A 115,343-nucleotide genomic window follows, 5' to 3' on the forward strand; every position below is an offset into this window, starting at 1 on the left:
AAGTCGTTTACCGAGCCAGATGCTCGGCATGAAAACGCAGGTGGTCTTCGATGAAACTGGAGATAAAGTAGTAGCTGTGGTCGTAACCGGGCTGCATGCGCAGGGTAAGATCCGCACCGGCCTGCTCGGCAACCTGCGCCAGTGCCTGGGGTTTGAGCTGCTCGGCCAGGAAATTGTCGGCCTCGCCCTGATCCACCAGCATCGGCAGTGCGCAGCCATGCGCTTTCAACAGCAGGCTGGCATCGTACTGGGCCCAGGCGTGCCTGTCGTTACCCAGATAGGCGCCCAGCGCCTTGTGGCCCCAGGGGCAATCGCAGGGGTTGGTGATCGGCGAAAAAGCCGATACCGACACGAACCGCTCGGGATTGCGCAGTGCCAGCACCAGGGCACCGTGGCCGCCCATGGAGTGACCGCTGATGGCGCGTTTGCCGGACAGCGGCAACTCGGCCTCGACCAGCGCCGGCAATTCGCTCAGCACATAGTCGTACATCCGGTAATGCTGGTTCCAGGGTGCCTGGGTGGCATTGACGTAGAATCCGGCTCCGAGCCCTAAGTCGTAAGCCGCGTTTTCATCATCGGCCACGCCTTCGCCACGGGGGCTGGTGTCGGGGATAATCAGCGCCAGACCCAGTTCGGCTGCCACCCGCTGGGCGCCCGCCTTGCTGGAAAAGTTCTCGTCGCTGCAGGTCAGACCCGACAGCCAGTAAACGGCCGGCACCGGGCCCTGCTCCGCTTGGGGTGGCAGAAACACCGAAAACTGCATGCTGCAATCAAGGCTGCTGGACTCGTGCTGATAGCGGATTTGACGGCCGCCGAAGCATTTCTGCTCTTGTATCAGTTGCATGGAAACTCCTTCCTTCCCCCTTGGGGGGAGCTGTAAGCTGCCAGCTTTAAGCTGTAAGACAAACACCGAAGGCTGCAGGCTCGACATTGTGCCTGCGACATCAACAGTCGCCTGCTGGATGGACTCCGGCCTTCGCCGGAGTGACGGTATTGTTCAGGCGACCGCGGGCTGCTTACAGCTTATGGCTTAAAGCTGCCTTTAGGCTTATTTGTCGAAGTGGATCACCGAGCGGATCGACTTGCCTTCATGCATCAGGTCGAAGGCGTGGTTGATGTCTTCCAGGCCCATGGTGTGGGTGATGAAGGTATCCAGCTCGAACTCACCGTTCAGGTACTGCTCGACGATGCCCGGCAGCTGAGAGCGGCCTTTTACACCACCGAAGGCACTGCCGCGCCATACCCGGCCGGTGACCAGCTGGAACGGACGGGTGGAGATTTCCTGGCCGGCGCCGGCAACCCCGATGATGACCGACTCGCCCCAGCCCTTGTGGCAGCATTCCAGGGCGGAACGCATCACCTTGACGTTACCGATACACTCGAAGGAGTAGTCCACGCCACCGTCGGTCAGTTCGACGATCACGTCCTGAATCGGCTTGTCGTAGTTGTTGGGGTTGATGCACTCGGTCGCACCCAGCTGCTTGGCGATGTCGAACTTGTCTTCATTGATGTCGATGGCGATGATGCGGCTGGCCTTGGCCATGACGGCACCGATGATAACGGCCAGACCGATACCGCCCAGGCCGAATACCGCGACGGTGTCGCCTTCCTGCACATTGGCGGTGTTCTTGACCGCGCCCATGCCGGTGGTTACGCCACAACCCAGCAGGCAGACCTTCTCCAGCGGTGCTTCTGGGCTTATCTTGGCCAGGGAGATTTCCGGCACCACGGTGCGCTCGGCGAAGGTGGAGCAGCCCATGTAATGGAAAATCGGCTTGCCGTCCTTGAAGAAACGGGTGGTGCCGTCGGGCATCAGCCCCTTGCCCTGGGTGGCGCGAACCGCCTGGCACAGGTTGGTCTTGCCTGATTTACAGAATTTACACTCGCCACACTCGGCGGTGTACAGCGGGATCACGTGGTCACCCACTTCCAGGGTGGTCACGCCCTCGCCGACCGCCTCGACGATACCGCCCCCTTCATGGCCGAGGATGGCCGGGAAGATACCTTCGGGATCATCACCAGACAGGGTAAAGGCATCGGTGTGACACACACCGGTGGCGACAATGCGTACCAGCACTTCGCCTTTCTGCGGCGGCATCAGATCCACCTCTTCGATGCTCAGTGGTTTGCCCGCTTCCCAGGCGACGGCGGCACGGGTTTTGATCATTTCCATTAGGTTCTCCAGTGAGATGCAGTGCGATAACCGATTCAGTATAACGGCAGAAAGAACACTGCCGTTACAATAGCTGTCGCCATTGTATATACGCAAAGTGCCAGTGAGAATGGGGACAGAAGCAAATGATTTTTACAGCTGAGTAATAATAACCCGGACATGGGGTCAATTCCCGTGTAGCACCCATAACCGTAAAACTGATCGAAACGGGCACAGGGAGAACCGCTTCTGGCGAGATGAATTTTCTGGTGGCTCGACGGGACTGTACTGCACTTTTCAGGCTGTCGGGTGTAGAATCGACGTCTTTATAGCCAACATCGCCCCCAACCCAAAGGAACGTGAGATGACTGCTGTTAAGCCGTTTGAAGTCATGGCCTTACCCGCGGAGATGGCACAACACCAACATGACTATAACCAGATTGTCATCGGCCTGAATGGCCAGACCGAGTTCGACATCGGTGGCAGTGGCAACCTGGTAGGCCCGGGCCAGGGTTGCCTGGTGTCTTCGGAGCTGTCTCATGCTTTCGGCGGCCTGGGATCCAACCGGATATTGGTACTCAACCTGTCGCCGACTCAGCCCTCGGTGCTGCCGGTGCATCAGGAACGCATGCTCGGCCTGTTTGAACAACCCCGTTACTTCCAGCTCCATCCCCAGGCCCAGCAACTGGTCTCGGTGCTGAGTCGCGAGATGAGCGACAACCCGGATGATGACCTGATGGGCCAGGCTTGCGCCCATACCCTGATGTGCGCCTTGCACCGGCATATGGCGCTTCCCTCGGGGAGACTCCAGACCAATCGCCTTAACCTGGACGTGATCGATAGCTACATCGAGCAGAACATGGGCCGTAAGATCACGGTGGCACAGCTGGCTGGCTGTGCCTTTCTGGGAGAAAGCCAGTTCCATGCGCTGTTCAAGGAGCAAACCGGCATGTCGCCCTATCAGTACCTGCTGGAAAAACGACTGAACGAGGCCTGCAAGATGCTGGCCCACAGTCATCACAGCTTGTCCTATATCGCCCAGCGTTGCGGTTTTTCCAGTCAGAGCCTGTTTACTCAGGTATTCTCCAGCCGACTGGATATTTCTCCTGCCCGTTATCGCAAGCTGCAACACTGACTCCCGGCCGGAAACCGGGCCGGTCCTTTGCCGCCACGACGTCCTCGACACACAACAAGGGTCTGCTATCGATAAAACCTGTGTTTGTGATCACTTTTAGCGAACCGACGGAGTTTTCCTAAAAAAAAACGCAGTAAAGCAAAAGATCTGCCCCCCCATTCCCACTATTATCCTTGTGAAGTAACAAGATCTTAACCATGCTTTGCGCAATCACGGCCACAAACTGTATTCCGCTTTGCTAGTAAACGGGAATCCATCCTGGAGGAACAGGGAATGATTGAATCCAACTATGCCATCACCGGCACTTTTCTGGTGTATCTGGTTGCCATGATGGCCATCGGTTACTACGCCTACAAACGCACCGCCAACTCGGCAGACTACTTTCTGGGTGGTCGCTCACTGGGTCCCTGGCCCTCAGCCATCTCTGCCGGTGCCTCGGACATGAGTGGCTGGCTGCTGCTGGGCCTGCCCGGTTATGCCTATGCCGCCGGTATCGAGTCCTTCTGGCTGGCCGGCGGCCTGTTGCTGGGTACCTGGGCCAACTGGATGTTCTGTGCCAAACGACTGCGTACCTACACTCTGGAAGTGGATGACGCCATCACCATTCCCGAGTACCTGTCCCGCCGTTTCGAAGACAAATCCAAGCTGCTGCAGACCATCTCTGCCTTTATCATCCTGCTGTTTTTCCTGTTCTACACCAGCTCCGGCCTGGTCGCAGGCGGCAAACTGTTCCAGACCGTATTCGGCATGGATTACCAGATAGCCGTGGTGGTCGGTACCCTCTGTATCGTTTCCTATACCCTGTTTGGCGGCTTCCTGGCCGTTTCCTGGACCGATCTGGTGCAGGGCCTGCTGATGGCAGCCGCCCTGATGATAGTGCCGATCGCCGCGATGGAAGGCGGCTTCGGCCAGCTGAGCTCCGAGCTGAATAACATTAACCCCGAACTGCTGACCCTGTGGAACGGTATCGATGGCAAGCCGCTGTCCGCCATCGCCATCATCTCGCTGGCTGCCTGGGGTCTGGGTTACTTTGGCCAGCCTCATATTCTGGCCCGCTTCAACGCCACCCGCAGCAATAAAGACATCACCACCGCCCGCCGCATCGCCGTTATCTGGAGCTTCCTGTCCATGGTCGGCGCCCTGATGGTTGGTCTGGTTGGCCTGTTGTATGTGCAGAACAGCATGGGCGGCGAACTGGCCGATGCAGAAACCATCTTCATGGTGCTGGTCAACGCCGTGTTCCATCCGGTTATCGCCGGTATCCTGCTGGCTGCCATCCTCGCCGCCATAATGAGTACCGCCGACTCCCAGCTGCTGGTGTCGTCTTCTGCCCTGGCCGAAGATTTCTACAAGCAGCTGTTCCCCAACACCACTCCCCAGAGCCTGGTCAACATCGGTCGCTTTGCGGTGATTGCCCTGTCTGTGGTCGCTCTGGTACTGGCACTGAACCCCGACAGCACCGTGCTGGGTCTGGTGTCTTACGCCTGGGCCGGTTTCGGCGCCGCCTTCGGCCCCGCCCTGCTGTTCAGCCTGTACTGGCGCAACATGAACCGCAACGGCGCCCTGGCCGGCGTACTGGCCGGCGGCATTACCGTGGTAATCTGGAAGCAAATCTCCGGCGGCATCTTCGATATCTATGAAATCGTCCCCGGCTTTATCTTCGCCTCCATCGCCATCGTAGTGGTCAGCAAGTTGACCGGAGCGCCCAAGGCATCGGTCACCAAGACCTTCGACAACTACCAGAAGAGTCTGGATACTCTGGATTAACCTCTCTCCAAGCCCGGCTGTCGCCGGGCTTTTTCCATCTCATCGGCTAAGCTTGTGTCTATCTGCACCACACAAGAATCGATGCCATGCCCCCAAGCTCCCTCTATCTCGGCAGTAACCACCAGCAACAACCGGTAGCACTTTCTCTGCCAATGGCCAACCGCCACGGACTGATTGCCGGCGCCACCGGCACCGGAAAAACCGTGACCCTGCAACGCCTGGCCGAACGCTTTTCCCGCGTCGGCACCCCGGTGTTCATGGCCGATATCAAGGGCGATCTGTCCGGATTGGCCGCCCCCGCCGAGCCCGGCGGCAAAATCGCGCAACGACTGGAACAACTTGGGTTGACAGACTATCAGCCACGAGCGGTTCCGACCCTGTTCTGGGATCTGTTCGGGGAGCGAGGGCACCCGGTACGCACCACCATCTCGGAGCTGGGCCCGTTGTTGCTGGCCAACATCATGAACCTGAACGATACCCAGACCGGCATTCTCTACGGCTGTTTTCGCATCGCCGACGATCAGGGCCTGCTGCTGCTCGACCTCAAGGATCTGCGTGCCCTGCTAAGCTGGGTGACCGACAACGCCAGGACCCTGAGCAAGCAATACGGCAGCCTGCCCGGTAACAGTCTCGGCGCCATTCAGCGCCGACTGATGGTGCTGGAACAGGAAGGAGCCGAACGCTTCTTTGGTGAGCCGGCGCTCAACCTGCGTGACCTGATGCAGAAGGATTTTTCCGGTCAGGGCGTGGTCAGTATTCTCGACGCCACCCGGTTGATACAAACCCCCAGGCTGTACGCGACCTTTCTGCTCTGGCTACTGAGCGAGCTGTTCGAAAACCTGCCGGAGATCGGAGATCCCACTCAGCCGGTGCTGGTATTTTTCTTCGATGAGGCCCACCTGCTGTTCAATTCCGCCCCCAGGGCTTTACTTGAAAAAATAGATCAACTGGTGCGACTGATCCGATCCAAGGGCGTGGGCGTCTACTTCATCAGCCAGAACCCGCTGGATATTCCCGACTCGGTGCTCGGCCAGCTGGGCAACCGGGTACAGCACGCCCTGCGTGCCTTTACCCCTCGTGATGAACAGGCGGTCAAGGCCGCCGCCCGCACCTTTCGCGCCAATCCGGGCTTCGACACCCAGACTGCCATCACTCAACTGGGCGTAGGTGAAGCGCTGGTATCGGTGCTGGACGAACAAGGCAGCCCCACACAAGTTGAAATCACCCTTATCTGCCCTCCCGAGTCCCGCATCGGCCCCCTGAGTACAGAAGAAAGGGCCAGCCGCCTGAAGAGCTCGCCCCTGGCCGGCCGTTATGAGCCGCTGCTCGACAGAGACTCGGCCTTCGAAATGCTCGCCCGCCGGGTACCAGAGCCCGCTGCTGCGGCCGCCACTCCGGTCCCAGCCACCGCAACACCGGCGCCGCGTCGTGCCAGCCGACGCGACTCGCTGCTGGAAAGCGTGGCCAAAAGCACCCTGCGCAGTATTGGCAGTCAGCTGGGCCGACGTCTGGTTCGCGGCCTGCTCGGTTCCTTGCTCGGCGGACGCTGAAACCAGGGCTTGCTCCCGAAAGCAAAAAAGCCTGACACCGGTAATCGATGTCAGGCTTTAACGGAAGCAAGCGTGCAGTGTGATGGAGCAGGCGTGAGTTATCCCTCACGCCCCACATCCAACACCTCGGCGACGTGCCTTATGCCATCTGCGATTGCAGATAGTTGGGCAGACCGATGCGGTTGATCAGGCCCAGTTGCTGTTCCAGCCAGTGGGTATGGTCATTTTCGGTGTCTGCCAGCAGCACCTGCAGCATGTCTCGCGTCTGGTAGTCGTGCTCCTGCTCGCACAGCGCCATGACGTTGCGCAGATCCACAATCACCTTGTATTCCAGATCCAGATCACTCTGCAGCATGGAAGGGACATCCTTGCCGATATTGAGCGGTACCCGGGTGACCATATCCGGCGTGCCTTCCAGAAACAGAATGCGCTCAATCAGCTTAGAAGCATGGCCTTTTTCATCTTCAAATTCATGATCGATGCGCTCGAACAGTTTTTTCAGGCCCCAGTCGTCGTACATACGGGAGTGAATAAAATACTGATCCATGGCACTCAGCTCGCCGGCCAGCAGCTCATTCAACGCCGCTATCACCTTTGCATTACCTTTCATTGTCGGCTCCCCCTTACATTTGCGACTGTTGATAGTTCTCGAGACCAATCTTGGCAATCAGGTCGAGCTGGGTATCAATCCAGTCGAGATGGGCTTCTTCGTATTCTTCAATCTCGCACAACAGCTCGCGGGATACGTATTCCCGAATCGACTCGCAGTAGGCGATGGCCTCTTTGAGTACCAGTAACTGTTCTTCCACCTGCTGCTTGTCACATTGCAGCATTTCCTCGGTGGTTTCGCCGATCCGCAGACGGTTCAGGTGCTGCAGGTTGGGCAGACCTTCGAGAAACAGCACCCGCTCAATCAGCTTGTCGGCCTGTTTCATGTCCTTGATGGACTTCTTGTATTCACGCTCATCCAGCTGATGCAGGCCCCAGTTCTTGAACATGCGGGCATGCAGAAAATACTGGTTGATGGAGGTGAGCTCTATGCTCAGTACCTGATTAAGGTACTCAATGACTTTCTTGTCGCCTTTCATGTCTTCCCCCTCTGAACAATGCGGCCATGATAGTATCAAGCGGACTTCATTTCAAACCAGATAGCCAATAAACCATTGATTTAATTGGGATAACGTAGTGTTAATAAGAACAACTCCAATTTGTACCCCGCCTCTCCCCGATACATGAGCATAGCTACGGAATGATTTCGTATCAAAGCAGCGCCGCCCCACCACGGCTCCGGGGAACGGCCCCCGGAGCACTCGAGCCGTTAATGGCTGCCCCCTTTGTTGCCCGCTACTTGATCCAGATGGGGTTGGAGTAAGCCTTGTTGCCCTGTTTGTCCTCTACGACCCATTGCATCCAGGTGCGTTTGGGCGGCACCGGCACCCCGGTTCTGAACCACTTGGCACCGTTTATTTTCCAGCCAGCCACCTGTTTGCCGTCCAGCCAGACCTCGGCCTTGGCCAGACCTATCCCTGAACGGAACTCGACCTGGGTTTCACTGTAGGGCGTGGCCTCGCCACCGAAATTGGTGGTGATGGGATAAACCTCGGGGCCAAAGCTGACAAAGCTGTGCCCACGGGCCGCGGCACTGGCAAAATCGGCCGTAATGCGCCCCTTGGGAGTATAGGCATAGATCTTGCCGCTGTTATGTCGTGCATCCTTCAGCAAGGGGCCTGCATTCAGGTAGACCCGTTCGCCTCGGCTCCAGCGCTGGCGCATCGTCGACAGATAAGACTCGAAATTGCCGGACACCGGGGCCAGCTCAAACAACCCCAGCTCGGCCTGGGGGCTGGAGGTGGTGTACATCTCCTTATCCGAAAGCAAGTTACCGAGAGAGCCGGCACTCAGCCAGGCGGTAAATTCAAGGCCCTTGCCGGCGGCATGGGAGCGGCGCAAGTCGTCGGTTTCATACAGCTGGTTCAGGTTGTTCTGCAACTGCGCGGCGGTCCAGTGACTTTGAACCATGCGCGGCACATCGTTATAGCTCGGTCCCTGACGGGCCGGCTCGTTACGCTGCAATTGATAACCGGCAAACAGGGGGGCGTTAACCGGATCCAGCACCCGGGTGCTGAGCGTGATGCCGGGGTAGTCTTTCGCCACCTCGTAGCGGCTCAACAGCCGATGTCCGTTCCAGGTTCTCGCCAATTCAATCACCAGCTGATCGGGGCTATGGTGAACCACTTCCAGGCGCTCAACTGATAACTCACCTTCACCGGGAACAAAGTCAACGGATTCGACCAGATCGGCACCAAAGACGCCGTTTTCCACCATGGCCAGATCCAGGATCCCTTGCCGCGAAACGGCAAAGGTAAAATGGGGGGTACGTACGGTAATGTCATCGGCGCCGCGGGCATCACCGCCCTGGATCCAGGTTGGCCCACGCACGACTTCTATACTGGCGGGCGGCGTCCCCTGCCTTGCAGTATTGGAGGAACAGGCAGTCAGAACCACGGCGGCCAGCAACGACAGGCCGAATTGATAAAAACGCATATTTAAGAAACCCTGAATAAGAGGAACGACGACGGAGCAGGGATTCTGACAGCTCCTTGCCAGAACTCAAGCTCCGCAAGAAAGGGGCCACCGTGGCGGTGAGGCACCGGCTCCGCTACACCGGGCAGCATCCCGCAAGAGACCCCCTGCCCGTTGCTGCGGGCGCGACGAACAGCGTCGCTCAGGGCTCGTCCTGCTCCAGCCAGGCTCTGGCATCCTGCAGATGCTCGAAGTACTGCACCTGGCTGCTGAGCAGGAACCAGTCCACCACCATGGCCATCAGCTTTTCCTTGAGGTTCACCCCCACTATTGCCAGCTTGCTGAATTCATCACCATGTTTGCGGGTAAACCGGATGTCTTCCCAGAAGGCCTTGGCTTCCCAGTCATTGAAGTCAATCATGTCCACCAGAGCCCGGATTCTGGGGTTTTCCATCTCGGCCAGGGCCCGTTCGAGCTGCAGCTCCATGTCCCTGAAGTCCTCGTAGGCGATATCACCGTAAATCTTGATGGTGAGCCACAGGGTGTGATTATCCTGCGTGTTCATCTCGACAGACATGCCGTGTGCTTCCAACATAATGGCTACTCCCTCATCTATACCTCATGGTCATATTATGGTCGCTGACGCCAGTCGCGCCTTTGTCTGACGTGAAAGACACGCCATAAATGACGGCTCATCGATTTCGGCTTGCCAGCGGATCCCGTTACAGGCAGCCTTACGCGACCATTAGTCCTTTGGAGTTTAGACCCCGTGCGCAAAACAACCTCTCTGCTGCTACTGCTGATCATCGGCGTTCTCGGCTACGGCGTGGCAGCCCCCTGGATCACCGTTTACCAGATCCGCGATGCCGCCGACCAGCGCGACAGCCAGGCCCTGGCCGAACAGGTGGAATTCGACAGCGTACGCCAGAGCCTGAAAGATCAACTCAATGCGAAGGTGCAACGGGAACTGGGCGGAGACATCAAACAAAATCCCTTCGCCGCCCTCGGTGCCAGCCTGGCCAACATGATGGTGGACGGCCTGCTTGATACCTACATGACACCGGCTGGTATAGCGCGACTGATGCGGGGTGAAACGCCGGCTCCCGGGATCCCCGAAAGCAGGCCGGAGCCCCCCACCGGTAACGGCGGCGAGGCGGGCTCCGATACGCCGGGGACGGAACGTAAAAAACTGTTTGCGGATGCCCGTATGGGGTACCGGTCGCTGCACCGCTTTGTGGTCACGGTCACCGACGACAGGCACAGGCAGGCCGACTTCGTGCTGAGCCGGCGCGGTCTGGACTGGAAGCTGACCGCCATCGTGCTGCCGCTGGACTAACCGGATTAGGCACGGCTAACGCCCCAAGCCGTCTATTATTGAATAGCAGGCCCGGTGCCGGCGGCTTGATGTCGGCCCCATGTTAACCGGCGGCTCTTGCCGCACCGAAAAGATCCGTTCAGATCCAGGGAGGGCAGCTCCATGCGTAACTGGTTCCAGTTCCCCATCCGTGAAGGCAACACCTCACGTCAGGCCCACTGCGACATGCCGGAGGGTACCTTCGAGCGGGAGATCGGCAAGGAAGGCTTTTTCGGGCCGGCAACCCACATGTACCATCGGCATCCCCCCACCGGCTGGAGTGGCTGGGAAGGACCGCTACGCCCACGTGCCTTCGACACCAACAAACTGCAACAACCCGGACACAGCCCCTGGGATGCCACGCCGCTGCTGCACAACACCCATCTCCGGGTACGTATCTGGAACTGCAACCAGTCCATGAATCATCTGGTACGCAATGGCGACGGCGACGAGTGTCTGTTCGTGCATAAGGGAAGGGGGCAGCTTTTTTGCGACTACGGCCAGATGCGCTTTGGCGAGGGCGACTACATCATACTGCCACGATCCACCAGCTGGCGGCTGGAGATCGAACAGCCGCTGACCCTGCTGATGATTGAAGCGACTCACGGCTCCTATATGCACGCCGATCGGGGCCTGGTGGGGCGACACGCGCTGTTCGATCCGGCCATGCTCGAATATCCCTGCCTCGATGACGCCTTCAAGGCCCAGAGCCGGCAGCCAGGCGAGTGGCAGGTGCTGCTCAAGGCCCGGGAGCAAATGAACCGCATCACCTTTCCTTTCAACCCGCTGGATGCCGAGGGCTGGACCGGCGACTTGACCGTGGTCAAGCTTAACTGGCGCGACATTCGCCCGCTGATGAGCCACCGTTACCACCTGCCGCCCTCGGCTCACACCACCTTCGTCGCCAACGGTTTCGTGATCTGCACCTTCGTGCCTCGCCCCATCGAGTCCGATCCCGGTGCGCTCAAGGTGCCCTTCTACCACAACAACGACGATTTTGATGAAGTCATCTTCTATCATCAGGGCAACTTCTTCAGCCGGGACAACATAGACGCGGGCATGATCACCCTGCACCCCTGCGGCTTCACCCACGGCCCCCATCCCAAGGCCTTCGCCGCCGGCGCCAGCCACACCCGCACCGAAACCGATGAAGTGGCGGTGATGATCGACTCCAGGCTGCCGCTGGAAGTGGCCGAGCTGCCGGATGGGGTGGAAAACATCGACTATGTTGATTCGTGGAAGGTGAAGCCGTAACGGTAAAGAAGATCCTCGATACACAAAGGAGGCAATGGTGAAACTGGCTTCGATGCAACAAGGACGTGACGGTCGGCTGGTGGTGGTGTCCCGGGATCTGAGCAGGGCAGTACCCGCAGACGGCATTGCTCCCACCCTGCAGGCGGCTCTGGATTACTGGGCCGAAACCGAGCCGGCATTGCAGGCGCTCTATCAGCAACTGAATCAGGGCAACGGTACCGACAGCTTCCCCTTCGAACAGGCCGCCTGCGCTTCGCCCCTGCCCCGGGCCTATCAATGGGCCGACGGCAGCGCCTATGTCAATCACGTCGAGCTGGTGCGCAAGGCCCGCGGCGCCGAGATGCCGGCCAGTTTCTGGACCGACCCGCTGATGTATCAGGGGATGTCCGACGGCTTTATCGGGCCGCGCGATGACATTCGCCTGGCCGAGGAGAGCTGGGGCATCGACTTCGAAGGTGAAATCGCGGTGATCACCGACGATGTTCCCATGGGCACTCCCGCAGAACGGGCCGGCAGCCATATCAAACTGCTGATGCTGGTCAACGATGTGTCCCTGCGCAACCTGATCCCGAATGAACTGGCCAAGGGCTTCGGTTTCTTCCAGTCCAAGCCGGCCTCCTCCTTCTCGCCGGTGGCCATTACGCCGGACGAGCTGGGCGACGCCTGGCAGGACACCAGAGTACATCACCGGCTGCGGGTTCACCTGAACGACGAGCTGTTCGGTGAGCCGGATGCGGGCACCGACATGACCTTCAACTTCGCCCAGCTGATCGCCCATGTCAGTTTCAGCCGGGCGCTGTGCGCCGGTACCATCATCGGCTCGGGCACGGTGTCGAACACGGATCGCAGCACCGGCTCCTGTTGCCTAGCCGAACGACGCATGCTGGAAATCATCGCGCAGGGCAAAGCCAGCACGCCCTTCATGCGGTTCGGCGACCGGGTGCGTATCGAGATGCTGGACGCACAGGGGCAGTCCCTCTTCGGCGCCATCGAGCAAAAAGTGGTGAAATATGAAGCTTTATGACTATTCCCGCTCTTCCGCCGCCTACCGGGTACGCATCGCGCTCAACCTGAAAGGCCTGGCCTATGACAGTATCCCCATCTCGCTGTTGGATAGCGCCCAACTGGGCGAAGATTACCGGGCACTGAATCCGACCGGCCTGGTACCCAGCCTGGCTATTGATGATCAAGGAAGGGGCGAAGGCATCATCACTCAGTCGCTGGCCATCATCGAATATCTGGACGAATGCTACCCCGAGTCCCCTCTGCTGCCGGCCGCCCCCCTCGCCAGGGCCCGGACCCGGGCCCTGGCGCTGCAGGTAGCCTGCGATATTCACCCGCTCAACAACCTGCGGGTGCTCAAGTACCTGACTGGCGAGCTGGGTCTCGGCGAAGAGCAGAAAAACAGCTGGTATCACCACTGGCTGAAACAGGGACTGGGCCCGCTGGAACAGCAGCTGAGCGGCAGCGATACCCCGTTCAGCTGCGGTGATACCCCCGGTCTGGCGGATATTTGTCTGGTGCCCCAGCTCTATAACGCCCGCCGCTTCGAGCTGGATCTGACCCCCTACCCACGGCTCACCGCCATCGAGCAGTCCTGTAACCGGCTTGAGGCATTTCGGCTTGCTCACCCGGACCGACAACCAGCCCAGCACGGTTAACCCTTGTTCAGGAGGTGAAGATGTCCCGACAACAGTCTCCCCTGTGGCGCCCCTCTCCCGCCCGGATCAAGAAAAGCCGGCTGTACGAGTTCATGCAACAGCTCAACCGACGCTATCAACTTGAACTGACCGACTATCAAAGCCTGCACGCCTGGTCGTTGCAGGACAGCGCCGCCTTCTGGAGCCAGATGTGGGACTTCACCGGCGTGAAAGGTGAAAAGGGGGAACAGTGGGTGCTGAATGCTGCCAGCGCCCGGCACGCGGTCTGGTTTCCCGAGGCCCGGCTTAATTTCGCCGAAAACCTGCTGCACCATGGCACCACACGCGAGGATCAGGATGCATTGCTGTTTCAGGTCGAAGGCCAAAACCCGCGGCGTCTGAGCTGGGCCGAGCTGACGGAGCAGGTGGCGGCCATCCGCACCGGCCTGGAGCAGTGTGGCGTCAGGCCCGGCGATGTGGTGGCCGGCTACCTGCCCAATCTGCCGGAAACCATGGTGGCCATGCTGGCGACAGCGGCACTGGGGGCAATCTGGACCTCCACCTCCCCCGACTTCGGCACCGACAGCGTGATCGAACGCTTCGGACAGACCCGTCCCAGAGTACTGTTCAGCGCCGACGGTTACCGCTACAACGGCAAGCTGCATGACTCCAGCGACAAGGCCAGAACCATCGTCGCCGCCATCGACAGCATAGAGCACTGGGTACAGATCCCCTATGTCGGCTCGCACCGGCTCACCCCGGAGGACCAGGTTCAGCACTGGCCACAGTGGCTGGCTCGCTACGCCGGGCAGCCGCTGTGCTTTACCCCCATGCCGTTCAATGCGCCGCTTTATGTGCTCTACTCTTCCGGCACGACCGGCCAGCCCAAGTGCATCATACATTCGGCAGGCGGCACCCTGCTCAACCACCTGAAGGAACACCAGCTGCATTGCGACATTCATCCCGGCGACCGGGTGTTCTACTTCACCACCTGCGGCTGGATGATGTGGAACTGGCTGGCCTCGGCCCTGGCCAGCGGCGCCACCCTGCTGCTTTATGAGGGCTCGCCCTTCTACCCCGATGGCAAGGTGCTGTGGCAGTGGGCCGAAACAACGAGCATGACCCTGTTCGGCACGTCAGCCAAATACCTGGAAACCATGGAAAAGCGGCAAATCCACCCACGGGACCATCATTACCTGGGGTCGCTGCGCACCCTTTGCTCTACCGGCTCGGCCCTGGCACCCGAGCTGTTCGACTTTGTTTACCGCCGTATCAAATCCAACCTGCAGTTGGCGTCCATCGCCGGCGGCACCGATATCTGCGGCTGCTTTGTACTCGGCAATCCCATCAGTCCGGTCTATCGAGGCGAATGTCAGGGTATCGGCCTGGGGCTGGATGTTCGGGTGTTCGACGAGCAGGGCCAGCCACTGATCGAGCAGCAGGGTGAGCTGGTCTGCTGCAACAGCTTCCCCAATCGACCGCTGGGATTCTGGGGCGATGACGGACACCGCTATGATGCCGCTTACTGGCAGACTTATCCTGGCTGCTGGCACCATGGCGATCTGGTGGCCCGGACCACACACGGCGGCATGGTGTTTTATGGTCGTTCGGATACCGTGCTCAACCCGGGTGGCGTACGCATCGGCACCGCCGAAATCTATCGCCAGGTCAGCCGCTTCGAACAGGTAGTGGATGCGGTAGTGGTCGGCCAGCACTGGCGAAACGATGAGCGGGTGTTGCTGTTCGTCAAGCTGGCCGAGGGCGAGGAACTGGACGGCGCGCTGCAAGCGGCCATCTGCCGGCGTATTCGCAGCCAATGCAGTCCCCGCCATGTCCCGGCGAAAATTATTGCGGTGGCCGATATTCCCCGCACCAAATCGGGCAAAACGGTCGAGCTGGCGGTGCGCAACGTGGTCGAGGGCAAGCCGGTGAAAAATATCGGTGCCCTGGCCAACCCGGAGGCGCTGGCGCTGTTCCGCAACCTGCCCGAACTCGACGAATGACAAGCACGAACCTGTGCCTCGCTACCTGTGCCCGTGCGGCGGGGCTATCACCCGATAGCCTCGCTGATGGTGACGGTAGTAATTGCCGCCGTGGTAATAGTAGGGATCGCCACCCAGACTGAAGCTGATATAACCACCGGGCAGGCCCTGTACTATGGTACCCAGGGGCAGAGTCACCGAGATATGGGGTCCCGAAGAGCGATGCTCCCGATAATAATGCTGAGGCGGCGAGTAATAGTAATGCTCCACCACCCTCACCCTGCGTGGAACATGGCGATAGTGGCGATGATGTTTGTGATGTCGAGCGTGCTTACGGTGCTTGAAGTATGTACCGTGATGTCGGTCGTAGCCCCGTTCGTAACCTCGGTCATCGCCGCGATCGCCTCTGTCTGCCTGCACCTGAGGTGTCACCAGGCCAAAAGCCAGCGCCCCCAGCAGGGGCAGCAGCCAGCGACGATCTTTGAACAGTTGCGGGATCATGGTGTCTCCTCCTCTGAACAACTATCGGCTTTGGGGTAACCGATGGGTATGGAGATACCTTAATAGTGGGCCAGATCCGCAGATAACGACAGTCCGGTCTGACGTCAAGCGTCAACCCCTGACTGAAACAGTCGGGAGCGGGCGCCCGGCCTGACGCTGGCTGTCTTTATTGATCGAGAAAACGTCCCTGCTGCATTTCACGCTCACGCTGGCATTCGGCCAGATAAATCGCGGCAACTACAGCTGACTGGGTGTGATGGTTATCGACGGCCTTGGATACCATCAACTCCAGTGTCCTGTCATTTTTGGCCATGCGAAACTTGCGCAGCCAAAACAACTTGTCGGTCAATTCCCGATCAAGGGTGCTTTCTTCTATCATAGATGGGAAACAATCCAGTGAGATTATCGAATCAGTGAAATCGAAAAAGGAGCCTTGACGGCTCCCTTAAGTATTAACGGCTTCTGGGAACAAAGCCAATCGCATCATATACCTTTTCCAGAGTCTGTACAGCTTTCAGCCGCGCCTTGTCGGCACCCAGCGTCAGGAGTCTGCACAGTTCGGTTTCGTCTTCCCGCAGCTCATGGAAACGCTGCTGAATCGGCGCCAGCATGGCCAGCACCGCCTCGGCGGTTTCGGTCTTGAGGTGACCGTACATCTTGCCTTCAAAATGCTGTTCCAGCTCGGGAATGGAGCGACCGCTGGCACCGGCCATCAGCGTCAGCAGGTTGGACACGCCGGGCTTGTTTTCCACGTCGAAACGCACCACCGGCGGATCTTCCGAGTCGGTCACCGCACGCTTGAGCTTCTTGCCGATCACCTTGGGATCTTCCAGCAGTCCGATGAAGTTATTGACGTTGTCGTCGGACTTGGACATTTTCTTGGTCGGCTCCTGCAAGCTCATGATGCGGGCACCGTCTGCGGGAATAAAGGGTTCGGGTACGGTAAACACCTCACCGTAGAGCTGATTGAAACGATAGGCCACGTCCCGGGTCAGCTCCAGGTGTTGCTTCTGATCGTTACCCACCGGCACCTGGCTGGTCTGGTACAGCAGAATATCCGCCGCCATCAGCGCCGGATAGGTGAACAGACCGGCGTTGATGTTTTCGGCATAACGACTGGATTTATCCTTGAACTGGGTCATACGCGACAGCTCACCGAACTGGGTATAACAATTCAGGATCCAGGCCAGCTCGGCGTGCTCCGGCACATGCGACTGCACGAAAATGGTGCTCTGGGCCGGATCCAGACCGATGGCCAGATAAAGCGCGGCCGCATCCAGGCAGGCCGAGCGCAGGGCCTTGGGGTCCTGGCGCACGGTAATGGCGTGCATGTCCACGATGCAGTACAGGCAGTCATAGTCCTGCTGCATCTTCACCCACTGACGCAGCGCTCCCATGTAGTTGCCGATGGTCAGCTGGCCCGATGGCTGGGCGCCGCTGAAAACAATTGGTTTAGCCATGATTATCCTTTCTGTATTCATCAGTAAGCAGTAAATCGACCAGTCCGCGAATATCACTCATTACCCAGTCGGGAGCGCTGTCGGCAATATCCCGGCCGTAGTTGTAGCCATAGGTCAGCCCTACCACCGCCATGCCGGCCGCCTTGGCCGCCAGCACATCGTTTTCGGAATCACCGACCATCAGGGTCCGCGCCGGCTCGATATTCAGTTCGCGGCACACATGCAGCAACGGTTCCGGATGCGGCTTTTTCTGTGCCAGGCTGTCGCCGCCCAGTACCAGAGTGAAATGCTCGCTCAAGCCCGAGGCGGCCAGAATAGCAGGCACAAAACGGTAGGGCTTGTTGGTGACGATGGCCAGCTTCTTGCCCGCCCGGTGCAGTTGCATCAGGGTATCGAGTACACCGGGATAGAACACCAGTTGCCGATCGGCAACCTCTTCGTAGGCGACGTCAAAAGCGGCCCGCGCCGCCTGCTGCTGCCCCGCATCGGGTTCTTCCCCCAGGGCGGCTGTCAGGGCGCGTCGCACCAGCATGTCGGCACCGTTGCCGACCCAGTGGCGTACCGCCAGCTCCTCTGCCGGCGCATGTCCCTGTTGCTCCAGCATCCGGTTTACCGCCAGCCACAGCTGCGGCACGCTGTCGATCAGGGTGCCGTCCAGATCGAACTGGATCAGCTCGACGTTATCCACGGACTTTGGCCAGTTCGCTGCGCATCTGGTCGATCACCGCCTTGTAATCGGGCTGACTGAAGATGGCCGAACCGGCCACAAACATGTCGGCACCGGCGTCGGCGATGGCACGAATATTGTCGACTTTGACACCACCGTCGATTTCCAGCCGGATATTGCGACCGCTTTCGTCGATACGACGACGGGCCTGGCGCAGCTTGTCGAGGGTACCGTCGATAAAGGACTGACCGCCAAAGCCGGGGTTGACCGACATCAGCAGGATCACATCCACCTTGTCCATCACGTAATCCAGGTAGCTGAGCGGGGTCGCAGGATTGAACACCAGCCCGGCCTGACAGCCCTGCTCCCGGATCAGTCCCAGGGTGCGGTCGATATGATCGGAGGCTTCCGGATGAAAGGTAATGATGGAGGCACCGGCTTCGGCAAACTGTGGCACCAGGCTGTCTACCGGCTTGACCATCAGGTGAACATCGATGGGCGCCTGAATACCGTAGTCACGCAGCGCCTTGCACACCATGGGACCTATGGTCAGGTTGGGCACATAATGGTTGTCCATTACATCGAAGTGCACCACATCGGCGCCGGCTTGCAGTACCCGGGCCACATCATCACCCAGGCGGGCAAAGTCGGCAGAAAGAATGGATGGGGCAATCAGGTAGTCTGTCATCAAAGTTCCCTTGAGCGCAAAAAACCGTCCAATTCTACCCCAGCGCCCGGTGATTCTCTAGCTGGCCGTCTATGCTTGGCTGAAGTTGACTCAGGCGAGGCGATAATGAACTGGAAACAGAGGCTACAGGCGGTGGCGGCGGCCCTGTTCGGGGTACAGTCACAGCAGAACCGGCAACGGCAATTCAGCGGCAGCCCCTGGCCCTATCTGGGCCTGGGGGCAGTGGCCATCGCCGGACTGGTAGTGTGTTTGCTGCTGGTGGTACGGCTGGTGCTTAAAACCTGAGGGGTAAAGCTGAAGAGTGAGGGGAAAGGGATTGTCACCTCTGTCTCCTCACCCCTCACCGCGCTCGGGCGTGAACAGCGCCAGCAGTTCATCCACCTTCTTGCGGTTATGCGCATGGCGACTGATGGTACGCTTGACCGCCACCACATCCAGACTCGCGTCTCGATACAGTTCACGGGTCAACGGAATATCATGATTGCTGATCAGCACCGGCACGCCCTGTGCGGCGGTCTCCCGGGCCAGTCGGGCCAGGATCGCCTGATCATCCAGGGTAAATCCGTTGGCGGCATAGGTGGTAAAGCTGGCGGTGGACGACAGCGGCGCATAAGGCGGATCGCAGTAAAACACCTGATCCGCACTGGCCTGGGCAAAGACCTCGGTATAGCTCTGGCAAACGAAGGTGGCGCGCTGCGCCTTTTCGGCAAAAAACCACAGTTCCCGCTCGGGGAAATAAGGTTTTTTATAGGCACCGAACGGCACGTTAAAACCGCCCTTTTTGTTATAGCGACAGAGACCGTTATAACCATGCCGGTTCAGATACAAAAACAGCAGCGCACGCCGGTAGCGATCCCGCTCCTGGTTAAAATCGGCACGAAAGTCGTAATAAGCGGTTTTGTCGTTGTTGGCGGCGGTAAACAGGGCGGCGGCATCACGGATAAATGCATCCGGCCGGGTTTTGAGCAACTGATAAAGATGGATCAAATCGGCATTGATGTCGGCCAGAACATAGGCCTCAAACTCGGAATTGAGAAACACCGAGCCCGCGCCCACGAAGGGTTCCACCAGTACCCGGCCTTCGGGCAGACGGCGATTGATGCTGTCTACCAGGCCGTATTTACCGCCGGCCCATTTAAGGAATGCCCGAGTTTTAGTCATTGTCGTCATCAAAGCCTAACCGGTGAGGGGCGCGCATTGTAACCGCAAGCCAACCTCATGACTATGGTTTGACTTCTTTTTGCACCTGAGCGAAGGGTTTGGGCCAGGGTTTGGCCGCCTGCAGTTCGGCTGACAACACCCCGATGGCTCGACGCGCCTGTTCGGGGGAGTCGAAGTCACCGAACACCAGTATGAACCAGGGTTGGCCATTGATGCTACGCGGATAAATCCACGCCGGGGTCAGGGTGTGACGGGAGGCGAGCTTCCCCAGCGCGGCTCGATCCCGCCCGGCCATCAGCTGCAAGGTGTAATGCTCGGGGGACTTCTGCATCAGCGCCGACAAGGGGCTCAGATCGGTATCCCCGGAAGATACCGGGCTCACCGCCGGTGCCGCTGCCGGGCGGGTATCCGATTTGCGCTGCATCAGCTTGCTGACAACCTTGTCTTCGATCACCACCCGTTCCTTGTCGCTGTCGTCCGGTGTTTCGGCAACGCCGGTATTGATGCTGGGAGTTTCCGGCAGTGATTCGGCCGGCCATTCCCGAACCAGGCTGTCGCCTTGTGATGGAGATAGCGCGGGCGTGGTGATGCCATCCGATACCACCGGCTCCGGCAGCACAAGCGCGGGGTCTGACTCAAAGGGCTGAGCCAGCTCGGGAGCCGGGGCCTCTGACCCGCTCAGCAGACGAACGATAATAATCAGCAATACCACCAGGATCAGGGCGGTGAGCAGTATCTTGACCGACTTCTGTTCAAACAGCTGCCGATAATCTTGTGTTTTCATCTGCGGCTCCATCATGCCAATCGCATCGCCCGGATACTGGATCTCGTGAGATGCTGCGGGGGGGGATTCATATCCCAGGGCTTGCCATAACTCGTCCTTGTCCGCCGCCGTCAACGGCGGCACTTCCACTTCCACCACCTGGCTGGCCAACGGCTCATCCAGCTGCCGGCGAATCTGCCCGGCCCAGCTGGCCGAACCCAGCAACATCATAAAAGGCCGCGCCGAAACCGGCAATGCCAGATACAACTGTGTCAGTTCCTGCAACAGTTCGTCAGTCAGCCATTCGGCATTGTCCACCACCAGCAGCCGCTTGTGCAGACTATTCGGCAGCAGTCGTGCCATCGAATCCGGCAAGGCGTCATCGGCGTCAAATACCGCTCCGGGAAACCAGGTTCCGAGCAGGGCATCGCGAAAGCTGACATCGGTGTCCAGCACCTCGGCATCGAGCAGCGTCGGCCGCATCAGCCCGGTCTCTTCGAGCAGAAGCGCAGCCAGGTGAGACTTGCCGGCGCCTTCCGGGCCGGTAAGCAGGATAAAATCGGTATCGAGGCGGGAAAGGTGCAGCAGCCGCGTAAGCAGCTGCTCTTGGGAGGAAAAAGAAAGGTTAACCGTCTCGGTCACGGCTTCCGTTCCGGCACAACCACCTGCGCCAGCTGTTGTTCGGTCACATCATCCACGACCTGAGCCCGGCCGATCCCCAGCGGCAGCACCAGCCGCAATTTACCGGCCAGTACTTTCTTGTCACGCAGCATATGCGGCAGATAATGACCGAGGGTCATCTCGGCGGGGCCCTGTACCGGCAAGTGGGCCTTGATCAGCAGACTTTCCACCCGCGAGACCTCGGCCTCTGTCATTTCGCCCCGCAACAGGGCGGTATGACAAGCCTGCATGGTACCGGCGGCAACCGCCTCACCATGCAACCAGTTGCCATAACCCATTTCCGCTTCGATGGCATGACCGAAGGTGTGCCCCAGGTTGAGCAAGGCACGCACCCCGAGCTCCCGTTCGTCACAGGCCACCATCTCCGCCTTGATTTCACAGCAGCGGCGAATGGCATAGCCCAGGGCATCGGCTTCCAGCCGCTGCAGACGCTGCAGGTTCTGTTCCAGCCAGTCGAAGAAATCCGCATCCCAGATGATGCCGTATTTGATCACTTCGGCCAGACCGGCGGCAAACTCCCGTTCCGGTAATGTTTGCAGACAGAGGGTATCTATCAGCACCACCTGGGGCTGATAGAAGGCACCGATCATGTTCTTGCCCAGAGGATGGTTGACCGCGGTTTTACCGCCAACGGACGAGTCAACCTGCGCCAGCAGGGTAGTGGGTACCTGAATAAAGGGCACCCCACGCTGATAACAGGCGGCGGCAAAGCCGGTCAGATCGCCGATAACGCCGCCACCGAGGGCGACCAGAGTGGTATCACGACCGTGATTACCGGCCAGCAGGGCCCCCATCACCTCGTTAAAGGTGTCCAGGGTCTTGAACTGTTCGCCATCGGGCAGCACCAGCGATTCCACCTGCAGGGGGGCCAGCGCCGTCACCAGAGTATCGAGATACAGGGGGGCAACCACCTCGTTGGTAATCACCAGTACCTTGCTGCCCCTGATCATGTCCCGTAACAGCGCACCCTGCGACAGGCTCCCTTCGGCGATAATAATGGGGTAACTGCGCTCCCCCAGATTAACGGTTAACCTTTCCATGGGGCTCCTGCCTGTTACAGACCGATCAATTCGACTATCTGATTGGCTACCAGTTTGGCGCTCTGCTCATCAGTGCGCACCACATAATCGGCAATCTCCATATAGAGCGCATTACGCTCGGCGGCCAGCCGTTCCAGTACTTCCTGTGGCGGCTCTTCGGTTTGCAGCAGCGGACGACGCTTGTCTTTCTGTACCCGGGCCAGTTGCTTCTCGACCGGCGTTTCCAGGTACACGACGATACCGCGGGCAGACAGCCGGTTACGGCTCTCTTTGCTCTTGATCGAGCCGCCGCCGGTAGCCAGCACTATGCCCTGCAGCTCGCTCAGGTCGTTAATCACCTTTTCTTCGCGCTGGCGGAAGCCTTCTTCGCCTTCTACATCAAATACCCAGCTGATATCGGCACCGGTGCGGTGTTCGATCTCATGATCGGAGTCATAAAACTCCATATGCAGTTGCTGCGCCAGGTATTTACCGATGGTGCTCTTGCCCGCACCCATAGGCCCTACAAGGAAGATATTGCGTTTCTCAGCCATGTTACACGAAATTCTCACAAACGAATGCGCCCCACGAACACCGCAGGGTCGACGATGAACCTAACCTTAACTTTCTGAAATTGGACGCCGAATTATCGCAACTGCGTCGTGCGCTGGCAAGGAGAACACCAGCCATGGGGCCAAAGAAGCCCGGTGCGAGACCGCTTTTGCCGTGTTGCGCTCGCGTCCATCTTCTCGTTATCGGTCTGTTGGTGGCCGAATTGTCTCGCTTACAGAGGCAATGCGGCCCGGAATTCAGATACTGTCGTGCACGATACGGGGGGTGACGAAGATAATCAACTCGCGTTTGGTATTGCTGTCACTCGTGGTTTTAAACAATCGCCCCACCACCGGGATGTCGCCCAGCAGCGGTACCTTGGTCACATCACGGCTAATGTTTTGCTGGTAAATCCCCCCAAGAACCAGAGTTTCACCATCGTTGACCAGAACCTGAGTGGTGATCGTCTGGGTGTTGATCGCCACCGCTTCCCCCCCGGTTGCCTGCGGAATGGAAGAACCAACCGAGTCCTGACTAATAGTCAGATCCAGCACCACCCTGTTATCGGGGGTGATCTGCGGGGTGACCTTGAGGCTGAGCACCGCATCTTTAAACTCGACCTGAGTACCGCCATCGCTGGCAGTAGAAAACGGCACCTGGGTACCCTGCTCGATCAGCGCCGGTTTCTGATTGGAGGTGGTTACCCGCGGGCTGGCGATGATTTCCGCCTTGTTTTCCCGCTCCAGCGCCGACAACTCCAAATCCAGCAGGCGGCCGCCACCCAGCTTGGCGACCTGAAATGCGATGCTGCCTGCCGCTCCCGCCGCCGGCAGATTGACGTTCAAAGAGTTTGCGTCAGTTCCCTGCACTCCCTCCAGCGTACCGCTTACCGATTGCTGGTTGCGGCCACTGCTGCTGTCGTTGCTGTAGCCCCAGCGCACCCCGAACGCCTCTTCGAAACCGTCATCGATGGTCACCATGCGCGCCTCGATCACCACCTGCTTGATGGGAATATCGAGCAGCGTCAGCATGCGCTTGATGTTATCGATGCTTTGCTGGGTGTCCTTGATCACCAGCATGTTGGTTCTGTCATCCACCGCCACGGCGCCGCGTTCGGTCAGCATGCCGGTGCTTTCATTGGTCAGCAAGGCCACCACATCTACCGCCTTGGCATAATTAACCTGCAAAAACTCGGAGACCAACGGAGCCAGCACTTCTTGGGCCTGACGGTTTTCCAGCTGCTGCTGCTCCTGCCGGGCCAGCTCCGCCGCCGGCGCCACCAGCAGGATATTGCCGTCCAGCCGCTTGTCGAGCCCCCGTACCTGCAAGATGGTATCCAGCGCCTGCTCCCAGGGCACGCCGTCGAGACGCAGGGTAATGTTGCCCTGCACCGCATCGGTGGTCACCAGGTTGAAGTTGTTGAAGTCCGCAATCAGCTGCAATACGGTCCGCACCGGAATATCCTGGAAATTCATCGAGATGGGCTTGCCGGTGTATTGCTTGCTCGCTTTACTCGGCTCGGCCGTCTTCGCTACCGGCCGGGCCAGCTCGAGCACAAACAGCCGTTCCGATTGATCATAGCGGTAATCGAAAGCCCCGCCGGTGTCGACCATCACCAGCACATTGCTCCCTTCCCGGCGACTGCTGATGCGGCTGACCAGGGTGGCAAAGTCGTTAACATCCAGCACCTGCAACAGGGCATCGTCGATATGGGTATTGTGAAACTTGGCAATCAGCCGGTTGCCCTTGACTTGCATGTCGACCGCGGCAGTCGACTTGTCCAGCTTGACCAGCACCTGACCCTGCCCCTCGCGGCCACGGCGAAAATCGATGCTGGTAATGGCATTGATCACCCCCGGCGGCAGCGAGCGCCCGAGCCATCCATGCCGCTGACCCCCTCTCCCAGCAGCAACAGCAGGCGATTGCCGTCACGCTGCAGTCGGTAAGCCTGCATTTGCTCCATGCCCAGCGCCACTTCCAGGTTGTCTCCGACCCGGCGCACGTCGATCACACCGACCCCCTGGCGTTCGATGGGTATAATATTCTCCTTGAGAGCGGAGTAACCATCGGCGATTTGCAACACCAGGCGTTCCGGCTGCTGGCGAACAAGCTCGGTCACCGCCACCGGGGGAGCGTCAAACTCCAGCTCCAGCATCAGCTGATCTCCCGCCAGCGGGTTAACCCTCACCTGCTCCAGGCTGACGGCGGCCAACCCTTGTCCAAGCGGGATTATGCTGAGCGCCAGGCACATCAGCTTTTTTACCATCCGTATTGTCATAGCGCACTCCCTGCCGACGTTTATTATTGTGTAGCGGTCAATACCAGTCGGGTTTCCCGTGATTCCCAACATCCCTTGCCATCGGGAATATATTCTTTAAGAATTAATTCGTTAGCGGTAATGCCTACCACTTCGCCGAGATTGAGCCCCATACGCTGTCCCATGCCCACTCGATGAGTGACCCCGTCCTGGGTACGGATCAGCGCAGACAGGCCTCGACTGTCACCCAGAGTACCGCGCAGTGACAGATTGTCGAGTGAATAACGTTCGAGCACCTCTGGCGATCGTTCATTGTCCGGCAACGAGCAGGCTGCCGTCGAGTTGGCCGCCTGCTTGGTGCTTTCCGGTTGCGGCTGAACGAAGGGGCTGCGCTTCGAATCCGGCTGATAGGCTTCGGGCACAAATTCTGCGGTCTTGGGCAGTGGATCGGGTGGTGCGACGGGCCTTGCCCTTACTTCAGCCACATAGTGGCTCAGGTCGTCGCCATCGATACACGCCGTCAACAGCAGCAGCCCTGTCAACAGGCAAACAACTCTCATTTTGCCCCCTGCTCGTTATATTTGTAGGTCTTGGCCAGCATGGACATATTCAGCTGATTGTCCCCGGCCCGGGAAAGACTGAAATTATCGATGATCACGATGCGGGGCAAGGCCGCCACATCGGCCACGAAATTGCCCAGCTGATGATAATCGCCACTGACGATAATACGCATCGGCAACTCGGTCGAAAACTCGCTCGGTTTTTCCGCCTCCCAGTTGATACGCTCCAGGCGCAGGCCGTTGTCGGTCGCCATAAAGCTGATGTCGTCGAGCAGCCCGGCAATTTCCAGGGTATTGGGCAGCTTGCGCAACTGGGCGTTCAACTCCGCCTGCAGTTCGGACAGTTGCAACTTGGAGCCAGGCAAACCTCCCGCCTGCCGCGCTTTCTCCTCGAAAGTGTTTTTCAGTTGCGCCTCCTGCGCCTTGCTCTGATCCAGCCGGGCGAGGCTGTCCGTAATCAGAAAATAGACGACCGCGCCGGCCAGGGTTGCGCACACCAGGGCTATCGCGATGGCCTTGGCCGCTCGCGGCCACTGGCCGATGTTCTCGAAGTCCAGTTCGTTCAGCTGTTGCCAGTTCATTGCGTCGCTCCCGGTATGAATTCACGAACTCTGAGCCGCATGGAAAACTGGCTCAGGGCGATGGGCTGCACGTCACTGGCGAAAATGGAGCTGATGCGGGGTTCATACAGCCAGCCGCTGTTTTCGACCTGCCGGATCATGTTGGCCACCCTGGGGTAAGCCTCGGTCTTGCCGACAATATCGAGACTGTGGTCGACCACATTGAGCGAGCTAAGATAGACGCCGGGCGGTACCAGCTCGGGCAACTGGTTGAACAACCGCACCGACAGATTGCGCCGCTGCTGAAAATGCTCGATCAGGGTCATCCGCTCCAGCAGTTTGAGCCGCTGCTCCCTGATGTTGCGCATCTCTCCCAGTATCAGGTCGAGTTTGGCCGTTTCGTTCTGCAAAAACTGATTGCGCTGCTGCTGTCGGGCTATCTGCTGGTGAATCCACATATTCGCCGTCAGCATCACCGTCACCGTGATCAGCGAGGCGACCGCCAATATCACCATGAATTGTTTTTTCTGTCCGGCTCGTACACTTTCACGCCAGGGCAGCAGGTTTATATTGGACATGGGGTAAAACTCCTCAAGGCCAGCCCCAGCGCCGTGGTATAGGCCGCCGCATCGGGGTAATCCTTCGACACGCCTTGGAACAGACGCTCAAAATCCGGCTGCAAGACCGGCAGACTCAGCTCCTGCCGCAGTATCTGCGCGAGTTCCGGCAACTGACTGCCGCCACCACTGAGAAACAAGGCCGGAGGGGGCTTGTTGCCGGAGCTGCTGCAGAACAGCTGGATATTACGGCGAACATGCTGCAGCAGGGTATTGATATGCTGCTGTTCGATATCCTCCCGAAGCTCGACGGGAAAGGTATTGTCTATTTTGCCCTGTTCCACACTGTCGGCGGGCAGATCGCTCAACCTGGCCAGCTCCCGGCTCAGTTGCGCACCACCGAAGTTCTGCAACCGACTGTAAATGACCTCCCCCCTCCATCACCGCAAAGGTCAGGCATTCGGCACCGATATCCACCACCGCCAGCAGATTGGCTTCGGTCTTTTCGGCCGCCAGACAGGCGCCTACTCCCCGGGCCAGGGCGTGCACGCCGATATCCATCACCTTAGTCTGCCAACCCGCTTGCTCCAGGGCACTGATCCGGGTGTTGATGCTTTCGGTACGGGCCGCGCTAAGCAGGATGTTTTCCCGATCCTGGTGGTTGTTATTGATGCCCAGACTCTCGTAATCCAGGCTGATTTCATCGAGCGGAAAGGGAATATGCTGCTCCGCCTCGAGCAACATCTGATTTTCCAGCTCCTCCTGCGAAAGATGGCGCGGAACCAGTATCACCTTGGTGGTGACACCGCTGCCGGTCACCGCCGTGGCCACCTTATCGCAACGGCTGTTCAACTGACGCCGCAGCAACTTGAGCGCCAGTATCACCTGATCCACATCCTGTATCTGGTGATCGACAATACTGCCCTTGGGCGTGGGAACCCTGGCCATGGCTTCGAGCACATACTGACCCGGCTTTCCTTTCAGGGCCACGGCCTTGATGCTGTTCATCCCGAAATCGATCCCGATCATCCCTTGGAAGTCTTTGCGTCTATTCAGGCTCAACATAATCGTCCATGTGTTTGTTATTATTGGTCTTGATAATAATAGATAGACTCAGATAAATCGCTACGATTTATTGAGGTATAAAACAAAGCGCTCGAACAACACCGATGACACAGGATATACTTGCCCGCATTGGTTAAAAAATGATTTATCGGGTTCTCGCTTCATGCTCAAATGGCTCACTCGCCTGTTTTTATTCGGTGTATTTCTGGCTCTGAGCGGCGTTATCGCCGTATTCGTGCTCTATCAACAGATCAAGCCCGAACTGCCGGATGTATCCACGCTCAGGGATGTGCGCCTGGAAACACCGATGCGCATCTTCAGCCAGGACGGCGAGCTGATTTCCCAGTACGGCGAACAGCGCCGGCATCCCATTTCGGTGACTCAAATGCCACCGCAGTTGATCGATGCCTTCCTCGCCACCGAGGATGCCCGCTTTTACGAGCACCGGGGCATAGATCCCATCGGGATCAGCCGGGCGGCGGCCGTCTGGCTGACCACCGGCGAAAAGCGCCAGGGCGCCAGTACCATCACCCAGCAGGTGGCAAGAAACTTCTTTCTCAGCCGTGAAAAAACCGTGATCCGCAAGATCAAGGAAATTTTCATCGCCCTGCATATCGAGAGTCTGCTCAGCAAAGACGAAATCCTGGAACTCTATCTCAATAAAATTCCGCTCGGACACCGTTCCCACGGGGTGGCCGCCGCCGCCCAGGTATATTACGGCAAGGATGTCGGTGAGCTGACCCTGGCCGAAATGGCGATGATCGCCGGCCTGCCCAAGGGGCCGTCCATTTTCAACCCGATCAGCAACCCGCGTCGAGCCGCCGAACGCCGGGCCATCGTGCTGGGCCGCATGCTGGATACCGGCAAAATCAGCCGCACGCAATATGACGAGGCGATGGCCGCACCGGTGGCGGCCCGTTATCACGGCGCCGAAATCACCCTTGATGCTCCCTATCTGGCGGAAATGGCCCATCAGTTTGCGTTGTCGATGTTCGGCGAGGAAGCCTATACCCGCGGCCTGAACGTCTACACCACGGTGCAGTCAGACGAACAAAAGGCCGCCAATGCCGCCCTGATCGATGGTCTGCTGGCCTACGATCTGCGCCACGGCTATCGTGGCCCCGTGGCCAGCCTGTGGCAAGGCAATGCCTGGAGCATGGCGCAAATTGAACAGCACCTGGAGCAGCAACCCTCCTACTGGCCGCTCGAACCCGCCGTGGTGACGGCCGTGGCCGAGCGCAGCGCCACCCTGATCATCAAAGACCGGGGCGAAGCTCAACTCGACTGGGACGGTATCAAGTGGGCTCGGCGCTATCTCTCCGACACACGCCAGGGTAATGCCCTGCGCCAGGCCAAGGAAGCCCTGAGTCCCGGGGATCAGATCTGGGTCCGGCCCCGGGGAGAACACTGGGTGCTGGCCCAGCAACCCGAAATCAACGGCGCCCTGGTGGCGCTGGAACCTTCCAGCGGAGCGGTCACCGCCCTGGTCGGCGGTTTCAACTTCACCCTCAACAAGTTTAACCGTGCCCAGCAGGCCGCCCGGCAAATGGGCTCCAACATCAAGCCCTTTATCTATTCTGCGGCGCTGGACAACGGCTTTACCCTGGCCAGCATGATCAACGATGCCCCCATCAATCACTGGGACGCTGGCAGCGGCAACAGCTGGAAACCGCGTAACTCACCCAATGTCTATGATGGCCCTATCCGGATACGGGAAGCACTGGCCCGCTCCAAGAACGTGGTCTCGATCCGCCTGCTGCGTGATACCGGCATTCCGGTGGCCATGCAGCGGCTGAATGCCTTCGGCTTCGATACCGCCGGTATCCCCGCCACCGAAAGCCTGGCGCTGGGCTCACCTTCGGCAACTCCGCTGCAGATGGCCACCGGCTATGCCGCCCTTGCCAATGGCGGTCGCAGGGTGACCCCCTTTGTGGTGGCGCGCATAGAGGACACTCAGGGACGGGTGTTGTATCAGGCCGAGCCCTCGGCCGTGCCGGTGATCAGCGAAGAGAATGCCTTCCTGATCAGCCAGGCGCTGAATTCCGCCATCTGGGGGGGAAGCAGCAATGGCCGACGCTGGAATGGTACCGGCTGGCGTGCCGGCCGGGCCCTGCAACGCCAGGACATCGCCGGCAAGACCGGCACCACCAACGACTCCCGTGATGCCTGGTTTTCCGGTTTCACTCCCGCCAGGGTCGCCACCGCCTGGGTCGGTTTCGACGACTTCGGCCGACCGCTGGGCCGCACCGCCCACAACCCCAACCTGGGATCTGATCAGGTGGCCGGCGGCGAATTTGGCGGCAGTACCGCCTTGCCCATCTGGGTGGATTACATGAAAGTGGCGCTGAAGGATTACCCGGAGCAGCAACGTCCGGTACCGGAACATCTGGTCACCGCCACCATCGACACCGGCAGCGGTCTGCTCAGCCATGACAAGGGCATGACGGAATATTTTGTCGAAGGCACCGAACCCAGACGCTATGGTCGTCCGGGCACTCAGCAACAGTTTGGTGGCACCAGTATTACCGACGAGCTGTTCTGACCGGACCGCTTGCGCCCTTAAAACAGCCCCTTGACCAGCTGACTGATGACCTTGGCCATTTCGTTGAAACAGGGGCGACGCACCGAGTGAATACGGTACAGCAGGGCGATGGTGCGGCTCGGCTCGGGATCCGTGACCGGGATATATTTTACCCCCAGGTTGCCGTTGTAATGGCCACAGGCCAGTTGCGGGATCAGCGTCAGACCTGATCCCGCCGCCACCATGTTGCGCAGGGTTTCCAGGCTGGTCGCCTGAAAATGATTGTCTTCGCCGATACCGGCGGCAAAACAGAAGCCCATGGCCTGATCCCGCAGGCAATGGCCATCCTCCAGCATCAGCAGTTTTTCTCCCTTCAGCTCATTCAGCGCAACCTGCCGGCGTTCGGCCCAGGCATGTTCCTTCGGCAGCGCCAGCATCATCGGCTCTTCGTACAAGGGTAAGGAACCGAAATTGTCCATGTGCTCGAGCTGAGCCAGGATCAGACAGTCCAGCTCCCCATCCGCCAGCTGTTTCAGCAGGGTGTGAGTCTGGGCTTCGTACAGATAGATATGCAGCTCGGGAAAGTGCTGCTTCAGCGCCGGAATGATATGAGGCAACAGGTAAGGGCCAACGGTCGGGATCAAGCCGATATGCAGCTCCCCCGACATCGGTTCGGTAAAGGTACGGGCGATATCGCGCAGTTCCTTGGTCTCTGCCAGCACCCGTCGGGCCTGGGCGGTAATGGCATCCCCGGCCGGGGTAAAGAGCACCTTGCGGGAGGTTCGCTCCATCAGCACCACCCCCAGCTCGTCTTCCAGCTTGCGCAACTGGCCACTCAGGGTGGGCTGACTGACGAAACATTTTTCCGCCGCCTTGCGAAAGTGCCGCTCTTCGGCCAGCGCCACCAGATATTCCAGATCCCTTAAATTCACAGTTTCCCCGTTGGTTCATGCCGCTTTTAACCGCCATAGTCACCGATTTGCCGACAAATGAAAAGCGGCCAGCCGGTTAGTCCCCCACCCCGCACTCCATGCAGCGATCCCCCATCGCCGGCCCCTGCCGCAGCCGGGCATGAAGATCCCGCAAGGCGGTTCTCAAGCCCTCTTCCACCACCGGATGATAAAACGGCATGGTCAGCATTTGCGCCACCGTCATCCGGCTCTGGTGCGCCCAGGCCAGCAGATGGGCCAGATGTTCGGCATCCGGGGCCATCATTTCGGCGCCGAGAAACAGACCGCTGCCCGGCTCACCATAGAGCCGCAACAGCCCCAGGTTGCGCCGCATCACCCGACTGCGGCCCTGATTTTCAAAGCCGCTCTGGCCGATGGCAATACCGCCATTGTTACCGTAACGCCGTTCAAGCTCCCGATAGCTGGCCCCTACCATCGCCATCTGGGGATCGGTAAAGACCACCGACAGGGTACTGTGGCGCAGGCCGGCCCGCACCTCGGGGAAGCGGCCCGCATTGTCACCGGCGATGCGCCCCTGAGCGTTGGCTTCATGCAACAACGGCAACTGATTGCTGGCGTCTCCGGCCACGAAGATATGCGCCAGACTGGTCTGCAGGGTGCAGGGATCCACCACCGGTCCCCCCTTGTCGTCCCGCTCGATATCCAGGGCGTCCAGCCCCAGCTGATCGACATTGGGCCGACGGCCGGTGGCGGCAATCACATAGTCCACCACGATACGCTCGGTCACTCCTGCTGCGTTGCAGAAGTCGATTTCCACCTGTTCTCCCCGTCGCTCCATCCGCTGCACGTCGGCATCGGCATCCAGAAAGAACTCCTGCCGTAAATGATGCCCGGCGTAGTCCATGACCTCGGGATCGGTAAAGGGGCCCACCTGGCCACCCACGCCGAACATCCAGACCTTGATGCCCAGCCGGTGCAGGGCCTGACCGAGCTCCAGGCCGATGACACCGGGACCGAACACCGCCAGCGATGCGGGCAGGCTATCCCACTCGAATACATCGTCGTTGACAAGCAGCCGATCACCGAGGCTCTGCCAGGCATCCGGGTAAGTCGGCCGGGAGCCGGTGGCAATCACCACGGTTTTTGCCGCAACCTCGGTGTGCTCATCCACCAGAAGGGTGTGTTCGTCCTTGAAGCGGGCATGACCGATGATTTTGTGCTCGTCCGGTATAGAGGCCACCGAATCCAGCACAAAGCCCACGAAACGATCACGCTCGGCCTTGATCCTGGCCATGACCTCCTGGCCGTCTATGCGGAGTGTTCCCGGATGTATGCCGAAGCCGGGGGCCTGACGCACCTGATGCGCACTGTCGGCGGCGGCAATCAACAACTTGGAAGGCATGCACCCCACCCGGGCACAGGTGGTGCCATAAGGACCGCTTTCAATCATGACCACGCTGTCAGTATGAGCGCGGGCGGTGCGCCAGGCCGCCAGCCCGGCGGTACCGCTACCGATTATGGCCACATCGACGCTGATATGCTTGCTCACAACAGACCTCCATGAAGCAGATATCAAAAGAGGGCTTTCGCCCCCTTTTAAACTAGCTTATGCCAGATACTCTGCCAGCTCGTCGCTGCCGCCGATATGACGGCCATCGATGAACACCTGCGGCACCGTAGCCCGGCCCGACACCGCCTTCAGGGTAATACTGGTGGCATCCTGACCCAGAATGACCTCCTCGTAACGCAGGTTACGATCCAGCAGCATCTGCTTGGCGCGGGCACAGAAAGGGCAGCCCGGCTTGCTGAACACAGTAATGGAAGATGGCTTGGCCGCCTGTGGATTGATATGAGCCAGCATGGTATCGGCGTCGGACACTTCGAAGGGGTCACCGGGCTTGTTCGGCTCGATGAACATTTTTTCGATGATGCCGTCTTTCACCAGCATGGAATAACGCCAGGAGCGCTTGCCGAAACCCAGCTCCTGTTTGTCCACCAGCATCCCCATGCCATCGGTAAACTCGCCATTGCCATCGGGGATGACCCGGATGTGCTCCGCTTCCTGATCCTTGAGCCAGGCATTCATCACGAAGGTATCGTTGACGCTGAGGCAGATGATGTAGTCCACACCGTTTTCAAACAATACCGGCGCCAGCTCGTTGTAACGTGGCAGGTGGGTGGAAGAACAGGTCGGGGTAAAGGCGCCGGGCAGAGAAAACACCACCACCGTCTTGCCTTTGAAGAGTTCGTCGGTAGTGACATCGACCCATTGCTCGCCCTGACGGGTGCGAAAGGTTACCTGAGGTACGGTTTGTCCGGTTTTATCAGTCAACATGAGGTGATCCTTAACTAGTGAGGTTCCGATTGAGTAGACTCAGTATGCCAAGGATCATTTCATTGTTGAAATCGTTAAAACCACCAACTTTGATAACCTATAGCTATCATAAACCATAAAAAACGGGAACCGTGCGTAATCACCGTTCCCGCTTGAATAACCCCGGGCCGTTATGCTGGCACGGGATAGCGTGATGATTAGCCAGCAATGCCCTGGCCAAGTTCCACCATGGTGTCGGGCAGCGATTCCGGCACTCTGGCCATGGCCGCTTCCACTACCTCGATACCCGCGCCGGCCTTGTGGGCGTTTTCGCTCAGGTGACGTCGCCAGGCCCGGGCTCCCGGCAAGCCCTGAAAGATACCCAGGGTATGACGGGTGATGCTGCCCAGATAGGTGCCACGGCTGAGCTCCTGCTCGATGTAGGGTAGCAGGTTGCGCACCACCTGGTGGCGGCTGGGCACCTCGTGAGCGTCGCCAAACAGCTCGGCATCCACCTGCGCCAGCAGATAGGGGTTCTGGTAGACTTCCCGCCCCAGCATGACGCCATCGAGGTGTTGCAGGTGTTCCCGGGCTTCGTCCAGGGTCTTGATGCCACCGTTGACGGCGATAGTCAGCCCCGGATAGTCGCGCTTGAGTTGATAGACTCGCTCATAGTCGAGCGGCGGTATTTCACGATTTTCCTTCGGACTCAGGCCCTTGAGCCAGGCCTTGCGGGCATGCACCACCAGGGCGTCCACCCCGGCGTCCACCAGCTGATCCACCAGGGTGCAGAGAAACTCGTAGCTGTCCTGCTCGTCGATGCCGATACGGGTTTTCACCGTCACCGGCATGGCGACCGCCGCCTTCATGGCAGCCACGCTGTCCGCCACCCGCCGGGGCTCCGCCATCAGGCAGGCGCCGAACATGCCGTTCTGCACCCGATCCGAGGGGCAACCCACGTTGAGATTGATCTCGTCATAACCGCGCTGCTCGGCAAGCTCCGCACAGCGCGCCAGCGCCACCGGATCACTGCCACCCAGTTGCAGCACCAGCGGATGCTCCTGCTCGCTGAAGGCCAGATAATCACCCTTGCCGTGCAATATGGCGCCGGTGGTCACCATTTCGGTGTACAACTGGGCATGACGGCTGAGCAGTCGGTGAAAATAACGGCAATGACGATCCGTCCAATCGAGCATGGGGGCAACGGAAAAGCGGGCGCTGGGATAATGACTCATGAAATTGACGACTTTTTGAACACAGGGCCCGGCATTATACCCAAGGTGGTTCACAGACCCAACCTTGATCGGAGGAAGGAAGATCCGGCTGTGATAAGATGCGGCCAGAAGCCATCGAGGATCATCATCATTCATGTCCATTCAACATCAGCTTGAGCGCGCCGAGCGACTCTGTCAGCAGCGCGGCGTGCGTTTTACCCCCACCCGCCGCCACGTGTTTACCCTGATGGCCGGGCACAAGGGTGCGGTCAGCGCCTATGATTTGCTGGACCGGCTCAAGGAGCTGGAACCCAACGCCAAGCCGCCCACCGTTTACCGGGCACTGGATTTTCTGCTGGCTCAGGGCTTCGTGCACAAGGTGGAGTCACTCAACGCCTTTCTGTTCTGCGATCACTTCGCCGAGCACCACCCGATGCAGCTGCTGATCTGTACCCAGTGTGGCCAGGTTATCGAGCTGCACGACGAAGCCATCAATCAGGCGTTCGAACAGCAGGCCCGGCTGCACGGTTTTGCCATTACCAGCCAGTCCATCGAAGCCCACGGTCGTTGCCGGCAGTGTCAGGCGGAAAAACCGGCAAACTGCTGATATAGTTAATGCACTCCATCTCGACAAGGATGCACGAGGGACATAATGATCAAATGGCTGTTATTTTTACTGATCGCCTTTTTTCTGGCGAGCGAGGTCAATCTGAATACCTCACTCTATCGCTACGAAGACAATCAGATTGAAATTACCTTCCCGGTCTGGCAAACCGACACCCCCTGGTACTACATGAAGTGGAACCCGGCCAAGGAGGAGTTTATTCATCACCGCGGCCCCAAAGCCGGATAGATACAAAAAAGGCCGGATGACCGGAGCAGCCTGGCTCCGGTCATCCGGCCTTTTGACGTCTGGCGTCGCTCAGTCGATGTATTCGAGTCGCGGCCGCGCCGTCATGCGGGTGACCAGCTCGTAGGCGATGGTGCCGACGTGACGGGCCACTTCCTCCGCCGCCAGGCCTTCGCCCCACAGCAGCACCTCGTCACCGACCCGGTCGGTGGCCTCCGGCCCCAGATCGACGGTGGCCATGTCCATCGACACCCGGCCCGCCAGCGGCACCCGGCGGCCGTTGATCAGCACCGGTGTTCCCGCCGGTGCCATGCGCGGATAACCGTCACCGTAACCGACGGCAATCACCCCGATACGGGTATCACGCGGGCTCACCCAGGAGCCGGCATAACCGACCGGTTCACCGGCCTTGTGCTCACGCACCGCAATCAGGCTGGTGGTGAAATTCATCGCCGGACGCAGGCCGACATCGGTGCCCTGCTGGTCACCAAAGGGCGTGATGCCGTAGAGCATGATACCGGGACGGATATAATCGGCGTGGGCGTCGGGAAAGGCCATGACACCGGCAGAATTGCACAGGGCCGTGGCCTTGACCTTGCCGGCGGTCACCTGCTTGAAGCGGGCAATCTGCGCCTCGGTCACCGCATGCTGATCGGGCTCGTCGGCCCGGGCAAAGTGGGTCATGGCATTGACCGGCTGCACCACCTGGGCAATGGCCGCCAGCCGGGCGAAGACCTCGTCGGCCTGCTCGGGGCTGAAGCCAACCCGATGCATGCCCGAGTCGATTTTCACCCATACCGTGACCGGAGCCGCCAGCGGCGTCTGTTCCAGCACTTCGAGCTGGGCAAACTGATGAATACAGAGATGGAAGTCGTTAAGTGCGGCAAACTCGAGCTGGGCCCGGTTGAAAAAACCTTCCAGTAGCAGGATCGGCTGGCGAATGCCGCCGGCACGCAATTTTTGTGCTTCTTCAAAACGGGCGACGGCAAACAGATCGGCGTCGTCCTTGAGTGCCGCCGCCACCGTCAAATCGCCGTGGCCATAGGCATTGGCTTTCACTACCGCAATTGCCTTGGCCGTGGGGGCCAGCTGCCTGGCTACATTCAGGTTATGCCGAACTGCGTCCAGGCTGATGCGGGCCACCGCCCCGTGTGCATCCATCTCTGCTCCTTAATAATCATCATCGAAATCCGGCCCGGCGTAGTTGTCGAAGCGGGAAAACTGCCCCTGAAACGTCAGCCGAACCTTGCCTATGGGTCCGTTCCGTTGCTTGCCGATGATGATTTCGGCGATGCCTTTCTCCGGGCTGTCGTCATGGTAGACCTCGTCCCGGTAGATAAACATGATCAAGTCGGCGTCCTGCTCGATGGAGCCGGACTCCCGCAGATCCGAGTTCACCGGACGCTTGTCGGCCCGCTGTTCCAGGCTTCGGTTAAGCTGAGACAGCGCGATCACCGGCACCTGCAGCTCCTTGGCCAGCGCCTTGAGCGAGCGGGAGATTTCGGCGATTTCCAGCGTCCGATTATCGGACAGACTGGGCACCGTCATCAGCTGCAGATAATCGATCATGATCATGCTGATGCCCCCGTGTTCCCGCGCCACACGCCGGGCGCGCGAGCGGACTTCGGTCGGCGTCAGGCCGGAAGAGTCGTCGATATAAAGCTGACCTTTTTCCAGCAGCATGCCCATGGTCGAGGACAAACGGGCCCAGTCTTCATCATCCAGCTGCCCTGTTCGTATGCGGGTTTGATCGATACGCCCAAGGGAAGCAAGCATCCGCATAATAATCTGCTCAGATGGCATTTCCAAGGAGAATATGAGCACAGGTTTGTCACTTGTCAGTGCAGCGTGCTCGCAAAGATTCATTGCAAAAGTCGTTTTACCCATAGAAGGTCGAGCTGCCACTATAATCAGGTCCGAAGACTGGAAGCCCGCAGTTTTTTTATCCAAATCCGAGTACCCGGAGGACACCCCGGTAATGCCCTGATGAGGATTTTTATAGAGGTCTTCGATGCGATCTATGGTCTTTTCGAGCAGCACTCGCAGCGGTTGCGGCCCCTCGTTGACGTTGGTGCGGCTTTCGGCAATCTTGAATACCTTGGTTTCGGCCAGATCCAGCAAGGCGGTGGAGTCGCGCCCCTGAGGATCGAAACCGGCCTCGGCAATCTCGTTGGCCACGGCGATCATTTCCCGTACCACCGCCCGCTCGCGCACTATGTCGGCATAGGCGCCGATATTGGCGGCGCTGGGCGTATTCTTGGCTATTTCCACCAGATAGGAGAAGCCACCCACGGTGTCCAGCGCCTCGTGCCGCTCCAGTTCTTCCTGCACCGTGATCAGATCGATGGGGCTGTTGAGCTGACTGAGCCGCTGCATGGCCTGAAAGATCAACCGGTGTGGACGGCTGTAAAAGTCCGGCTCCGCGACCTTTTCCGCCACCCGATCCCAGGCGTTGTTATCCAGCAGCAGACCGCCCAGCACGGATTGCTCCGCTTCGAAGGAATGGGGCGCCATCTTCAGCTGGGCCACGGCCTGATCGGCTTTGGTGACGGTTTTCTCGCTCATCGGTTCTCTCTCTGATTCGGCAAACGACTATTATCAGGATTTTTCACCGGCTCCGAAAGGCCCATTCTTGTCCTCACCCGGAAGCGCCTCGCCACGCGCACCGGAATGACCACCGTGAATGTCTGCCGGCAACTCCCGGCGCTGCGGCTTTAAACATCAGTTGACATAACATGTCGCTGCTTTAGGATGTGACTAGTCTGTTACCCAAGGAAGCGATCATGCGTAAATTTCTTGCCCTGTTTACCCTTATTTTTGCCGTTGGCCTCACCGCCACCGCTTTTGATGCCGAGGCCCGCAAGCTGGGCGGCGGCAGCCGCTCGGTCGGCAAGTCCTACAAGACGGCGCCCAGTCAGCCGGCAGCCCAGCAACAACAAACCGCCGGTAAAACCACCGCCGGCCAGACCCAGCAGCCGAAAAAATCCGGTCTGATGGGCGGCCTGCTCGGCGGCCTGCTGGCCGGCGGCCTGCTCGCCTGGATGCTCGGCTCCGGCGCCTTCGAAGGTTTCCAAATCATGGACTTCCTGATGATAGCGGGTCTGGCTCTGGCCGGTATCATGGTGTTCCGGGCGCTGCGCAAGAACAAGGCGCCGGCTCCCAGGGCGGCCTATAACGGCCCCCAGCAGTTTGAAGCACCGAAGCCGTTTAGCGCTCCCGGTCAGTCCGCTGCCAGCAGCAACGCCGCTTCCGGCTTCGCGCCCAGCGATGTACCCTTCGACCTGCCCCCGGGCTTCGACATGCAGGCATTTCTGCAGGGCTCTCGCGAACACTATCGCACCCTGCAGCAGGCATGGAACCAGAACGATCTGGAGAAAATCCGCGAATACGTTACTCCCGAGCTGTTTGCCGAGCTGAGCCAGGAACGCGCCAAGCTGAGCGGCGACCAGCACACCGAGGTGATGTTCGTGGATGCCGAGCTGGTACGCGCCGACCACACTTCCTATCAGGCCCAGGTCAGCATCCAGTTCAGCGGTCGCTACCGCGACAGCCACGAAGGTGTCGAGCAGGACATCCGTGAGGTATGGCACCTGGAGCGCGATCTGACCAAGGACAATGCGCCCTGGCTGATCGTCGGTCTGGAAGACAACGCCTAAGCTTTTTCGCTGTGACATGACAAAGGCGCCCTCGGGCGCCTTTTCTGTTGCTGATGGCCGGATAAAGTCCGGTGCTCGTTACTGGTAGCGAAAAATCAGACCAGGGGCCTGCTCCCTTTATCCGCCCTGATGCGGCGGCGTTTCTGTTGCGGCGTGGTCTGTTGGCAGGAATGAGGTTATGGCGTGTCGTGGGAGACGACGATATTCCTCTGATACCAATCTGAATAAAAATCTGATCTTTCTCACGTCCGAACTCAGAGGCAACACAGCCACCTCCCACGACACGCCATAAACTCATCCCTGAGGGCTCAGAAATGCCATCCGTGGCATTTCACGGTCGTGGGAGGTCGTCTCTGTTGCCTCATCCTGAGCTCCGAGTAGCCAGCAGGCAGTGCCAGCAGGTGACTCTGCAGCATCAAGGAGGGCAAAGGGATCTGCTCAGCCGACCATCCGCACCACGGATGGTGCGGCTGAGCCTCCAAGGATGGATTTACGGCGAGTCGGCGGAGTAGACCCATTGTCCGAGATAGGCATAATCGTCAAAAAGATCAAATATTTAATGCGATGGATATGAGTTCAGGGCTAGAAAACGAGAACGCCGCCCACAGCCTCGCCGGAACGAACCGTTGCAGTCAGAACAAAGATACCGAGAGTGTTCTGCGGCAATACCCCATGGCGTGTCCACAAGAGCGCCCCTGTGGCCTCCTGAGGTACCGACACCTGATGATTGATGCGCCCTGCTGTTAACGGGACTGTTATAAAAGCAAAAGGCGCCCGCGGGCGCCTTTTGTCTATCGGTAACAACCGTCAGAGCAATACCGGGTCAGCCGACCAGTGCCAGCAGCACACCGGCGGCGACCGCCGAGCCCAGCACACCGGCGACGTTCGGGCCCATGGCGTGCATCAACAGGAAGTTCTGGTTGTTCGCTTCCAGTCCCACCTTGTTGACCACCCGGGCCGCCATCGGTACCGCCGACACACCCGCTGCACCGATCAAGGGGTTGACCTTGCCGCCGGACAGCTTGCACATCAGCTTGGCCATCAGCACGCCACCGGCGGTGCCGATGGAGAAGGCCACCGCGCCCAGTCCCAGTATCCCCAGGGTGTCGAGAGTCAGGAACTTGTCCGCCGACAGCTTGGAACCCACCGCCAGTCCGAGGAAGATGGTGACGATGTTGATCAGCTCGTTCTGCGCCGTCTTGGACAACCGATCCACCACCCCGGATTCCTTCATCAGGTTACCCAGACAGAACATACCGATCAGCGGAGCCGCCGACGGCAGGAACAGAATGGTCAGGGTCAGCACCATCAGCGGGAACAACACCTTCTCCCGCTTGCTCACATGACGCAGCTGCTCCATTTTGATCGCCCGCTCCTGTGGCGTGGTCAGCAGCTTCATGATCGGCGGCTGGATAATGGGCACCAGTGCCATGTAGGAATAGGCCGCCACCGCAATGGCACCGAGCAAATCCGGCGCCAGTTTGGAGGCCAGGAAGATGGCCGTGGGGCCGTCGGCACCGCCGATGATGGCGATGGCCGAGGCATCCGCCAGGGTAAAGTCAAACCCCGGCAGCGCGTTCAGCGCGATGGCACCGAACAGCGTGGCAAAGATGCCAAACTGTGCCGCCGCGCCCAGCAACAGCGTCTTGGGGTTGGCTATCAGGGCACCGAAGTCGGTCATTGCACCAACGCCCATGAAGATCAACAGCGGAAAGACGCCACTGCCGATACCCACCTCATAGACGTAATACAAGAGCCCGCCCGGCTCCGCCATGCCGGCATTGGGAATGTTGGCCAGCACACCACCGAAGCCGATGGGCAGCAACAGCAGGGGCTCGAAGCCCCTGGCGATGGCGAGATAGATCAGGCCCAGGCCCACCGCTATCATCACCAGCTGTTTCCAGTGAAAGTTGGCCAGGCCGGTTTCCTGCCACAGGGTCAGTAACGAATCCATTTCTGCTCCTTAAGCCAGGTTGATCAGAGGGTCACCCACCGAGACGGCGTCCCCTTCCTTGACCAGCACATCAACCACCTGTCCGGCTCTGGCGGCACGGACCTCGGTTTCCATCTTCATCGCTTCCAGGATCAGCAACACCTCGCCTTCCGCGACCTGAGTACCCGGCTTGGCCAGGATCTTGAAGATATTGCCTGCCAGCGGCGCCGATACCGACTCTGCCGCACCACTGGGAGCGGCTACCGCAACCGGAGCGGCAGCCGGGGCTGCAGCGCCCTCTGCACGTACCGCGCTGATGCTGCCGGCCGGACCCACTTCCACCTCGAACACCTGGCCGTCAATCTTGACCGCGTAGACTTCGGCGCCACCCGCACTGGCGCGGGCTGCCTGCGGGGCTGCCACCGGCTCGGGCTCGGTACCGGGGGCCGGTTCGAAGGCGGAAGGATCGTCGCGATGACGGATAAATTTGAGACCAATCTGCGGAAACAGGGCATAGGTCAGCACGTCATCCACCTCGTCGGTGGCGACCCGCAGCTTTTCTTCTTTCGCCAGTGCCTGAAACTCGCCGGTCAGCTTGGCCAGTTCGTCGCTCAGCAGATCGGCCGGACGACAGGTGATCGCCTCGGCGCCGTCCAGCACCCGCTGTTGCAGCTCGGCATTCACCGGCGCCGGGGCCGCACCATACTCGCCTTTCAGAATACCGGCGGTTTCCTTGGTGATGCTCTTGTAGCGCTCGCCGGTCAGGACGTTGATCACCGCCTGGGTGCCGACGATCTGGGAGGTCGGGGTAACCAGCGGAATAAAGCCGAGATCTTCCCGTACCCGGGGAATTTCCTTCAGCACCTCGTCCATTCTGTCGGCAGCGCCCTGCTCTTTCAGCTGGCCTTCCATGTTGGTGAGCATGCCACCCGGTACCTGAGCCAGCAGAATACGGGAGTCGATACCCTTGAGGCTGCCTTCGAATTTGGCGTATTTCTTGCGAACCTCACGAAAATAGGCCGCAATCTCTTCCAGCTTGGGCAGTTCCAGGCCGGTGTCGCGCTCGGAGCCTTCCACCATGGCCACCAGGGTTTCGGTGGGCGAATGACCGTAGGTCATGCTCATCGAGGAAATGGCGGTGTCCAGGATATCGATACCGGCGTCAATCGCCTTCATGTGCGTCGGCAGGCTCAAACCGGTAGTGGCGTGACAATGCAACGCCAACGGCAGCTTGACCTCGGCCTTGATACGCTTGATCAGCTTCTCTGCCTCATAGGGTTTGAGCAGACCGGACATGTCCTTGATACAGATGGAGTGACAACCCATGTCTTCCAGTTTTTTCGCCATGTCGACCCACATCTCCAAGGTATGCACCTTGGAAGTGGTATAGGAGATGGTGCCCTGAGCATGGCCCTCGACCGCTACCGTGGCCTTGATGGCGGTTTCCAGATTGCGCACATCGTTCATGGCATCGAAAATACGGAACACATCCATACCGTTGGTGCGGGCCCGCTCGACAAACTTGTACACCAGATCGTCGGCGTAATGGCGATAGCCCAGCAGGTTCTGGCCCCGCAGCAGCATCTGCTGCGGCGTTTTCGGCATCGCCTTTTTCAGGGCGCGCAGACGCTCCCAGGGATCTTCACCCAGATAACGAATACAGGCATCGAAGGTGGCACCACCCCAGGTTTCCAGCGACCAGTAGCCGATATCATCCAGCTTCTCGGCGATGGGCAGCATATCTTCCAGTCGCAGGCGGGTGGCCAGCAGAGATTGATGGGCGTCACGCAGCACCACATCGGTGATGGCAAGAGGTTTGGTCATTTGACGAGCTCCATATAAATTCCGTTAATTTTTGTTAAGTTCCGTTTGGTCAGTCCGTTCGATACTGCTGACTCAGTCTTTTTTATTGTTTTTATATTGCTTGATGGCGGCGCTGATGGCGGCCATTTTTTGTGGACTCAGGCCATTACCGGCAGGCATGGCCGCGGCGGCAGCCGGGCTGGCTACCGGCTCGGCGGCGAACCGCGATAAGACCTTGATGGCAAGAATGGTGAGTGAGAGAAAGGCGAATACAAACGCCATGCCCAGCCCCATCAGTCCTGCCGCCTCGAGTAGTTGAGAAGAGACGTTGGTCATCAGCATGCTCCTTGCTGTTCTGGATGCGGCGGAAAGAATACCCAGCTTGCAGCAGCATTGGCAACGTTGCATGTTCAGAAATGTCGTAAATATTACAAAAAATTAATGAATCATCGACACGAGTCACATTTAAAAGCGAAAAATAAGCATAAAAATTCACTTGATGCCTGAAACAGTAATTCGCATACAAAGTGATGATGTGATTGGATAACGTTGTGGCTGGGTAAACAGGGGCAACCTGAAGGGACGAGCAGGAACGACAGAAACCGGAACCGCAGAAACAGAAAAGCCGGCACAAGGCCGGCTGTTCAATATGGCGCATCCGGGAGGATTCGAACCTCCGACCGCTCGGTTCGTAGCCGAGTACTCTATCCAGCTGAGCTACGGATGCGTAAATGGCGGTGAAGGAGGGATTCGAACCCTCGATGCGGGTATAAGCCGCATACTCCCTTAGCAGGGGAGCGCCTTCAGCCTCTCGGCCACCTCACCGTGTTTGCGGGGCGTATATTAACGCCGGGCCAAAATAAGTCAAACACTTTTCTTGCCCGAGCTTTTGTTTGAACAGTCTTTAAACACAACGAGTTAAAAGCAGCCAGTTCTAACAAAAATCACCCCGCTATCACTCAGTACTGGCTGTCTTCGGCGGTGCCTTTCTCGGCCTGTATCCGCATGTAAATTTCTTCACGGTGCACAGATACTTCTTTCGGCGCGTTCACACCGATACGAACCTGGTTACCCTTAACACCTAGTACGGTTACGGTGACTTCGTCACCAATCATCAGGGTTTCCCCTACTCGTCGAGTCAAAATCAGCATCTGGCTGCTCCTGTGTGCGCTATGTAATAGTCGAAAATGTTACTTATTATCCGATAAAGGTGTTCAAAAACCTAGCCTTTCCCCTTCTAACAGATGGGGGGCCGTCGTCTTTAAATCAAGAGGCCTGTCGATGACAGGCCTCTGCTTATTGCCATTTATTGCCACAACGGCGTATTTTTACTCTTCCAGCATTATAGGCGCTCTGTCAACCAGGGGGTGACCGAGGCCAGGGCCGCCGGCAACTGGGCCGGCTCGGTACCACCGGCCTGAGCCATGTCCGGACGACCACCGCCCTTGCCGCCCACCTGCTGGGCCACCAGGTTGACCAGTTCACCGGCCTTGACCTTGCCGGTCAGATCCTTGGTCACGCCGGCAATCAGGCTCACCTTGCCGTCCGTGACCGTGGCCAGCACCACGATACCGGATTGCAGCCTGGCCTTGAGGTCGTCCAGAGAGCCGCGCAGCGACTTGCCATCAACACCTTCCAGGTCGGCTACCAGTACCTTGGTGCCCTTGATATCCATTACCTGTTCCAGCAAGGCCGTGCCCGCATGGGCGGTCAACTTGGCCTTGAGCTGCTCGATTTCTTTTTCGAGCTGGCGGCTGCGATCCAGTACCTGACGAACCTTGTCCGAGACAGAGAACAGATCACCCTTGACCAGACCGGCGGCCTGAGCGAGCTCCTGATTCAGCTGATTCATATAAGCCAGCGCCGCATCACCGGTCACCGCTTCGATGCGACGAACCCCGGCGGCGATGCCGCTTTCGGACAGGATCTTGAACAGGCCGATATCGCCGGTGCGCTGCACATGAGTACCGCCGCACAATTCGGTGGAGGCACTCCCCATGGATACCACCCGCACTTCGTCGTCGTACTTCTCACCGAACAACGCCATGGCACCGGCATCCTTGGCGGCGTCCAGGGTCATCAACTCGGTAGAGACCGCGTGGTTGGCCCTGATCTCCTTGTTGACCATGTCTTCGATTTCGCGAATTTCCTGCGCGGTCATGGCTTCCAGGTGCGAGAAATCGAAGCGCATCCGGTCCGGCCCTACCAGCGAGCCCTTCTGAATGACGTGGTCGCCCAGCAGCTTGCGCAGGCACTCGTGCATCAGGTGAGTCACCGAATGGTTGAGAGCCGTGGCCTGGCGACGATAGGCGTCCACCGCGGCGGTGACCGAATCACCGGCTTCCAGGGTGCCCAGCTCCAGCTGACCCAGGTGCAGAATACCGTTACCGGCTTTCTGGGTATCCCGGACTACGAAGAGACCGCCATCCAGCTTGATCACGCCGGTATCACCGACCTGACCACCGGACTCCGCATAGAAGGGGGTCTTGTCCAGTACCACGGCGCCCTCTTCACCCGCGATCAGCGCCGATACCGGTTCGCCGTCCTTGAACAGCGCCGTCACCCTGGCCGATTCGGCCAGATGCTGGTAACCGGTGAAGTCGGTTTCGCCATCCACCTTGATCGTCCTGGAATAGTCCACGCCGAAGTTGGAGGCTTCCTTGGCCCGCTCCCGCTGCTGCTGCATCAGGGTCTCGAAGCCGGCTTCATCGATGCTCAACTCGCGATCACGCAGTACGTCGGCGGTGAGGTCGGCCGGAAAACCGTAGGTGTCGTACAGCTTGAACACCACTTCGCCCGGCAGCTCCTTGCTGTCACCCATTTCTTCAATGGCTTCTTCCAGCAGTTGCAGACCGCGGCCCAGAGTTCGGGCAAACTGTTCTTCTTCCAGTCGCAGTACCTTCTCGATAATGGGCCGCTGGGTGTTCAGCTCCGGATAGGCCTCGGCCATCTGCTCGCACAGGGCGCCCACCAGGGTATAGAAGAAGGACTGTTCGGCGCCCAGCTTGCGGCCGTGGCGCACGGCGCGACGAATGATACGGCGCAGTACATAGCCCCGGCCTTCGTTGGACGGCATCACGCCGTCGGCGATCAGGAAGGAGCAGGAACGGATATGGTCGGCGATCACCCGCAGCGACTTGTTGTCCAGGTCCTCGGTGCCCACGGCCCGGGCCGCCGCCTTGATCAGCGCCTGGAACAGATCGATTTCGTAGTTGGAATGCACGCCCTGCAGAATGGTGGCGATACGCTCCAGCCCCATGCCGGTGTCGACCGACGGCTTGGGCAGCGGTTCCATGGTACCGTCCGCGTGGCGGTTGAACTGCATGAATACCAGGTTCCAGATCTCGATATAACGATCGCCGTCTTCTTCCGGGCTACCGGGAGGGCCGCCCCAGATGTGCTCGCCGTGATCGTAGAAAATTTCGGTACAGGGGCCACAGGGGCCGGTATCGCCCATGGTCCAGAAGTTGTCGGATGCATACTGGGCACCCTTGTTGTCGCCGATACGTACGATGCGTTCAACCGGCACCCCGACTTCCTTCGACCAGATATCGAAGGCCTCGTCGTCGGTGGCATAAACGGTCACCCACAACTTTTCCTTGGGCAGTTTGACCACTTCGGTCAGAAATTCCCAGGCGAAGCGAATGGCATCCTGCTTGAAGTAGTCACCGAAACTGAAGTTGCCCAGCATTTCGAAAAAAGTATGGTGACGCGCGGTATATCCCACATTCTCCAGATCGTTGTGCTTGCCGCCGGCGCGCACACAACGCTGCGAGCTGGTCGCCCGGTTGTAGGCCCGCTGCTCCAGCCCCAGGAACAAATCCTTGAACTGGTTCATGCCGGCATTGGTAAACAGCAGGGTCGGGTCGTTGTGGGGCACCAGCGAGCTGGATGCCACCACCTGGTGGCCCTGCTGGCGGAAATACTCGAGAAACGCGGTGCGTAACTCAGATGTGGTCATCTGCATGGATAATCCTGTTCTATTGCTGGGTTCATAGGCGTTAACCCGGATAATTTAAAAGGTATCCGGGCCAATGTAAAACGCGCCTTGCAACGGCGGGGCAGAAAGCCCTACTCCGGCGGGGTTTCCAGCGCATGGCGGATATGCTCGAAGGCGAAGCCCCGGCTTTGCAGATAACGCATGCGTTTGGCCTTTTCCTTGATATCCAGCCGGTCGTCAAAGGCGAAACGAGCCCGGTAGCAGGCCAGTGCCAGCTCAAACCAGTCGGGTGCTTCTTCTTCCAGCGCCTGCTCGATATCGGCCTCATCAACCCCCTTGCGCTGCAGCTCGACGCGAATGCGCAGCGGGCCGTGTTTGCGAAAAATATGCTGGCGCACCTGCACGGCAGCAAAACGGCGGTCGGCCAGCCATTGCTGCTGCTCCAGTTTATCCAGTGCCTGCTCGACCAGTTCGGCATCAAATTGCCGCTGACGCAGCTTCTGGCCCAGCTCGCGTCGGCTGTGATCCCGGCGAGACAGCAGCCTGAGGGCGCAATCCCACAGCTGCTGAGGGGTAAGTGGTGGTTCCATCATCTTCTGCCAAAACCAATAAAAACAAAGGCCGGGAATCTCCCGGCCTGTTGATTAAAACTCTTCGTTGTTGTCCGGGCTGTCCAGCTCGACCAGCGCTTCACCTTTTGCCTCGCCTTCGTCCTTGGCGGAGCCCGGTGCCAGCAACAGCATCTGACGCAGCTGCAGCTCGATTTCATCGGAGATGTCTTTGTGCTCCAGCAGGTATTTCATCGAGTTGGCCTTGCCCTGACCGATCTTGTTGCCTTTGTAGCTGTACCAGGCACCGGCTTTTTCAACCAGCTTGTGCTTGACGCCCAGCTCGATCAGCTCGCCTTCCTTGGAAATACCGGCGCCGTACACGATCTGGAACTCGGCCTGCTTGAACGGGGGCGCCACCTTGTTCTTGACCACCTTGACCCGGGTCTCGTTACCGATGACTTCGTCGCCTTCCTTGATGGCGCCGATACGACGAATATCCAGACGCACCGAGGCATAGAACTTGAGCGCATTACCGCCGGTGGTGGTTTCCGGGCTACCGAACATGACGCCGATCTTCATGCGGATCTGGTTGATGAAGATGACCAGGCAGTTGGCACTCTTGATGTTACCGGTGAGCTTGCGCAGTGCCTGCGACATTAGACGCGCCTGCAGACCCACGTGAGAGTCGCCCATCTCGCCTTCAATTTCGGCTCGCGGGGTCAGCGCCGCCACCGAATCGACGATGATGACGTCGACAGCACCGGAACGCACCAGCATGTCACAGATTTCGAGCGCCTGCTCCCCGGTATCCGGCTGCGACACCAGCAAATCGTCGACGTTGACGCCCAGCTTGCCGGCATAGACCGGATCCAGCGCGTGCTCCGCATCCACGAAGGCACAGACCTTGCCTGCCCGCTGGGCCTCGGCAATGACCTGCAGGGTCAGGGTCGTTTTACCGGAAGACTCGGGACCATAGATCTCGACAATACGGCCGGTGGGCAGACCGCCGATGCCGAGCGCGATATCCAGCGACAGGGAGCCGGTGGAGATCGCCTCGACATTCAGCGCCTTGTTGTCGCCCAGTCGCATGATAGAGCCTTTGCCAAATTGCTTTTCAATCTGGCCCAGGGCCGCGGCCAAGGCTTTTTCTTTGTTCTGATCCATGAGGAGCTCCGCTGATTAAGCTAATGCGTCGAAAAATATAAGGTTGAGTATACTGGTTATTCGTACAGTATCAAGCCTGGGTGACGTCCAGCAGCGCCAGGCACTCCTGCAGCGCCGCCGCTATGGTTTGCCGGCGCACGGTCAGGCGATCACCCTCGAGCTGCAGCAGACGGCTACAGGCTTTATCCGCCGTCGCCAGATAGCAGGCCAGCCAGACGGTGCCGACCGGTTTTTCCGGGCTGCCACCGCCCGGGCCGGCCACACCACTCACCGCCACCCCCAGATCATTGCCAGAGGCGGCGCAGGCTCCCCTGGCCATGGCCACCACCACCGCTTCACTGACCGCGCCCTCCCGCTCGATAAGCGCGGGATCCACGCCCAGCATCTCGCTCTTGGCCGCGTTGGAGTAGGTCACAAAACCCCGTTCGAACCAGGCAGAACTGCCGGCAATATCGGTGATGGTACAGGCGATGCCTCCCCCGGTACAGGACTCGGCCGTAGTCACCTTTAACCCCCTGCTCAACAGGGCCTCACCCAGTTGTTGTGCCTGTGTCGACAGATTCAAAGCGCCCTCCCCGGCTGCCATCGGAATGCCAATACCGGTTCATTATGCCGATCCGGGTCGGCATCGCCAACGGCTATCAGCGCCAACGGTCTGCCAAACGTTATCCGTTCAGGCCCCCCGTCACCCCCTGCCACAAGACGACCAGTGCCGACAGGGCGGAGATCAGCAGTATCGCCGGCCGGACATTGTCGTTTAGAAACGCACCTTCCAGCCGGCGGGACAGCCAGAAGCCCAGCAGCACGCCGGGGGTCATCTTCAGGATCAGCGACGGAGCAAGCAGTTCAAGACCGCCATTAAGCAGCAACATCAAGACCGACAGCGGCGTGCCAATCAGGAAGAAGGCGGCAATTTCGTTGCGGGTCGTCAACCGTGACTCATGCTGATAGAGCAAGGCCATCGGTGGCCCGCCGACCGAGGTGGTCGTGCCCAGTACACCGGATAAAAAACCCGCCACCGTCAGGCTGAAGGGGGTCAGCGCCAGCGCATAGCGACGCAGGCTCAGCCACACTGCCAGCAACAGGGCTGTGCCGAAAAACAGGCTCAGTTGCCAGGGCGCTATGCTCACCAGCAAGAGGGCACCACACCAGGAACCGGGCAGCCGCGCCACGATGGCGGGCAGTACACGCCGCCAGTTGAGCGAGTGCCGCTGTTTGAGCACCACCACGATAGACAGCATCCAGCCCAGCACCAATACGGGCCCCGGCACATAGGCGGGCTCGATCAGATACAGCAGGGGCGCGGCCAGCAGGCCGAAGCCGATGCCCACCCAGGCCTGCACCACAATACCGCCGGTCACGATCAGCAGCGCTAGCAGTTCATCGGGAGAATACAGCATGAAGAATATCCGGGTGAAAAAGGCAGGCAGTCTAGCACGGGCGAAGATAAAACGACGGGAGGAGGTAACAGGGAGCACCTTGCCGGTGGTGGCCCTGTTACCTTCAAGCTGCAATCAATAACCGGTTACTTGATACCCTTACCGGCTGCCGGCTCCCTGACGGGAGCGCTCGCTGTTTTCTACCAGAATGCCGGCACCGATGCGGTTGATCTCGGCCCACAGTGCCTCGTCGATCCCGATACCGTTATCGATGATGTATTCCTTGTTTTCGGCCAGCTGCTCGGGGCTCATGTAACGGGCATTGCGGTTGCCCCTGGAGCGCTGCAGCGAACCGGACAAATCGACCCGGGAACTGCAGACGATGGTCAGTGCCTGCTGTTCATCCGGGCTGGTCACCAGATTGGTGGCCGCCTCGCTGAAGCTGGGATAACGCTCTCCCGCCTTGATGGCCGCGGCATATTCCTTCACCGTCTTGCTGCCGTTCTGCCAGTAGGCAGTGACGCTGATACCACGCCGGCCACAGTCGGTCAGGGCCTTGAGTGCAAACATGCGATTATGACAGTTATGCACGGTAATGGTGGCGATGCCGCTTTCCAGTGCCTTGGCATGGGCCAGATCCACCGAGGCCGCGATGCAATTGAGCGCGCTGCGACCGTTGCTGTCGATAATGGCCGAGGTGCTGTCTTCATAGACGACGGTGCTCAGCGGCTTGTCGGCGTCCTCGGTGATATAGGGCAACGCCCGCTCCAGCTCCGCCAGACCATTGAGACCATGCTTTTCCAGCCACAGCACCATGTTGGCGGCGTCTTCGTAGTTACCGACGAAGTAACCGGAAGCTTCAAAGCAGCGGCGCAGTGCCGCCTTCAATTCATTCATCGAGACCTGCATCAGGCTTCTCCTTGCTGTCCGGGTGCCAGGGGCATAAACCAGTCGTCGTTATAGATCTTGCCGATGTCTTCCAGCAGGGGCGCCCCCTGATACATGGTGTTGCGCACCCACAGCTTGGAACGCGGATCGAACTTGCTGACCCCGAAAAACGACAGTTTGCAGCGCAGCAGATGCATGGGCAGGATATCCCGGGCCAGCAGGTTGGCCTGAATGTCACCGTACACGCAGCGGTCCATGCTCTGGATACGGCGCACAATGCCGCGCAGCTTGGGCCGGGCCACCATGAAACGGGCCGTGGTATGCTGCGGGTGCTCCTGAATGTATTGGCACAACTGCTGGTAACACTTGTATACGGCGTAACCCACGCCCAGCGCCATCTGCTTTTCCTTGCCAGTGTCGAGGGCGCACTCCCCCAGACGAGGCTCCATTTTTTCTTCCGAGCGATACCAGAAAATATCCCGGGCTCCCGTCTGGCTGAAATCGGTCTTCAGCGCCCAGTCATAGCGGCGCTCGATCACCGCTTTCAGTTGCTGCAGCGGCATCAGCGGATCCAGATCGAGAAACTCTTCCACGCAGTAATAATCATCCAGGCCGTCCACCAGTTGCGGATACAGCTCCAGCAGCACAGATACCAGCAGCTCCTGTCCCTGCAAGGAGCAATGCTGCTCGCTCCAGGCCAGCAGTTCGTTCCAGTCGGTCAGAGAGTGGCTGGCCTGTTGCTGCAGGGCCGCCAGATCCTCGATGACACGCCGGTTGTTTTCGGTTTGCCAGGCGTCTTCGGTCAGGGTTTCGGCCATGTGCCGGGCACTGCGCGCCAGCAACACATCGAACTGCCGGCGTACCGACTCGTCGATATGACCGAGGGTACGGACCAGCGCCAGCGCCAGCTCGCGCATCTCCACCCACTGATTGATCAGCATGGGATGATTGATCAGATAAGGGGCCATGCCGAGACCGGTGGAATTGCCGATGCCGAAGTAGCGTTTGATCTCCGGCTGCATGGGATTGTATTGCTGCGGATTACGGCTTCGGGCGATGTGCTCTACCTGCAGCAGGCTGAAGTTTCTCAGCATCAGGCAGGCAAACATCTCGGCGGCAAAGGGACGGGCAAAGTCCGGGTAACGGCTGCTGACCTTGTCCCAGTCGGCCATACCCAGCTTGCCACTGCCGTAGACGGCGGTGGTGCGATAGAGATAACCGACCTTGGCGATCTTGGCCACGTCGGGCTGCTCGCCGTTGGCCAACTGTTCCACCACATAATCAAAGTTGCGGGCGCTGCGATTGGCACGAGACAACACGAACACCCGTGAATCCACCCGGCCGGCTTCCTGCAAGGGCACGTTCTGGCGCAAAAACGCCAGATACTCGTCGTCGACCCGGCCTTCCACCAGCGCCATGGTCAGATCCCATTTACTGGCGATAACCCGGTCGTTACGCTCTTCGGGGCTCAGATAATCGGAAAAGATAACGAAGCTGAACAGCCCCTGGGGAGTGTTGATTTCATAAATCACGGTGCCGTAACCGTCGGCACACAAGTCCAGACGGGCGGTGTCGATCTGCCAACGTTCCAGCATGATGCGACGCACCAGTATGCGCATGAAACTCAAGCGACTCTGGTGCATGGCGCCCAGTCGCTCCAGATCCATCACCTGATCCACGGGTCGCAGCGGCAGTGCATTCGGCCCCCGCAGGGAGGCTTTGATCGCAGCTAACCTCATCATGTTTCTACCCTCGATTAATTGCTACATGTCCTTGTTGCGCCAGTCGTCGAACACAGCGTCCGACACGGCACCGGGTCTGGAAGAGAAAACGGCATCCGATGTCTGTCTCGAATGTTCACCGCTCTTCCTGCCTCATGGAATGCATCATCAATCAGGGCAATAAATCCCGACAAGTTAAATGGTTATATCAATTGATAAGGAAAGTTTATCAGGGTGCTGCCAAGGCGCATTAATACTGATGGAAATGTGAATAGAGGAGTCTCTACCCATAGAAATTAATTAACAAAAATGAGATCTGAAGCAGCTTATGGCCGTGTCATCCCTGCCGGTGGAGAGCCGGCGGGGGTCGGGGGCTAATCTTGTTGGCCGGCCAGGATGAAGTCGACCAGCGCCTGAGCCGGCGGGGGCAGGGATTTGTTGTTCAGCCGGATGATACCGATGCGTCGCGTGACCACAGGTGTGTGCAGGGGGATGAAGGTCAACCGGGTATTGTCCCGCGGAAAGGCATACCAGGGCAGAGTGGTAATGCCGAAGCCGGCCTCCAGCATGGCGATCAGCGAAATCATGTTGGAGATATAGTACTGGGAGTGGGCCAGCAGTGGTTCCGCCTCACTGCCTGCCAGCAAGCGGGAGGTACCGTTGCTGATCAGACGGTACTGCTGCAGCTCACGCCAGTGCAGTTCCCGACTCGCGGCCAGAGGATGCTCCTTGAGACAGACCACCCCGAGTTTGTCTTCCCATACCGGGGTAAAGTGCTTTTCACTCTGGTCGTGCTCGTCGAACAGGCTGGCGATGCCGAAATCCACCTGCTGGTTTTCCACCATTTTCAGCACCGCGCCCGAATTATCGTCAAACACGCTGACGTGCAGTTCACTGTCGCCGATAAAATTCAGCAGCAGCTCGGGCAGAAAACGGCTGGCGATGGACGGCACCGACGCCAGCCGCAGATGACCGGTCTTGTGCTCGGCCAGCAAGGTCATGTCTTCGGCAATGCGGTCATGATGGGCGATCAGCTCCTTGGCTCTGGGCAGGAAGTGCCGGCCAAAGGGCGTCAGCTCGGTCTTGGCGGTACGGCTGTTACGTTTCTCGAACAGCGCCTCGCCCAGCTTGTTTTCCAGATCGCGAATAGAAAGAGAGATGGCCGGTTGGGTACGGTGGGCCTTTTCGGCGGCCACGTGAAAGCCTTTCAGTTCGGCCACCCAGACGAAGTGACGCAGTTGTGTGATCTTGAACTCCGGCAACATGATAAGACTTCCTTATCAATCAATATTATTTATTAATTTTTATTATTAAATCACAGCTCTTATCATGAATCCAACTTGGTATAGGAGATCTATTATGTCTGATTCAGTATTTCGCAACTACATTGCCGGCGAGTGGGTGGAAGGTTCAAGCTCGATTGCCAACGTCAGCCCTTCCGACCTCAGCGATGTAATAGGTCACTACGCCCAGGCCGATGCCGCCCAGACCAAGGCCGCCATCGCCGCCGCCGTTAAGGGTCAGCTGGAGTGGCAGAAAAGCGGACTGGAGCAGCGTTACGCTGTGCTGATGGCCATCGGTGACGAACTGATCGCCCGCAAGGATGAGCTGGGTCGGCTGCTGGCCCGGGAAGAAGGCAAGACCCTGGCCGAGGGGGCCGGTGAAGTCTATCGTTCCGGTCAGTTCTTCCACTACTATGCCGCCGAAGTACTGCGCCAGATGGGCGAAACCGCCGACTCGGTACGCCCCGGTGTCGAAATCGAAACCCGCCGCGAGCCGGTCGGAGTGGTCGGCATCATCACCCCCTGGAACTTCCCGACCGCCACCGGCGCCTGGAAAATCGCCCCGGCCCTGGCCTTCGGCAATGCTATCGTATGGAAGCCGGCCAATCAGGTTCCCGCCTCCGCCTGGGCATTGACCGAAATCATCTCGCGCCAGAACCTGCCCGCCGGTACCTTCAACCTGGTGATGGGTCCGGGTGCCGAGGTCGGTGATGTGCTGATCAACTCCCGTGATATCAATGCCCTGACCTTTACCGGCTCGCTGGAAACCGGTCGCAAGGTCGCCGCGGCCACCGCCGTCAACCTGGTCAAGTGCCAGCTGGAAATGGGCAGCAAGAACGCCCTGGTGGTGCTGGACGACGCCGACCTGGACAACGCCGTCGAGTGCGCCGTGGGTGGCGCCTACGGCGGCACCGGCCAGAAATGTACCGCCTCTTCCCGCCTGATCGTCACCGAAGGCATCCACGACCGTTTCGTCGCCGCCGTGATCGAGCGGATGAAGAAGCTGGTGGTTGGTAACCCGCTGAAGGAAGGCGTGCACATCGGTGCCGTGGCCGATGCCCGCCAGATGGAGTCCAACCTGAAATACCTGGAACTGGCCAAGAGCGAAGGCGCCAAGCTGGTCTACGGCGGCGAAGTTCTCACCGAAGAGACCGAAGGCTACTACATGCAGCCGGCGCTGTTTGTCGACACCACCAACGACATGACCATCAACCGGGAAGAAGCCTTCGCCCCCATCGCCTGCGTCATCAAGGTGAAGGATTATGCCGAGGCCCTGGCCACCCTGAACGACACCAACTTCGGCCTGACCGGCGGCATCTGCACCGAGTCGCTGAAGTACGCCACCGACTTCAAACGCAATGCCAAGACCGGCTGTGTGATGGTCAACCTGCCGACGGCCGGTACCGATTATCACGTGCCGTTCGGCGGTCGCAAGGATTCCAGCTTCGGCCCTCGTGAACAGGGTACCTACGCCAGGGAATTCTACACCGTCGTGAAAACCACCTACATCCGCGCGTAACGGGGACGGGGCCATGAGCAGAGAATTGCATAACGACATGATAGTGATCGACGGTCTCCAGTATTCCAACTGGAGCCGGGAGATCTTCGAACAGCTGCGCGAGGGCGGGGTCACCATGGTGCACGCTACCATCGTCTATCACGAACAGATCCGTGAAACCCTGATGCGCGTTGCCGAGTGGAACCGCCAGTTCGAGCTGCACGGCGATCTCATCATGCCGATACGCAGCGCCGCCGATATTCGCCGCGCCAAGGCCGAAGGCAAGGTCGGCGTCATGTTCGGGGCGCAGAACTGCTCTCCCATCGAAGATGATATCGGCATGGTGGAGGTGATGCGTGATCTGAACCTGATGATCATGCAGCTGACCTACAACAACCAGAGCCTGCTGGCCTGCGGTTGCTACGAGGCCGTCGACAGCGGTGTGACCCGCTTCGGCCGCCAGGTGATCAAGGAAATGAACCGGGTCGGCATGGTGGTGGACATGAGCCACAGCGCCGAGCGCAGCACCCTGGAGGCAATTGAGATTTCCGAACGCCCCATCGTGATCTCGCACGCCAACCCGCTGAGCTTCCACGATGCCAAGCGCAACAAGTCGGACACCGTGCTGAAGGCGCTGGCCGAATCCGGTGGCCTGCTGGGCTTCAGCGCCTATCCCTTCCATCTCAAAAATGGCCCCGACTGCACCCTGGAAGAATACTGCGACATGATTGCCAACACCGCAGACCTGATGGGCGTCGACCGACTGGGCATCGGCACCGATCTGTGCCAGAACCAGCCGCTGTCGGTACTGGAGTGGATGCGTAACGGTCGCTGGTCCAAGTCCATGGATTACGGCGAAGGTTCCAAGTCCAATGCCGACTGGCCCCGTCCGCTGTCCTGGTTCCGTGACAGCCGCGACTTCCCCAACCTGACCCGGGGTCTGCTGGCCCGGGGCTTCAGCCAGGAAGAGGTGGCCAAGATCATGGGCCTGAACTGGCTCAACTTTCTGGATGAGGCCCTGCAGCCGCAATCCGCCAATCGTTAAGGATAACAGGGGGACCCTCGTCCCCCTTTGCATGATGTTCCACTATGGAGGCGAACATGAGCAACAAAACAGAGGCTACCCTGGCCATGAATAAGGATATCAACGCCAAGCCCACCTTCTTCAGCAGTCTCGATGTGCCGGTATTCCTGATCAGTGGCGGTGCCCTGCTGCTGTTCGTTATCGCGGCGATGTACGATATCGAGCTGGTTTCCGCCTGGGTCAACAGTGCCTTTGCGGTGTCCACCAAGTTGTTTGGTGCCTACTGGCAGGTGTTACTGCTGCTGACCTTCCTGATCGGTCTGGCCATGGCCATCGGTCCTGGCGGCAACGTGCGCCTGGGCAACCTGAGCAAGCCCGAGATGTCCACCTTCCAGTGGATGTCGATCATCATGTGTACCCTGCTGGCCGGAGGGGGCGTGTTCTGGGCCGCCGCCGAGCCCATGGCGCACTTCATGTCGCCACCGCCCATGTATGCCGGCGAGACCGACAAGATGAACATGGCCATCAATGCCATGGCCCAGAGCTTCATGCACTGGGGCTTTCTGGCCTGGGCCATTCTCGGCAGCCTGACCGGGGTGGTGTTCATGCACCTGCACTACGACAAGGGACTGCCGCTCAAGCCGCGTACCCTGTTGTATCCGGTGTTTGGCGACAGGGTGATGAAAGGCTGGCTCGGCTCCCTGGTCGATGCCTGTTGCGTACTGGCGGTGGTTGCCGGTACCGTGGGGCCCATCGGCTTTCTGGGGTTACAGGTCAGCTTCGGCCTGGAAAAACTGTTCGGCATTCCCGATGTCTACAGCACCCAGGTCGCCATACTGGTAGGCCTGATCTGCATCTACACCATTTCGGCGGTGAGCGGCGTGACCCGCGGCATTCAGATACTGAGCAACATCAATGTGGTGCTGGCCGCCTTTTTGATGCTGTTTATTTTTCTGTTCGGACCGACCGCCTTTATCGTCAATACCTACCTGCATGCCTTTGGTCTCTACCTGAACAACTTCATTCCGATGGCGACCTTCCGCGCCGACCCGGCCTGGCTGGACTGGTGGACCGTGTTCTTCTGGGGCTGGTTCCTGGGCTATGGTCCACTGATGGCGATGTTTGTGGCACGTATTTCCCGCGGCCGCACCGTGCGCCAGGTGATACTGCTGATTTCCATCATAGCGCCCATGATCACCTGCTTCTGGTTCACCATCATGGGGGGCAGCGGCCTGGCTTTCGAGCTGGCCAATCCCGGCAGCGTCTCCGGTCCCTTCACCGGTTTCAACCTGCCCGCCGCCCTGCTGGCGATCACCGAGCAACTGCCGCTGGGCTTTATCATCTCGGTGCTGTTCCTGGTACTGACCACCATCTTCGTCGCCACCACCGGTGACTCCATGACCTATGCGGTGTCCATGGTCATGACCGGCACCGACCATCCCCACGCCGGTGTGCGGGTGTTCTGGGGCGTCATGATGGGGGTGGTGGCCGCCATCCTGATTTCCATCGGCTCCGGCGGTATCACCGCCCTGCAGTCCTTCATCGTGGTCACGGCGGTACCGGTGTCACTGGTGCTGCTGCCCACCCTGTGGACGGCGCCGCAAATCATCAAAAAAATGGCAGTGGAACAGGGGTTGTAAGCCGCCGCCGGCACCGGGCATTGCCCGGTGCAATTTCTTTTGAGCGGCAGTCGCCGCTCTTTTTTTCACCGTATCAAGCAGAGGAACCCTCGATGAAAACAGCCGTCAAAACCGAACTCTTCGCCTCCAAGGCACCGCTGGAATGGGCCGTCATGGCCAACGGCCAGTTCTATACCGCCCAGATCCCCATCGATGCCGAAGGCAAGGTAGTCGATGGCGGCATCGAAGCCCAGGCCCGCCAGACAATGGACAACTTCAAGCACACGGTAGAAGCGGCCGGCCTGACCATGGCGGACGTGACCCAGGTGCTGATCTACGTCACCGCCCGCGACCAGTTGCCGGTGTTCAACAAGGTCTATGCCGACTACTTCGAGGCCCCCTACCCCAACCGCGCGGCGATGATTGTCGCCGGCCTGGCCCGGGAAGAAATGCTCTGCGAAATCGTGGCCTACGCCGCCCAGCCCTAAGTTCTATGATGAAATTATCTGCGTAATTCTCCCTGCCATCATAGCTGTAGCCTGGCGTTAGCCAGGCTCATAGTCAGGACCTTAAGCGCTACGCTAAGGGCATGTAATATTTACCTTGCTTGCACTGCTTTCACTCATCTTCACAGAAGACCTTCTGGCCGGTGGCATCGATAACTAGGTGCGTCACGGCTCCTCGGCTGGGTAACCGATACTTGATGTCCACGGTCTTGACCCACTTGCTGATACTACTGTAACCGGGCGAGATCAGCGGCACATCCATCAGCTGGAAAATAGAGTTGATGAAGCCCTCCAGCGCCCGCAGTGGCAGACCAAAGTTAGGCTTTGAGCATTAATGCGATTTCGTTGGCGCTGTAGTGAAAGCCGTAGCCACGGCCGCAATGATGCTGATCGCAACATCATTGCTGGATGGCTTACTCATCAATTCAGAAAGTCAGTGAGCCACGATTTACCAAAGCCCGGTTGTACAGCCACCAGTTACTGATGTTGGGCCGTGCCTTGCCCATCCCCCTGCTTCTGAGTGCGTTCGAAATTGTCAACCATTGAGGTTATGTGAAAAATTTTCTCAAAAAAATGGTTTAATTAGAGCACTATTATCAGCCTAAAAGAAATAATATCGAAGCATATTCAATCCACTCTCGATTTGGAGATTTATATGCACTGGCATAGTAGACTCGTTCAACCACAAACTTTGGCAGCGCCAGGGTTTGAATCTTTAGCCACACCAACTTACCGCGGTTCAACCGTAGTATTCAAAAGACAAGCGGATGTGGTAGATGATTGGAAACAGGCTGAAAATGGTTATAGCTACGGTCTGTATGGTACACCAACGGCTCTGGAATTATCGGGACGTATTGCGCAGTTAGAAGGTGCGTTACACAGTTTTGTCGTGCCAGGCGGGCAAGCCGCTATCGCCCTCGTGTATTTTGCTATGTGTAAAGCGGGTAGTCACGCCTTGGTTCCTTATAACGCTTATGGTCCAAATAAAGAAATGGCCCAAGGGTTACTCAAAAATTTGGGTGTCGACGTTGAGCCATATGATCCTCTTATTGGCGCAGGTATTTCGGATCTTATTCGTGAAAACACCACCCTAATCTGGGTAGAGAGCCCAGGCTCCGTAACGATGGAAATCCAAGATATTCCTGCTATTTGTAAAGCGGCTCATGAAAGAGACATTATGGTTGCTTTGGATAATACCTACGCTGCGGGTGTGTTGTTTGATGCCTTCGGTCATGGGGTTGATATCAGCATGCAGGCGTTAACAAAATACGTTGGCGGTCACAGCGACCTTTTGCTTGGAACGGTATCGGTAAACAATGAGTCTCTAAAAGCGAAAGTGGGTATTACATACAAGCAACTTGGTTTAGCCGTTTCTCCTGATGATTGTAGCCTTGCTCTAAGAGGTCTACAAACCCTTGGTATTCGTCTGACGCATCTGGAAGCATCAACCCTTGAAGTCGCTGAATGGTTAACCAAGCAAAAAGAGATTGCTCAGGTACTTCATCCCGCCTTCCCATCATGCCCAGGTCATGACTTATGGAAGCGTGATTTCATAGGCTCTAGTAGCGTTTTTTCTTTCCTATTTACGGAAGAATTCACGGCGCAGCAAGTTGAACAATTCATCGATACGTTAGAACTTTTCAAAATTGGGATGAGTTGGGGGGGTGTAACTAGTTTGGCGTTGGTTTATCCAAACATCGATCGTCCAGGTAAAGACTACGCGGGTCGACTAGTGCGCCTCAATATCGGCTTAGAACACCCAGCAGAGCTGATTAAAGATCTTGAACGCGCGATTCAAGCTATCTCTCAATCAGGGGTGACGCATCAGAGATCTAAAAACGTACCACTCGATAGAGTGGCATTGGAATAAATAATTACGTGATCTATTTGAGGCTGTACAGTTTGATCGATTCTATTTGACCCTGATGAATTAATGAGCGACAAGAGGCTAAAAACAAGCCCTAACTATTCATAAAACGAACATGCTTCGGCCCAGAACTCTCAATAATAATAAATAGCTAAGACGAAATTGGGCTAAACCCAATTTCGTCAGGAAAATAAAATAATAGAAACAACATTCAACAATTGAAAATGGAAGGTAGACATAATGACAATTCCTAGTCGTGGTTTTAACCAACAAGAGTTTGAGCAGCGCACCATTCGGGCTCAAAAAGTGATGCACGACATGAAGCTCGATGCAATGATCTTCACAACTGAACCAAACGTTCGCTACTTCACCGGTTTCCATTCGCAATTTTGGCAGAGCCCAACACGCCCTTGGTTTGTTGTTGTTCCAGCTGAAGGAAAACCGATAGCGATTATTCCTGAGATTGGAGCGAAGGGAATGTCGCAAACATGGATCGATACCGTTATTACCTGGCCTGCCCCACGTCCTGAAGATGATGGCATTAGCCTTGTTGCCAACACCTTGAATACATTGCCAAACCGTCATGGCAGGGTTGGAGCCACTCTAGGGATCGAATCTCATCTTCGTATGCCAGTTAATAACTATTTAAAATTGACCACAATGGTGAACAAGGTGTTTGTTGATATTGCGTTGGCGATACATGAACTTCGACAAATAAAGTCGGCTGCTGAAATAGCGAAAACTCGTGAAGCTTGCCGCATCACCAACGTTGGCTTCAAGCGTATTCCAGAGTATGCCCGCGTGGGCATGACTGAACGTCAAATCTGTAAACAGTTCGGTATAGATATGCTGCAAGAGGGAGCTGATGCGTGTCCATTTATTATTGCGGGCTCGGGTCCTGACGCGTACGACGATATTTTAATGGGACCAACAGACCGTATCATTGAACAAGGCGATGTATTACTAATTGATACAGGCGCGGTATGGGATGGTTACTTCTCTGATTTCGATCGTAATTGGGCATTTGGCAAGGCCAGTGAGCAAACGAAAGCAGCTTATCGTGCGACTTATGAAGCTACCACGAAAGGCTTTGAAGCTGCCCGGCCTGGTGCAACTACTACTGACATCTATAACGCAATGTGGAAAGTTCTAGAAGCCAACGGTGCACTGGGTAATGACATCGGTCGAGTTGGTCATGGCCTGGGTATGGAGCTAACTGAGCGTCCATCTAATACATCGACAGACAATACAGTACTGAAACCGGGTATGGTGATGACACTAGAGCCGGGGATGGTCTATGCAAAGGGAAAAACAATGTTGCACGAAGAGAACATTGTGATCACAGAAGAGGGGGCTGAATGGCTGTCTGAACGTGCGGAGCCAGAACTTATCATCATAGACTAATCGCACTGAATGATGAACTGGATTTTATCTAAACAGAAAAAACAAGAAAGGATGCTAATATGAACTTCGATCGATATTATAAAGTTGTATGGGAAGAACTATACCCACTAATCCTTCCTAAGGGAGGAAAGTAAAATGTCAGATTCAAAAAATAAAAATCACACTGTTCTTGGAAAATGGACTCTTTTGGCCATGGGGATCGGCATTACTGTCGGTGCCGGACTGTTTTCACTTATCGGTGCGGGCATTGGTTTAACTGGACATGCTTTGTGGCTAGCTTTTGGCATCGCCATTGTGTTCGGCATCTTCTATAACATCCCTATGTTATTTGCGAGTGGTGCGCTTATTTTGGATGGCGGGCCTTATGCCCTTATCAGTAGAATACTCGGAAAAAAATATGCAGGTATGTATGTTGTAAGTTTTTTCCTATACTTTCCTACTGTTGCTATTTATGCTCTGGCACTAGGGTTTTACATAAACTCTTTGCTTCCTACTGTCACTCCATCAGCGGGAGCCATCGCAGGTTTAACGGTCTTCTACATCGTGAACTTGTTTGGCCTAGATACTCTATCTAGATTCCAGAACATGATGACGACCTTGCTTATGGTTGGTATCGCAACATTTATTTTAATTGGTTTTGGGCAAGTGGATTTTGCTCTTCTTTCCCCAGAAGCTAACCCAGACTTTGCATCGCAAGGTAATATGGGAATTTTTTAAAGCGGCCTGCTTGCTCTCCTTTGCTACGTACTGTCAATACTATTTGATGTATTTTAGCAAATACGCCGCACGCCCCAAAAAAGATATCCCATTTGGAATGATAGGCACAACAATTGCAATTATCTTTATTTACCTTGGGGTTTCGGTCGTAGCTTCTGGCATTCTTCCAATTGATCAAGTAGCTAATCAACCTCTAACACTTGTTGCTCGTGAAATTCTTTCAGCTCCAATCTTCGTGTTCTTTATGGTTTGTGGGCCATTTATGGCACTGACAACGACAATTAATAGTGTTTACGCATCTTATGTACAACCTATCCAGGCTGCTACACATGATGGATGGTTCCCAAAAAGCTTCGCTGTTACAAACAAAAGAGGTAGCCCTTGGAAAATTTTAACGCTTTGCTGGCTTGCTTCCATGTTACCGATCCTTCTTGGTTGGGACATAAGCACCATTGCAAACACTTATATTCTTACTGACATTTGTATTGGTATCTTCATGATGGTGGCAATAGCAATGCTACCTAAGAAGTTTCCAGATGCTTGGGCAACAAGAGAGTTTGGTCAGAGTGTCCCTTTGTGGGTATTTTATACGTTCGTAGGTCTCGCCGGTGTCGTTCAAGGCATACTTATATACAACTCTGTAACCTCTATCAAGTTGTACATTGTGGTTGTAACTGCAGTAGCGTTTACTATCGGAATCATCTATGCAATTAAAAAAGATAAGGAAGTAAACCTAGAAAGTTCAAATGGTGAACAGTATCTCGAACCTGGTCTTGAAACAACTTCCGATTCTCTAGCAGATAACCTGAGGTAGTTCTTCACAGAACGATGTACTCTGGCTTTCTGTTTTAGTTGAGGTAAGCTGGATTCACTCCTGAAGTTGGAGTGCATGTAATATTGAAAGCATGGGTCGATACTATTATTACCAGGCTAGCCCTCGGCCTGAAGATGATAGTATTGCCCTGTTTGTCATCTCCAAACTGTCATGACAGCGTTGGCGCCATGCTAGGGATCGACACTTATCATTATGTGCCAGCAAACAATGAATCAAGTCATCCACTTATAGTGAGTAAATAATTTATTGATGGTGCACGAATCTCTCAAATATAATCGATCAATAAAGCAACGGAAATACGCGAAGATTTTTCATTACCCAAGTTAGCTTTAACCTTACTCTGAAAGTTGAAGGGTGAATGTAATTGATATTAAAATATACAAAAATTTAATATGGACATAAGAAAAAGTAATTATTACTGATTATCTGAACGAGTAGATCCAGAACTTATCGCCATCGATTAATTTCACCAATTGATGAAGTAAAACTTATATTAATTAAAGTAATAAGAAGGGATGCTAATATGAATTTAGAGAAATTTAATGAATTTGAAGTTAAACTCACGTTTGAACCTGCCCCTCGTCCTGAACGAGTTCACATTGGTCTTGTTCAGTTAGCCAATGATCATACTTTAGAAACAGATTGGTCTCACTTACTACGTGAACAAGCTGCGCTTTTTAGCACTCGAATCTTTAAGAAAAATGGTATGACGCCAGAAGCATTAGATGCTCTAGCGGCAAATATTAGCGATGGTGCGGTATTGGTGGGTGATGGGTTGTCAATGGATGTCATGGCGTTCGCATGTACGTCTGCTTCGGTTGTTATTGGTGAAGAGAAAGTATCTGAATTATTAACTAAGGGCCGCAATGCTATCCCGACAACCAATCCATGGGCTGCCGCTCAAGCTGCATTCAAGCATTTAGGCGCTAAAAACGTAGCAGTATTCTCACCTTATCCAACGAATGTTAACTTTCCTCTTTGTAAGCAATTAATAGACGCAGATTTTAACGTTGTGGGTTTGACGGCTTTAGGGATTATGGACGATAACATGCTTCATAAAGTTCCACATGGTACTTTTGAAGAAGGCATCGAAATCCTAATTAAAGACGGTAATGTCGATGTTATTTTCATGTCATGCACTAGCCTTCGCGCTGTAGAAAAAATACAATACTTAGAAAGTAAGTATGGCGTTCCAATTGTGACTAGTAATTCAGCTTTATTTTGGCATTCAATGCATTTGTGCGGCAAGAAATCGGTATGCCCTGGCTATGGAAAACTGCTTTCCGGTGACATTTAGATAAGAAATAAAATTGTCGAATAGAAGCATAAACCTGCGATATTTACCGTTTTATGAGGACGCAATAGGTAGCAAGTACGGTACCTATGGAAGTTATGGATTCCACAATATTGGGGTGGCTGAATTATATTGTAGCCTCTATCATTTCACTAAGAGTAATGACATGATATTATCAAATAAAATAGTCGAGTGGCGACATCACCTACACGCCATTCCTGAAATCGGTTTTGAAGAGGAAGCAACGTCGGACTTTATTGCACAAAAACTCGAAGAGTTTGGCATTGAAGTTGTCCGGGGCATTGGCAAAACGGGGATGGTGGGTATTCTAAAGCGTGGTACATCAACGAAATCTATTGCATTACGTGCTGATTTTGATGCTCTACCTATAGAAGAAAAAAATGATTTTTGCTACGCTTCAAAAAATAGCGGCATGATGCATGGTTGTGGACATGATGGTCATGCTTCTATGTTACTTGGTGCGGCATATCAATTGTCACAACAAGATGACTTTGATGGTACTGTTTACTTTGTTTTCCAGCCTGCGGAAGAGCAGGGTACTGGCGCAAAAGCCATGATTGAAGATGGATTATTCACTCGTTGGAAGATGGATGCTATTTATGCGATGCACAACCTACCTGGCGAGGACGTCGGTAGTTTCTTGATAAGCCCAAGCTCGGTAATGGCAAGTGAAAATCATTTTAAAATTGAAGTACTTGCCGATGGTGGTCATGCTGCGATGCCTCATTTAGGCAGTGATCCTGTGATTGCCGCGTGCAATATTGTGCCTGCGTTACAAACCATTATTACTCGTAATCTAGATGCGATTCACGAGCCTGCAGTTTTGTCAGTGACAGACATAAAAACCAATGGTGGCGCTAATGTGATTCCTACCATTGTCACGCTAACAGGTGACACTCGTTGTTTCTCTGATGAAACACAAGAATACATTAAAGGTGCGATAGAACGTGTTGTTTCAGGTATCACATCTGCAGCAGGGCTTGATTATAATTATGAGTTTTCCAACTGTGTATTGTCGACTATTAACGACGCCAAAAACGTCTGAAATCGCGGTGCGAGTAGCGAAAAATATTGTCGGTGAAAATAAGGTTGATGACAAATGCAAGCCTTACTGTATCTCTGAGGATTTCGCATTTATGCAACGTGAAGTACCGAGCTGTTACATTTTAGTCGGTAATGGTTTAAGCGGAGAAAAAGGCGGTGTGGCATTGCATCTACCCCATTATGATTTTAACGATGATTTATTGCCGGTTGGCACTAAATTCTGGGTTGACCTCGTACACGATCAACTCGCGAAGTAACGTAATATGAAAGAATGTTGGCTGCGATATGCAGTCAACATTTTGGCTATTTTTAGCTACTGACATAATTACTATACATTAATAAGCGATCGTTCATAATCCTATAATAATTAAATTAAACCTAACAGGTGCATTAGAGTCTTGAGAATGTAGTCAGTAATACGAAACCATTATGGTGAAAAAGTGAAAAAGTGAAAAAGTGAAAAAATCCGAATTAAGTAAAGTTATTTCTCGTGGTAGAGGTGAGATATGGCACTATAAGAATATCAGTATCGACCCATTATAATCATAGCAATTTTGACTATGATGGAGATAATGTTGGCAGAGGTGTATCCATCGTCGCTTTCACCCGATCGATCACAACGATGGTTCTAAACCACTTTACGTTTTCATTGTTATAGAATAGACGACTACTGATCGCTTCATATTCCGCCATGTCTGAAACAGTCAATATCAACATAAAATCCGCTTCACCCGTTACATAATAACACTGCTGAATTTCAGGCCCTGAGAAGATTTTCTTCATGTCTTTCATGTAAGAAGCGTGTGCATGTACTACGTGAACCTCCACAATAATTGTGATGATGTTTCCCACTTTTTCCGGGGAAACGATGGCAGAGTTCTTTTTGATCACCCCACTTTCTTCCATGCGCTTAATACGCCTTTGGACCGAAGCCGTAGAAAGGTGAACTTGTTCTGCGACAAGACGTAAAGGCGTAGTATTGTCTTTTTGTAAGATACTTAAGATGGCACGATCGAAATTGTCAACTTTTGAGGTCATGTGAAAAATTTTATCAAAAACATGCTTTAATTAGAGCACAACTCTCACTCTAAACAAAATAATATCGTAGCATATTCAACCTACTCTCGACTTGTAAAGTCATATACACTGGAATAGTAGACTACGGTATGTTCCTAAAGTGATTTAGATATAATGTTTTTTACTTTCAGCCATAAACGCACACCTTCCATATCAGGGTGAGAGTATACTTTGTTTAAAATTTGTCCTTCTGGTGTTCGTACGTAAATTCTCGAGTGTTTTCCAGAGAAAAACGGTGAGAGTTTCACGTAGACGCCCAAACTTTGACTATAAAATAGCCAACTTTAAAGTATGCTCCCGCCCTGCCTTCCATATCTCGTCGATGCTTAATGGGCGCTGATTGCGCTTCTCTTTCCCGGTAAAATCGGGATGGGACGACCTGTTTGGGAGCATCGTATGATGCTGGATGCCATGCTTTGGGCCCTGCATTCCGGAGCTCCCTAGCGGGACCTGCCAGAACGCTTTGGATCTTGGCACACCGTCTACAACACTTTTCGACGCGGGCAATTAAACGCGATTCTGCAACGACTTCAGTTCCAGCTAAACGAAGAAGGTCATATTGATTTCGATCTTTGGAGTCTCCATGGTTCCAACTTTCGAGCCTCAACAGACGCAGCGGGTGCATCCAAAAAAAGGACATAAGTTCTTTTCATCAGGCACTCGGGCGCTCACGTAGTGGATTTGGCAGTAAAATTCATTTAGTGAGTGACGGTAACGGGCTATCTCTGGGCTTTTGCTTATATTTTGGTCTATCAGCAGAGATTAAGTATGTGACCATCGCCTTATTCATAGTGTCCATTCCGGCTTCGGCGGGGCCTGTTCGCCCTCGACCAGCGTGCCTTGCCGGAGATTACAGTCGTAAAGGATTAAGTACGGAATTGAAACGCAGAGGTATCAAACCGGTCATTCCTCAACGCTCGGACCAACGACAACGACATCATTGCCGCCCGCTGATACTGGGTTCGGCTCGTTATCGTCGCCGAAATGGCGTGGAACGCAGCCTGAGTTGGCTGATTAAATTTATAATAATATCAATGTACTATGAAAACTAGTATTGATGTTTCAACCTTTATGTAAGCTCACTTTCTGCCTTTGTTATCTTCGAGAGCTACTCCGTGTCCGTGCATGTACAGAAAGCTAGCACTTCAAGAACACATCCTAACAAGATATGCTCCCGCCCTGAACCTGACGTGTAAATAGCAAAAAGGCGGCTCGAAAGCCGCCTTTTCCAGCAATGAACCCGGCCGTTATAGCGCCATCGCCAGGCCGGTGACGGTCAGGGCGGAGCCGAACAACCGCAGCGCCAGTCCATCGCGCAAGCGCTCACCGGCGACGATGCCGGCCAGGTGCAGCCCGGCTGTGGTCAGCGCCATGCCGGCCAGATAACCGCCGATCCCGACAGCCGCCGGCAACTCGGCGCCATGGGCATGGCCATGAAACACCGCAAACAGGGCGGTCAGTGCCACGGCCGCCGGCAACTTGAACTGGCGGCCCGCCAGCAGCACCATCCCCAGCACCGCCACCGATACCGCGATACCGGTTTCCACGCCGGGCAGCGCCAGCCGGCCCAGCCCCAGCACGGCGCCGAGCAGCATCACGCCGACAAAGGTCAGCGGCAGCGCCCAACGGGCGGCGCCCTGCTGACGGGCGCCCCACAGCCCCACCGCCACCATTGCCAGCAGATGATCCCAGCCCGCCAGCGGGTGCGTCAGGCCGCTCAGCATCCCGGCGCTCGCCGCGCCCGAGTGAGCCGATGCCGGCATCGCCACGGCGCTCATCGCCAGCGCCATCCATCCCTGTTGTTTGATTTTCATGGTTATCTCCTTGGCTATCTATTCAGGCTGATTCGGTTGTGGTCTGAGTCGGCAGGCGCCTGGGCAACATGCCCCGGTCGATAATAAAGTCGATGATCTCGGCCAGGCCGTCGCCCTTGATCAGGTTGGTAAACACGAAGGGGCGCTCACCGCGCATCTTTTTCGAGTCGCGATCCATCACCTCCAGCGAGGCGTTGACCATGGGCGCCAGATCGGTCTTGTTGATGATCAGCAGATCGGACTTGGTGATCCCCGGCCCGCCCTTGCGCGGGATCTTGTCACCGGCACACACATCAATCACATACAGGGTCAGATCCGACAGCTCGGGGCTGAAGGTGGCGGACAGGTTATCGCCACCACTTTCCACCAGCACCAGCTCCAGCCCCGGATGGCGAGCGCTCAGCTCGTCGATGGCGGCCAGGTTCATGGAGGCATCCTCGCGAATGGCGGTATGTGGGCAGCCACCGGTCTCCACCCCCATAATCCGGTCGGCCGGCAGCGCCTCGTGGCGCAGCAGAAACTCCGCATCTTCCTTGGTGTAGATATCATTGGTGACCACGGCCAGGTTGTAGTGCTCCCGCAGCGCCAGGCAGAGCATGCGCAGCAACGCCGTTTTGCCGGATCCCACCGGACCGCCCACACCCACGCGCAAACATTGTGTTGTCATAACAGCTTAACTCCGAAATAGTCTTGAATATTGGGTTTCATGCCAGGCGCTGGCCTGGGCCAGCCCCGGCAGGGTGGCGCCCAGCTCGTCATCGCCGAGCCGTTCGGCCCGCGCCAGCACCTGTTCCAGGTGCGGCATCAGGGCCATCAGCACCTGCTGGGCCTTGCTCTGGCCCAGCGGAATGGTTTTACAGGCCACCGCCACCTGATTTTCCAGATAGCTCCACAGCCAGGTGAGCGCCGCCTGGCGGGCATCGATGCCGAAGTTCACGCAGGTGGCCGCATACAGGGTCAAAAAGCCGGGCCGCTCCGGCAGCCACTCCGGCAGCCGCTCCAGTCCCTTGAGCAGACGGCACATGGCACTGCCCAGCTGTTCATCCTCGAACAGCAACTCACGGGTTTCCCGGTTGGCCCGCACAAAGGCGTTCCAGTGGCTGATCGCGGACTGATCCCCGTCCTGCCAGGCCCGGTGCAGGCGCAGCAGCACTGGTACATCCAGCTGACCGAGCGCCTCGCCCATCACCCCCTGGCACCAGTCAATCAGGCAGGCCTCATCATTGACCCAGCCCAGCTCGATGGCCGACTCCAGCCCGCCGGAATAGGCAAAGGCGCCGATCGGCAGGCTGGGGCTGGCCAGATAGAGCAGCGACAGCAACTGCTGGGGCGCCAGCGGCGGCAATGCCTCCTCAGTGGTGGTGGCCATGATGCCCATGGTCATGCTCCGGTTCGTCTTCATGATGGTGATGCCCATGATGATGGCCGCCGCTATAGGCGCCATTTTCCGGATCGAACGGGGCCTGCTCCTGCTCCGCCGTCAGCCCGAACAGCAGCACCATCTCCTGCAGCACATGATCCGGCTGAAAACGCACCCAGCGCTCGCCCACCTGCAGCGGCACATGACGATTGCCCAGGTGATAGCAGGCCCGGGCAAAGGCGAGCCAGTCGTCACAGGAAGCGGTGATCACCGTCTCCTCCTGGGCTCGCACCCGGATCAGCCGGCCGCATTCGCTTTTCAGCAGCATGCCATCACTGAGCACCTTGCCGCGCTCCAGAAACAGCCCCACCTCCACCCCCTGGTCGGTGGTGGCTTTCAGGCGCCCACGCTGGCGCAGCTCATAGGGCAGGGTCAGCACATCGTCGGCCTGCTGCTTGCTCAGACCCAGGTTGGTCTTGATCTCTAACATCTTCTCTCCCTGCAGCGTCGTTTATCCGAAACCCTCTGGTGTAAACACCAGGTCCGATTAAAAAAGAAAATAGCGTTGTGCCAGCGGCAACTCTGTGGCGGGCTCACAGGTCAGCAACTGGCCATCACAGCGCACCTCGTAGGTCTGGGGATCCACCTCGATGGTGGGCGTCAGATCGTTATGGATCATCTGCGCCTTGCCGATGTTGCGCACGTTCCTGCACGCCGCCAGCTCCCGCTGCAGCCCCAGCTGCCCGCGCAAGTCGGCCGCCAGTGCCGCCTGGGACACAAAGGTCAGACTGGTGCGCGCCGGCGCACTGCCATAACCGCCGAACATATAACGATAATGCACCGGCTGCGGCGTCGGGATGGAGGCATTCGGATCGCCCATGGGCGCGGCGGCGATAAAGCCGCCCTTGATGATCATCGCCGGCTTGACCCCGAAGAAGGCCGGTTTCCACAACACCAGATCGGCCAGCTTGCCCACCTCGACCGAGCCCACCTCATGGCTGATCCCATGGGTGATAGCCGGGTTGATGGTGTATTTGGCGATATAGCGCTTGGCGCGGAAGTTATCGCACCCCAGCGCCTGATCCTCTGGCAGCAGGCCACGCTGGGTCTTCATCTTGTGGGCGGTCTGCCAGGTGCGGCAGATCACCTCCCCCACCCGGCCCATCGCCTGGCTGTCGGAGGCGATCATCGACAGCACCCCCAGATCATGCAGGATATCCTCGGCGGCGATGGTTTCCTTGCGGATCCGCGAGTCGGCAAAGGCCACATCTTCAGGAATATTGGCATCCAGGTGGTGACACACCATCAGCATGTCCAGGTGCTCATCCACCGTGTTGATCGTGTAGGGCCGGGTCGGGTTGGTGGACGATGGCAACACATTGGCCTCGCCGCAGGCCTTGATGATATCCGGCGCATGGCCGCCACCAGCCCCCTCGGTATGATAGGTGTGGATCGAACGGCCCTTGAACGCCGCCAGGGTATCTTCCACAAATCCCGACTCGTTGAGGGTGTCGGTATGAATCGCCACCTGCACATCGTATTTGTCGGCCACACTCAAACAGCAGTCGATCGACGCCGGCGTGGTGCCCCAGTCCTCGTGCAGCTTGAGGCCGAAACAGCCCGCCTTGAGTTGCTCTTCCAGCGCCTCGGGCACACTGGCGTTGCCCTTGCCCAGAAAGCCGAAGTTCATCGGCAGGTTGTCGGTGGCCTGCAGCATCCTGGCCACATGCCAGCTGCCGGGGGTGCAGGTGGTGGCATTGGTGCCGGTGGCCGGGCCGGTGCCACCGCCGAGCATGGTGGTGGTACCGGACATCAGCGCCTCTTCCACCTGCTGCGGGCAAATGAAGTGAATATGGGCATCGATGGCCCCGGCGGTGAGGATCTGTCCCTCGCCGGCGATCACCTCGGTGCCGGCGCCGATGGCGATGGTGATCCCCTCCTGGGTATCCGGGTTGCCGGCCTTGCCGATGGCGACGATGCGCCCGCCGTTGATACCCACATCCGCCTTGACGATGCCCCAGTGATCCAGGATCAGGGCATTGGTAATCACCAGATCCACCACCTGCCCATCGAGCAGTTGGCTCTGGCCCATGCCGTCGCGGATCACCTTGCCGCCGCCGAACTTCACCTCGTCGCCGTAGACGGTGTGATCCTGTTCCACCTCAATCCATAACTCGGTGTCACCGAGACGGACCCGATCACCGGTGGTCGGCCCGAACATCTCGGCGTAGGCCGTTCGTGAAATTTTTGCCATCGTTATTCTCCTTGAGCACGACCGGTCACAGCTTGCCCATCACTTCGGCGCGAAAGCCGTAGACTTCGCGCTTTCCGGCATAAGGCACCAGCTCCACGGTGCGGGTCTGGCCGGGTTCAAATCGCACCGCCGTGCCGGCAGCAATATTGAGGCGATAACCGCGGACCTTGTCCCGGTCAAAGTGCAACGCCGGATTGACCTCATAAAAATGGTAATGGGATCCCACCTGCACCGGCCGGTCGCCGCTGTTGGCCACCGCCACCGTCACGGTCGCACGGCCGGCATTGAGTTCGATATCACCGTCTTTGATCTGATATTCACCTGGGATCATCCGTCTCTCCTCGAAATAAAATCAGCCTGAAGCGAGAAACCAGCGACAGGCTTCCAGCTTGAGTTCATCAAACAATAGGGTTATGCACGGCCACCAGCTTGGTGCCGTCGGGAAAGGTCGCTTCCACCTGCACCTCGTCGATCATCTCGGCCACCCCCTCCATCACCTCGTCACGGCTGAGCAGAGTGCGACCGGTGCTCATCAGCTCGGCCACGCTGGTGCCATCGCGTGCGCCCTCCATGATGGCGGCACTGATCAGGGCCACCGCCTCCGGGTAGTTCAGTTTCAGGCCGCGGGCCTTGCGTCGCTCGGCCAGCAGGCCGGCGGTAAAAATCAACAGCTTGTCTTTTTCTCTTGGTGTCAGTTCCATGAATTACCTCATCAGGTCAGCCAGATCCGCGGGATCCGGGCCGGAAGACCCAGCAGCTCGGGACGGATCAGCTGCCAGGCCAAAGTAAACTGGGTGCGGGCATGCTCGCCGTCATCCCCCAGATAACGGATCACCAGCACCCGGTTGCGGTAGGTGACCGACAGCCGGGTCGTATCCAGTTGCGCCCGCAACTCGGCGATCAGTGCCTCGGGTTCCGCCTCAAAACCGCAAGCCAGCAGGGTACCGACCAGCACCTGGCCACCAAAGCCGTAGCGTTGATCCAGCAGTGCACTGCCGCCGGCCACCTGCTGCCGCTCCAGATAGAGCGGCTCGCCGTCACACCACAGCTGCAGTTGCTGCTGCAACTGGCCGCGTTCGAAACGCTCATCACAGGCGGGTCGCCCCAGGCAGAACAAATCCCAGCCGATAAAGCGGCTGTTGGCATCCACATCGATACGGGTGCTGAGGCGGCCGTTGGCACCGTTAAAAACGATGGTCTCCTGAGGCAGCCACTCGCACACACCGCCATCGACCCGCACCCGGATCTGCTGATGCTGCTCGCCGTTATCGCTGTCGGACTGGTAGATCTTGCCCGCCGACGGGGTAGTCACCAGTGCATGACTGCCGGGCCGACACGCAATATCGATGCCGAGCCGATCCCCTGACACCAGCCCGCCGGGCGGGTGCAGCAGGTAGACATGGCATACCGGCCCTTCGGGATAAAAGGGCCGCTGTACCCGTAGTGGGCCATGAAAGCGCATCTCGGCCAGGGCGGTGCGCGGCCCGGACGGAGCAAACCCCAGGGTCAGCTCCGCCAGCCAGCGCCGCTCCAGACCGTAGCCGGCCACCGGCGCAGGGGAGGATGTGTGCGCCGCTTGGGTCATACAGTCAGGTACTCCTTCACCAGCTCATCACCGAGCTCGCCGATGGCGCCGTTGGCCACGCTGCGGCCCCGATCCAGAATACAGAAGCGATCGGCCACCTTGCGGGCAAACGGCAGCTTCTGCTCCACCAGCAGCACCGTCAGCCCGGTCTCCCGGTTGAGCCTGATGATGATGTCGCCAATCTCCTGCACCACATTGGGCTGGATCCCCTCGGTAGGCTCGTCCAGGATCAGCAGCTTGGGATCCACCACCAGCGCCCGGCCGATGGCCAACTGCTGCTGCTGGCCACCGGACAGATCACCGCCGCGGCGGTGCAGCATCTGTTTGAGCACGGGAAACAGCTCGAAAATATACTCAGGCACCTGTTTGAGACCATCGTGGCGCGCCGGCAGGCCGATCCGCAGGTTCTCCTCCACCGTCAGCAGCGGAAAGATCTGCCGCCCCTGGGGCACATAACCGATTCCCATCGGCGCCCGTTTTTCGGCGGCATACCCGAGCAGCTCGGCCCCCTCCAGGGTGATCCGGCCAGACTTCACCGGCAGCAACCCCATGATGCACTGCAGCAGCGTGGTCTTGCCCACCCCGTTACGCCCCATCAGACAGGTGCACTTGCCCGCCTCCACCTGCAGATCCAGATCCCACAGGGTGTGGCTCTCGCCATAAAATTGATTCAGTTGTTCAACGGCTAACACGGCCTACTCCCCTAAATACACTTCCACCACCCGCGGATCGTTCTGCACCTCGGCCATGCTGCCCTCGGCCAGCACGCTGCCCTGATGCAATACGGTCACCTTATCGGCAATGGATCGCACAAAATCCATGTCGTGCTCCACCACCACCACCGAATGCTGACCCGCCAGCGACTTGAGCAGCTCGGCGGTGCGATCCATCTCCTGATGGGTCATGCCCGCCACCGGCTCGTCCACCAGCAGCAGCTTGGGGTTTTGCATCAGCAGCATGCCGATCTCCAGCCACTGCTTCTGGCCATGAGACAGAGCCCCGGCATGGCGATGAATGTGATCGGTCAGGCCAATGGTTTCCAGCACCTCGTCGATGCGATCCCGCTGCTCGCCGCTGATCCGGGCCCTCAGGGTGGTCAGCACGCCCTTGTCGCCGGCCATCGCCAGCTCCAGGTTGTCGAATACCGACTGCTGCTCGAACACCGTCGGCTTCTGGAATTTTCGGCCGATCCCCGCCTGAGCGATCTCCGGTTCGCTCATAGAGAGCAAATCGATCTTCTGGCCGAACCAGGCCTGACCGCTGTCGGGCCGGGTCTTGCCGGTGATGATATCCATCATGGTGGTCTTGCCGGCCCCATTGGGGCCGATAATGCAGCGTAGCTCACCATTGCCGATATACATGTTCAGATTGTTGATCGCCTTGAAGCCATCGAAGCTGACGTTGATATCCTCCAGATAGAGAATATAGCCCTTGCTGATATCCAGCCGGCTGCTGGCCTGGGGCACCATGAAGTCGAACACTTTTTCGCGCTCGGTCAGTTGCCGGAGCAGATTTGCCTTAGTCATGTTTCACCTCCCGACGGGGGATCAGACCGACAATGCCCTTGGGCAAAAACAGCGTCACCAGCACAAACAGTCCCCCCAGGGCGAACAGCCAGACTTCCGGCAGCACGGCGGTAAAATAGGTCTTGCCGTAGTTCACCAGCAGGGCGCCGATCACCGCCCCGTAGAGAGTGGCGCGGCCGCCGACCGCCACCCACACCACGATCTCGATGGAGTTCAGTGGCGAGAACTCGGAAGGATTGATGATCCCCACCTGCGGCACGTACAGGGCGCCGGCGATCCCGGCCAGCATGGCGGACACCACAAACAGCCAGAGTTTGACGTTTTCCACCTTGTAGCCGATGAAGCGGGTGCGGCTCTCCGAGTCACGGATGGCCATGCTGACCCGCCCCAGCCGCGAGGTGACGATCACCCGGCAAAGGATATAGCCCAGTGCCAGCGCCAGCGCCGAGGCGATAAACAGGCTGATGCGCACGGCGTCCGACTGCAGGTTCATCCCCAGGATATCCTTGAAGTCAGTGAGACCGTTGTTGCCGCCGAAGCCCATCTCGTTGCGGAAAAACGCCAGCAACAGGGCATAGGTGAGCGCCTGAGTAATGATCGACAGGTAGACGCCGGTCACCCGGCTGCGAAACGCCAGGTAACCGAACACGAACGCCAGCAACCCGGGCACCAGCAGCACCATCAGCGCGGCGAACCAGAACATGTCGAAGCCGTACCAGAACCAGGGCAGCTCCTGCCAGTTGAGGAACACCATGAAATCGGGCAGCAGGGGATCGCCGTAGACCCCCCTATCACCCACCTGGCGCATCAGGTACATGCCCATGGCGTAACCGCCCAGGGCAAAGAAGGCCCCGTGGCCCAGGCTGAGGATGCCCAGGTACCCCCAGACCAGATCCACCGCCACCGCCAGCAGCGCATAGGTGAGGTATTTTCCCAGCAGGGTCACCGTGTAGGTGGACACATGCAGGGCACTGCCCGACGGTACCCACTGATTGAGGATCGACACCCCCGCGGTGACGATCAGCAGCACGCCCAGAAACACCCGGCTGCTGCGGTTAAAGATTGTTTTATCTGCCAACATCTGTGATTAGCCCTCTGCCGCCCGGCCTTTTTGCGGGAACAGTCCCCGCGGCCGCTTCTGGATAAACAGGATGATAAAGACCAGCACCAGGATCTTGGCCAGCACAGCGCCGGCATAGGGTTCCAGCACCTTGTTGGCCACTCCCAGGCTCATGCCGGCCACCAGGGTGCCCCACAGGTTGCCCACGCCGCCGAACACCACCACCATAAAGGAGTCGATGATGTAGGCCTGACCCAGGTTGGGTCCCACATTGGTCAGCTGGCTTAACGCCACCCCGGCCACCCCGGCAATACCGGAACCCAGACCGAAGGTCATGGCATCCACCCATTCGCTGCGCACGCCCATGGCCCGCGCCATGGCCCGGTTCTGGGACACCGCCCGCACCTGCAGGCCGAGCCGGGTTCTGCGCAGCACCATAAACAGCAGCGCAAAGACGATCAGGCAGAACAGGATGATGTACAGCCGGTTGAGGGTCAGCGACAGCAGCGGGTTGATCTCCAGCGAACCGCTCATCCACTCCGGGGTGGCCACGCTGCGGTTAAGGGGCGAGAAGATGCTGCGTACCGTCTGTTGCAGCACCAGGCTGATACCAAAGGTAGCCAGCAGGGTTTCCAGCGGCCGGCCATAGAGGAAGCGGATCACCCCGCGCTCGATGGCGATACCCACCAGCGCCGACACCAGGAAGGCGGCCGGGATCGCCACAAACAGCGACAGGCCGATCTGGTCCGGCATCAACAGCTGGATCACATAGGTGGTGTAGGCGCCGAGCATGATCAGCTCGCCATGGGCCATGTTGATCACCCCCATCACGCCGAAGGTGATCGCCAGCCCGATGGCCGCCAGCACCAGCACCGAGCCCAGGCTGAGCCCGAAAAACAGGGTTTCCGCAAAGCCGTAGAGACGGGCTTTCTCTTCAATCAGGGCCAGCGCCTTGTCGGCGGCGGCCACCAGTTCGGTATCCTGACTCTGGTCCCGCACCCGAAGCAGGGCGTTGCGTACCTGCGGCTCCAGGCTACCGGCCAGGGTCTTTATCGCCTCACGCTGCGCCTCGGGATCGTCGCCCTGCAATTGTCCCAGCGCCAGGGCGGTGGCCATCGCCTCGCGCACACCGGCATCCGGCTCCTGCGCCTGCAACCGTGTCAGCAGTGCCGTGCTGTCGGCATCCAGCTGGCCCAGCAGTTCCCCGACGGCGCGTTTTCTGATGTCGGCATCGGGATGACGCAGCTCCAGCTCTGCCAGGGCAGACCGGATCTGGCTGCGCAGGCTGTTATTGATGCGTACCTTGCGAAGGCCGCGTTTGTTCACCTCGTAGCCGGCCGAGCTGTCGGTGACCGGTGCGACCCGGTAGCCGCCATCCACCTCGGCGACAATGCGCACAATCTGATCGCTGCTTTTGTCACGATAGAGCTCCCCCTGCTGCAATTCCTTGAGCAAGGTCGCCGCCTGCTCGTCGCCGCTGGCGGCAATCAGGCTGACGCCGGTTGAAATGGCGTCAAAATCGCGTTCGGCCAGATGCTCAAGCCCCTCCTGCAAAGAAGCAGCAAGCACCGGACTGACGGTCAGTACACTCAGCATCAGGCCGAGGAGGAGTCCGCTCATCCGTTTGATTCTGTTCATTGATGACCCACTATAACTGGCAAAATAACGGTCCCCCGGCTGCGCGGGCTACCGTTCAGGCATAAAGGGGCCGCCCCGGATGAGGCGGCCGAAAGGGTGATGGATTAGTAGTTCTGACCGGAGCACTTGCCGGTTTTGACGTTGTAGTTGCCGCAGGTGAGCGGCGCCTGCCAGTCGGCCATCAGATCCCTGGAGCCTTCCAGGTAATCGGACCAGGCATCGCCGGCCACGGTACCCGACGTCTGCCAGACGGTCTCAAACTGACCATCATCCTGGATCTCGCCGATCAGCACCGGCTTGGTGATATGGTGGTTGGGCATCATAGTGGCATAGCCGCCGGACAGGTTCGGCACTGTCACCCCGATCATCGCCTGCTGCACCGCTTCCGGATCGGTGGTGCCGGCTTTATTGATCGCCTCAATCCACATATTGAAGCCGATATAGTGGGCTTCCATCGGATCATTGGTCACCCGCTCTTCGTTGCCGATGAACTTGTGCCAGGCCTCGATAAAGGTATCGTTGGCGTCATCCTCGACGCTCATGAAGTAGTTCCAGGCGGCCAGGTGCCCCACCAGGGGTGCGGTATCGATCCCGGACAGTTCCTCTTCACCCACCGAGAAGGCCACCACCGGAATATCTTCGGCGCTGATCCCCTGATTGCCCAGTTCCTTGTAGAAGGGCACGTTGGCGTCGCCGTTGATGGTGGAGACCACTGCGGTTTTCTTGCCGGCAGAGCCGAACTTCTTGATATCGGAAACGATGCTCTGCCAGTCGGAGTGACCAAAGGGGGTGTAGTTGATCATGATATCTTCCGCGGCGACCCCCTTGGCCTTAAGATAGGCTTCGAGGATCTTGTTGGTGGTGCGCGGATAAACATAGTCGGTGCCGGCCAGCACCCAACGCTGTACCCCCAGGTCCTTCATCAGGTAATCGACGGCGGGGACCGCCTGCTGGTTTGGCGCGGCGCCGGTATAGAACACATTCTTGGAAGACTCTTCCCCTTCATACTGCACCGGATAGAACAGGATGCTGTTGAGCTCCTCAAACACCGGCAGCACCGATTTGCGCGATACCGAAGTCCAGCCGCCGAAGACTGCCGCCACCTTGTCCTTGGCGATCAGCTCACGGGCCTTCTCGGCGAACAGCGGCCAGTTGGAAGCCGGATCCACCACCACGGCTTCGAGTTTCTTGCCGAGCACCCCGCCTTTCTTGTTCTGCTCGTCGATCAGCATCAGCATGGTGTCTTTCAGGGTGGTTTCCGAGATCGCCATGGTGCCGGACAGGGAGTGCAGTACCCCCACCTTGATGGTGTCATCGGCAGCCATCACATTGAAGGCCAGGGTAGAAGCGCTTAACGACAGTGCGATACCGGTAACAAGAGGTTTGATTTTCATGACGGTGACTTCCTTTTCTTGGTGCGTGTATGCGAGCGAACCGGATCCGGACCTGTACTGGCTTACCTGCCCGCCCGGATAAATCATCATGTTGCATTATTGACAAAAGTCCGCTGCAAAAATATGGGCGGATTGACGCATACGGGTACGTCATTTGACGTATAAGACGGAATGGGGATCGGGATTAAAAAGGAAGTGGGAAGTGGGAAGTGGGAAGTGGGAAGTGGGAAGTGGGAAGTGGGAAGTGGGAAGTAAAGGCTGAATCATCCAGAGCTTGGCCTCAAGCGATGATTCCGGCTCTCGGACCTTCCGGCTTCACCCTGCGGCTAACACCTTTATTCCTCCATCGCCAGCAGCCGTAATGCCACCCCGGCGGCGGCGGTGCGGTTTTCCACCCCCAGCTTGGGAAAGATCTGCTCCAGGTGCTTGTTCACCGTGCGCGGACTCATTTGCAGGATTTCGGCCGCCTCGCGATTGGTCTTGCCATTGGCGATCCAGTAGAGCACCTCGGACTCACGTTCAGTCAGCGCCAGCTCGGCCTTGAGCATGGCCGCGCCGCCAGGCCGCTCGCCGTCGATCAGCTTGAGCAACTGCTCGCCATTATCCTGATGACTGATCAGCCTGACCGCCAGCGGATAATCCAGGCCGGACAAGGCAAGCTGGCTGCCCGGTACCGGGGCATGGCTCAGCCAGCGCGCCAGCTGTGGTGCCAACTGCTGCTGTTGCCAGGCCTCATCGACCCGGGCCCGGGCCAGCAGGGCATAAGCCTGAGGGGTGGCCCAGCAGAGCTGACCGCTGGCCGACACCGTCACCAGGTGCTGACCGGTACTGTCCAGCGCCGACTGGGCGCTGTTGGTCAGCCGTGCGTTGGACAGGTGTACCTTCATCCGCGCCAGCAGTTCATGAGGGTTGATCGGCTTGGTCAGATAATCCACCCCGCCCGCCTCCAGCCCGCGCACGATATCGTCGGTATCCACCAGGCCGGTCATGAAGATCACCGGGATCGACGCCAGTGCCGGATCCGCTTTCAGGGTGCGGCAGGTGTCGAAGCCATCCATATTGGGCATGATGGCATCCAGCAGGATGATGTCCGGGCGGATCCGCCGGGCGATGGTCAGCGCCTGGCGCCCTTCCAGTGCCACCAGTACATCCAGTCCGGCCGACTCCAGGGCATCGTTGATCAGGCTCAGGGCATCGGGCGAGTCATCCACGACCAGAACAACATCATTGCGGCAGACGGTACTCATCAGTGATTCGGCTCCTGAGTGGGTGACAGATGTTGCGCCAGGTAATGCGCAAGTTGTTCAAACTGAAACTGACGGCACAGCTGCTCCAGATGAGCCAAGGTCGCCTCACTGACAACCCCCAACTCTGCCAGCCGGGCCAGCCCCTGCTGCACGCCTTTGCGATAGCCCATCTCGGCACAGGCTTGCAGTTCCCGTAGCAGTGGATGATCGGGGAGCGTGGCGGCAACTGCCTCTGGCTCTGACGCTGCCGACGAGGAGTTCTCGTCCGGCACCATCATAGCGCCAGCAGGGACCATATGCTCCTGCTGCTGATAGATCCACTCCAGATCCAGTTGTTGCGCCAGGGTATCCAGCAAGGCCTGATTGCTGACCGGCTTGATCAGGTAATCGTCATAGGCAGAGCGCTCATCGGGATTGCGCGCATGCTCCTGGGCATTGGCCGAGAGCATCACAATAGGCTCGTTCACCTGCCGCCGACGCAACGCCCGCGCCAGCTCCAGACCACTCATCCCCGGCATGGAGATATCCAGCAGAAACAGATGCGGCCGCGCCTGCTCCAGCAAGGCCAGGCAACTCTCGGCATCATGGGCCTCCAGCGCCGTAAAACCCAGCGGGATAAGCAGATCGGACAGCAACCCGCGCAGCACGGGATCATCATCCACCACACAGACGGTACGCTGATAGCCATCATAGCCGACAATCCGCCGTGGGCCGGCATCGCTGCACGCCTCGGCATTCACCCAGGGCAGCATCAGGCTGACCTTGAAACAGCTGCCCTGTTGCGGGACGCTGTCCACCTGCAGATCGCCGCCCATGATCTCGGTCAGCAGCTTGACGATGGTCAGTCCCAGCCCGGTCCCGGGCAGGTTGGCGGTGGCCGTGTTACGAACCCGTTCGAAGGGATCGAAAATCCGCTGCAGGTGCTCCTCGCAAATCCCGGGACCGGTATCCCGGATGGCAAATTGCGCCACCTGATTGCGATAATGTACCGCCAGAGTCACCTGCCCGTGCGCCGTGTACTTGACCGCATTGGACAGCAGATTGATGAGGATCTGCCGCAGCCGCTTTTCATCGGTGATCACCACCGCCGGCAGCGGATCGTGAATCTGACAGACAAACTCGATCCCCTTGGCGGCTGCCTGCATGCGGAACATGTTGGCCAACTGCTCGATCAACTCCGGCAGCGGCACCCGGCTGCGGTACAGATCCAGCCGGCCGGCCTCAATCTTGGAGATATCCAGCAGCCCCTCAATCAGATCGGTCAGGTACTGGCCGCTGCGATAGATGATCTCCAGCCCGTGCTGATGACCGGCCGGGGTATCGGCTTTCTCTGCCAGCAACTGGGCGTACCCCAGGATCGACTGCAAGGGGGTACGCAGCTCATGACTGATCCCGGTCAGGTAGCGGCTTTTGGCCGCATTGGCCCGCTCGGCCAGCTCCTTGGCCTGTTGCAGTTCCCGATCGGTCTGTTCGTGGGCCTCGATCTCCTGAGTCAGCTTGCGGGTCTGGCGGTTGGACTCCTGCTGCGCCACCACCCGGCTCTCATGGGCCAGCAGAAACAGCCAGGATACCACCCCGAAGGCGATCATCAGGGTAAAGAACAGGGTCCAGATGGTTTGCTGCAACAGCAGCTGTTCTGCCGCCGTGGCCGGCTGCATCTGCCGGTAGATCACCGCCAGCAAGGCGGCATTGAGCAGGTTCACCACCAGCAGCACCGCCGCAAACCGCCCCAGCCGAGAGTTGACCAGTTTGACCACCCGGCACGGCAGCAGCAACTGCAACCAATCGGTCACCTGGCGGGAGCCCCGGGCGTGGGGCTTGCAGCTGTCCAGGCAGCGCACATCCAGGGAGCAGCACAAGGAGCAAATTGGCCGCCCATACGCCGGACAAAAGCTCATATCCTCCGGCTCGAAACGATTTTCACACAACCCGCATTGCAGCGTGTAGACACGGCCGTCATGATGGCCAACGGCGGCCTCCTGTTCACGCTGCAACAGCGGAGCCAGCTCGGGCGACTGACGCGCCAGATAATAGCGCCCACCGGTTGCCCAGGCGAACAACGGCACACAGATAAAACAGGTGAGCAGGCTGATAAAGTGACACAGGGTTTTGGCCACCTCACCAAATATTCCCAGATAACAGAGGATCCCCAGGGTACTGGCCAGCACCATGGAGCCGGTGCCTACCGGATTGATGTCATACAGGTGCGCTCGTTTGAACTCCACATAGGAGGGACTCAACCCCAGGGGCTTGTTGATCAGCAGATCGGCGGCCAGGGAAGCCAGCCAGCTGACCGCCACAATGGCAAACACCCCCAGGATCGCTTCCAGCGCCTGATAGATCCCCAGCTCCATCAGCAGCAGCGCTATGGTGACATTAAACACCAGCCACACCACCCGGCCCGGATGGTTGTGAGTCAGCCGGGAAAAAAAGTTGGACCAGGCGATGGAGCCGGCGTAGGCGTTGGTCACATTGATCTTCATCTGCGAGATGATCACCATCAGCGCCGCCAGCAGCAGTGCCATCCCGGGGGCATGGGTCAGGTAGCCAAACACCCGCTGGTACATCTGGGTCGGATCGACCGCCTGCTCGGGCGTCGCTCCCTGGCTGATTGCCAGGTAGGCCAGAAATGACCCCAGCAACATCTTGATCACCCCGATAAACACCCAGCCGGGTCCCGCCAGGATCAGCCAGAACCACCAGCGACGGGCGTTCTGCTCGGTTTTCTGTGGCATAAAGCGCAGGTAATCCACCTGCTCGCCGATCTGGGCCACCAGCGCAAAAAACACCGAGGCGGCGGCGCCAAACAGCAGGATATCAAACCGGTCACTGCCGGGCACCGTGGCCGGGGCGTAGGCCGACCAGTTAGCCAACTGCTCCGATTCATGGATCAGCACCACCCCCAATGCCGTGATCTGCAGCAACAGCCAGAGTGCCTGGCTGCCCACCTGAAATTTGCTGATGGCGGAGATGCCGTGGGTCACAATGGGGATCACCGCCACCGCGCACAGCAAGTAGCCGAGCGCCAGCGGGATCCCCAGCAGTGCCTGCAATGCCGAGGCCAGAATAACCGCCTCAATGGCGAAAAAGATAAAGGTAAAGGTAAAGGAGGCGTAGATCAGCGAAGTAATGGTCGATCCCAGATAACCGAACCCTGCCCCCCGGGTGAGCAAATCGATATCCAGCCCGTGCTTGGCCGAGTAATAAGTGATCGGCAAGCCGGTGATAAAAAACACCAGCGCCACCGTCAACATGGCGATCACCGTATTGGTAAAACCGTAGCTCAGGGTCACCGCCGCCGCGATCCCCTCCAACGCCAGAAATGCGATGGCGCCCAGCGCGGTCTGCCCGACCCGCTCGATACTCATCCTCCGTCCGGAACGGGCAGTAAAACGCAGGGCAAAGTCTTCCAGGGTTTGATCCGCCACCCACCTGTTGTAGTGGCGACGAACCTTAAAAATTTTCTGTGATGCCGGCATGTACTGCTCTTCCCTGTGCGAATACACCGATAGCGACAGCCGGCGGCCACCCGATCCACGCCGGCCAGTAGCGGGAGCCGTACGGGAGATCGGGAGTCAGACACCGACTGGGGCAAAACAGCCATTATGCCACAGCCGGGTACGCTGCCAAGAATCTAGGCAGCAGGCAGGTGACGGCACCGGGTGACCTCCCCTGGTGCCGTCCACTCCAGCGTGTGAAGGACGATGACCGGGCTTCCAACTCTCAATTGTTCTTGTTGTCAGAGGTTTGATACTCTTCGCAGCAGTCATGATGTCATCTCAATACGCAAGCAACGTGGGCGCTCTTACCACCGGTTGGCAGCTGAAAAAGCAATCCTCAGGCGGCCCCGCTGGCACACCATGCTAGGGTTTTACAGACACCCACACCAAGATGCGGGGCCCAGTAATACAGGCCTGAGACAGAATGAGAAGCGATAAAATGAAACTTTACTTTAAAAACATGGGCTAACGGTGGTCAACAGAGTGAAAAACAAAGAAAATCTCAGCAGTCACACCCCCATGATGCATGGGTGTCTATTCATTGATTTATAAAGATTTTTTACCAATAAAAATAAAAAACTACATTTCAACCTACACAAAAATCAGGTTCGTATCCTAGCGAATCCCCGCTCCCTCTACGACATCACTTCTCACTGAATCGTCTCGGTACATCAACTAATCTATAAATATAAATATAAATAAAAAGACAAATGATAATCTAATGAAAACATTTACAAACTTATATCACTTCATTGATCTCGGTAGAACACCACTGCCCTTCTCTTAGCCTGCGTTCGTCAGGCGTAAATGGAGTATTCGTTATGTCTCACCTCGTCGAATCCATGGCCTACCTTGGCCAGACGCCCTGGCATGGTCTAGGCAACCAACTCACCAGCAAGCAACCCTTGTCGGTCTGGCTCAAAGAAGCCGGTATGGACTGGTCCATCAAACAGAGTGATGTCATGTTCAATGCTGCCGACGATGGTCTTTACCTGCGTCATCACGATAGCGCTCAAGTACTGTATCGCTCAGATACCCTGGCGCCACTGTCAGTGGTGTCCAATCGTTATAAGGTCGTCCAGCCTCAAGAAGTGCTGCACTTCTATAAAGACCTGGTGCAGGCCGGAGGCTTCGAGCTGGAAACAGCGGGGGTACTCAAAGGGGGTCGCAAGCTATGGGCCTTGGCTAAAACCGGGCAGAGTGCCCGGCTCAATGGTAACGACAACATCAAAGCCTATCTGCTGCTGGCCACCAGCTGCGACGGAACGCTATGTACGACAGCTCAGTTCACTTCGGTACGAGTGGTCTGTAACAACACGCTGCAGGTCGCTGTTAACAACCGCGCAGGTGCGGTCAAGGTGCCCCACTCCACCGTGTTTGACCCCAAGCTGGTTAAAGAAGCACTGGGGCTGGGACTGTCCAGTTGGGATGGCTTCATGTACAACCTCAAGGAACTGTCTCAACGGCCTGTATCACCCGAAGAAGCTCATCGTTTCTTTGCCGAAGCACTGGATGATCCCTGTGCTGAACACTCAGACCTCACCCCATCCAAACCCATGCAGCAACTGCTCAGTCTGTACGACGGTGCCGGTATGGGTGCAGACCTGGCTTCCAGCAAGAACACGGCCTGGGGCCTGGTCAATGCCATGACCGAGTTTGTAGATCATCATCGCCGAGCTCGTAACCAAGACTATCGGCTCGATTCTGCCTGGTTTGGCAATGGAGCTCAGCTCAAACAAAAAACCTACAGTCAGGCCATCGCCTTACTGCACTAACTCTTACGAACTTACCCCATAAGGCCCTGCTGGTTTACGCCAGCAGCCTTTATGCATTTAGGAGACTCATCATGAAAACACGTTATGGTAATGCCTTCCGCCTGGCCGACACCAAGACCCTCACTCACGAGCAATGGCTCAAGATCCGCCAGTCCGGTATCGGCTCTTCCGACGCCGCCGTTGCACTGGGATTGTCTCGCTACAAAAGCCCGTTATCACTGTGGCTAGAGAAGACAGATCGGCGCCCTGCCACCGACCTGTCAGATAACGAAGCGGTATTCTGGGGGACAACCCTGGAGCCGGTACTGGCTTATGTATACGCCAAGCGGACGGGTTTAAAGGTACGCCGGGTCAATGCGGTACTCCAGCACGCCGAGCATCCCTTTATGCTCGCCAACCTGGATCGTGAAGTACTGGGTCATGCCGACGGCGTTGGCACCCTGGAGATAAAAACGGCTGGCTACCATTCAGCTCCGCAATGGGAGCAAGGTATTCCCCTGGCTTATCAATGTCAGGTGCTACATCAGCTGGCCGTAACCGGCCATGCCTGGGCCGATGTTGCAGTGTTAATCGCCGGTCAGGATTTTCGTATCTACCGGGTGAATCGAGACGATGACAAGATTGCCGACCTCATCCAACGAGAAGCCGCCTTCTGGCAACACGTTACCGAAGACATTCAACCCGATCCCGATGGCTCAGATGATGCCGCTCAGGCACTGCAATCCCTGTATCCACAGGATGACAGTCAAACCCTGGATCTGTCCGAGGCACCAGCGATGAACGAACTGTTCAATCATTTTCTCAATGCTCGCCAACAGAAAGAAGAAGCCGAAGCCCGTGAAGCTCAACTCAAACAACAACTCCAGGCCTCGCTAGGCACAGCCAGCGCAGCAGTCTTTCAGGAGGGCAAAATCAGCTGGAAGAAGAGCCGAGATCGCACCATGCCTGATATGGAAAAGCTCACCACCCATCACCCCGAATGGCTACAGCACTGCAGCAAAACCGTATCCGGTACCCGCCGCTTTATGGTGCAACTGCAAAGGAGCCCATCATGATCAAAGGACTCGCCATTACACCGCCTATTATCGGACGGATCAGCATAGGTAAGCTGGTCAACAAAAACGATAAATGGCTACCGGAAAAAGACGACAGCTTTACCCTGACCACTCAGATCCAGAACCGCAGTGGCTGGATGCTGCATCCCCTGCATCAGCGGTATTCCGAAGGCGCAGCAACGGCAAGATCCGCTCCATTCCGGTCAAAGTCTTGTTCAACGACAGTGACCTTAATCTACGCGCCGAATACAGCGCCTTTGATCGCAGCACAGGCCGCCCTATTTGTGTGGGTAACGGTGAAATGGCAAAACGAGTCGGTGAAGGAGGCATCGAAGAAGTGACGTGCCCCAGTCCCGAGCGATGCCGCTTTGCCTATGAACAAGGCTGCAAGCTGTATGGCCGTTTAAATGTTCAGATTGATGGTCAAAACGACGAGCTGGGTAGCTTCATCTTCCGTACCACCGGCTACAACTCGGTCCGTACTCTGGCTGCCAGGCTGCGCTATTTTGAAGCTGCCAGTGGAGGCCATACCCGGCACCTACCACTGCAATTACGGCTGCGAGCCAAGAGCACCACCCAGTCATATCGAACCCCGGTGTACTACGTCGATCTGACTTTGCGTGAGGAAGATACCCTGACAGAAGCAGTCCAAGCCGCCCACCTGGAAGCAGAGCGATATAACCAGGCCGGTGTCGACACGCTTAATCTGGAAAACATAGCACGCCAGCTGTTACAGAACGGGCAGTTTGAAGATGGCGAAGAAGAAGTCCCCTTGTTGCTGGAAGAGTTTTATCCAGAAACAGAGAGCGATACCTCCAGCAAATCCACTGACAAACCTCAACCACAGGAACTCGTCCGGGCTACCCGTCTGACCAATAAGCTGGGCACCGCTCAGTGAACCTAACCCACCCATTAATGCGCCGCCCTTGAGCGGCGTTTTTTATGCCTGGAGATCACCATGAATCAGAAGAAATTTATTGCTGGCGAACAACGCGGTACCTACCTGGCACCCGAACTGCTGACAGAAGCCGATATCCTAAACATGGCCCAAAAGCTGGCTCGTCGTCGGTTAGCCAAAGGTCGCGTCATAAACCAGCCAGAGCTTGCCTTCGAGTATCTGAAAACTCTACTGCAACACTACGAGCACGAAGTGTTCGGAGCCGTGTTTCTCGACAACCAGCATCGTATTTTGGGCTTTGAAGAGCTGTTCCGAGGCACCATCGATGCCGCCAGCGTCTATCCCCGTGAAGTGGTAAAGCGGGCTTTGGCCTACAACGCAGCCGCACTCATTCTGGTGCACAACCATCCGTCCGGAGATCCCGAGCCCAGCAAAGCTGATACCAGTATCACCCTTCGCCTGCGAGACGCACTCAACCTGGTTGATATTCGCGTCCTCGATCATGTGGTGGTCGGTATGGAAGGCTGTGTATCACTGGCCGCACGCGGCCTTATCTAATCAACACAAAACAGAAAGGAGTAAACATGCAGCAAGATAAAAATGAACTGGCCAACATCTACAGTGAACAAAGCTTCTGGGATAAAATTCGCTACAGCCTGAAAACGGCAGGCATCGAGGTTATTCGTAAATGCCTGTGGCTTTACTATGCAGCTCAGAAGCCAGAAACACCGCTATGGGCAAAGACCGTCGTCTACAGTGCTTTGGCTTACTTTATCCTACCTATTGATGCGATCCCAGACCTACTTCCGGGCATGGGCTACACCGACGATCTGATCGTACTGACTGCCGCTATCGTCTCGATTTCGTTGTATGTGGATGAAGAGGTAGAACAGCAAGCCGAACGCAAGCTGCGGAAGTACTTTGGGTAATGAAGAAATAAAAAGCGATTCGCCATCGCTTTTTTCTCCAAGTAACATCATCACCATCTAAATAACTACCATTCGGAACAGTTATTTAGTTACTGGCGCTACAAACCTAATTCTCATATATTAATAGGTCATCGAAAGCATCTGATACGCATCGATAACATCACGTTCCTATTTATAGTCGTCTCGTTTTCAGTGGAGCACACCTTCACCATAAAAGGCTTTGATGAAACAGTGGTTACCTTAGAGAAAAAGCGGCGCCCGCTATATCACCGTTGAGTGAGGTTTAGGAGTCAGTGTAGTAGTGGTGTAGTGGTGGTATATTGAAGAAAATCACAAAAAGGACAGATAATGGAGCTAACAGCAGAGTCCAGACAACAACACCTCGAGCAAGTTGCTGGTGAGACGATAACTCAGCTCGACGGTATCGCAGTTGCAGCCAAAGTCAAGCTGAGTAACGGCCAGGCATCCGGGGCAAACGCATTAGCGAATCTGAACTCTATGACGTCCAGCCCCGCTATCCACAGACTGGAAAATATCAGCAGTGCAAACCGAGAAAGCTATCAAATATTGGCGTCCGAGCCAGCTATTGCACGGGTAGTAGTGGTGGATGGGCAAGAAAATCTGCATACCTACTACATTTGCCGAACCACCCCGGTTACAGGCTTCCCCAGCCTTGCCAGCTATCGCGCCCCCATCGGTCGCTTGGCTTCCTTGGAAGTTGGAACTGAGTTTCTCCTACCTAACGGTACCCTTGTAGAAGTCTTTGAGCGAGCACAACTCAACCCCATTGAGTTAGCTGATGGTTGGGATTCTCGCAATACGATAGTGGAAACGGATGAATATGGCCTGCTCACCATAGAATCGTTGCGTGCATTACTGAGTGAAGTTGACGAAGACGTCGAAGACCTTTTGGATCAACTGCTGGCCGAAGAGTCTGCCAAAAACACGATCATCAATGGCATGCGCCGTAGCCTAATCACAAAAATGGGACTGCGCGATCAGCCTATTCTGGATCAATACCAAGATGAAATTTTTCGTCTCCCCCTTGATAAACGTTTGCTGCTCTTAGGCCCCCCCGGTACAGGAAAAACTACAACTCTGATCCGTAGGCTGGGCCAGAAGCTTGACACTGACTTTTTGGAGGAAGGTGAGCAAAGACTGATCGCAAACCTCAGAGCCGCTCAAGGAGTCACTCACACCAACAGCTGGTTGATGTTTACCCCCACCGAATTGCTCAAACAATATCTTAAAGAAGCATTTGCTCGCGAAAATGTCCCAGCGTCTGATCTGCGGATTAAAACGTGGCGGGATTACCGACGAGAACTGGCCAGGAGCACATTTGGAGTTCTCAAAACCGCTACCGGCAGTGGCACCTTTGTATTGAAGGAAAACCTGCCAAGTTTGAGCCAGGAAGCACTGAACAGCCCTATTCAGTGGTTCGAAGATTTCAACAAATGGCAGTACAACGCCTATTTACAAGAGCTGCGTGCGGCCGCCGACATGCTCAGTAAAGTGGTCGACCCAACAACCAAAAAACTGGGCCAAGCGCTGCAAAGTATACTGACACAGACGGGGAGCGACGCCTTGACATCCATGTTCGGAGCTCTGGCAACCGAACTACCCAAGGTGCAAGACCTCGTTAATAGCTTAAAGGAAGTCTCCGACAGAAAGATAAAAGCCGCACTCAACCTGCAACTCAACCGAAACCGAGCATTCCTCGATGAATTAGCGCACTTTATAGATGGCCTCCAACAAACTCAGGGACCGGACACCGATGAGCAGGACGATCTTGATACCGATGAAGAAGATGCCACTACGCCGCGTACCGCCCGCGCCACCGCATTAAACGCCTACATGCAAGCGGTACGCAATCAAGCTCGCGCAGTTACTTCCAAGCGAACAGTCAGCAAAACATCCCGCACTGGCAAAATCATCGAGTGGCTTGGTGAACGAGGCCTTACAGAGGCAGATCGCGCCGAGGTAGGAGCCAATCTCCTGATTCAGACCAACATGCGCCGTTTTGTTAATCCGCTCAAGCGCTACCTGGGAGGCCTCCCAAAACGCTATCAGACCTTTAGACGCGAACGTCAGCAGACAGATAGCTGGTATAACAAAGAAGGTGTCGAAAACCGAGATATTCACCCACTTGAACTCGATATTGTGCTTCTCGCTATTTTACGCTCAGCGGGCGAACTGCTGAGCCGTCCTAGCATTCTGCGTGATATCGATAACCCCACCTGGTCATCACTACAGCCTGTTTTGAGCCATTACTGCAATCAGGTCCTGGTGGATGAAGCAACGGATTTCTCCCCGATTCAACTTGCCTGCATGGCCGCGCTGACCCACCCACGGTTGCGCTCATTCTTTGCCTGTGGCGACTTTAACCAACGTCTAACCACCTGGGGAGCACGCTCCGCCGATGACATGAAATGGGTCTTTTCCGACTTCGACATCAGGGAAATTACCGTCTCTTATCGTCAAAGCAAACAACTGAACGATTTGGCTCGCGCCATGATTCAAGCCGTAGGCGGCACCGAACAAAACGTCACTCTTCCCACCCATGTGGACAGTTCCGGCGTTGCCCCCGCTTTGCTGGAGAACGCCATCAATACAGAAACGGTTGTCAGTTGGTTAGCTAATCGCATTCTCGAGATCGAACGCTTCGTTGGCCAATTGCCATCCACCGCCATCTTTGTAAATGCCGAAGACGACGTTGCGCCAGTAGCTGAAGCATTAAATGCCGCGCTGGTCGAGCACAATATCCAGGCTATTGCCTGCCGAGAAGGGCAGGCCGTAGGCCAAGAGAACAATGTGCGCGTGTTCGATATTCAGTACATTAAAGGCCTGGAGTTTGAAACGGTATTTTTTGTAGGCATTGACCAACTTGTGGCAAAACAACCGACACTGTTTGACAAATACCTGTACGTAGGCGCAACCCGAGCCGCCACTTATCTCGGCATCACCTGCGAAGGCGCCTTGCCTAACGCAATCGAGAGTCTGCGTCCCCACTTTAGCCAGGGCTGGCACTCTCCTAGCACACAGAAATAGTTATCGACTTAAATATTTTTAATCAGGTAATTTACACATAAATAGAGTCCAGCAGGGAGTACTCCCTGCTGGACTCTATAAAAATCAATTTGATTCAATCATCAACTTAGCCCCCGGCAACACCTTTAATTTCTTTTCAATTTGCTGTTCAAGCCTTTCATTGGCCAAAAGCTCATCTTTTAAAACCATGAGAACGTCATACACTCCATCAAAATCATCGCGCTCGGTGATTCGCTTTATAGCTCCTGAAAACAGTTTGTTTGATGCATCACCATTCTCTTTAAGTAAGCGACGTTCTACTCTTAGCTTCATGTCACAGGGGTAGTAATCTTGTAGAGGGTTAGCATCCTTTTCCACACCAACGGTTTGAGTAAGCTCTCTGACTAGCTCTTCCTCTTTAAATTCAGAAACATAACCATCCTTACAGATTGAGTCATAAAAAACATTCAACTCACTGATGGTGCTGGATAAACTTTTTATCTGATGAAGAAGGTAGCCGGGGAAGCGAATTTCATTTCTCTTTTGCAAGTATTTCCCAACAGAAATCACGTCATACTGCAATGCGTGAGATATATTTCTATCAATCCCAACCCGGGTCCGGTGGCTATCAATAAAGTAGTTTATAGAGTTAGAAAGAAAGAGTATTTCATTCTGACCTTTCACAACCTCAAAACCTTCGGAAATTTTCTTCTCTATAGACATAGCTTGGTTTTTATCAAAGGTGCTTGGCAAGCTCAGGCCACGTTCCACCACATCCAGATTTTTAGAAAGCTTGATCGACTTCACATCACCAAAGAGTTCTTTACCTACATTTGTAGACAAAAAATCAACCGTTACCTTGGATACTCCTTCAACATAAGGAAGAGACACCTGTATAGCTCTCTTTCCTTTCTCCATTATTTTTTTACCAAAATCTGTTTTACTGGCTTCTTCAAGAAGCTGCATCACGGTTGGAAACAAATGCACCATTGCTGGATTCATAGCTTTCACCTTATAGAAAAATTAAGCCTCACCGTCACTTATCATTTTTACATTTTTTTAAAAAGGTTGGCGAGGCAATTCTTTAGTTCACAAATTCAAACTCTTGCTTCAATCCAGCAATAGTTCGACCCAGCTCAATATCACTGTGCGGGATCAACACATAATGCCAGGTTTTGCCTTCATGTTGCTTGGCATGTTCGTTGGCGTAGTGACACCAGCGCACGGCGGCACGGGCCTTGGCTTGTACTTCCGGTGAGTCAACTTCGGTTGCCTTTTTGGGCTCCATCAGCAGATAGGCGTCTTTAGTCTCAACCACAAAATCGGGCTCGTAGTTCTGACCGTTGGCATACTCGATTTTGAACTGGCCCGGTGCCGGCTTCATCCACTTGAGCACCGAAGGGTCGTCTTCCAGAATTTGCGCCAGACGCCATTCCCCATCTACGGAGTCAAACTTCTGGTAGGGGTAGCAGCACTTGGCAAAACCATTAAACAGCATTTGCCGTACTTTACTTTTTTCACCCGGCTGAATGGGAGAGCGGAAATGACGAGGCAGCTCTTCTCTGGCATAGTTGAAGGTCGCTGGCCGTAAAATATCGAACCCCTGAGTGATTCTGCCGATGTAATCGGTGGGCGTCGTCCACATGTTGGCTCGCAGCTGTGCCCAGATAAAATCGGCCAACTGTCGGCCCTGGGTCTTCAGCAGGCTCTCTGCGTCTTCTTCACTCAAGTAACCATGCAAATGCGCCACCATTTGCCCGGCCAGTTTGTACAAGGCTTCGGCATGTTGGTCGTAATCAATTTCATCGTGATCAATCAAGGAGCGAACCAGATAATCCTCTGGTCGAGCTTCGGCTTCCCCACCCTCTTCCCAGCTGATACTACTGGTGCGGTTGTCTTCCAGGTGCTGTAGCAACATCTCTTTGCTGCCTGGCTTCAGAGCAATACGCTCAAGACCTGATAAATCAAAGTCAGTAAAGCCATAGTTCACTTCACGAGTAGGCAGAATCACAATCTGGGGTATATCTATGGTGTGCTCTACCAGTTTCTCGGTAATAGCTACAACCAGATCGTTGATGGCGCAGTCATCCATTCGAGGTAAAGGCAACTGCTCGCTAGCGGTGTCTTCCCCTGAATTCTCATTTTTTTGTAGCTGAGGCGACACCGGCGGTACCCATTCGCGCATGGCCTGTTGCACTCGCTTGGTCACCGCTTCTTTCACCTCGGCACTGTTCAGCTCTTTACTGCTGGTCAGCCGCTTCGCCTCTTCACTGACAATCTTGAAGGTCAGCTCCGCTGCCTTGCGCTCTGACTCCGTATTAAGCAGCGAAGGCAAAGCGGGCTTTTCGGCTGCTACATTATCGCCATAACCTGCTGGGGGCTTTTCATGAATCTCTCTACCGTCCAGTTCTGTAGGCCGACGTCCCAACAGGATTTCCACCATGGAAGGCACAACCATGGTCTGCGGCTTCTTTTCGGGAATACCATTTTCATCATCTTCGGCACCGATATAGAGCGTCTTTTTAATGACGGACTCCTTGTCATTGGCCCGGTCGATAATCTCCTGAAAACGGTCATGGGCGATAATCGTCAGCCGATCGACCGCCTCTACACCGGTGCGCTTGCCATAAGGTAGGCGAAGACCACGACCTATGGTTTGCTCGGTCAGGATCTCCGAGGCAGAGGCCCGCAGTGGCACTATGGTGTACAGGTTAGTGACGTCCCAGCCTTCTTTCAGCTTGTTGACGTGAATAACTATCTCGGTGTCTTTATCGTGCTCTACCGCCAACAGTCGTTGGGTGGTTTCCTCTGATTCTTCCCCGGTCTGGTTGGAATGAACGGTGATCACCTTGCCCTTGTAGGCTCCCTCGAAGAAGGTGTCATCTTCCATCCTGCTCTTAAGCTCATCGGCATGGAGTGTGTCCTGGGCAACCACCAGCATAAAAGGCTTAACCGAGGGTCTACCGGTGTTATTGGCATAACTGGCCAGCTCGGTTTTCACGTATTCGTGATGATGAATACCGTCTTCCAGCTTGATGCGTTCCAGCTGTTCCTGATTATAACTGGCCGCTCTAAAGTCTTTACGGGTGGCCACCGCTGGTATCTTCACGTAGCCGTCGTTCAAAGCGCTGGCGAGCGGGTAGTGATAGATGATGTTTCTGAAGTCCCTGGGGTTGGCACCCACTGTCTTGGGGGTGGCAGTCAGTTCGATGCCTAACACCGGTTTAAGATCGTTCAGGGCCTTGGCCCCGGCGCTGGCATAGTAACGGTGGGCCTCGTCCATCAGCACCACCAGATCCGGCAGCTCGGCCAGGTAGCTGAAATAAGAGTCGCCGATGTATTCCTGAATACGGCGGATCTTGGCGGTCTTGGACTTATCCGCTCCCTTTTTGTTGTCCAGTGCATTGATCTTGGACACGTTAAAAATGTTGATATGGGGGGCCGTTTCGGTAGCGAACAAGTCACCGGTCATTCGTTCGGTTACCGCATAGTCCAGGCGCACGCCGCGCCCTTCCTGATAGTCATCACCGGTCACCAACACAGGCGGCGTCTGGGACAGCTCGGGAATACCCTGAAACACATACTTGGGCGAGCCCGGCAGAAAGTCCTGTTTCAGCTTTTCGTAGATGGTCAAGTTCGGCGCCAGCACAAAGAAATGACGACTACGGCCGGTAAGGTACAGCCAGGCGATCATGGCCCCCATCAGCCGGGTTTTGCCCACCCCGGTCGCCAGGGCAAAACACAGGGACGGGAAGCTACGCTCAAAGCCTTTGACGGTGGGGTGTTCTTCCTTGATGACCTTCAGCCAGTGATTAAGATCCGGGTCTTTATCGAGCTGGAGTTGCTCCAGTACCCGGCAAAGGATCTGCAGAGATTTATCCTGGGGCTTGCGCAGCGACAACCTAGCGCTAATCTGGTTAGCCGTTTTTATATCCGTGCTCATGAGTTATCCCTATTATTCTTCTTCGGCGCTTGTAGTTGCTTGTTCAACTGTTTCTTGTTCGGCTGGCTCTTCCGGCAGCACGTTGAGGGTAAAGCTGTAATCGTCGTGATCCCACTCGCACTTGTTGAGGATGGCACGAGGGATTTTCTGCAGGGTCAGGTTGGCAAACTCTACGCCGTCGGTCATAAAGGCCTTGCAGCAGATCAGCAAGGTACGCTCTGAACCCACTTCTTCGCTGATGCGCTTGAGCTGGTCGTAGGCCAGGGAGCCGGTGGTGACATAGATGTAGTCGGTCTCGGTGCTGTAGCCATGGTTCCAGAACTGGGTCTGGCTGGGCGCATAGGTAAAGCCCATGTGCTTGCACATGGCCTCGGCCATCATCTCGCCGTTGTATTCCTTGTTGATTATCCAGTTGCCCCAGGCATCTTTTTTCAGCAGAGAAGGCGCCAGGTTCAAGTAACGAAAACCACCACCGCCCTGCCAGTTGACGGCCTTGGAGACCCCTCCCTGATCTTCACCATCAATCACCTTTTTCAGGCGCGGAACAATATAATGTTCTGACTGCTCCCCGAGTTCCACCATGATCCAACGTCTCCCCATTTTGTGGGCGACGGCACCGGTTGTTCCAGAACCCGCAAAGGAGTCAAGAACCAGATCACCAGGGTTGGTTGCAATATGGATGATCCTTTCAAGCAACTGCTCTGGTTTTGGAGTAGAAAATGGTTCAATATCAGGAAGTAACTTTCTTAAATGATCACGCCTTGCTGATTGATTTGAGCCAGTTTCAGATGAAGGCCACCATGTTTTAGGAACCATCCCTCCTTGTACTTCAGAAATATATTTTTTTATTACAGGTAGGCTGTCCCCCTTCTTACCGAAGTAAACTCGATCTTCCTGAAGGGCTTGCTCAAATGTCGATTTACTAAAACGCCAAAAGTTACCACTTGGTGGCGTTACGACTCGCCCTGATGGGAGAGTAATTTCATAACGTAAAGCATCATTGCCGCTCTTTGCTGTACCATCAGCACCTTGACGCCATGGACCTCGAGGATCATTATCTGGGTTTTTGTAACGTTTCAATTGCTCCTCTCCATGAGGGAGTAAGTTTCTAACTTTTTTCCACCCAGAAGAAGCTTTAGCATAGAGAAAAATATAATCATGAGATGTGGAAATAGTTGTATCATTTTTTCGACCAGCATCTTTTTCCCAAATAATGGTCGATATAAAATTAGATCGGCCAAAAACCTCGTCGCAAAGCACTTTCAAATAGTGAGCTTCGTTATCATCAATCGTTATCCATATTGAGCCATCATCGCTCATCAAAGTCCGGAGTAACTCTAGACGAACACGCATCATGGAAAGCCACATCGAGTGCTCCAAGCCATCGTCATAGTGCGTAAAGGCGCTGCCGGTGTTGTACGGCGGGTCGATAAAGACACACTTCACTTTACCCGCATACTGCTGTTCCAGCGCTTTCAGTGCCAGCAGGTTATCGCCGTGGATCAACAGGTTGTCATGGAAGGCCTTGGGCTGCTGATCATCACCGGCGAAGAGCGCTTCGGCGGCCTGGTTCTCTGGTGCTGCCTGGTAGGACAGGCTCTTGTCTTCCAGAAAAATACGGGGTTCCAGGCGCGGACGCTTGTCTTTACCAATCCAGATTAGTTCCAGTTTTTGCTTTTTAATGCTCATAGTTGTTCCGGTAAACCTTAGTGAGCGAGCGCCTGCAGGCGCTCAATCCAGTCGTTAAAATGGGGGCATTGAGCCCGGATGATATCCAGGCCTATATCTTCAGCAATCAGCGGCCCGTGCAGGGTTTTACGGTATTCCGGCACCAGTGCCAGAATCCGTTTTGACGGTGCCGTTTGTGGGCTGTTGTTGATCAGTTCAGGGCTGTCGAAGCTGGCCTTTATCGCTTCCAGCCTAGCCACCGGCGCATCATCGTCCAGCCAATCAGCAAACTTTTTAGGCTCGCAAAACAGCAAGGCCTCGAACTCGTGTAACAGAAAATTCGGGATAAAGTTGGACTCATTAATGTCTGCAGCAAAGGCCGCTTCCAGTGCCGAGACTCTGAGCTGAGCATCTTGCTCCTGGCTATCCAATCCAGGGAAGTCGGTCGGCAAGCCATAGTAATCGATCAGGGTAGTAACAAAGGCTCCTTTATCTTGCCTGCACAACCGAGTGACCTGATGCTTGACCTTGCCATAGCTCACGATGCCACCTCTGTGGCCCGTGCTGGTTTGCGCCAGAATGGCATTGAGATAGATGCCCTGATTGGCAAAATAAGGCAGTAACAGGTCGCGTACGAAAGTTTCTTCCGTTTGCCCTTCCACGAATACATTCACCCGGATCATCGTTGTGGTCTCCCGCCCAGCAGGTTTTTCTTCCACAGTTCGCCCAGGCTGTAGTCTTGCAGCCATTCCTTGAAGCTGTCTGTCTCCAATCGCTTGAAGGTGGAAGCGCCCTGCTGTTTGTCGACCACTATCAAGTCTTCGGCATCAAACTGGTTAACCAGCTCCACCGATTGGGTAGAGACGATCAGCTGATGCTCACTGCTGGCGCTTTTGATCAACTCCGCCAGCACGTTGATGGCGTAGGGGTGCAGTCCAAGTTCGGGCTCATCGACGATGATAGAGCTGGGCATAAACTCTTCCGGCTGCAATAACACCGTTGCCAGAAGAATAAAGCGCAGGGTGCCGTCGGAAAGCTCACTGGCCTTGAAGGGGATGTCCTGCTCTTTCTCCGTCCATTCAAGCTGTATGCTGTCCGGGTTATCCGGCGTCGGCCGCAGGTAGAAGCCACCGAAGAAAGGCGCCACCATCTGGATGGTTCTGACGATACGTTTGTAGTGACTGGGGTGGTTTTTTTGCAGCCGAAACAAAAACGCCGCCAGGTTGGCACCGTCTTCGCGCAGGAAATCGTTATCGCTGATGCGGTGGATCTGCTTGACCCTAGCGCTGCTACTGGTGTCGTGGAAGTGATAGACACGCCAGCGACGCATGTAAGGCAACGTATACTGCTTTATTTGAGACTTGTGGCTATCTGCCACTGATTCAAAATGACCGGAATAGTTACCGAAGTCTCCGCCCATGTTCCAAAAAAGAGACTCGTTCTGAAACATCATTCGGTTATCGTTGGTTGGCTCCAGGGCAAACTTGTAACCGTTATTACCGAAGAACAGCTCGCCTTTTAGTAGCTCCGTTTTCTTCCGGCCAAAATGCAGCAAGGCATCAGGTCCCCCCGCTCTGCCAACCTGCGATTGCAACCGATGATCGAGTACGGTGGCGATCAGTCGGAAAAAACTGATGAAGTTGGATTTACCGGCACCATTGGCGCCAATGAGCACATTCAGACACCCCATTTGTAAGTCGCACTTGCCGATAGACTTGTAGCCTTCGATCACGATATGGCTGAGTTGATCGCTGCCTGTGACCTTTTTCATGCTGTAACCTCTTGTGCTGATGCCACCAACTGCCAGTGAATGGAGAATAACACCTCCATACGAGTCTCTGTAGCCAGGCGCTCTTCTATTTCTTCCAACAGGCGGTCTTCTTCCTGCTCGATCTTTTTCTTTTCCTGGTGGTAGCTGAGCATCACGTTGTCCCGTTCACGCTCCAGCAGCTTGAGCTGTTTTTTGGCCGTCATTTTTTCCTGCAATGAGCTCAGGTTCCGTGCTGCCTTACGGGCTTCTTTTATCTCTTGATCCAGCTGCTTGATGCGGATATCCAGCGCCACGCGCTTGTCTTCCGCCCAGCGTTCGAGTTTGTCCACCGCTTCGCTGTAGTAAAGTTCGTTATCCTGCTCGATCTGTGCCTTGAAAGCCGCTAATTGCCCCGTTACTTGCCCTTCAAGTTGCTGATCATCAAACGACGTTATCGTGCCGGGCGTGCCATTCAATGGCAACTGCAGCAGCCTTTCTACCGTCTCGAAGTGAATGGGGTTGCCATTTTGATCTATTGCCGCCAGCAGCAGATGTTCACGGCGCTGGGCGCTGGCACTCACGATGACCTTAACGACTTTTAACAGGCCCTGCTGACCTATCAGGTTTTTCACATCCACCCACTGCCCCTGCTCGGGCTGGTAGCTAAAGATCAGTTTGGCGGCGGGCAACGGTTGCTGCTTGGCTTGCTCAATGAGAGCTGCACCCATGCCGTCATGAGGGCGAAGGAAATAGCCATCCTGCGTCTCAGCCGTTTGCCAGTTGAGGTTGTATGCTTTCCCCTGCCAGATGAAAGCATCCTCACCTTCCTGATAACTGCCGTCATCCTGCTGCGACAGCGCCATTCTGGCCAGCAACAGCAGCCGCTGCTGATAGCTGCTTAACTGACGACTCGTCTTGCTCCGGCGCAGATTCAGGCGGCTGATTACATCGGCGTCGAAGTTCTCCAGCAGAGATCGCCTGGTATCATTGTTTTTGATATCGAGTCGCTCCTTAAGCTCTTCCTGCAAGGCGTTAAATTCGTCTTCTATTTGTTCATCACTGCGACAACGCTGATAAATATCGTGTATGCGTCGTTCGATATCGACACCCGATTCGATAGAACCAAGTACTTCATCTGAGGCGCCGAAGACCCCTTCAAAGAGCTGAAACTTCTGGCTTAGCAACTCAAACACACGCTCGTCGGCTCGGTTGCCCTTGTTGATGAAGTTAACCACCACCACGTCGTGCTTTTGACCGTAACGATGCACACGGCCGATACGTTGCTCTACTCGCTGCGGGTTCCAGGGCAGATCGTAGTTAATCAACAGGGAGCAGAACTGCAGGTTAATCCCCTCGGCGCCCGCTTCCGTGGAGATCATCAAGGTGGCATTTTCACGAAACTTATCAACCAGAGCTGCCTTCATATCGGCAGTTTTGGAACCAGAGGCACGGCTCGATCCCTGATGACGCTCCAGCCACTCTTTATAGATGGCTTTAGACTCCGGATCGTTATTGCTGCCGTTGAGCATGACTATCTGGCCATTATACCCCTCGCTGGCCAACACCTGGGCCAACCAAGTTTGAGTTCGTACCGATTCGGTAAAAATGACGGCCTTGCGGGCACCACCAAGATCCGCTGTTTTCTCGAATGCCCGTTCCAGCACTCGAAGCAAGGCTTGTGCCTTGGCGTTTTGTGAAATATTACCCGCCAAGGCTTTGAAGTCTTTTAACTGGTCTATCTCTGCTTGCAGGGCTTCGGGATCAATCAGATCCTCGTCTGAGTATCCTTCTTCATCCTGATAATCTTCCAGGTTTTCATAATCCTGCAATGCCTCGACCAGAGGTTGTTTTTGTTCCAGCCGGTTGATCATGGTCTCCAGGGTACCCTGAATGGCGTAGGAGGATGATGCCAGTATCTTGCGGATAACCAGGGTGACCAGATGACGTGCGCCACTCTTTATGGCTAGCAGCTCTTCCTGCTGCAGGTACTCGGATACCTGACGATACAGTTGATCTTCTATTTCGGTAGGACGGAAATCCTCTGTCATTGAATAGCGACGAGTAAAGCTGATCCCCCCCTCCTCTTGCACCTGACGCCTGAGGGTGCGGTTGCACACCTTGCTTAAGCGGGTACGCAACAAGACCAGTTCCATCTCATCCAGATTATGCTTCGAGTAACGCGCCTTAAAGGCAGCCAGATCGCCAAAGAAGTGAGGATCAATCACGGACACCAGTCCGTACAGCTCTAACAGGCTGTTTTGCAGTGGGGTAGCTGAAAGCAGCACCTTCTTGCAGCCAGCCAGCGCCGATTCCAGTTTTTTAGCTGTTTTGGCCCCTTCGTTTTTGTAAATATTTCTCAATTTATGGGCTTCATCCAGCACCACCAAATCCCAAGGCACCCTAGCAATATCCAGTTCTTTGCGGGCAGCAAACTCATAAGAGCAGATGCATACCGCTGGCTGGCCCTTGCTCAGTTCAATATCGAAGGGATTAGTATGCCCGGCTTTTTTTTGCCTCATTGAAGCTCTTGGCTTCCAAAATCACCGAGGGCAGTGAGAACTTTTCTTCCAGCTCCTGGCTCCACTGCTTACGTAATGTTGCAGGAACAATCAGCAGCAGCTTACGGCGTCTTTCGGCCCACTTTTGAGCCAGCACCAGGCTGGCTTCAATGGTCTTGCCCAGCCCCACCTCGTCGGCCAGGATCACGCCACTGGAAAGCGGCGAAGCCAGGGCAAACATGGCAGCCTCAATCTGATGAGGGTTCATGTCTACCTTGGCACCCGCCATGGTCTGAGCCATGGAGTCTTCCGCCTTGCCTTCCAGCGTTAGCCAGTGAGCCAACCAGGCTTGTTGATGAGCTGAATAACGCATCATTTCTGCTCTTCCTTCATCACTGATGGTGTTTCTGTACTGATGGGGTCCAGCCGGCTTCCTTCATGCCTGGACAGGAACTCGCCCACCGCCTGACGAATTACCCGAGAGATGGATAAGTCACTGACCTCGGCCAAGTGGCAAAGCGATTCGTATTGTTCCTTGGATAAGGAAACCGTGGTTCTAACAGACTTCATGAGCAACCAAACAGGATAACGAGACAGGATGTGCATCACTTTACATCTTTCCGATGCATTCAGCCACTGAGCGACCATGCACACATCAGCAGTTTTGTGCAGCGTGTATTCAGTGTTTGGGGTGGAAGCGACATTAAGCGTCGCCCTGCTGCCGACTGGTCCAATGGCTTAGTCAAAGCTTTATCGGCAAGGTAATGATGAAGAGGCAGGAAGAAGTGGAAATATCAAAAGGTTGAAGTGCACCAAGTGCTTACCCTCTGGAGCCGCCAAAGGCATGGTGTCTTACACCAAACTCCTTGGAGTGCTCCTTGCACATGTAGCTGGCCGCCTGAAAGAGAGGGCCGATATCTTCACCAGCCTTCCAATGAAATGTACCTGCGACGTTCACCAGGCCTCTCGAATCATACTCTTCTATATCGAGAGCACTTGCCCATGCCGAGCTTAGCTTGCTGTAAAGATTTCCCTCTGGGCTGCTCATGTCCCCCAGCGTAAAGTAAGCATCCCGGTTGAAGAGTAAGAGCAAGTGGTAATGCGGGTAGCCATCCCCTCCAAGCTCTCTGGCCCAGATGTATCTCAGGCCAGGCTCATGCACTCGGCGATCTTGACGCAGGGCGCTTTGATAAGCATGATTCAATTTGGCTCTTAGAGAACAAATGAACCTGTTTATCACGGAGCTTGAATACCACTCAGCGTTTACAAAACGTGGAAGCCTCAAGTCCAGACGTATGGCAAACACTCGGTTGTGGTATGTGAGATGAGTGTTAATTACCTGATGTGTTTTATCAAGGTACTCTGTGATACAAGGTCCTTTGCCAGTTAGTACTGGCATGCCATTATACTCCTCACCATGCCATCTACTTAAGTTAGTATTCAGTTCAACTCTTACGTTATTCATAATCATCCTTACTAAATCAATTAAGTTAATTTATTCAATATTACTATACCGACAAGATCGCCATCTGAAACAAAGAGAAGTAAGCACTACAAAACAAAAAAGCACTGATAAAAAGCGATATCAACAGCAAGATTATAACTCTCCAAAAAAATCAACACAGCAGGGAAATATTTAGCAATTAAAACCTTTAACCGTTCCTCTTGGCTAAACGTTCTAGCATCCAATCTTCCACCTCACTTTCAAGCCAGCCTGTAGCCTTACCTCCAAGGGGAATACCTTTAGGAAAAAAGCCATCAGCAATCTGACGGTAGATAGTAGAACGGGAAAGACCTGTTTTATCGATAACGTCTTTAAGCCTTAAAAATCTCATGACCAGCTCCTTGAATATGGTTCATGAGATATGCCGCAGAAGTACTTTTTTACACTCTGAAGTCATCCAGACGACTAGCAAGCAATTTACTTACCCCTTCATCAACTTTAAAAATCTCAATTTTTCCATTATCTTTCTTTCCATTATCAAGAAAGCCACCACTTGGATAAACCTTCACGCTATACTTTTTGGAAGGTAGCAACATGTGATCTTGATTAAAGAACTGAACAGAAAAATCCCTCAGCGCATGATCGCTTCCGTTTTTCCCTATCATAAAAAAGCAAAAGCCCGGCTCGCTCTCTCTAAGAATGTCAAGTGCTCGGTTCATTCTAGACGCCAACATCAAGGATGCTCGACAAATGAACAATGCCATCTTGAAACGCAATTGATGTGAGTCAGATCTGAGCCCGGTGAAAACAGACTCTTCGAAACGAAAACCAGCTTCCCCCCCCATGAACCTGTAAGCAATGAAGGAGCACACATCCAACTCATAAGACTTTACATTGCGACACCTATCCGATAGAAAATCGCTTATTGGGAAAGAATTTCTATCAGCAAGAAAAGGTTTCTTTTCATAAATCAGGTGAGAAGCACATACCAACACTGCCCAGCGCAGATAATTCACACACTGTTCACTTATAAAAGAGTGGAGTTCTTTTACATAAAAGTGAACCCCAAAGAACACAACCCTGTTCAGGTCAATTTTAAGCCACTCCGAAGATTTAGCTTTAGCCAAGCTGTAGATTGAATCTATAACAGAAACTTCATTAAGATCCGGTTTAGGAACTCTTATATCCTTATACTCAACAGAGCCATACCTCAAAGAACATGCTCCAAACACAGCATGAGGCAACCATAAAGAAAATTCACTTTTCACCTTACCAAATACAGAAGAACCATTAAACCCAGGCATGTAACCACAAAGAATAGAGCTATCAAGTAAACTTTTAATCTGGCCTCTTAAGCGCTGCTCCGTCATGCCTGTCAGCTTGCGCAACTCAGCATTTGACACACCGGTCACCATGCCCAGAGTATCAGCGTGAGCTAGCATCACAGCCAAAAGGTATCTGCTGGCGCGACTAAAACCTCCCCGCTTCACACGTTCAGGATTATCTCCATACTCAGGAAAAAGCACTGCATCTATCTGCTCATGTAAAGGTGGAAGAGGTGACTCTGCCGGTGATTTTGTTTTTTTATAGTCCTGAACACTGTTGATAAATTGATGAGAAATCTTACCAGAAGAGTCTTTTACCTGAGTAATCAGGCCTATCTTATTTAGGTAATCCATACCTTTTCTCACGGCTCTGTCATCAGAGTCGCACTCCTGCACCAAGCTCTTCACGGTGCCGGAGAATGAGAACGATGCCCCATGTCTCACAAACAACCTGATAATGAAAAGCCTGACTTCTGGGGGTAGATCCCAGCCCTTCCCCAGTCCTGCATCGCTCAACTCTGGAGCAAATTGTACCAGCTCATCGAAGCCATTTTTTAGCAAGTGATAGTGAGGCATAATGTGTACCATAGACTAATAAAGGACAAACAATACCTATAAAAAGACCTCATTACCACAGTCGCTTGTAGTAACGTTTACATTAACGTCTGTAGCAACGCTTACATAAACGTTGACTTGTTCTGCTTTCAAGCCGCACAATGCCTCCCATACTCACAGCCCCCAGAGAAATCTCATGAGTGACGACAAGCCAAGACTGATAATGAAGTGGATTCATAACGCGACGCATGAGCAGATTTCTCACGCCACCAACTACATGCAGAGAAAGGGGTTTGAACTACCCCAAGCATCAGCCTCTCCACAATCATTGATTAATTTATTCATAAACGAACCAGCCCAAAGTAAACCTTACCCATTAGAAAAATGGGTAACATTCCAGCAGATGACAGCACATTGCCGCCAAAAGAAACATAAACTTAACTCGGGCAAAGTTCAGCTATCGGCATCGATAAGAAGAGAGCATAAGGAAAAACTAGAGAACATAGCGAAAGAGATGAATACATCTCAGAGTGAGATGTTAGAGCTTCTTATTGAAAATGCTGAAAAAATAAAGTCAAAACAAAAACAAGGAAGAAAGGGAGCAGAAAAAAGCCACCATTCACCAGTAGGTGACATACCTACCATGCCAAAAACCGTTATAAAGAGTGCTTTTCAAGATATATTAGAAGACAAGCACTCCGACATTCTCCCCCCTATATCGGGAGACTACAAAGGTTTAATATAACACAAAAAGCCAATCAAAAGTCAGATTGGCTAACCCTAAAGTGCAACATCAAGTAAAACCTCAGTCACACATAAGAAAAATATAGTAAAGTAAAGCTTACTTACAACTTACACGACCAATTCATCAAGATAATCAGCCCAAACCTGCAACCAATGACGACTTTCCTTTTCATAGCGATGAAGGTCATAAGTACCTTCAATGCCTGAGCGGGAGTGACCAAGTATAGCTTCTGCAACTTCATTAGGACATTGCAATCGAGCCAGAGAGGTTCTTACAGTCCTTCTCAAGTCATGCGGAGTCCAACGAGGAAAATCCAACATAATACCTCTTTTCCTCATTACCCAGGTTTGCTCTGTTAACTTCTTTTGCTGTACGGGCAACCCTGTGCGTTGGGAAGGAAACAAATACATTGACTTACCCAATGATGGAAGCTCTTTCAATAACGATATAGCTTGCCGTGGAAGCTGAACATGGCGCTCAACATCGGTTTTTGTTTCTCTTAAGTGTAAGGTTTTATTCTTAAATTCGACATCACCCCACTCTGCTGCACACAACTCTCCACTACGGCAGCCAGTATACAACGTTAGCTTTATTATGCTTTTCTGAGCAGGAGTAAATGCTGAGCCTGGAAGCCAGGCTAATAGCTGAATCAGTTCTTTATCTGACAGAATACGCTTTCCTGGCTGATGGGTTAACTTCACTTTTGCTTGTCTTAAGCTCGCCTTAGCCAAGAGAGCCGGGTTTGCAAAATCATTTGGCAAGCGGCCTATGCCTATTGCAAACTCATAGGCGGCAGAAAGTTCACGTAATACATTCCCTGCTTGCACATTAGCACCACGCCTGGTTATTTTCAAAACAAGGTCAACTACATCCTGCCGTGATATTTCAGAAGCAGGCCGGTTACCCAACTCGGGAACAGCATCACCATAAAGTGTTCTGCGTGTCTCACTCTGCCCTTTGGGCTTACGGGCTCCGGGCAAAATTTTTCCACTCGGATATTTTTTATCTTCAATGTGCTCAGTCAGATAAAGTTCAATCAAGTCCTGTACAGTGAGCTGCACCTCAACTCTATTAATACTCTTTTCCAGCTCCATCGCTTCCTGCTTGGCTCGTTTTATTTGAGCTGCAGGACATATTCCCTGGCGTCGTTGAAGCTTACACTCCTGAAGGATGGTCCGGGCTTGAGCAAGTGAGACATCTGGATAATTACCAATTTTTGCTTGGGCCAGCTTCTTTGTCTCGGGGCTATTATACCGATAGAAAAAAGTTTTCAGTCCAGTCCGGCCGCAGGTGACTCTAAGCCCTCTGTACTCCCCCACATCGGCAAGATCCGCAGCTCCAGGCTTCAGCGCTTCGATTGTTCTTGTGGTAAGAGGTTTGCTAATCTTCTCTGCTTTCATGGCTAGGCTCCCGGCGTTTAAATGCGCTAGCAGCAGGATGCAGTCTGCTCGTCGCGTCGCTTTTCTGGCTATCAAAGGTGTATGCCTGAGATCCTACACTACAACCTACACTAAAACCTACACAAATGCGTAGGCTTCAGTGAGATTCATTGGGACAACATGGAACAGTCAGAGAAATTAGGTAACAACAAAAACCCTTTAAATACAGCAACTAGCGGCATCTAAAATCATGAAAAGAGAAGATATTCCACAACAACACACACCCATGATGCAGCAATATCTCGCCCTCAAGGCGCAACATCCGGACATTCTGCTGTTCTATCGCATGGGTGATTTTTATGAGCTGTTCTTTGATGATGCCAGGAAGGCCTCACGCCTGCTGGATATTTCCCTGACCAAGCGCGGAAAATCGGGGGGCAACGCCATACCCATGGCGGGCGTGCCTCACCATGCGGCCGAAAACTATCTGGCCCGGCTGGTACAGATGGGCGAGTCGGTGGCCATCTGCGAGCAGATTGGCGACCCGGCCACCAGCAAGGGACCGGTGGAGCGGCAGGTAGTTCGCATCGTGACGCCCGGCACCCTGTCCGACGAAGCCCTGCTGGTGGAGCGGCAGGACAACTATCTGGCGGCGGTGTATCACGACGGTCAGCAGTTCGGTTACGGCATCATCGATGTCAGCACCGGTCATTTCGTGCTCAACCAGTTCGATACCGAAGAGGCGCTGACCGCCGAGCTGCAACGCACCCAGCCCGCCGAGCTGCTGTATCCGGAAGGTTTTCACTACTATGCACTGATAGAGCAACGCAAGGGCCTGCGCCGCCGGCCCGAATGGGAGTTCGATCTGGACACCGCCCGCCACCTGCTGTGCCAGCAATTCGGCACCCGGGATCTGGTGGGCTTCGGCGTCGAACAGTCCACTACCGCGCTCTGTGCCGCCGGCTGCCTGCTGCAGTACGTCAAGGATACCCAGCGTACCGCCCTGCCCCATATCAACCGTATTCGCCTGGAGCGCAGTCAGGACATGGTGGTGATGGATGCCGCCACCCGGCGCAACCTGGAGCTGACCCTGAACCTGTCCGGCACCATGGAAAACACCCTGGCCGAGGTGCTGGACAACACCGCCACCGCCATGGGCAGTCGTCTGCTCAAGCGCTGGATCCACCAGCCCAGTCGCGATCTTGCAGAACTCAACCGGCGCCAGGATATCATCGCCCTGCTGATGGAGCAGGGCCGCCATGAAGCGCTGCACCAGCCCCTGCGCCAGGTCGGGGATATGGAACGGGTGCTGGCACGGCTGGCATTGCGCTCGGCCCGCCCCCGGGATCTGAGTCGGTTGCGCGCCGCATTGCAGGCCCTGCCCGACATCAGGCAACACCTGAATGAAGCCGATGCGCCCGCTCTGCATACACTGTCCGAGCGCATAGGCCTTTATCCCGATCTGGCCGAACTGCTGGAGCAGGCGGTGGTCGATACCCCGCCGGTGCTGATCCGCGACGGCGGCGTCATTCGCGAAGGCTTCAGCCCCGAGCTGGACGAGCTGCGTGAACTGGCCGCCGGCGCTCACCGCTATCTGGAAGAACTGGAAGCTCGGGAAAAGGCCGCCACCGGCATTTCCACCCTCAAGGTGGCCTACAATCGGGTGCACGGCTTCTATATCGAAGTCGGCCGGGCCAGCGCCCATCTGGTGCCGGTACATTATGTGCGCCGCCAGACCCTGAAAAACAACGAGCGCTACATCATCCCCGAGCTGAAAGAGTACGAAGACAAGGTGCTCAACGCTCAGAGCAAGGGCCTGGCACTGGAAAAGAAACTGTACGAGGCACTGCTGGATCGGCTGCTGGAACAGTTGCAGCCACTGCAGCACAGTGCCATCGCCTTGGCACAGCTGGATGTATTCGCCAACCTGGCCGAGCGTGCCGAAAGCCTGCACTACTGCCGCCCCGAGCTGACCGATGACGAGGTGATCGACATCGAGGAAGGTCGTCATCCGGTGGTCGAGCAGGTGATGACGGATCCCTTTATCGCCAACCCCCTGTTGCTGTCCGGACAGCGCCGGATGCTGGTGATCACCGGGCCGAACATGGGGGGTAAATCCACCTACATGCGGCAGACGGCGCTGATCGTGCTGATGGCCTATATCGGTGCCTTCGTACCGGCCCAGCGCGCCCGCATCGGCAAGGTGGACCGTATCTTCACCCGTATCGGTGCCTCGGACGATCTGGCCTCGGGCCGCTCCACCTTCATGGTGGAAATGACCGAAACCGCCAATATCCTCAACAATGCCAGCCGTCACAGCCTGGTGTTGATGGATGAAATCGGCCGGGGTACCAGTACCTACGACGGCCTGGCCCTGGCCTGGTCCTGCGCCGATGCGCTGGCCAACCGGCTGCATGCCTATACCCTGTTCGCCACCCATTACTTCGAGCTGACCGAGCTGGCGGGCCTGTGGCCCGAGGTGGCCAACGTGCACCTGGATGCGGTGGAGCACGAAGACACCATCGCCTTCATGCATGCGGTGCAGGAAGGGGCGGCAAGCCGCTCTTACGGCTTGCAGGTGGCCGCCCTGGCCGGGGTGCCAAAGCCGGTGCTGGCACTGGCCCGGCAGAAACTGGCCGAGCTGGAAAGCGGGCATCAGCCACCGGCAAAAGAAGTGAAAAAGACCAACCCCCGCTCGCGGGATAATCAGGCCCTGCAGCCCTCGCTGCCGCTGTTCGAAGCCGAGCCGGATCCGTCGCTGCTGCTACTCGATGAAGTGAACCCGGACGACCTCAGCCCGCGCCAGGCGCTGGAGCTGTTGTATCAACTGAAACAGAGCCGTCAAACCGGGCGTTAAGCGGAGCAGGGTAAACCCGCCTCTTGCGTGCGGTCCCCTTATAGCGGGGGAATACTGGCAACCGGGAACAAAACAGCCCGACAGAAGTCGGGCTGTTTTTTATTTTTTGCCTACGGCTTACCGCCGTACTTCCGCACTCAGTCGCTGTGGAACAGGGTGTCTATCGACAGGCCCTGCTGGGTCAGAACCTCCTTCAGCCGGCGCAGGGATTCGACCTGGATCTGCCGTACTCGCTCTCGGGTCAGACCGATTTCCCGGCCTACATCTTCCAGCGTCGACGCCTCGTAGCCGAGCAGACCAAAACGACGGGCCAGTACTTCCCGCTGCTTGGGATTGAGCTCTTCCAGCCAGCGTACCAGGCTGACGCGCATATCGTCGTCCTGGGTTTCGGTTTCCGGATCCGTATCGTTCTCGTCGGTGATCACATCGAGCAGGGCCTTGTCGCCGTCGCCGCCGATGGGAGTGTCCACCGAGCTGATTTTTTCATTCAGCTTGAGCATACGGGAAACGTCTTCCACCGGCTTGTCGAGGGCGGCGGCAATCTCTTCCGCCGTCGGCTCGTGATCGAGGCTATGGGCCAGCTCCCGGGCGGTTCGCAGATACACATTGAGTTCCTTGACCACATGGATGGGCAGACGGATGGTGCGGGTCTGGTTCATGATGGCCCGCTCTATGGTCTGGCGGATCCACCAGGTGGCATAGGTCGAGAAACGAAAGCCCCGCTCGGGATCGAACTTCTCAACCGCACGGATCAGACCGAGGTTACCCTCTTCAATCAAATCCAGCAGCGCCAGTCCTCTGTTGTTGTAACGGCGGGATATCTTGACCACCAGCCGCAGGTTGGACTCAATCATCCGCTTGCGGGCGACCAGATCACCACGCAGGGCGCGGCGGGAATAGAGCACTTCTTCCTCTGCGGTCAGCAGAGGCGAAAAGCCGATTTCTCCCAGATAAAGCTGGGTCACATCCAGCGTGCGCTGGTTTGGTACATTAAGGATTTCTTCTTCCTGAATACTTTCCTTTTCGTCACTACCGGTCATCACATCCTGTTCAGTACCGATATCCTGCTCCACGTCATCGCCGTGGGTTGTTTTTTTACTATGGCTCATGGCAGTTCTCCCTTAATCCGGGTACTACCTGTTTCCCGGAACCTATCGCTTGGGCAGATATTTCATTGGGTTCACCGACGACCCCTGATACCGGATTTCGAAATGTAACCGAACATCAGTAGTATCACTGCTCCCCATATCCGCTATATGCTGACCCGAACTCACCGATTGTTGCTCCTTGACCCGGAGCACTTCGTTGTGAGCATAGGCAGACAAGTAATCATCGTTGTGTTTGATGATAATAAGATTACCGTAACCACGTAGCGCATTCCCTGCGTAGACTACCTTGCCGGCCGCCGCCGCCTTGACGGCCTGCCCCCGGCTCCCTCTGATATCAATCCCTTTGTTACCGGTTTCGGCCAGCGAAAACCCCGATATGACCGGGCCTGCGGTGGGCCAACGCCAGACAATGGTCGCATTGACAGAGGTGTTTTTTTGTACGCCAGAACCAGCGTATGCTTTTCCTTTGGCGGGTGCAAGAGGCTTTGATACTTTTGCCGGGGTCGGCGTGGCAGTGACACGGGTCACCTGCTCTGGCGTCTTGCCCGGTGCCGGTCGGGAAGCGGGCGAGGTGTTGCCATGACTTTCGTCCGCGCCGGAACGCAACGTCAAGGACTGCCCCACATAGATACGATAAGGAGGTTTGAGCCCGTTCAGGGTCGCCAGATCGGCCACCGAATGACCGGTGTTGCGCGCGATGATACTGAGGGTGTCGCCACGACGTACCCGGTATTGCGCCCGGGCGGCGCCGGGAACGTCCAGTCGCAGGGTCTGGCCGGGATAAATGGCGTAAGGCGGTTGAATACCATTGTGCCGCGCAAGGTGGGCACATCGGTACCGGCCTGCCAGGCGATGGAATAAAGGGTATCGCCCTTCACCACCACATAACGGCGGCCATCGGCCTGAAAATGGCCGCTGGCATGTACCCCGACCACCGGCGCCGGGCGAGAGGCGGAGCAGGCTGTCAACAGGGTGATCAACAACAGGTTGACACCCCCCAGCCAGAAAAAGCCGCCCCGCCGCTGCATCAGTGTCTCAGCAACAGATAGGCCACCACCACCGCCGCCAGACACAGCCAGCCGAGGATATCGATGTACTGAATCAGCTTGCGCTCCATCCTGACACCGCCCCAGACCATCATGCCCGACACCAGAAAAAAGCGCAGGCCGCGGCCCACCAGAGATATCAGCAGAAAAGGCAGAAACGCCATCTGCAGCAAGCCGGCGGTGACCGTAAACACCTTGTAGGGAATCGGCGTAAAGCTGGCAATGAAGATGACCCATATGCCCCATTGATCAAACCACTGCCGGGCGATGTCCATTTTGCCTTCATAACCCATGGTGGTGATAAAGGGCTGCACCACCGGCTCCCACAGCGCATAGCCCAGCAGGTAGCCGAAGGCCGCGCCCAGCACCGAGAACAAGGTGGCCAGGGCGGCATAACGCCAGGCCCGTTCCGGTCGGGCCAGCGCCATGGGCGCCAGCATCACGTCCACCGGCACCGGCCAGAAAATGGACTCCACAAAACTGGTCATCGACAGATACACCGGCGCATGTCGATGCACAGCCCACATCATGACCCGCCGATACAACCGAGAAAAGATCTTCACTCAAGCTCACCCTTCACCAAAGGTACAAAACGCACCGACTCCAGTTCGGTGCGAGAAAATTGATCACCATGCCGTTGATAGAGCCACAGTGACTGCTGACTCTGTCCTACCGGGATCACCATGCGCCCGCCATCCGCTAACTGTGACAGCAGTGCCTGCGGAGTTTCCTGTGCCGCCGCCGTCACCAGAATGGCGTCGAAAGGAGCCTTGCTGGCCCAGCCCTGCCAGCCATCGCCGTGCTTGGTAGACACGTTGTGCAAGTCCAGCCGCTGCAACCGGCGCCGGGCCTGATACTGCAACGACTTGATCCGTTCGATGGTAAAGACCTGCTCGACCAGTTGCGCCAGTACCGCCGTCTGAAAACCCGAGCCGGTACCGATTTCCAGCACCCGGCTGGGCTGCCGAGCCAGCACCACTTCCGTCATCCGCGCCACGATATAGGGCTGAGAGATGGTCTGGCCAAAACCGATGGGCAGGGCGCTGTTTTCCCAGGCCTTGTGCGCCATGGCCTCATCGACGAACTGGGTTCTCGGCAGACCGGCGATGGCCTGCAATACCCGCTCGTCCCGAATTCCCTGTTGTTTCAGCAAACGATAAAGTTGCTGTCCTGCTAACGTGAGCACCCGTCACTCCACTTCTTTAATCCAGCTGGCCAGCGCCGCCATCTGGGCATAAGCCGTCATATCGATGGTCAGTGGGGTAATGGATACATAGCCCCGCTCCACCGCGTCAAAGTCGGTGCCTTCACCCGCATCCTGAATGGCGCCGGGAGGCCCAATCCAGTAAATGGGGCGACCACGGGGATCATACTCTTTCAGTACCGCCTCACTGCGATGCCGATTACCCAGACGAGTCACTTTGATACCCTTAATCTCCGCCAGAGGCAAGTCGGGCACATTCACATTCAGGATCTGATTGGCCGACAACGGCGCCCGTAATAATCCCTGTACCAACAGGCAGGCATAGTGGGCCGCGCTTTCGAAATATCGATCGCCACACAGCGATACCGCCAGCGAGGGCAAACCCAGATGGCGACCTTCGGTGGCCGCCGCGACCGTGCCGGAATAAAGCACATCGTCACCCAAGTTGGCGCCATGATTGATGCCGGCCACCACCATATCCGGATCCGGATCCAGCAGGCTGTTCACCGCCCAGTGCACACAGTCGGTTGGGGTGCCCTTGACCGAATAAAAACCGCTGTCATCCAGCTTGTCGGCCCGCAACGGTACTTCCAGCGTCAGAGAATGACTGGCTCCGCTGCGATTACGATCCGGCGCCACCGTCACCACCTCGGCAAATTCTGCCAACGCCCGGCTCAAGGTGCGAATGCCCTGGGCATTCACACCGTCATCATTACTCACCAGTATCTTCATCGCTTCCATTATCCTTGATTAATTCCCGTACCAGACTGGTGGCGTAGCTGCCAGCCGGCAGCCAGAACGACAGCCTCAGGCTGTCGCCTTCTCTGCTCCAACTCATCTGCTCGGGCTTGAGCAGCAAGGGTCGCCGTTCCTGTTTCAGGCCGTTGGCTTCGAGCCCCGCACACAAGTCTTCCTGTCCGGCGATCGCCGCCTGTTCCAGCTCGCCGGGTTGACCACGGCTCGCCAGCCGGCCCCGGCCCCACAGCGGGGCGCTCAAACGCACATCGCCTTCGTCAAAACGGGCCTGCATGGTCTCATCCAGCGGATTGTCTTCGCCCAGGGTAAAGAAAGACTGGGTGCCGGACAGCATCACACAGTCGCCGTCCAGCAACTGCTCACCCAGACCGGCGGCCAGTCGATGGCTGGCCGCCAGATTGAACAGATAACTGCGGGCGGACGACAGATACAGCGAGCGCTTGTTGCGATCCTTGACCCGGCGGCCGTTGAACATGGCTCTGGCCTGATTCAGGTTGCCGAACTCCCGGCCAAAACGCTGATCGCCGTAGTAATTGGGTACACCGCGTTCGGCGATGGCGGTCAGCCGGGATTCCAGATCTCCCTGCCCCTCCAGCTCGGTGACTCTGAGCTCGAACCAGTTACCCTTGAGGGCACCGGTTTTCAGTTTTTTATGGTGGCGGGCAATGGCCAGGATCTGCACATCGTCATTTTCGAGGCTGGAAAAGTCGGGCATCTCCTTGCCTGGCAGATGCACTCCAAACCACTGTTCGGTCACCGCATGCCGGTCCTTGAGTCCGGCCCAGGTCACATCCCGCTGCGCCACTCCCGCCAGCCGCGCCAGCTCGCGCGCCACCCACTGGGTATTCTGGCCACGCTTGCGGATATGCAGCAGGATATGCTCACCCTCGCCACCGGGACCAAAGCCCAGGTCTTCGCGCACGATAAAATCTTCCGGTGCCGCCTTCAGGCGGCCACTGTATTCGGGCTGTCCGTGCAGATAATGCCAGTTGTTGTTCATGCTTTTACCAGTAGCACCACGGCTTCTGCCGCTATGCCTTCCTTGCGGCCCACAAAACCGAGCTGCTCGGTGGTGGTGGCCTTGACGTTGACGAGGGTGGGATCTGCCTGCAGATCGGCG

Annotated in this window: 103 protein-coding genes, 2 tRNA genes and 5 pseudogenes (1 of these 110 only partly in view); 33 read left to right on the forward strand and 77 right to left on the reverse strand. The window is 56.3% G+C overall.

The genetic code is table 11. The features are described 5' to 3' along the window. Positions 1-7: 7 nt before the first annotated feature. On the reverse strand, positions 8-844 hold the full coding sequence (gene fghA, locus BFR47_RS04980; RefSeq protein WP_071472035.1) for an S-formylglutathione hydrolase: 837 nt from the start codon (positions 842-844) through the stop codon (positions 8-10). Positions 845-1,048: 204 nt separating this feature from the next. Then, positions 1,049-2,173 (reverse strand): S-(hydroxymethyl)glutathione dehydrogenase/class III alcohol dehydrogenase, encoded by a 1,125-nt coding sequence (locus BFR47_RS04985; RefSeq protein ID WP_071472036.1) that lies wholly within the window; start codon positions 2,171-2,173, stop codon positions 1,049-1,051. A gap of 343 nt (positions 2,174-2,516) precedes the next feature. On the opposite strand from BFR47_RS04985, the gene BFR47_RS04990 reads away from it, so the two are divergent. From BFR47_RS04990 to BFR47_RS05000, 3 genes are all read left to right on the forward strand, one after another. Further along, positions 2,517-3,287 carry a helix-turn-helix domain-containing protein gene (locus BFR47_RS04990; RefSeq protein ID WP_071472037.1) on the forward strand — a complete coding sequence of 257 codons (771 nt, stop codon included), beginning with the start codon at positions 2,517-2,519 and terminating at the stop codon, positions 3,285-3,287. A gap of 273 nt (positions 3,288-3,560) precedes the next feature. Beyond that, positions 3,561-5,054 (forward strand): sodium/proline symporter PutP, encoded by a 1,494-nt coding sequence (gene putP / locus BFR47_RS04995; protein WP_071472038.1) that lies wholly within the window; start codon positions 3,561-3,563, stop codon positions 5,052-5,054. Positions 5,055-5,140: 86 nt separating this feature from the next. After that, positions 5,141-6,604 (forward strand): helicase HerA-like domain-containing protein, encoded by a 1,464-nt coding sequence (locus BFR47_RS05000; RefSeq protein WP_083399013.1) that lies wholly within the window; start codon positions 5,141-5,143, stop codon positions 6,602-6,604. Between the two features lie 139 nt (positions 6,605-6,743). On the opposite strand, the gene bfr (BFR47_RS05005) is transcribed toward BFR47_RS05000, so the two are convergent. From bfr (BFR47_RS05005) to BFR47_RS05020, 4 genes are all read right to left on the reverse strand, one after another. Continuing rightward, the gene (gene bfr, locus BFR47_RS05005; RefSeq protein WP_071472040.1) at positions 6,744-7,214 is read right to left on the reverse strand and encodes a bacterioferritin; all 471 of its coding nucleotides are present in this window, start codon (positions 7,212-7,214) and stop codon (positions 6,744-6,746) included. A 13-nt stretch (positions 7,215-7,227) separates the two neighbouring features. Then, the gene (gene bfr / locus BFR47_RS05010; RefSeq protein WP_071472041.1) at positions 7,228-7,692 is read right to left on the reverse strand and encodes a bacterioferritin; all 465 of its coding nucleotides are present in this window, start codon (positions 7,690-7,692) and stop codon (positions 7,228-7,230) included. A 256-nt stretch (positions 7,693-7,948) separates the two neighbouring features. After that, positions 7,949-9,148, reverse strand: coding sequence for a CehA/McbA family metallohydrolase domain-containing protein (locus BFR47_RS05015; protein WP_071472042.1), 1,200 nt, complete (start codon positions 9,146-9,148; stop codon positions 7,949-7,951). A gap of 181 nt (positions 9,149-9,329) precedes the next feature. After that, positions 9,330-9,722, reverse strand: coding sequence for a SpoIIAA family protein (locus tag BFR47_RS05020; protein ID WP_071472043.1), 393 nt, complete (start codon positions 9,720-9,722; stop codon positions 9,330-9,332). A gap of 174 nt (positions 9,723-9,896) precedes the next feature. Between BFR47_RS05020 and BFR47_RS05025 the strand changes: the two genes are divergently transcribed. The 5 genes from BFR47_RS05025 (at position 9,897) to BFR47_RS05045 (ending at position 15,378) form a co-directional block, all read left to right on the forward strand. Next, positions 9,897-10,463: a DUF2939 domain-containing protein gene (locus tag BFR47_RS05025; protein ID WP_071472044.1), complete on the forward strand. Its 567-nt coding sequence runs from the start codon at positions 9,897-9,899 to the stop codon at positions 10,461-10,463. Positions 10,464-10,604: 141 nt separating this feature from the next. Then, complete coding sequence (locus BFR47_RS05030) at positions 10,605-11,735, forward strand: homogentisate 1,2-dioxygenase (protein WP_071472045.1); 1,131 nt, start codon at positions 10,605-10,607, stop codon at positions 11,733-11,735. A 37-nt stretch (positions 11,736-11,772) separates the two neighbouring features. Further along, positions 11,773-12,759, forward strand: coding sequence for a fumarylacetoacetate hydrolase family protein (locus tag BFR47_RS05035; protein WP_071472221.1), 987 nt, complete (start codon positions 11,773-11,775; stop codon positions 12,757-12,759). Then, positions 12,746-13,396, forward strand: coding sequence for a maleylacetoacetate isomerase (gene maiA, locus BFR47_RS05040; protein ID WP_071472046.1), 651 nt, complete (start codon positions 12,746-12,748; stop codon positions 13,394-13,396). Before BFR47_RS05035 ends, maiA begins: the two co-directional genes overlap by 14 nt. A 20-nt stretch (positions 13,397-13,416) precedes the next feature. Then, positions 13,417-15,378, forward strand: coding sequence for an acetoacetate--CoA ligase (locus BFR47_RS05045; protein WP_071472047.1), 1,962 nt, complete (start codon positions 13,417-13,419; stop codon positions 15,376-15,378). A gap of 21 nt (positions 15,379-15,399) precedes the next feature. On the opposite strand, the gene BFR47_RS05050 is transcribed toward BFR47_RS05045, so the two are convergent. From BFR47_RS05050 to rpe, 5 genes are all read right to left on the reverse strand, one after another. Next, positions 15,400-15,858 (reverse strand): DUF6515 family protein, encoded by a 459-nt coding sequence (locus BFR47_RS05050; RefSeq protein ID WP_071472048.1) that lies wholly within the window; start codon positions 15,856-15,858, stop codon positions 15,400-15,402. 166 nt (positions 15,859-16,024) lie between these two features. Continuing rightward, positions 16,025-16,237, reverse strand: coding sequence for a hypothetical protein (locus BFR47_RS05055; protein WP_071472049.1), 213 nt, complete (start codon positions 16,235-16,237; stop codon positions 16,025-16,027). Between the two features lie 73 nt (positions 16,238-16,310). Next, positions 16,311-17,318, reverse strand: a complete 1,008-nt coding sequence (trpS, locus tag BFR47_RS05060; protein ID WP_071472050.1) for a tryptophan--tRNA ligase — start codon at positions 17,316-17,318, stop codon at positions 16,311-16,313. Then, positions 17,311-18,006 carry a phosphoglycolate phosphatase gene (locus BFR47_RS05065; RefSeq protein WP_071472051.1) on the reverse strand — a complete coding sequence of 232 codons (696 nt, stop codon included), beginning with the start codon at positions 18,004-18,006 and terminating at the stop codon, positions 17,311-17,313. Before BFR47_RS05065 ends, trpS begins: the two co-directional genes overlap by 8 nt. Then, positions 17,999-18,673: a ribulose-phosphate 3-epimerase gene (rpe, locus tag BFR47_RS05070; RefSeq protein ID WP_071472052.1), complete on the reverse strand. Its 675-nt coding sequence runs from the start codon at positions 18,671-18,673 to the stop codon at positions 17,999-18,001. The genes BFR47_RS05065 and rpe overlap by 8 nt, the downstream gene beginning before the upstream one ends. Before the next feature lie 105 nt (positions 18,674-18,778). On the opposite strand from rpe, the gene BFR47_RS05075 reads away from it, so the two are divergent. Beyond that, a complete protein-coding gene (locus BFR47_RS05075; RefSeq protein WP_071472053.1) occupies positions 18,779-18,958 on the forward strand; it encodes a DUF2970 domain-containing protein in 180 nt (59 codons plus the stop codon). 48 nt (positions 18,959-19,006) lie between these two features. Here BFR47_RS05075 and BFR47_RS05080 read toward each other — a convergent pair whose 3' ends face one another. From BFR47_RS05080 to pilM, 9 genes and pseudogenes are all read right to left on the reverse strand, one after another. Beyond that, positions 19,007-19,834: a Dam family site-specific DNA-(adenine-N6)-methyltransferase gene (locus tag BFR47_RS05080; protein WP_071472054.1), complete on the reverse strand. Its 828-nt coding sequence runs from the start codon at positions 19,832-19,834 to the stop codon at positions 19,007-19,009. Between the two features lie 61 nt (positions 19,835-19,895). After that, positions 19,896-21,239, reverse strand: a complete 1,344-nt coding sequence (locus BFR47_RS05085) for an SPOR domain-containing protein (protein WP_071472055.1) — start codon at positions 21,237-21,239, stop codon at positions 19,896-19,898. Then, positions 21,236-22,318 carry a 3-dehydroquinate synthase gene (gene aroB / locus BFR47_RS05090; protein ID WP_071472056.1) on the reverse strand — a complete coding sequence of 361 codons (1,083 nt, stop codon included), beginning with the start codon at positions 22,316-22,318 and terminating at the stop codon, positions 21,236-21,238. Before aroB ends, BFR47_RS05085 begins: the two co-directional genes overlap by 4 nt. A 14-nt stretch (positions 22,319-22,332) precedes the next feature. Next, positions 22,333-22,851: a shikimate kinase AroK gene (aroK, locus tag BFR47_RS05095; RefSeq protein ID WP_071472057.1), complete on the reverse strand. Its 519-nt coding sequence runs from the start codon at positions 22,849-22,851 to the stop codon at positions 22,333-22,335. A 255-nt stretch (positions 22,852-23,106) separates the two neighbouring features. Next, positions 23,107-25,127 (reverse strand): annotated as a pseudogene (locus BFR47_RS05100) (type IV pilus secretin PilQ). A gap of 23 nt (positions 25,128-25,150) precedes the next feature. Further along, positions 25,151-25,666 (reverse strand): pilus assembly protein PilP, encoded by a 516-nt coding sequence (locus tag BFR47_RS05105; protein WP_071472058.1) that lies wholly within the window; start codon positions 25,664-25,666, stop codon positions 25,151-25,153. Continuing rightward, complete coding sequence (locus BFR47_RS05110) at positions 25,663-26,247, reverse strand: type IV pilus inner membrane component PilO (RefSeq protein WP_071472059.1); 585 nt, start codon at positions 26,245-26,247, stop codon at positions 25,663-25,665. The genes BFR47_RS05105 and BFR47_RS05110 overlap by 4 nt, the downstream gene beginning before the upstream one ends. Further along, a complete protein-coding gene (locus tag BFR47_RS05115) occupies positions 26,244-26,804 on the reverse strand; it encodes a PilN domain-containing protein (RefSeq protein WP_071472060.1) in 561 nt (186 codons plus the stop codon). The genes BFR47_RS05110 and BFR47_RS05115 overlap by 4 nt, the downstream gene beginning before the upstream one ends. Further along, positions 26,792-27,848: pseudogene (pilM, locus tag BFR47_RS19410) on the reverse strand (type IV pilus assembly protein PilM). The gene BFR47_RS05115 and the pseudogene pilM overlap by 13 nt, the downstream one beginning before the upstream one ends. 163 nt (positions 27,849-28,011) lie before the next feature. On the opposite strand from pilM, the gene BFR47_RS05125 reads away from it, so the two are divergent. Next, positions 28,012-30,390 carry a penicillin-binding protein 1A gene (locus BFR47_RS05125; protein WP_071472061.1) on the forward strand — a complete coding sequence of 793 codons (2,379 nt, stop codon included), beginning with the start codon at positions 28,012-28,014 and terminating at the stop codon, positions 30,388-30,390. 17 nt (positions 30,391-30,407) lie between these two features. On the opposite strand, the gene oxyR is transcribed toward BFR47_RS05125, so the two are convergent. The 4 genes from oxyR to dusA all read right to left on the reverse strand — a co-directional run bounded on the left by oxyR (position 30,408) and on the right by dusA (position 34,829). Continuing rightward, positions 30,408-31,301 (reverse strand): DNA-binding transcriptional regulator OxyR, encoded by an 894-nt coding sequence (oxyR, locus tag BFR47_RS05130; protein WP_071472062.1) that lies wholly within the window; start codon positions 31,299-31,301, stop codon positions 30,408-30,410. Between the two features lie 76 nt (positions 31,302-31,377). After that, the gene (locus BFR47_RS05135; RefSeq protein ID WP_071472063.1) at positions 31,378-32,829 is read right to left on the reverse strand and encodes a dihydrolipoyl dehydrogenase; all 1,452 of its coding nucleotides are present in this window, start codon (positions 32,827-32,829) and stop codon (positions 31,378-31,380) included. Positions 32,830-32,886: 57 nt separating this feature from the next. Next, a complete protein-coding gene (locus BFR47_RS05140; RefSeq protein WP_071472064.1) occupies positions 32,887-33,615 on the reverse strand; it encodes a glutathione peroxidase in 729 nt (242 codons plus the stop codon). Positions 33,616-33,812: 197 nt separating this feature from the next. Continuing rightward, positions 33,813-34,829, reverse strand: a complete 1,017-nt coding sequence (dusA, locus tag BFR47_RS05145; protein WP_071472065.1) for a tRNA dihydrouridine(20/20a) synthase DusA — start codon at positions 34,827-34,829, stop codon at positions 33,813-33,815. 133 nt (positions 34,830-34,962) lie between these two features. On the opposite strand from dusA, the gene zur reads away from it, so the two are divergent. Then, the gene (gene zur, locus BFR47_RS05150; protein ID WP_071472066.1) at positions 34,963-35,415 is read left to right on the forward strand and encodes a zinc uptake transcriptional repressor Zur; all 453 of its coding nucleotides are present in this window, start codon (positions 34,963-34,965) and stop codon (positions 35,413-35,415) included. A 45-nt stretch (positions 35,416-35,460) separates the two neighbouring features. Then, positions 35,461-35,661: a hypothetical protein gene (locus BFR47_RS05155; RefSeq protein ID WP_071472067.1), complete on the forward strand. Its 201-nt coding sequence runs from the start codon at positions 35,461-35,463 to the stop codon at positions 35,659-35,661. A 69-nt stretch (positions 35,662-35,730) separates the two neighbouring features. Here BFR47_RS05155 and alr read toward each other — a convergent pair whose 3' ends face one another. Together alr and dnaB are read right to left on the reverse strand one after the other, a co-directional pair. Further along, entirely contained in the window at positions 35,731-36,819 is a 1,089-nt protein-coding gene (alr, locus tag BFR47_RS05160; protein ID WP_071472068.1) for an alanine racemase, read from the reverse strand. 9 nt (positions 36,820-36,828) lie between these two features. Further along, positions 36,829-38,223: a replicative DNA helicase gene (gene dnaB / locus BFR47_RS05165; RefSeq protein ID WP_071472069.1), complete on the reverse strand. Its 1,395-nt coding sequence runs from the start codon at positions 38,221-38,223 to the stop codon at positions 36,829-36,831. Between the two features lie 218 nt (positions 38,224-38,441). On the opposite strand from dnaB, the gene BFR47_RS05170 reads away from it, so the two are divergent. Beyond that, a complete protein-coding gene (locus BFR47_RS05170) occupies positions 38,442-39,314 on the forward strand; it encodes a Tim44 domain-containing protein (protein ID WP_071472070.1) in 873 nt (290 codons plus the stop codon). A gap of 823 nt (positions 39,315-40,137) precedes the next feature. Here BFR47_RS05170 and BFR47_RS05175 read toward each other — a convergent pair. From BFR47_RS05175 to BFR47_RS05240, 14 genes are all read right to left on the reverse strand, one after another. Next, positions 40,138-41,268, reverse strand: coding sequence for a sodium ion-translocating decarboxylase subunit beta (locus BFR47_RS05175; RefSeq protein ID WP_071472071.1), 1,131 nt, complete (start codon positions 41,266-41,268; stop codon positions 40,138-40,140). 9 nt (positions 41,269-41,277) lie between these two features. Further along, positions 41,278-43,071 (reverse strand): sodium-extruding oxaloacetate decarboxylase subunit alpha, encoded by a 1,794-nt coding sequence (gene oadA, locus BFR47_RS05180; RefSeq protein WP_071472072.1) that lies wholly within the window; start codon positions 43,069-43,071, stop codon positions 41,278-41,280. A 72-nt stretch (positions 43,072-43,143) separates the two neighbouring features. Continuing rightward, positions 43,144-43,386 (reverse strand): OadG family transporter subunit, encoded by a 243-nt coding sequence (locus BFR47_RS05185; RefSeq protein WP_071472222.1) that lies wholly within the window; start codon positions 43,384-43,386, stop codon positions 43,144-43,146. A 314-nt stretch (positions 43,387-43,700) separates the two neighbouring features. Next, positions 43,701-43,777: transfer RNA gene (locus tag BFR47_RS05190), tRNA-Arg, on the reverse strand. Between the two features lie 5 nt (positions 43,778-43,782). Beyond that, positions 43,783-43,875: transfer RNA gene (locus BFR47_RS05195), tRNA-Ser, on the reverse strand. Positions 43,876-44,009: 134 nt separating this feature from the next. After that, the gene (gene csrA, locus BFR47_RS05200) at positions 44,010-44,201 is read right to left on the reverse strand and encodes a carbon storage regulator CsrA (protein ID WP_071472073.1); all 192 of its coding nucleotides are present in this window, start codon (positions 44,199-44,201) and stop codon (positions 44,010-44,012) included. Positions 44,202-44,392: 191 nt separating this feature from the next. After that, positions 44,393-47,017 (reverse strand): alanine--tRNA ligase, encoded by a 2,625-nt coding sequence (gene alaS / locus BFR47_RS05205; protein ID WP_071472074.1) that lies wholly within the window; start codon positions 47,015-47,017, stop codon positions 44,393-44,395. 104 nt (positions 47,018-47,121) lie between these two features. Beyond that, positions 47,122-47,583: a regulatory protein RecX gene (locus BFR47_RS05210; protein ID WP_083399017.1), complete on the reverse strand. Its 462-nt coding sequence runs from the start codon at positions 47,581-47,583 to the stop codon at positions 47,122-47,124. A gap of 51 nt (positions 47,584-47,634) precedes the next feature. Beyond that, positions 47,635-48,705: a recombinase RecA gene (recA, locus tag BFR47_RS05215; protein ID WP_071472076.1), complete on the reverse strand. Its 1,071-nt coding sequence runs from the start codon at positions 48,703-48,705 to the stop codon at positions 47,635-47,637. 70 nt (positions 48,706-48,775) lie between these two features. Further along, positions 48,776-49,270, reverse strand: coding sequence for a CinA family protein (locus BFR47_RS05220; RefSeq protein WP_425433986.1), 495 nt, complete (start codon positions 49,268-49,270; stop codon positions 48,776-48,778). A gap of 100 nt (positions 49,271-49,370) precedes the next feature. Continuing rightward, the gene (locus BFR47_RS05225) at positions 49,371-50,105 is read right to left on the reverse strand and encodes a sulfite exporter TauE/SafE family protein (RefSeq protein ID WP_071472078.1); all 735 of its coding nucleotides are present in this window, start codon (positions 50,103-50,105) and stop codon (positions 49,371-49,373) included. A 138-nt stretch (positions 50,106-50,243) separates the two neighbouring features. Next, positions 50,244-50,993, reverse strand: coding sequence for a DUF3726 domain-containing protein (locus BFR47_RS05230; RefSeq protein ID WP_071472079.1), 750 nt, complete (start codon positions 50,991-50,993; stop codon positions 50,244-50,246). Then, positions 50,993-52,714, reverse strand: a complete 1,722-nt coding sequence (locus tag BFR47_RS05235) for a hypothetical protein (protein ID WP_071472080.1) — start codon at positions 52,712-52,714, stop codon at positions 50,993-50,995. The genes BFR47_RS05230 and BFR47_RS05235 overlap by 1 nt, the downstream gene beginning before the upstream one ends. A gap of 353 nt (positions 52,715-53,067) precedes the next feature. Then, a complete protein-coding gene (locus BFR47_RS05240) occupies positions 53,068-53,958 on the reverse strand; it encodes a LysR family transcriptional regulator (protein WP_071472081.1) in 891 nt (296 codons plus the stop codon). A gap of 94 nt (positions 53,959-54,052) precedes the next feature. On the opposite strand from BFR47_RS05240, the gene BFR47_RS05245 reads away from it, so the two are divergent. The 4 genes from BFR47_RS05245 (at position 54,053) to BFR47_RS05260 (ending at position 58,605) form a co-directional block, all read left to right on the forward strand. Continuing rightward, complete coding sequence (locus tag BFR47_RS05245) at positions 54,053-55,495, forward strand: aldehyde dehydrogenase family protein (RefSeq protein WP_071472082.1); 1,443 nt, start codon at positions 54,053-54,055, stop codon at positions 55,493-55,495. A gap of 13 nt (positions 55,496-55,508) precedes the next feature. After that, positions 55,509-56,519, forward strand: a complete 1,011-nt coding sequence (locus tag BFR47_RS05250; protein ID WP_071472083.1) for a dipeptidase — start codon at positions 55,509-55,511, stop codon at positions 56,517-56,519. A 56-nt stretch (positions 56,520-56,575) separates the two neighbouring features. Continuing rightward, a complete protein-coding gene (locus BFR47_RS05255) occupies positions 56,576-58,138 on the forward strand; it encodes a BCCT family transporter (RefSeq protein ID WP_071472084.1) in 1,563 nt (520 codons plus the stop codon). 92 nt (positions 58,139-58,230) lie between these two features. Next, positions 58,231-58,605, forward strand: a complete 375-nt coding sequence (locus BFR47_RS05260) for a RidA family protein (RefSeq protein WP_071472085.1) — start codon at positions 58,231-58,233, stop codon at positions 58,603-58,605. Between the two features lie 133 nt (positions 58,606-58,738). Here the strand turns inward: BFR47_RS05260 and BFR47_RS18545 are convergent. Continuing rightward, a pseudogene (locus BFR47_RS18545) lies at positions 58,739-59,129 on the reverse strand (transposase); the annotation flags it as partial. Between the two features lie 149 nt (positions 59,130-59,278). On the opposite strand from BFR47_RS18545, the gene BFR47_RS05265 reads away from it, so the two are divergent. The 7 genes from BFR47_RS05265 (at position 59,279) to BFR47_RS19290 (ending at position 66,062) form a co-directional block, all read left to right on the forward strand. After that, positions 59,279-60,493: a cystathionine beta-lyase gene (locus tag BFR47_RS05265; RefSeq protein WP_071472086.1), complete on the forward strand. Its 1,215-nt coding sequence runs from the start codon at positions 59,279-59,281 to the stop codon at positions 60,491-60,493. Between the two features lie 237 nt (positions 60,494-60,730). Beyond that, positions 60,731-61,894, forward strand: coding sequence for a M24 family metallopeptidase (locus tag BFR47_RS05270; RefSeq protein ID WP_071472087.1), 1,164 nt, complete (start codon positions 60,731-60,733; stop codon positions 61,892-61,894). A 135-nt stretch (positions 61,895-62,029) separates the two neighbouring features. Continuing rightward, positions 62,030-62,611, forward strand: coding sequence for an amino acid permease (locus tag BFR47_RS19055; RefSeq protein ID WP_071472088.1), 582 nt, complete (start codon positions 62,030-62,032; stop codon positions 62,609-62,611). Between the two features lie 10 nt (positions 62,612-62,621). Further along, positions 62,622-63,425 (forward strand): APC family permease, encoded by an 804-nt coding sequence (locus tag BFR47_RS19060; protein WP_281245949.1) that lies wholly within the window; start codon positions 62,622-62,624, stop codon positions 63,423-63,425. Positions 63,426-63,969: 544 nt separating this feature from the next. Then, positions 63,970-64,743, forward strand: a complete 774-nt coding sequence (locus tag BFR47_RS17420; RefSeq protein WP_083399019.1) for a maleate cis-trans isomerase family protein — start codon at positions 63,970-63,972, stop codon at positions 64,741-64,743. A gap of 163 nt (positions 64,744-64,906) precedes the next feature. After that, a complete protein-coding gene (locus BFR47_RS05285) occupies positions 64,907-65,806 on the forward strand; it encodes an amidohydrolase (protein WP_217645454.1) in 900 nt (299 codons plus the stop codon). Further along, positions 65,754-66,062: a M20/M25/M40 family metallo-hydrolase gene (locus BFR47_RS19290; RefSeq protein WP_342713622.1), complete on the forward strand. Its 309-nt coding sequence runs from the start codon at positions 65,754-65,756 to the stop codon at positions 66,060-66,062. The genes BFR47_RS05285 and BFR47_RS19290 overlap by 53 nt, the downstream gene beginning before the upstream one ends. Before the next feature lie 301 nt (positions 66,063-66,363). Here the strand turns inward: BFR47_RS19290 and BFR47_RS05290 are convergent, their stop codons facing one another. Then, complete coding sequence (locus BFR47_RS05290; RefSeq protein ID WP_071472090.1) at positions 66,364-66,843, reverse strand: Lrp/AsnC family transcriptional regulator; 480 nt, start codon at positions 66,841-66,843, stop codon at positions 66,364-66,366. Between the two features lie 375 nt (positions 66,844-67,218). On the opposite strand from BFR47_RS05290, the pseudogene BFR47_RS17425 reads away from it, so the two are divergent. Further along, a pseudogene (locus tag BFR47_RS17425) lies at positions 67,219-68,023 on the forward strand (IS5 family transposase). Positions 68,024-68,129: 106 nt separating this feature from the next. Here the strand turns inward: BFR47_RS17425 and BFR47_RS05295 are convergent. The 15 genes from BFR47_RS05295 to BFR47_RS05365 all read right to left on the reverse strand — a co-directional run bounded on the left by BFR47_RS05295 (position 68,130) and on the right by BFR47_RS05365 (position 84,239). Beyond that, complete coding sequence (locus BFR47_RS05295; protein ID WP_083399020.1) at positions 68,130-68,696, reverse strand: HupE/UreJ family protein; 567 nt, start codon at positions 68,694-68,696, stop codon at positions 68,130-68,132. Between the two features lie 22 nt (positions 68,697-68,718). Next, positions 68,719-69,363, reverse strand: coding sequence for an urease accessory protein UreG (ureG, locus tag BFR47_RS05300; protein ID WP_071472092.1), 645 nt, complete (start codon positions 69,361-69,363; stop codon positions 68,719-68,721). Positions 69,364-69,369: 6 nt separating this feature from the next. Then, positions 69,370-70,098, reverse strand: coding sequence for an urease accessory protein UreF (locus tag BFR47_RS05305; RefSeq protein ID WP_245748806.1), 729 nt, complete (start codon positions 70,096-70,098; stop codon positions 69,370-69,372). Beyond that, positions 70,049-70,546, reverse strand: coding sequence for an urease accessory protein UreE (gene ureE / locus BFR47_RS05310; protein ID WP_071472094.1), 498 nt, complete (start codon positions 70,544-70,546; stop codon positions 70,049-70,051). The genes BFR47_RS05305 and ureE overlap by 50 nt, the downstream gene beginning before the upstream one ends. Before the next feature lie 57 nt (positions 70,547-70,603). Further along, positions 70,604-72,310, reverse strand: a complete 1,707-nt coding sequence (ureC, locus tag BFR47_RS05315) for an urease subunit alpha (RefSeq protein WP_071472095.1) — start codon at positions 72,308-72,310, stop codon at positions 70,604-70,606. A gap of 25 nt (positions 72,311-72,335) precedes the next feature. After that, positions 72,336-72,641, reverse strand: a complete 306-nt coding sequence (locus BFR47_RS05320; RefSeq protein ID WP_071472096.1) for an urease subunit beta — start codon at positions 72,639-72,641, stop codon at positions 72,336-72,338. Between the two features lie 67 nt (positions 72,642-72,708). Next, positions 72,709-73,011, reverse strand: a complete 303-nt coding sequence (ureA, locus tag BFR47_RS05325) for an urease subunit gamma (protein ID WP_071472097.1) — start codon at positions 73,009-73,011, stop codon at positions 72,709-72,711. Positions 73,012-73,022: 11 nt separating this feature from the next. Beyond that, positions 73,023-73,895 (reverse strand): urease accessory protein UreD, encoded by an 873-nt coding sequence (locus BFR47_RS05330; protein WP_071472098.1) that lies wholly within the window; start codon positions 73,893-73,895, stop codon positions 73,023-73,025. Then, entirely contained in the window at positions 73,892-74,587 is a 696-nt protein-coding gene (gene urtE, locus BFR47_RS05335) for an urea ABC transporter ATP-binding subunit UrtE (protein WP_071472099.1), read from the reverse strand. Before urtE ends, BFR47_RS05330 begins: the two co-directional genes overlap by 4 nt. A 3-nt stretch (positions 74,588-74,590) precedes the next feature. Continuing rightward, positions 74,591-75,421 (reverse strand): urea ABC transporter ATP-binding protein UrtD, encoded by an 831-nt coding sequence (urtD, locus tag BFR47_RS05340; protein WP_071472100.1) that lies wholly within the window; start codon positions 75,419-75,421, stop codon positions 74,591-74,593. Further along, on the reverse strand, positions 75,414-76,502 hold the full coding sequence (gene urtC, locus BFR47_RS05345; protein ID WP_071472101.1) for an urea ABC transporter permease subunit UrtC: 1,089 nt from the start codon (positions 76,500-76,502) through the stop codon (positions 75,414-75,416). The genes urtD and urtC overlap by 8 nt, the downstream gene beginning before the upstream one ends. A 6-nt stretch (positions 76,503-76,508) precedes the next feature. Then, on the reverse strand, positions 76,509-78,101 hold the full coding sequence (gene urtB, locus BFR47_RS05350) for an urea ABC transporter permease subunit UrtB (RefSeq protein WP_245748807.1): 1,593 nt from the start codon (positions 78,099-78,101) through the stop codon (positions 76,509-76,511). Between the two features lie 122 nt (positions 78,102-78,223). Further along, complete coding sequence (urtA, locus tag BFR47_RS05355; RefSeq protein WP_071472103.1) at positions 78,224-79,513, reverse strand: urea ABC transporter substrate-binding protein; 1,290 nt, start codon at positions 79,511-79,513, stop codon at positions 78,224-78,226. A gap of 335 nt (positions 79,514-79,848) precedes the next feature. Then, positions 79,849-80,760, reverse strand: coding sequence for a response regulator transcription factor (locus tag BFR47_RS05360; protein WP_071472104.1), 912 nt, complete (start codon positions 80,758-80,760; stop codon positions 79,849-79,851). Next, positions 80,760-84,239 (reverse strand): hybrid sensor histidine kinase/response regulator, encoded by a 3,480-nt coding sequence (locus tag BFR47_RS05365; RefSeq protein WP_071472105.1) that lies wholly within the window; start codon positions 84,237-84,239, stop codon positions 80,760-80,762. The genes BFR47_RS05360 and BFR47_RS05365 overlap by 1 nt, the downstream gene beginning before the upstream one ends. Positions 84,240-85,081: 842 nt before the next feature. Here BFR47_RS05365 and BFR47_RS05370 point away from each other — a divergent pair. The 6 genes and pseudogenes from BFR47_RS05370 to BFR47_RS05395 all read left to right on the forward strand — a co-directional run bounded on the left by BFR47_RS05370 (position 85,082) and on the right by BFR47_RS05395 (position 91,965). After that, positions 85,082-86,035, forward strand: coding sequence for a DUF932 domain-containing protein (locus BFR47_RS05370; RefSeq protein WP_071472106.1), 954 nt, complete (start codon positions 85,082-85,084; stop codon positions 86,033-86,035). A gap of 71 nt (positions 86,036-86,106) precedes the next feature. After that, entirely contained in the window at positions 86,107-87,090 is a 984-nt protein-coding gene (locus tag BFR47_RS05375) for a YqaJ viral recombinase family nuclease (RefSeq protein WP_071472107.1), read from the forward strand. Next, positions 87,087-88,052 (forward strand): annotated as a pseudogene (locus BFR47_RS05380) (recombination directionality factor). Before BFR47_RS05375 ends, BFR47_RS05380 begins: the two are co-directional and overlap by 4 nt. Next, the gene (gene radC / locus BFR47_RS05385) at positions 88,049-88,546 is read left to right on the forward strand and encodes a RadC family protein (protein ID WP_071472108.1); all 498 of its coding nucleotides are present in this window, start codon (positions 88,049-88,051) and stop codon (positions 88,544-88,546) included. The pseudogene BFR47_RS05380 and the gene radC overlap by 4 nt, the downstream one beginning before the upstream one ends. Before the next feature lie 26 nt (positions 88,547-88,572). After that, a complete protein-coding gene (locus BFR47_RS05390) occupies positions 88,573-88,917 on the forward strand; it encodes a YkvA family protein (RefSeq protein ID WP_071472109.1) in 345 nt (114 codons plus the stop codon). A 348-nt stretch (positions 88,918-89,265) separates the two neighbouring features. Next, positions 89,266-91,965, forward strand: a complete 2,700-nt coding sequence (locus tag BFR47_RS05395; RefSeq protein ID WP_071472110.1) for an ATP-binding domain-containing protein — start codon at positions 89,266-89,268, stop codon at positions 91,963-91,965. A gap of 84 nt (positions 91,966-92,049) precedes the next feature. Here BFR47_RS05395 and BFR47_RS05400 read toward each other — a convergent pair whose 3' ends face one another. From BFR47_RS05400 to BFR47_RS05450, 11 genes are all read right to left on the reverse strand, one after another. Next, positions 92,050-92,946: a hypothetical protein gene (locus BFR47_RS05400; protein ID WP_071472111.1), complete on the reverse strand. Its 897-nt coding sequence runs from the start codon at positions 92,944-92,946 to the stop codon at positions 92,050-92,052. A gap of 82 nt (positions 92,947-93,028) precedes the next feature. Then, entirely contained in the window at positions 93,029-95,887 is a 2,859-nt protein-coding gene (locus BFR47_RS05405) for a DEAD/DEAH box helicase (protein WP_071472112.1), read from the reverse strand. Positions 95,888-95,899: 12 nt separating this feature from the next. Further along, entirely contained in the window at positions 95,900-97,576 is a 1,677-nt protein-coding gene (locus tag BFR47_RS05410; protein WP_071472113.1) for a site-specific DNA-methyltransferase, read from the reverse strand. A gap of 17 nt (positions 97,577-97,593) precedes the next feature. After that, the gene (locus tag BFR47_RS05415) at positions 97,594-98,238 is read right to left on the reverse strand and encodes a DUF4276 family protein (RefSeq protein ID WP_071472114.1); all 645 of its coding nucleotides are present in this window, start codon (positions 98,236-98,238) and stop codon (positions 97,594-97,596) included. Continuing rightward, positions 98,235-99,326, reverse strand: coding sequence for an AAA family ATPase (locus tag BFR47_RS05420; RefSeq protein ID WP_071472115.1), 1,092 nt, complete (start codon positions 99,324-99,326; stop codon positions 98,235-98,237). The genes BFR47_RS05415 and BFR47_RS05420 overlap by 4 nt, the downstream gene beginning before the upstream one ends. Next, entirely contained in the window at positions 99,323-101,824 is a 2,502-nt protein-coding gene (locus BFR47_RS19065; RefSeq protein WP_217645456.1) for an SNF2-related protein, read from the reverse strand. Before BFR47_RS19065 ends, BFR47_RS05420 begins: the two co-directional genes overlap by 4 nt. Further along, positions 101,796-102,179, reverse strand: coding sequence for an SNF2-related protein (locus BFR47_RS19070; protein ID WP_071472116.1), 384 nt, complete (start codon positions 102,177-102,179; stop codon positions 101,796-101,798). The genes BFR47_RS19065 and BFR47_RS19070 overlap by 29 nt, the downstream gene beginning before the upstream one ends. Next, on the reverse strand, positions 102,176-102,451 hold the full coding sequence (locus tag BFR47_RS19415) for a ribbon-helix-helix domain-containing protein (protein ID WP_083399021.1): 276 nt from the start codon (positions 102,449-102,451) through the stop codon (positions 102,176-102,178). The genes BFR47_RS19070 and BFR47_RS19415 overlap by 4 nt, the downstream gene beginning before the upstream one ends. Before the next feature lie 172 nt (positions 102,452-102,623). Further along, positions 102,624-103,268, reverse strand: a complete 645-nt coding sequence (locus BFR47_RS05440; protein ID WP_175514064.1) for an inovirus Gp2 family protein — start codon at positions 103,266-103,268, stop codon at positions 102,624-102,626. Between the two features lie 187 nt (positions 103,269-103,455). Continuing rightward, entirely contained in the window at positions 103,456-103,638 is a 183-nt protein-coding gene (locus BFR47_RS05445) for a helix-turn-helix transcriptional regulator (protein WP_071472118.1), read from the reverse strand. A 49-nt stretch (positions 103,639-103,687) separates the two neighbouring features. Further along, positions 103,688-105,148 carry a hypothetical protein gene (locus BFR47_RS05450; protein WP_071472119.1) on the reverse strand — a complete coding sequence of 487 codons (1,461 nt, stop codon included), beginning with the start codon at positions 105,146-105,148 and terminating at the stop codon, positions 103,688-103,690. A 175-nt stretch (positions 105,149-105,323) separates the two neighbouring features. Between BFR47_RS05450 and BFR47_RS05455 the strand changes: the two genes are divergently transcribed. Further along, positions 105,324-105,872 (forward strand): ribbon-helix-helix domain-containing protein, encoded by a 549-nt coding sequence (locus BFR47_RS05455; RefSeq protein ID WP_071472120.1) that lies wholly within the window; start codon positions 105,324-105,326, stop codon positions 105,870-105,872. 107 nt (positions 105,873-105,979) lie between these two features. On the opposite strand, the gene BFR47_RS05460 is transcribed toward BFR47_RS05455, so the two are convergent. After that, entirely contained in the window at positions 105,980-107,272 is a 1,293-nt protein-coding gene (locus BFR47_RS05460) for a tyrosine-type recombinase/integrase (protein WP_071472121.1), read from the reverse strand. A 229-nt stretch (positions 107,273-107,501) separates the two neighbouring features. Between BFR47_RS05460 and mutS the strand changes: the two genes are divergently transcribed. Continuing rightward, positions 107,502-110,108: a DNA mismatch repair protein MutS gene (gene mutS / locus BFR47_RS05465; protein WP_071472122.1), complete on the forward strand. Its 2,607-nt coding sequence runs from the start codon at positions 107,502-107,504 to the stop codon at positions 110,106-110,108. A gap of 137 nt (positions 110,109-110,245) precedes the next feature. Here mutS and rpoS read toward each other — a convergent pair whose 3' ends face one another. The 8 genes in view from rpoS to ispF are tightly spaced (at most 42 nt apart) and all read right to left on the reverse strand, a layout consistent with a single transcriptional unit that may run on beyond the window. After that, entirely contained in the window at positions 110,246-111,217 is a 972-nt protein-coding gene (rpoS, locus tag BFR47_RS05470) for an RNA polymerase sigma factor RpoS (RefSeq protein WP_071472123.1), read from the reverse strand. Positions 111,218-111,259: 42 nt separating this feature from the next. After that, positions 111,260-111,892 (reverse strand): peptidoglycan DD-metalloendopeptidase family protein, encoded by a 633-nt coding sequence (locus tag BFR47_RS18565; protein ID WP_245748808.1) that lies wholly within the window; start codon positions 111,890-111,892, stop codon positions 111,260-111,262. Then, positions 111,871-112,245, reverse strand: coding sequence for a LysM peptidoglycan-binding domain-containing protein (locus BFR47_RS19420; RefSeq protein ID WP_245748809.1), 375 nt, complete (start codon positions 112,243-112,245; stop codon positions 111,871-111,873). The genes BFR47_RS18565 and BFR47_RS19420 overlap by 22 nt, the downstream gene beginning before the upstream one ends. Then, positions 112,245-112,826 carry a YqaA family protein gene (locus tag BFR47_RS05480; protein ID WP_071472124.1) on the reverse strand — a complete coding sequence of 194 codons (582 nt, stop codon included), beginning with the start codon at positions 112,824-112,826 and terminating at the stop codon, positions 112,245-112,247. Before BFR47_RS05480 ends, BFR47_RS19420 begins: the two co-directional genes overlap by 1 nt. Further along, a complete protein-coding gene (locus BFR47_RS17720) occupies positions 112,823-113,449 on the reverse strand; it encodes a protein-L-isoaspartate(D-aspartate) O-methyltransferase (RefSeq protein ID WP_071472125.1) in 627 nt (208 codons plus the stop codon). Before BFR47_RS17720 ends, BFR47_RS05480 begins: the two co-directional genes overlap by 4 nt. A 3-nt stretch (positions 113,450-113,452) precedes the next feature. Next, complete coding sequence (surE, locus tag BFR47_RS17725) at positions 113,453-114,199, reverse strand: 5'/3'-nucleotidase SurE (RefSeq protein ID WP_071472126.1); 747 nt, start codon at positions 114,197-114,199, stop codon at positions 113,453-113,455. Beyond that, complete coding sequence (gene truD, locus BFR47_RS05495) at positions 114,180-115,223, reverse strand: tRNA pseudouridine(13) synthase TruD (RefSeq protein WP_071472127.1); 1,044 nt, start codon at positions 115,221-115,223, stop codon at positions 114,180-114,182. The genes surE and truD overlap by 20 nt, the downstream gene beginning before the upstream one ends. Then, positions 115,220-115,343: the 3' portion of a 2-C-methyl-D-erythritol 2,4-cyclodiphosphate synthase gene (ispF, locus tag BFR47_RS05500; RefSeq protein ID WP_071472128.1), read on the reverse strand. Its footprint extends 353 nt past the window's final position; 124 of the gene's 477 nt are visible here — the last part of the coding sequence; its start codon lies beyond the right edge, outside the window; it ends in the stop codon at positions 115,220-115,222. Before ispF ends, truD begins: the two co-directional genes overlap by 4 nt.

The sequence above is a fragment of the Oceanisphaera psychrotolerans genome (assembly GCF_001870485.1).
GTDB classification, from domain to species: Bacteria; Pseudomonadota; Gammaproteobacteria; order Enterobacterales; family Aeromonadaceae; genus Oceanimonas; species Oceanimonas psychrotolerans.

What these genes read in the sequence shown, in the direction of transcription:
- ureG (WP_071472092.1), bottom strand. Translation starts at nt 69,363, where the DNA reads ATGACAACACAATGTTTGCGCGTGGGTGTGGGCGGTCCGGTGGGATCC.
- BFR47_RS04985 (WP_071472036.1), bottom strand. Translation starts at nt 2,173, where the DNA reads ATGGAAATGATCAAAACCCGTGCCGCCGTCGCCTGGGAAGCGGGCAAA.
- BFR47_RS05125 (WP_071472061.1), top strand. Translation starts at nt 28,012, where the DNA reads ATGCTCAAATGGCTCACTCGCCTGTTTTTATTCGGTGTATTTCTGGCT.
- aroB (WP_071472056.1), bottom strand. Translation starts at nt 22,318, where the DNA reads ATGGAAAGGTTAACCGTTAATCTGGGGGAGCGCAGTTACCCCATTATT.
- BFR47_RS19070 (WP_071472116.1), bottom strand. Translation starts at nt 102,179, where the DNA reads ATGATGCGTTATTCAGCTCATCAACAAGCCTGGTTGGCTCACTGGCTA.
- BFR47_RS19420 (WP_245748809.1), bottom strand. Translation starts at nt 112,245, where the DNA reads ATGCAGCGGCGGGGCGGCTTTTTCTGGCTGGGGGGTGTCAACCTGTTG.
- ureE (WP_071472094.1), bottom strand. Translation starts at nt 70,546, where the DNA reads ATGTTAGAGATCAAGACCAACCTGGGTCTGAGCAAGCAGCAGGCCGAC.
- BFR47_RS05170 (WP_071472070.1), top strand. Translation starts at nt 38,442, where the DNA reads ATGCGTAAATTTCTTGCCCTGTTTACCCTTATTTTTGCCGTTGGCCTC.
- BFR47_RS05410 (WP_071472113.1), bottom strand. Translation starts at nt 97,576, where the DNA reads ATGAGCATTAAAAAGCAAAAACTGGAACTAATCTGGATTGGTAAAGAC.
- BFR47_RS05330 (WP_071472098.1), bottom strand. Translation starts at nt 73,895, where the DNA reads ATGACCCAAGCGGCGCACACATCCTCCCCTGCGCCGGTGGCCGGCTAC.
- ureC (WP_071472095.1), bottom strand. Translation starts at nt 72,310, where the DNA reads ATGGCAAAAATTTCACGAACGGCCTACGCCGAGATGTTCGGGCCGACC.
- truD (WP_071472127.1), bottom strand. Translation starts at nt 115,223, where the DNA reads ATGAACAACAACTGGCATTATCTGCACGGACAGCCCGAATACAGTGGC.
- dusA (WP_071472065.1), bottom strand. Translation starts at nt 34,829, where the DNA reads ATGAGTCATTATCCCAGCGCCCGCTTTTCCGTTGCCCCCATGCTCGAT.
- BFR47_RS05375 (WP_071472107.1), top strand. Translation starts at nt 86,107, where the DNA reads ATGAAAACACGTTATGGTAATGCCTTCCGCCTGGCCGACACCAAGACC.
- radC (WP_071472108.1), top strand. Translation starts at nt 88,049, where the DNA reads ATGAATCAGAAGAAATTTATTGCTGGCGAACAACGCGGTACCTACCTG.
- BFR47_RS05030 (WP_071472045.1), top strand. Translation starts at nt 10,605, where the DNA reads ATGCGTAACTGGTTCCAGTTCCCCATCCGTGAAGGCAACACCTCACGT.
- BFR47_RS04990 (WP_071472037.1), top strand. Translation starts at nt 2,517, where the DNA reads ATGACTGCTGTTAAGCCGTTTGAAGTCATGGCCTTACCCGCGGAGATG.
- BFR47_RS05185 (WP_071472222.1), bottom strand. Translation starts at nt 43,386, where the DNA reads ATGACCAACGTCTCTTCTCAACTACTCGAGGCGGCAGGACTGATGGGG.
- rpe (WP_071472052.1), bottom strand. Translation starts at nt 18,673, where the DNA reads ATGACAGACTACCTGATTGCCCCATCCATTCTTTCTGCCGACTTTGCC.
- BFR47_RS05290 (WP_071472090.1), bottom strand. Translation starts at nt 66,843, where the DNA reads ATGACCTCAAAAGTTGACAATTTCGATCGTGCCATCTTAAGTATCTTA.
- BFR47_RS05240 (WP_071472081.1), bottom strand. Translation starts at nt 53,958, where the DNA reads ATGTTGCCGGAGTTCAAGATCACACAACTGCGTCACTTCGTCTGGGTG.
- BFR47_RS17420 (WP_083399019.1), top strand. Translation starts at nt 63,970, where the DNA reads ATGAATTTAGAGAAATTTAATGAATTTGAAGTTAAACTCACGTTTGAA.
- BFR47_RS05360 (WP_071472104.1), bottom strand. Translation starts at nt 80,760, where the DNA reads ATGAGTACCGTCTGCCGCAATGATGTTGTTCTGGTCGTGGATGACTCG.
- fghA (WP_071472035.1), bottom strand. Translation starts at nt 844, where the DNA reads ATGCAACTGATACAAGAGCAGAAATGCTTCGGCGGCCGTCAAATCCGC.
- bfr (WP_071472040.1), bottom strand. Translation starts at nt 7,214, where the DNA reads ATGAAAGGTAATGCAAAGGTGATAGCGGCGTTGAATGAGCTGCTGGCC.
- BFR47_RS05405 (WP_071472112.1), bottom strand. Translation starts at nt 95,887, where the DNA reads ATGAGCACGGATATAAAAACGGCTAACCAGATTAGCGCTAGGTTGTCG.
- BFR47_RS05390 (WP_071472109.1), top strand. Translation starts at nt 88,573, where the DNA reads ATGCAGCAAGATAAAAATGAACTGGCCAACATCTACAGTGAACAAAGC.
- BFR47_RS05395 (WP_071472110.1), top strand. Translation starts at nt 89,266, where the DNA reads ATGGAGCTAACAGCAGAGTCCAGACAACAACACCTCGAGCAAGTTGCT.
- urtA (WP_071472103.1), bottom strand. Translation starts at nt 79,513, where the DNA reads ATGAAAATCAAACCTCTTGTTACCGGTATCGCACTGTCGTTAAGCGCT.
- urtC (WP_071472101.1), bottom strand. Translation starts at nt 76,502, where the DNA reads ATGTTGGCAGATAAAACAATCTTTAACCGCAGCAGCCGGGTGTTTCTG.
- BFR47_RS05015 (WP_071472042.1), bottom strand. Translation starts at nt 9,148, where the DNA reads ATGCGTTTTTATCAATTCGGCCTGTCGTTGCTGGCCGCCGTGGTTCTG.
- BFR47_RS05115 (WP_071472060.1), bottom strand. Translation starts at nt 26,804, where the DNA reads ATGTCCAATATAAACCTGCTGCCCTGGCGTGAAAGTGTACGAGCCGGA.
- maiA (WP_071472046.1), top strand. Translation starts at nt 12,746, where the DNA reads ATGAAGCTTTATGACTATTCCCGCTCTTCCGCCGCCTACCGGGTACGC.
- BFR47_RS05400 (WP_071472111.1), bottom strand. Translation starts at nt 92,946, where the DNA reads ATGAATCCAGCAATGGTGCATTTGTTTCCAACCGTGATGCAGCTTCTT.
- BFR47_RS05420 (WP_071472115.1), bottom strand. Translation starts at nt 99,326, where the DNA reads ATGAAAAAGGTCACAGGCAGCGATCAACTCAGCCATATCGTGATCGAA.
- BFR47_RS05320 (WP_071472096.1), bottom strand. Translation starts at nt 72,641, where the DNA reads ATGATCCCAGGTGAATATCAGATCAAAGACGGTGATATCGAACTCAAT.
- BFR47_RS19415 (WP_083399021.1), bottom strand. Translation starts at nt 102,451, where the DNA reads ATGGTCGCTCAGTGGCTGAATGCATCGGAAAGATGTAAAGTGATGCAC.
- BFR47_RS05255 (WP_071472084.1), top strand. Translation starts at nt 56,576, where the DNA reads ATGAGCAACAAAACAGAGGCTACCCTGGCCATGAATAAGGATATCAAC.
- aroK (WP_071472057.1), bottom strand. Translation starts at nt 22,851, where the DNA reads ATGGCTGAGAAACGCAATATCTTCCTTGTAGGGCCTATGGGTGCGGGC.
- alr (WP_071472068.1), bottom strand. Translation starts at nt 36,819, where the DNA reads ATGGATGCACACGGGGCGGTGGCCCGCATCAGCCTGGACGCAGTTCGG.
- putP (WP_071472038.1), top strand. Translation starts at nt 3,561, where the DNA reads ATGATTGAATCCAACTATGCCATCACCGGCACTTTTCTGGTGTATCTG.
- BFR47_RS05230 (WP_071472079.1), bottom strand. Translation starts at nt 50,993, where the DNA reads ATGCAGGTCTCGATGAATGAATTGAAGGCGGCACTGCGCCGCTGCTTT.
- urtD (WP_071472100.1), bottom strand. Translation starts at nt 75,421, where the DNA reads ATGACTAAGGCAAATCTGCTCCGGCAACTGACCGAGCGCGAAAAAGTG.
- BFR47_RS19055 (WP_071472088.1), top strand. Translation starts at nt 62,030, where the DNA reads ATGTCAGATTCAAAAAATAAAAATCACACTGTTCTTGGAAAATGGACT.
- BFR47_RS05140 (WP_071472064.1), bottom strand. Translation starts at nt 33,615, where the DNA reads ATGTTGACTGATAAAACCGGACAAACCGTACCTCAGGTAACCTTTCGC.
- BFR47_RS05295 (WP_083399020.1), bottom strand. Translation starts at nt 68,696, where the DNA reads ATGAAAATCAAACAACAGGGATGGATGGCGCTGGCGATGAGCGCCGTG.
- BFR47_RS05045 (WP_071472047.1), top strand. Translation starts at nt 13,417, where the DNA reads ATGTCCCGACAACAGTCTCCCCTGTGGCGCCCCTCTCCCGCCCGGATC.
- zur (WP_071472066.1), top strand. Translation starts at nt 34,963, where the DNA reads ATGTCCATTCAACATCAGCTTGAGCGCGCCGAGCGACTCTGTCAGCAG.
- BFR47_RS05245 (WP_071472082.1), top strand. Translation starts at nt 54,053, where the DNA reads ATGTCTGATTCAGTATTTCGCAACTACATTGCCGGCGAGTGGGTGGAA.
- BFR47_RS05155 (WP_071472067.1), top strand. Translation starts at nt 35,461, where the DNA reads ATGATCAAATGGCTGTTATTTTTACTGATCGCCTTTTTTCTGGCGAGC.
- BFR47_RS05250 (WP_071472083.1), top strand. Translation starts at nt 55,509, where the DNA reads ATGAGCAGAGAATTGCATAACGACATGATAGTGATCGACGGTCTCCAG.
- BFR47_RS05235 (WP_071472080.1), bottom strand. Translation starts at nt 52,714, where the DNA reads ATGATGAGGTTAGCTGCGATCAAAGCCTCCCTGCGGGGGCCGAATGCA.
- bfr (WP_071472041.1), bottom strand. Translation starts at nt 7,692, where the DNA reads ATGAAAGGCGACAAGAAAGTCATTGAGTACCTTAATCAGGTACTGAGC.
- BFR47_RS05450 (WP_071472119.1), bottom strand. Translation starts at nt 105,148, where the DNA reads ATGCCTCACTATCACTTGCTAAAAAATGGCTTCGATGAGCTGGTACAA.
- BFR47_RS05440 (WP_175514064.1), bottom strand. Translation starts at nt 103,268, where the DNA reads ATGAATAACGTAAGAGTTGAACTGAATACTAACTTAAGTAGATGGCAT.
- urtB (WP_245748807.1), bottom strand. Translation starts at nt 78,101, where the DNA reads ATGAGCGGACTCCTCCTCGGCCTGATGCTGAGTGTACTGACCGTCAGT.
- BFR47_RS05080 (WP_071472054.1), bottom strand. Translation starts at nt 19,834, where the DNA reads ATGACTAAAACTCGGGCATTCCTTAAATGGGCCGGCGGTAAATACGGC.
- BFR47_RS05445 (WP_071472118.1), bottom strand. Translation starts at nt 103,638, where the DNA reads ATGAGATTTTTAAGGCTTAAAGACGTTATCGATAAAACAGGTCTTTCC.
- BFR47_RS05455 (WP_071472120.1), top strand. Translation starts at nt 105,324, where the DNA reads ATGAGTGACGACAAGCCAAGACTGATAATGAAGTGGATTCATAACGCG.
- ureA (WP_071472097.1), bottom strand. Translation starts at nt 73,011, where the DNA reads ATGGAACTGACACCAAGAGAAAAAGACAAGCTGTTGATTTTTACCGCC.
- BFR47_RS05365 (WP_071472105.1), bottom strand. Translation starts at nt 84,239, where the DNA reads ATGCCGGCATCACAGAAAATTTTTAAGGTTCGTCGCCACTACAACAGG.
- BFR47_RS05210 (WP_083399017.1), bottom strand. Translation starts at nt 47,583, where the DNA reads ATGATGGAACCACCACTTACCCCTCAGCAGCTGTGGGATTGCGCCCTC.
- dnaB (WP_071472069.1), bottom strand. Translation starts at nt 38,223, where the DNA reads ATGAGCGAGAAAACCGTCACCAAAGCCGATCAGGCCGTGGCCCAGCTG.
- BFR47_RS05225 (WP_071472078.1), bottom strand. Translation starts at nt 50,105, where the DNA reads ATGCTGTATTCTCCCGATGAACTGCTAGCGCTGCTGATCGTGACCGGC.
- mutS (WP_071472122.1), top strand. Translation starts at nt 107,502, where the DNA reads ATGAAAAGAGAAGATATTCCACAACAACACACACCCATGATGCAGCAA.
- BFR47_RS05020 (WP_071472043.1), bottom strand. Translation starts at nt 9,722, where the DNA reads ATGTTGGAAGCACACGGCATGTCTGTCGAGATGAACACGCAGGATAAT.
- BFR47_RS05305 (WP_245748806.1), bottom strand. Translation starts at nt 70,098, where the DNA reads ATGAAGACGAACCGGAGCATGACCATGGGCATCATGGCCACCACCACT.
- BFR47_RS05270 (WP_071472087.1), top strand. Translation starts at nt 60,731, where the DNA reads ATGACAATTCCTAGTCGTGGTTTTAACCAACAAGAGTTTGAGCAGCGC.
- BFR47_RS05050 (WP_071472048.1), bottom strand. Translation starts at nt 15,858, where the DNA reads ATGATCCCGCAACTGTTCAAAGATCGTCGCTGGCTGCTGCCCCTGCTG.
- BFR47_RS05105 (WP_071472058.1), bottom strand. Translation starts at nt 25,666, where the DNA reads ATGAGAGTTGTTTGCCTGTTGACAGGGCTGCTGCTGTTGACGGCGTGT.
- BFR47_RS05285 (WP_217645454.1), top strand. Translation starts at nt 64,907, where the DNA reads ATGATATTATCAAATAAAATAGTCGAGTGGCGACATCACCTACACGCC.
- BFR47_RS05075 (WP_071472053.1), top strand. Translation starts at nt 18,779, where the DNA reads ATGAACTGGAAACAGAGGCTACAGGCGGTGGCGGCGGCCCTGTTCGGG.
- alaS (WP_071472074.1), bottom strand. Translation starts at nt 47,017, where the DNA reads ATGCAGATGACCACATCTGAGTTACGCACCGCGTTTCTCGAGTATTTC.
- BFR47_RS05175 (WP_071472071.1), bottom strand. Translation starts at nt 41,268, where the DNA reads ATGGATTCGTTACTGACCCTGTGGCAGGAAACCGGCCTGGCCAACTTT.
- BFR47_RS05460 (WP_071472121.1), bottom strand. Translation starts at nt 107,272, where the DNA reads ATGAAAGCAGAGAAGATTAGCAAACCTCTTACCACAAGAACAATCGAA.
- BFR47_RS05260 (WP_071472085.1), top strand. Translation starts at nt 58,231, where the DNA reads ATGAAAACAGCCGTCAAAACCGAACTCTTCGCCTCCAAGGCACCGCTG.
- BFR47_RS19065 (WP_217645456.1), bottom strand. Translation starts at nt 101,824, where the DNA reads ATGAGGCAAAAAAAAGCCGGGCATACTAATCCCTTCGATATTGAACTG.
- surE (WP_071472126.1), bottom strand. Translation starts at nt 114,199, where the DNA reads ATGAAGATACTGGTGAGTAATGATGACGGTGTGAATGCCCAGGGCATT.
- BFR47_RS19290 (WP_342713622.1), top strand. Translation starts at nt 65,754, where the DNA reads ATGAGTTTTCCAACTGTGTATTGTCGACTATTAACGACGCCAAAAACG.
- BFR47_RS05110 (WP_071472059.1), bottom strand. Translation starts at nt 26,247, where the DNA reads ATGAACTGGCAACAGCTGAACGAACTGGACTTCGAGAACATCGGCCAG.
- oadA (WP_071472072.1), bottom strand. Translation starts at nt 43,071, where the DNA reads ATGACCAAACCTCTTGCCATCACCGATGTGGTGCTGCGTGACGCCCAT.
- BFR47_RS05055 (WP_071472049.1), bottom strand. Translation starts at nt 16,237, where the DNA reads ATGATAGAAGAAAGCACCCTTGATCGGGAATTGACCGACAAGTTGTTT.
- BFR47_RS05415 (WP_071472114.1), bottom strand. Translation starts at nt 98,238, where the DNA reads ATGATCCGGGTGAATGTATTCGTGGAAGGGCAAACGGAAGAAACTTTC.
- BFR47_RS05000 (WP_083399013.1), top strand. Translation starts at nt 5,141, where the DNA reads ATGCCCCCAAGCTCCCTCTATCTCGGCAGTAACCACCAGCAACAACCG.
- BFR47_RS05370 (WP_071472106.1), top strand. Translation starts at nt 85,082, where the DNA reads ATGTCTCACCTCGTCGAATCCATGGCCTACCTTGGCCAGACGCCCTGG.
- BFR47_RS05265 (WP_071472086.1), top strand. Translation starts at nt 59,279, where the DNA reads ATGCACTGGCATAGTAGACTCGTTCAACCACAAACTTTGGCAGCGCCA.
- csrA (WP_071472073.1), bottom strand. Translation starts at nt 44,201, where the DNA reads ATGCTGATTTTGACTCGACGAGTAGGGGAAACCCTGATGATTGGTGAC.
- rpoS (WP_071472123.1), bottom strand. Translation starts at nt 111,217, where the DNA reads ATGAGCCATAGTAAAAAAACAACCCACGGCGATGACGTGGAGCAGGAT.
- recA (WP_071472076.1), bottom strand. Translation starts at nt 48,705, where the DNA reads ATGGATCAGAACAAAGAAAAAGCCTTGGCCGCGGCCCTGGGCCAGATT.
- trpS (WP_071472050.1), bottom strand. Translation starts at nt 17,318, where the DNA reads ATGGCTAAACCAATTGTTTTCAGCGGCGCCCAGCCATCGGGCCAGCTG.